Raw genomic sequence first — 101776 nt, 5'->3', positions numbered from 1 at the left:
TTGTGTTTCTCGTGTTCCATTTGTCTATCCAATCCTGAATTCAGGAGGACTGTCCGGAAACACCGGGTCACCCCAGGCGCCCAAACCGGCGTTTCCTAAAATTCTCCGCATTTACGTGCCGACGGATGCGAGTGGCGGGCCTGGTGACGGGTACCTCCTACGGGCGGTGCGACGGCTGTCCGCGGGAAACTCATCCGCTCCAGGTCGGCAAAAAAGATCGGCCGCACAGCCTGAGCTGCGCGGCCGATCCTGGAACTATACGGTCGGCTGGACTACACCGGCGAGGGCATCGTGAAGCTCTTTGGCTTCAGCGTCGTTCACAGAGACGACAAGTCGGCCTCCACCTTCGAGCGGAACACGCACGATGATAAGGCGCCCCTCTTTTACAGCCTCCATTGGCCCGTCTCCGGTCCTTGGCTTCATGGCCGCCATGAACTCCCCTTCCATTCATTCGTCTGAACTTCCATTATCTGCCATTACGGGCTGAGACTGTAATTAGGGAGGTGTCCAGTCCGCTCCGTAGACCCCCCAGCACAGCAGGAGCCAGCCCCACTGTCCGGCGATGAACAGCAGCACGATGCCCACCCGGTACACGGCGCTCCGCGGCTGCGCCACGGCACCCAACAACGGAAACATCGGCATCAGCAGGCGGAAGGTGCTCGACTGCGGGAAAAACACCGCCAGCAGGTAGAGGCCGTAGCTGGCGAGCCAGAACCGCAGGTCCGTGCCCAGTCGGCGCACCGCCGGCAGCAACAGGGTCAGGCCGAACGCCAGGATGAGCCCCGAGACAACGATGATGCCCAGCGGCATCCCGAGCCACCAGACACCGCCCTGGAACCAGGCGGTGAACGGAACGAGCTCCTGGTAGCCGATGTAGGCCGACCGCCAGGCCAGCTCGGTGTCGGTGTAGGCCGTGATCGACCCCGTGGCGACCCAGGCGATGGCCGGCCAGGCCAGGCCGGAAATGCCGCTGAACACGGCAACGGATGACGCCAGCAACCGTTCGCGCACCGAAAACGGGTCTTGTTTCCGGGCAAGCCAGCGGTGCACGACGTGCAGCCCCAGGGCGAGCGCGAAGGCCAGGCCGCTGGGCCGGGTCAGCGCCATCACGGCGATCACCGGGAACAGCAGCACATACCGCCGCTCGAGCAGCAGGAGAAGAGCCAACGTGAGCAGGAAGAGGTACAGCGACTCGGCATAACCGAACTGCAGCACGGGCGACATCGGGGCCACACAGAACAGCACCACCGCGAACAACGCCGTCCCGGAGGCCTGTACAGTGCGCATCAGCCGGTAGAACAGCAGGGCGGCGCCGAGGCTGGCGGCCAGGGACACGAATACGGCCACGGGTGCCCACGGCTGCCCGAGGAGCACCATCAGCAGGCGCACGACCACCGGGTAGCCGGGCATGAAGGCCCAGGCGTTCTCCGCGATCTCCCCGCCGGCGGTGAGCGGCAGTGTCGACGGGTAGCCCGCGACGGCGACGATGTTGTACCAGCGGGCGTCCCACATGTTCGCGAACTCCGCGTAGCCGGGTGACGCGCCCGTCCACGGGTTGGCGCCCTGCACATTCGCGAGCAGTAGCACCAGGGTGGTCGTGACGAGCCGGGACGCGGCCCAGATCAGGGCGACCAGGGCCCACCACGGCGTGAGCCGGTAGCCGGCCTTCCAGCCGGACGACGCCACGGCTACCCGACGCTTGTGGTCAGCCACGCGCGAAGGCCGTCCTCGCAGTCCGTGATCTGCGCCAGGGCGACGCGTTCGTCGTCGGCGTGGGCCTTCAGCGGGTCGCCGGGGCCGTAGTTGACGGCGGGAATGCCCAGGGCGGAGAAGCGGGCGACATCCGTCCAGCCGTACTTGGGCTTGGCCTCGCCGCCGACCGCGGTCAGGAACTGCAGGGCCAGCGGGGCGTCCAGGCCCGGCCGGGCACCCTCGGCCCGGTCGACGACGGTGATCTCGTAGCCCGCGAAGAGCTCCTCCAGGTGCACGATGGCCTCCGCCGAGGTACGGCTGGGGGCGAACCGATAATTGATGTGCACCATGCACTCGTCGGGGATGACGTTGCCGGCGATGCCGCCGCCGATGCCGACGGCGTTGAGGCCTTCGCGGTAGACGAGGCCTTCGACCTCGACCTGCCGCGGCTCGTAGGCCGCCAGGATGTCGATGACGGGCCCGATCTTGTGGATGGCATTGTCTCCGACCCAGCTGCGGGCGGAGTGGGCGCGCAGCCCGAAGGTGCGGATCTCCACGCGCACGTTGCCGTTGCAGCCACCCTCGATCTGGCTGTTTGTGGGCTCACCGAGGATGGCGAAGTCGCCCGCGAAAAGGTCGGGCCGGTTGAGGGCGAGGCGGCCGAGGCCGTTGAGGTCGTCGGAAACCTCCTCGTGGTCGTACCACATCCACGTTACGTCGACGCTGGACGCGGTCAGTTCGGCGGCCAGCTTCAGCTGCACGGCCACGCCGGCCTTCATGTCGACGGTGCCGCGGCCCCAGAGATAGTCGACGCCATCGATGGTCTCGAACCGGGTCGGCAGGTTGTCGTTCAGCGGGACCGTGTCGAGGTGGCCGGCAATGATCACGCGCTGGGCCCGACCCAGGTTGGTGCGGGCGACGACGGTGTCGCCGTCGCGGATGATGTCGAGGTGCGGGTACCCGGCCAGCGCGCGTTCCACCGCGTCTGCGATGGCGGCCTCGTTACCGGACACCGACTCGAGGTCGCAGAGCGCCCGGGTGAGCTCGATCGAGGTCGCGGACAGGTCCAGGTTCACGGTGTTTTGGGGCACTCTACTAACCTAGAGCCATGACCTCCGCCGTGCCCCCGACATCCGTTTCCCCCTCGAACGCGTGGGGCTACGGCCTCGCCACCGTCGCCGGCGACGGCACGGTGCTGGACACCTGGTTCCCCGAACCTCGGCTCGGAACCCTGCCGGCCAGCCGCGACCGCTGGATCGTGCCGTCTGAACTCGAGGAATTCGCCGGGGTGGACCAGAGGCGAATGGTGCGGATCGAGGCCGTGACGATCGAGATCGACCTCACCGCTGCGCCTGCCGGAACGTCGGATGCCTACCTGCGCCTGCACCTGCTGTCGCACCTGCTGGTGCGCCCGAACACCCTCAACCTCGACGGCATCTTCGGCTACCTGCCCGCCGTGGTCTGGACGAATGCCGGTCCGATGCTACCCGCCGACTTCACCCGACTGCGGCCTGCCCTGCAGCGCCACGGCATCCAGACGACCGGAATCGACAAGTTCCCGCCGCTACTGAACTACGTCACGCCCGACCGGGTGCGGATCGCGGACGCGTCCCGGGTGCGTCTCGGGGCGTACCTCTCCCCCGGCACCACGGTGATGCACGAGGGTTTCGTCAACTTCAACGCCGGTACCCTCGGCACCTCGATGGTCGAGGGCAGGATCTCTCAGGGTGTCGTCGTGGGTGACGGCGCCGACATCGGCGGCGGTGCCTCCATCATGGGCACGCTCTCCGGCGGCGGTACCGAACGGGTGTCCATCGGCGAACGGGCCCTGCTCGGGGCCAATTCCGGGGTGGGCATCTCGATCGGCGCCGACAGCGTCGTCGAGGCGGGGCTCTATGTGACCGCCGGCACCAAGGTGCTGCTGCCGGGCCAGCCGCGCACTGCCGACGGCACGACGCCGTCGGTGAAGGCCGTCGAACTCTCCGGGGTCGCGAACCTGCTTTTCCGCCGCAACTCGGTCTCGGGCGCGGTCGAGGTGCTGGCGCGCACCGGCACAGGCATCGTGCTGAACGCCCAGCTGCACGCCTGACGCCGGGCGGCCGGTCCGACGCTCGAGCGCGACCGAAACAACCCGCACGGCGGCGCCTCCGCTGAGTACGCTGCCAGTCGCAAGGGAGTGGCAGGGGAACCGACGCACCCGACCATCATCGCCGAGGCGCCGCCTGACTACAGCCCCAGGTCCCTGACGAATTCGACGGAGATTCTGCTCGAAATCGCCCTAAACAGGTCGGAAACCGGCATTTTCGGCAGAATCTCCGTCGAATTGGTTCGATCCCGGCAGCGGGGGCGCGCGGTGCCTCGCGGCGGCTAGCGGCGCGGGAAATCGCGGGCCGGCGACCCGATGTAGAGCTGTTGCGGGCGACCGATCTTGGTCGTGGGGTCCTCGTTCATCTCGCGCCAGTGCGCCACCCAGCCGGGCAACCGGCCGATCGCGAAGAGTACCGTGAACATGCTGGTCGGGAAGCCCATCGCCTTGTAAATGACGCCGGTGTAGAAGTCCACGTTCGGGTAGAGCTTGCGCTCCCGGAAGTAGTCGTCGTTGAGCGCGATGTGTTCGAGTTCCTTGGCGATGTCCAGCAGGTCGTCCTTGACGCCCAGTGCGGCGAGCACCTCGTCGGCGCTCTCCTTGACCAGGGTCGCCCGCGGGTCGTAGTTCTTGTACACCCGGTGGCCGAAGCCCATCAGGCGAACGCCCTGTTCTTTGTTCTTGACCCGTTCAACGAACTTCTCGACGCCTTCGCCGGATGCTTTGATCTCGCCCAGCATCTTGAGCACGGCCTCGTTGGCGCCGCCGTGCAGCGGCCCGGAAAGCGCGTTTATGCCCGCGGAGACCGACGCGAACAGGTTCGCCTCAGTGGAGCCGACCAGGCGAACGGTCGAGGTCGACGCGTTCTGCTCGTGGTCCTCGTGCAGCATCAGCAGGCGCTCGAGGGCTTTACTGACGACCGGGTTCACCTCGTAGGGCTCGGCGAGTGTGCCGAAGATCAGCCGCAGGAAGTTGTCCACGTAGCCGAGCGAGTTGTCGGGATACAGGAATGCCTGGCCGATGCTCTTCTTGTAGGCGTACGCCGCCATCACGGGCAGCTTGGCGAGCAGGTGCACGGTGGCCAGCTCGACCTGCTCCGGGTCGTTGGGCTCGAGCGCATCCTGGTAGTACGCGGCCAGCGCCGAGGTGCCGGCGGAGAGCACGGCCATCGGGTGCGCGTTGTACGGCAGCACGTCGAAGAGGCGGCGCAGGTCTTCGTGCAGCAGGGTGTGCCGACGGATGCGCGTGCCGAAGGCCTCGAGTTCGCTCGCGCTAGGAAGGGAACCGTAAATCAACAGCCAGGCGGTCTCGAGGAAGTTGGAGTTCTGGGCGATCTGCTCGATCGGATAGCCCCGGTAGCGCAGGATGCCCTTCTCGCCGTCGATGAACGTGATCGCCGACCGCGTGGCGGCGGTATTCACAAACCCGGAGTCGAGGGTGATCAGACCCGATTTGCGGGTCAGCGTCGAGATATCGATGCCGGAGGCGCCGGCCGTGCCGCGCACGATCGGGAACTCGGCGGATCCGCCGGGGAACGACAGTGTCGCCTGCTTGGGTTCGATGGATGGCGTTCGCTCGGCGATGTCGCTCACGGCGGCTCCCTGGGTCTGACTGAGTGTCACTGGATATCACTACCTAACCGTCTGGTGGCTGACCGTCTGTGGCGATGGGCCACAGCACACCGATGTGTCTGGAGACGTCAACGCGGATACAGCCTAATGGCCGCAACCGCCTACTGTTGCATCCACCAAGAATGTCCACTCTTCATTGGAGAGAGTTGACATTTCCCGAAAATGGGGCATTAGCCAGCGTGCAACCGAGTCGCAGCCGCCGCGATGCGTTCGTCCGTGGCGGTGAGGGAGAAGCGCACGTGTCTCGGGTAGCCGTCGCCGTAGAACGGACCGGGTCCGGCGAGGATACCCCGCTCGGCGAGCCGCCCGATCGATTCCCAGGCGGGGCGCCCCTCGGTCGCCCAGAGGTAAAGCCCGGCCTCACTGCGGGTGATGCGGAAGCCCGCCGCCACCAGTGCGGGCAGCAGCACCTCGCGGCGCGCCTGGTAGCGCCGACGCTGCACGATGACGTGTTCGTCGTCGCCGAGCGCGGCCACCATGGCGGCTTGCAGCGGCGCGGGAAGCATGAGGCCGGCGTGCTTGCGCACGGTCAGCACCCGGGCAAGCAGGTCCGCGCAGCCGGCCGCGAACGCGCCGCGGTAGCCGGCCATGTTCGACTGCTTGCTCAGGGAGTAGAGCGCGAGCACATCGTGCCGGTCCTGCCCGAGGACGCGGGGGTCCAGGATGCTCGGGGTCGGCCGGGCATCCCACCCGTCGGTCCAGCCGAGCTCGGCGTAGCACTCGTCGGAGACGATCACCGCGCCGAGTTCCCGGGCGCGCGCGACGGCCGTGCGCAGCGCGTCGACCGAGAGAACCCGGCCATCCGGGTTGCCCGGGCTGTTCAGCCACACCAGCTTCGTCGTCTCGGGCCAGTCGGCGGGGTCGTCGGCGGCGAGGGCGTCCGCTCCGGCCATGGCCGCGCCGATGCTGTACGTCGGGTACGCGGCAAGCGGATGCACAATGGTGTCACCCTCGCCGAACCCGAGCATGAAGGGCAGCAGGGCCACTATCTCCTTCGACCCGATGGTCGGCAGCACGTTCTTCTCGGTGAGGCCGGTGACGCCGCGCCGGCGCTCGTACCAGTCGATGATCGCCCGCCGCAGCTCCGGCGTGCCGGCGGTCTGCGGGTAAGAGTGGGCGTCGGTGGCCTGGGCCAGCGCTCGGCGGATGACCTCGGGCGTCGGGTCCACCGGCGAACCGATCGACAGATCGACGATGCCGCCCGCATGGGCCCGGGCCCGGGCGGCGAAGGGGACCATCTGGTCCCACGGGTAGTCGGGGAGCGGCTTCAGCACGGCTGAATCAGACCTGGGGAGGCAGCACGGCAATGATGGGGTGGTCCTTATGGATCACGCCGACCTTGGCCGCCCCGCCGGGCGAGCCGATGTCGTCGAAGAACTCGACGTTGGCTTTGTAGTACTCGGCCCACTGCTCGGGCACATCGTCCTCGTAGTAGATGGCCTCGACCGGGCAGACCGGTTCGCAGGCACCGCAGTCGACGCACTCGTCGGGGTGGATGTAGAGCGAGCGGTCACCCTCGTAGATGCAGTCGACCGGGCACTCGTCGACGCAAGCGCGGTCCTTCACGTCGACGCACGGCAGAGCAATGACGTATGTCACGTTGGAGGGCTCCCTTCACGAGCGAATATCCAGTCTATGCCGAACGCGGACGGGCCGGGATTCGTGGCCAGGCCAGCACGATCGTGGCCACCAGGGTCGGCACGACGGTCCAGAGCAAACCCGGAATCCCCTGGGGGACCAGGACAGAGCCGCCGGTGCTGCGCAGAGACAGGATGAAGATCGTGCCGAGGAGGCCGATCGCGCAGGAAAAGACGACCAGGCGGTCCCCCAGCATCAGACGGAGACCTGCCAGGAGCGTCACGATTCCGGCCAGGGCCAGGATCAGCCCGATCGGGATCGTCACGGGCCCGATTGGGAGGGTGGCCTGGTGCGCGATCGTGCCGAGCACGCCGAAGGCGGCCCCGGTCAGGAGGGCGACGACCGCGGCCAGGCCGCGGCTGAGCAGCCCGGGGGTCGCGTCCGGGTCGGGAGCGTGCGCCGGGGGCAGCCGCAGGAAGGTCTCGGTGCCACCGATCGTGACCGGGCGGTCCGCCGGGTCGGCCGGGTCGGACGCTGCCACCGACTCGACCGGCACGACGGTGTAGTCGGTGACGCTCCAGCGGCGCGCGTACGCGGCGAGGGCGCGCAGCTTCTGGTCTACCTGGCCGCTCACATCGATCGCGACCAGCCGCTGGCCGACGGCATCCGTCACCTGGCGGTGCTCGAAGACCGGCACATTCAGGCTGTCGGCGGCCCCGGCGGCCGCTCGGCGGAGGGTGTCGTCGTCGGCGCCGATCACGACCGCGGTGGCGTGCACGTCCGCGAGCACGTCGGCGACGGCCTCGGCCAGTGACTGCGCCCCGGATGCAGCGGGCAGCATCCGCCAGTCGCTTACGTCGAGCGCCGCCATGGCTGCGCGCACGTCGGAGTCGTCCGCGAAGTGGGAGTCCGTGGAGCCGAACAGAACGACGACCTCGGCGTCGTCTGACCGCAGCCGGGCGATGGTTCCGCCGGTCAGAAGGGATTCCTGACCGGGCCGGTCGTGCACGAACACGACTCGTTCTGCGCTGCCGGACATGACCATTGCTGAGCTCCACGGAGTTGGGACGGGCGGACACCCGCGCATGAATGATAGCTGGACACGATCGCAGAACCGAAGCTGGAGTCAAGACACTAAGGTTAGCCTTACCAAACTTCTTCCTCAAACCCAGGAAGCCTTGTGCTCGCACAATTACGTGATCGGCCTCCGTGAAGGCCTCGAAGTCGCCCTCATCGTGACCATCCTCGTGGCCTACGTCGGGAAGGTCGGCCGCCGAGACGTGCTCCGGCGTATCCGGGCCGGATGCAGCCTCGCCGTGCTGCTGGCGCTCGGCATCGGCGCGCAGCTCACCTACGGCACCTACGGCCTGTCGTTCACGTCCCAGGAGGCCATCGGCGGCGTGCTGTCGATCGTGGCGACGGGCCGCGTGACCTGGATGGTGTTCTGGATGCTGGCGCGAGCCCGCACCCTGTCCGGCCAACTCCGGTGCGGCATCGACCGGTCCCTTGTGGGCTCGGGGCTCGGCCTCGTGGTCGTCGCCTTCGTCAACTTCTCGCCGGGCACCACCTAGCTCGAACTGGCCGTCTGGCTCGCCTATCTGGTGCCCGCGCTGACCCTCTTCATCCTGACGAGCCGGCGGGACCACCCCGCAGTGGCCGGCCGCACCGGCACCGTTGGCACCCCCAGCACCAGCCCCGCGTCCGAGCACGCCGCGGCGCTCCCCGCTGACCCAGCCCCTTCCCGAACCTTGTGCTAGGGACTCCTATGAACGCCCGCCTCGTTCCCCTCGCCGCAGTTTCCGCGTTCGGCCTGCTCGTCCTCACCGGCTGCGTCGCCCACGCCCCGGCCGGTTCCGCCGGGGCGTCCCTCACGGTCGACAGCAGCGCGGATGCCTGCACCGTCTCGGCCGAGGAAGCCCCCGCCGGCAACCTCAGCTTCAGCATCACCAACCCGGGCGACCAGGTCACGGAGTTCTACCTGCTCGCCGATGACGGCCTGCACATCGACGGCGAGGCCGAGAACATCGGTCAGGGACTCACCCGCGACCTGGTCGTGCAGCTGGCCGCCGGCGAATACGTCACCGCCTGCAAGCCCGGCATGACCGGTGACGGGATCGGCAAGGCCGGCTTCATCGTCACCGCCTCCGACCAGGTCGTCGCGGTCGACGACGACCTCGAGGCGCAGATCGAGACCGCCAACGTCAACGACGCCTCCTCTGTGCGCGATCAGGTGGCCCAGCTGGTCACCGGCACCGACTGGCACGCAATCGAGAAGGACCTCTGGCCGGCCGACGCCGAGGCCGGTTTTCTCGCCTATCCGGCCGCGGAGCGCCGACGCCTCGCCGACCGCCTGATGCAGGACACCGCGACCCTGAACGAGGAAGTGCAGACCCTCTCCTTCACGCTGTCGCAGCAGACCAACGGCGCGATCGGCCTTCTCGACGAGGTCGCCACCGGCAAGGTCACCGGCGAGGAGGAGTTCTGGTCGCACACCGACCTCTGGGACTTCCAGGCCAACGTCGACGGTGCCGCGGTGCTCTACGCCGGCGTGCGGGACATCCTGGTCGACAAGGATGCCGCCCGCGCCGATAGCCTCGACACCGAGTTCGCCGCGCTGCAGACACTGCTGGACGCCCAGCGCGTCGGCGACGGCTTCACCCTGTACACCGAGCTGAGCGAGGCCGAGATCAAGGCCCTCGCCCGTCAGGTGAACACCCTCGGCGAACCGCTCAACCAGCGGACCGCAACCCTGGTGCTCTAGGTGACCGGGCGACAGCAGTCGCGCGGCCTGTCACGCCGCGAGCTGCTCGGCCTCGGCGTTCGACGTTTCCGCGGGCACCACCAGGTCCGGGTTGATCGAGCTGCTCCGCGACCGGACCGATGCCGCCGCCGCCATGGCTATGGGGCGTGACATCGGCGAGGCGCTCGGCCTGCCGGCCTCCGGGCTGACGATCACGTTCGGGTTCGGCCCGAGCCTGTTCGAGAGCATCGACGGCCCCGACCGTTTCGGCATCGGGAGTCGGAGCCCGGTCGAGCTGGTCGAATGCCGCACTTCCCCGGGGACAGGCTCGAGCCGGGACGGAGTGGCGGCGACCTCTGCATCCAGGCCTGCGCGGACGACCCGCAGGTGGCCGTGCACGCCAGCCGCAACCTCTCCCGCATCGCCTTCGGGCGCGCGGCCTTCCGCTGGACTCAATTGGGGTTCGGACCCACTTCCTCGACGAGTACGGCGCAGGCCACGCCGCGCAACCTCTTCGGTTTCAAGGACGGCACATCCACTATCACGGCAGAGGAGCCGGATGCCGCCGCCGACCATGTCTGGGTCGGCGCCGGAGACGGGCCCGCCTGGCTGGCCGGCGGCTCCTATCTGGTGGCCCGGCGCATCCGGATGACCATCGACTCCTGGGACCGCACCATCCTGCGCGAGCAGGAGGCCGTGTTCGGCCGCAAGAAGGGCGAGGGTGCCCCGTTGTCGGGCCGCACGGAGTTCACCGCTCCGGACTTCACCCTCACCGACCAGGCAGACCTGCCGCTGATCGGCGCAGCAGCGCACGTGCGCCTGGCCCGGCACGACGCTCCGAACGAGTACATCCGCCACGTCGGGTCGGCCCTCTTCGCCTGATCCCCCGCGGCTGAGTGAGCCTGCCTTTCGGTCGGCCTGACCCGGTGCAGCAACTCCGGCCCGAAAGAATTCGACGGAGATTTTGCCCAAACCGCGCCCGAACACAACGAAACAGTCGTTTTTCGAAAGAATCTCCGTCGAATTGGTTCTCAGCTAGGCGGCCGGGGACACCGTGTAGAGCACACCCTCGGGAGTGCCGGCGACGACCACCGACCAGGTCTCGTTCGTCAGGGCCGCGACGCCGGCATCGCCGACGTTCGCGGTGGCGGCGTTGTCGGCGCTGAAACCGGCAGCCTCGAGCATCGCCGTGGCGTCGGCCAGCGGGTCCGCGGCGCTGGTGGTGACGGTGACGACCCAGCCCCGGCCGGCGTCCGCGGTGTTCGCTGCCCCGAAACCGAGATCCCCGTCAATCACGGGGATCTCCTCCGGCCAGCCCTCGGGCAGCTGCCCGCCCAGGCTGACATCGCCTCCGGTTGCCTCGTTCACCGCGCCGTCGACCGCGGAGCCGACGGCCTCGCCGGAGCATCCGGACAGCAGGGCCACGCCCGCAACGGCCAAGGTCACGGCCAGCACACGTACTCGGTTCAACTGCATCAGGGATCCCATCCTTCGGTTCGATCGTTCCCGTGCTTAAAAGCGCAAAACCGCAGGGGCAGCACTATGGAAAACCATAATCACACCCCTACGGTTTCGCTCGTCGCGGCTGCTCAGCCGCACGGTGGCGACGGTTAGTTCGCGTCCTGCTTTTTCAGACGCGAGACGTTGCGCTGACGTGCCGAGGCGGCCAACTCGACCTTGCGGATGCGCACGACGGCCGGGGTGACCTCGACGCATTCGTCTTCACGGGCGAACTCGAGGCACTGCTCGAGCGTGAGCTGCTTGGACGGGGTCATCGACTCGAACGTGTCGGAGGTGGACTGACGCATATTGGTCAGTTTCTTCTCCTTGGTGATGTTCACGTCCATGTCGTCGGCGCGCGAGTTCTCGCCGATGACCATGCCCTCATAGACCTCTTCGGTCGGGTTGACAAAGAACGACATGCGCTCCTGCAGAGCGATGATCGCGAACGGCGTGACCACGCCGGACCGGTCGGCGACGATCGAGCCGTTGGTACGAGTGGTGATCGTGCCGGCCCAGGCCTCGTAGCCGTGGAAGATGGCGTTGGCGATACCGGTGCCGCGGGTGTCCGTGAGGAACTCGGTGCGGAATCCGATCAGGCCACGCGACGGAACGATGAATTCCATGCGGACCCAGCCGGTGCCGTGGTTCGCCATGTTCTCCATGCGTCCCTTGCGGGCGGCGAGCAGCTGGGTGATCGCGCCGAGGTACTCTTCCGGCGAGTCGATAGTGAGGTGCTCGTACGGCTCGTGAATCTTGCCGTCGACGCGCTTGACGACGACCTGCGGCTTGCCGACGGTGAGCTCGAAGCCTTCGCGTCGCATCTGCTCCACCAGGATGGCGAGGGCGAGTTCGCCTCGGCCCTGGACTTCCCAGGCATCCGGGCGTCCGATGTCGATAACGCGGAGCGAGACGTTGCCGACGAGCTCCTTGTCGAGACGGTCCTTGACCATGCGCGCGGTGAGCTTATGGCCCTTGACCTTGCCGATGAGCGGCGAGGTGTTGGTGCCGATCGTCATCGAGATGGCCGGGTCGTCGACCGTGATGGTCGGCAGCGGGCGCGGGTCCTCTGGGTCGGCCAGGGTCTCACCGATGGTGATGTCGGCGAATCCGGCGACGGCGACGATGTCGCCGGGGCCGGCGCTCTCGGTTGGGTAGCGGTCGAGCGCCTTGGTGATCATGAGCTCGGTGACACGCACATTTGCGATAGTGCCGTCGTGCTTGATCCAGGCGACCGTCTGGCCCTTCTTGATGGTGCCCTGGAAGATGCGCAACAGTGCGAGACGGCCGAGGAACGGCGAGGAGTCGAGGTTGGTTACCCAGGCCTGCAGCGGGTGCTGGTCGTCGTAGACCGGCGCCGGAATGTGCTCGAGGATCGCTGCGAAGAGCGGCTCGAGGTCTTCGTTGTCGGGCAGCTGGCCGTTCTCGGGACGGTTGAGGCTGGCGGACCCGTTACGGCCGGACGCGTAGACGACGGGCACGTTGAGAACCAGGTCGAGGTCGAGGTCGGGCACATCGTCGGCCATGTCGCTCGCGAGGCCGAGGAGCAGGTCCTGGCTTTCCTCGACGACCTCGTCGATGCGAGCATCGGGACGGTCAGTCTTGTTCACCAGGAGAATGACGGGCAGGTGGGCCTCGAGCGCCTTGCGCAGCACGAAGCGGGTCTGCGGCAGCGGACCCTCACTGGCGTCGACGAGAAGCACAACACCGTCGACCATGGAGAGGCCGCGCTCGACCTCACCGCCGAAGTCGGCGTGGCCGGGGGTGTCGATCACGTTGATGGTGATGGGGCCATCCTTGGCGTGGATGCCCTTGTAGGAGATCGCCGTGTTCTTGGCGAGGATGGTGATGCCTTTTTCGCGCTCGAGTTCGTTCGAGTCCATGGCGCGCTCTTCGGTGTGTGAGTGCTCGGCGAACGAGTTGGTCTGCTGGAGCATCGCGTCGACCAGCGTGGTCTTGCCGTGGTCAACGTGGGCTACGATCGCGACATTTCGGAGGTTATCGCGCGTGGCAATCGCCATGAAGTAAATCCTTACGAAGAATGGATGCCGCAAAGTACCGCATGCGACGAAGAATGGATGTGTGTGGTCAAAGTCCGACCCAACGGACAATCCTACCGCACTCTCCCCGTCCGAGGGCTGAGAGTCCCTCGGATCCCGATTCGGGGCACGAAAAACGGGGCGGGGCTGAAGTCCCCGTCGCGTCCTCCGTGCTGTGTTGCGGGTGTGTCCGCCTACTTCTTCCAGCCGACGATGGACCAGTCGACCGTTTCGAACTGGGTGGCCCCGTAGTTGACGAGGCCGGACTTCACGGCGTACACGTTCGGCAGCGGCGCGATCGGGATGATGGGCACATACGCGGCGAGGACCGTGTCGATCTCGTTGGCGATGACGATGCGCTTGTCGGTGTCGAGCTCCGTGTTGGCCTCGTCGAAGAGAGCGGAGAGCTTCTCGTCAGTGATTCCGGTGAAGTTCGACTCGGAGTCCACCGGGGAGAACAGCGCCTCGCTCGAGGAGATCGGCCACGGAGTGCCGACCCAGGAGAAGCTGGTCATCTCGAAATCGCCCGGGATGATGTAGTCGGAGAAGTACTTCGCGGCGGGAACCTCGTTCAGCTCGACGGCGATGCCGACCTCCTTGAGGTCAGCCTGCACCTGCACGGCACGCTGCTTGTTCGTGGGGGTGTCCGCCGGCACGGTGATGGACAGCTCGAGAGCCGTGCCGTCCTTCTCGCGCATTCCGTCGTCCCCGGCGCTGTAGCCGGCGTCGTCGAGGAGTTTCTCGGCCGCGGCCACGTCGTAGCCGATTGCGTCGCCCACGTTGTCTTCATATCCCTTCTGACCCGGCATAAAGATGAAGCTGCCCTGGGTGGTGGCGTCGGTGCCGACCGGCGTGTTGGCCGACTCGGAGATGAGACCGCGGTTGATGGCGTGGCCGATGGCGCGCCGCAGTTCGACGTCCGCGAGCGGGCCCTTCGAGCCGTTCATGGTGACGTGGGTCCAGGTGAGGCCACCGGATGCCTGGATCTCGGCATCCGCGCGCTTCTCAGCCGTCTGGTAGGCGTCGGCGTTCGACGAGATGTAGAGCACGTCGGTTTCGGAGTTGCCGAACGACGTGGCTGCCGATGCGCCGCTGATGACCTTGACGATGATGGTCTCGAGCTTGGCTGCCTCGCCCCACCACAGCGGGTTGCGGGTCAGCGTGACGACCTGGCCGGTGGCGTCGATGTTGGAGATGACGAACGGACCGGAGGAAGGCACCGGCGTGGTGACGTAGCCGGTGTTGAAGGCCTCAGGCGTGGACGTGACGCTGGCCGGCAGCACGCTCGTGAAGATCGACGCCCAGTCGGCGTTGATCGAGTCGAACGTGACCGTGAAATCGAAGTCGGTTCCGGTGGATTCGATCGCGCTGATCTGGTCGAAGATGGCCGTGGAGGCCGGGGAATACTCCTCGTTGGTGCCGTTCATGGCCGTCCAGGTGGCCACGTAGTCCTTGTACGTGATCGGGGTGCCGTCTTCCCAGACCGCGGCCGGGTTGAGCTTGATCTCGATGACCTGAGGATCGTCGCTGACGACCTCGACGCTGGTGGCGTAGTTCGGGTCGACCGTGCTGGTTCCATCGGCCGCGACCCGGATCGGGCCGCCGGTGGTCGGTGCAACGGTGGTGACAGTGTCGGCCTCGTTGCCGTCGACCTGGTAGATGTTCCAGTTCGAGGGTAGAGACCCGATGGAGAGGTTGAGCGTTCCGCCATCCTGCACGTCCCCGGCGGCGACGACTTGCCACGCCGTGGTGGGAAGGGCCTTGCTTTCGCTCGCTTCGGGCGAGTCCTCTGCGGTGTTTCCGGGAGCGCACGCCGTGAGCAACAGGGCGGACGCACTCAGAACGGCGAGTGCTGCAAAAACAGTACTTTTCCGTTTCATGGGTGATTCTCCTTTTCTTGGTGGGAACTATTTCTGGTCAGGGAGGTTGGGGGCTGGACGGCCGCGGGGAGGAGAGCGCTGTGCTCCACGTGGTGGCAGGCCGTCTCCACCGTGCCGGTCTGGGCGAGCAGCGGGTCGATGCTCTCGCAGATCGCTTTCTTCTGCGGCGGGAGCAGGGTGTAGAGCGGGCAGCGGCTGCGGAAATTGCAGCCGTCGATCTGCTCCGTCGGGCTGGGCAGGTCACCCTCCAGCAGCATCCGCGTTCGGCTGCGCTCGATCACGGGGTCCGGGATCGGGGCCGCCGAGATCAGCGCCTGGGTGTACGGATGCCGCGGGTGCGCGAAGACCTCGGCCACCGGCCCGTACTCGACGATCCGGCCCAGGTACATGACGGCGACGGTGTCGGCGATCTGGCGCACGATGGCCAGGTCGTGCGCCACGAACAGGTAGGAGAGGTTGAGCTGTTCCTTGAGGTCTTCGAGCAGGTTGATGACCCCGGCCTGGATGGACACGTCGAGCGCGGACACCGGTTCGTCGAGCACGACGAGCCGGGGGTTCGTGGCGAGGGCGCGGGCGATCCCGACCCGCTGCCGCTGGCCGCCGGAGAACTCGTGCGGGTAGCGGTCGGCCATCATCGGGTCGAGCCCGACCAGGTCGAGCAGCTCGGCGACCCGGGCGCGCCGGGCCCCGGGCTTCACGCCGTGAACGGTGAGCGGCTCGGCGATGATGTCGCCGATCGGCATCCGCGGGTCGAGGGCGGCCATCGGGTCCTGGAAGACGATCTGTACGTCCTTCCGCAACCGGAGCAGGTCGGCGCGACCCAGGGTGGAGACATCCTGGCCGTCGACCAGGATCTGACCGGCCTGCGGCTTCGTCATCTCGAGGATCTCGAGGATGGTCGTCGTCTTGCCGCAACCGGACTCGCCGACCAGACCCAGGGTCTGGCCGGGCTGGACCGAGAACGACACCCCGTCGACGGCACGCACGGTGCCGATCTGCCGGGAGAACACCCCGCCTCTGGTGAGCGGGAAATGGCGAACCAGGCCGGTGACTCTCAGGACCGGCTGGGCGGCGCGGTTCTTCTCCTGGTGCTCCACGGCCAGCGGTTCCGGCCGGGGAAATATGTCGGGGCGGGTCAGCGCACCGGCCGCGATCTCGGCCGAGCGGTGGCAGGCGGCGACGTGGGTGGCCTCGCCCGGGCCGACCACGGGCGCACCGGGTGCGGCCTGTGCGTGGTTGCGAAGTACCGGTTCCGTGTCGAGGCAGGCGTCGACGGCGATCGGGCACCGGGCTGCGAACGGGCAGCCGCGCGGCAGCGCCGTGAGCGAAGGCGGACGGCCCTCGAGCGGGACCAGCCGCTGGGTGCCGGCCGTCTGCATATTGGGCACCGAGCGGAGCAGGCCGATCGTGTAGGGCATGTGCGGGGAGGCGAAGACTTCGTCGGTAAGGCCGTTCTCCACGAGCTTGCCCGCGTACATCACCGCGAGGCGGTCGGCATGGCCGGCCACCACCCCCAAGTCATGGGTGATGAGAACGACGGCGGCACCGGTCAGGGACTTTGCTTTCTCGAGCACATCGAGGATCTGCGCCTGGATGGTGACGTCCAGGGCCGTCGTCGGCTCGTCGGCGATGATCAGCAGCGGGTCGTTGGCGATGGCCATGGCGATCATGGCGCGCTGGCGCATGCCGCCGGAGTACTCGTGCGGAAAGGCCCGGGCCCGCCGTTCCGGCGCCGGGATGCCGACGATCTGGAGCAGCTCGATCGCCCGGGCCGCGGCGGCGCGCTTGCTCAGCGCGGCATCGTGCAGCAGCAGGGCTTCGGCGATCTGGTCACCCACGGTGTACACCGGGGTCAACGCCGACAGCGGATCCTGGAAAATCATCGAGATCTCCTGGCCACGGATGCGGGAGAGCTGGCGGTCATTCATCTCCAGCAGCGACCGGCCGGCGAACGTGATGCTGCCGGTGACCTGCGCCGAACTGGGCAGCAGCCCCATCAACGCCAGCGAGGAGACGGATTTCCCCGAGCCGGACTCCCCCACGATGCCGAGGAATTCGCCCCTGTGCACCTGGTAGCTGATGCCGCGCACCGCCTGGACCGACGGGCCGCCGCGCTGGGGAAACGTGACCGAGAGGTCCGTGACCTCCAGGAGTGGGGCATCCGTGCGAAACTTGTCGGCCGGGATCTCGTTCGTCAGAAGGTTAGTCACGGTTGACTCCCGAGGTTGGGTCGACGGCGTCGCGCAGGGCGTCGCCGATGAGGCTGACGGCGAACAGGGTCACGATGAGCACACCCGCCGGGAAGACGAACATCCACGGCCGGGTCACGGCGGCGCTCGTTCCCTCGGCCAGCAGCGTGCCGAGGGATACGTCGGGAGCGCGGATGCCGAAGCCGAAGTAGCTCAGGCTGGTCTCGGCCAGGATTGCCGCCACCACGCCGAGGGTCGCGTCGATGATCAGCAGCGACGCCACGTTCGGGATGATGTGCCGGCCGAGGATCTTGCGCATGGGCACACCCATGTACCGGGACGCCTTGACGAAGTCTCGGTCACGCAGCGACCTGGTCTGGGACCGCACCACCTGCGCCATGATCATCCAGCTGAAGCCGGCGATGAAGACGGTGAGGAACACCCAGGAGAGCCCCTTGAACAGCGGACTCAGGATCACGAGCAGGATGAAGGACGGCAGCACCAGAAGCAGGTTGATGCACCAGACGAGCACGCGGTCGATTACTCCTCCCAGGTAGCCGGCAACGGAGCCGACGACGGCGGCGATCATGGTGCCGAGGGGGCCGGCGATGAGCCCGATGACCAGCGATTTCTGCAACCCGACCAGGGTCTGGGCGTAGAGGTCCTGGCCGATGCCGTTGGTTCCGAACCAGTGCAGCTGGGTAGGCCCGAGGCCCATGTTCAGCGGGTCGCGCTGCACGGCGTCGAACGGGTAGAACACGGGTCCGAGCAGCGCCCAGGCGAGGATGAACGCGATCGCGATCGCCCCGCCCCAGAAGCGGGAGGTTTGGGTGAGTCGGCGCCAGATGAGGCGGCCGCGGGAGCGCGGCCGGGCTGGCCGCGCCGCCAGAGCGGCGGGAGAACCGGGCAGCAGCGGAACGAGCGGTGTGCCCAGTTCCGCGTTGGTTTCTTCGACCAGGGACATCTCAGTTCCTCACTCTCGGGTCGAGCGCGGCGTAGAGCACCTCGGAGAGCGTCGATGAGAACAGGATCAGGATCGCCACGAACAGCGTCGTGCCGGCGACCGCGTTGATGTCGTTCTGGCTGATCGCGTTGAGGGCGAACTCCCCCATCCCATGAAAGGAGAAGACGATCTCGAGCATGATCGAGCCCGAGACCAGGGTGCCGAAGCTGTAGGCGAAGAACGTGGACATGGGGATGAGGGCCACGCGCACCCCGTGACGCACCAGGGCCGAATTGCGCGACCGCCCCTTGGCCCGGGCGGTGCGGATGAAGTCGGCCGACAGCACGTCGAGCATGACGCTGCGCTGGTAGCGCGAGTAGCCCGCCGCCCCGATCAGCACCAGGGCGATGGTCGGCAGGAGCAGGTGGATGCCGCGGTCGAGTGCGAGTTCCCACCACGAGCCGGTGAGCCCGGCCGAGTATTCCCCGGTGAAGGTGATCAGCTGCATACCCGCCGCGCCGTTCAGCGCCGTAGCACCGATCATCAGCAGCACGCCGATGACGAAGGTGGGGGTGGCGAAGATCAGGTAGGAGCCGTACGTGACGACCTGGTCGCTCAGTTTGTACTGGCGCACGGCACCCCAGACTCCGAGCGTCACCCCGACGATGGCCCCGATCAGCGATCCGATCAGGAGCAACCGCAGGCTGACCCCGGCACGGGAGATGATCTGGTCGCCGATCGAGACGCCGTTGACCCCGGCGCCCAGCGAACCGTGCACGACGATGTTGACGAGCCAGTCCCAGAGCCGCTGCAGCACCGGCACATCGGGGTTGACGCCGAGACCGTTCAGGATGTTGTCGATGGTCTGCTGCGACGGCTGCGGGTTGCGGCCGTAATACTTGGCCGCCGGGTCGAGCGCCAGGCTGGACACGATGTACGCGAGGCAGGTCGCGATCATCGACAGGAAGAAATAGTTGACGAAGCGCCGGAAAATGTAGAAGACCATGGGGGCCGCGGATCAGACCAGGGCGCCGGGAACGGCGACCAGCAGCGTGCAACAATTCCAAACCATGAAAACTCCCCCATCGTTCCCCCCGCCGGGATACCGGGGGAAGGAACTGTTCTCGTGTGCTTGAGGGGAGAGCCTATGCCTGCGTGAAGCGACTCTGCCCCAGATGCCAGTCTGGGGCACTTTCAGACAGAAAATGTAACAGTTTCGAAACTTTGCGGGCACAATGCGCAAGAAAACGATCTGTCATTGAGCAAAGCTCAGGCGCAACCAGAGAATTCAGGCCAGCGCCGACCACGCCAGCTGAACGGCCGGCCCGAGGACGAGCACGGCGCCGACCAGGAACGACCGTCGATGCCAGCGGCGCACAAATCGCTCCCCGGCGCGCTGCGGAGCCTCGTGCCGGTACCAGAAGCCGCGGATGGCCCGGTGCGCGGCTGATCCGCTGATGCGCCCGCTGGACTCCCGTATTTGTCCGGCCGCCCGGGAGGTCGCCGGCGCACCCCAGCACACCAGACGCTCGCCCGACCGGGTCACCACGACGACCTGGTGCCGAAGCACGATGTCGTCCACCTCACCCCAGGGCACCTCGGTCGTGCTCAGCACGTTGACGATGGACAGCCCGTGGTGGTTCAGTCCCAGGCAGGGCCGCGCGAAGATCAGCCAGGCGCCCCAGACGATCAACGCCACGGCGGGCACGGCGGCCAGCGCCGTGTCCCAGCGCCCGCGAACGGCAGCGTCGACCAGCAGCGCGGCACAGAGGACAACCAGGGCGGCGAAGACCGCCACCGAGGCCGGTGACCGGAGGACGGTCATCCCGCCCCCCGGAATCCGGTCAGCGGCCAAACTGGAAGTTGCCGCCGGGGATGGCCGCGAGCAGCTCCTGGGTGTAGGCCTCGCGAGGCCTGTCGAAGACCTCGTCCGTGGACGCGGTCTCGACGATCTTGCCCTTCTGCATGACGCAGACGTTGTCGGCGACGAGCCGCACGACCGCGAGGTCGTGCGTGATGAACAGGTAGGTCAGGCCCAGTTCAGTCTGCAGCTCGGTGAGCAGGTTGAGGATCTGTCCCTGCACGAGCACGTCGAGGGCGGAGACCGCCTCGTCGAGCACGAGCACGTCCGGCTTGAGGGCCAGGGCGCGCGCCACGGCGATGCGCTGGCGCTGCCCACCGGACAGTTCGCTCGGGTACCGGTACCGGGTGGCCCAGGGCAGGGAGACCTGGTCAAGCAGCTCGCGCACGCGGGCCTGACGTTCCGCGGCGTTGCCGATCTTGTGGGCCAGCAACGGCTCCGCGATCGTGTTGCCCACGTTGTACTGCGGGTCCAGTGAGCCGTACGGGTCCTGGAAGACCGGCTGCACGCGGCGCCGGAACTTGAGCAGCGCCGCCCCCTTAAGGCCGGCGACATCCTGGCCGTCGAATTCAATCTGCCCGCTGGTGATGCTCTCCAACTGCAGGATGAGCTTGGCCACCGTCGACTTGCCCGACCCGGATTCGCCGACGAGCGCCGTGGTGGTGCCCTTCTTGATGGCGAAGGAGACGTCGTTGACGGCCAGCAGCTCGTTGTACCTCAGACCCTTGGTGCGGATGCGGTACATCTTGGAGATGTTCTGAACCTTGATGAGGTCTTTCGCCTCGGCCGCCGGCTCCCGCTCGGCGGCGCGGGCGACGAGGGTGGTGTCGAGTGATCCACCCGAGAAGATCTCAGCCCCGTCCGAATCGTCGTTCTTGGCCGACTGGATGCGACGCGACGCCAGGCTCGGAGCCGCAGCCACGAGACGCTGGGTATACGGATGCTGCGGGTTGGCGAGGATCTCCTGCGACGGCCCGGACTCGACGACCTTGCCCTTGTACATCACGACGAGCTGTTCGGCCCGCTCGGCCGCGAGGCCGAGGTCGTGGGTGATGAACAGCACCGACGTGCCGTAGTCCCGGGTGAGGGTGCCGAGGTGGTCGAGGATCTGACGCTGCACCGTGACATCGAGCGCCGAGGTGGGCTCGTCCGCGATCAGGAGCTTCGGCCGAGCGGTCAGGCCGATGCCGATCAGGACGCGCTGGCGCATGCCGCCGGAGAACTGGTGCGGGAACTGCTTGAGGCGGTCTGCGGCGTCGCTGAGGCCGGCCTCCTGCAGCACCTGGATGGTGCGCTCGTGCGCAGCCTTGCCCTGGGCCACATTGTTGGCCTTGATGGCCTCCTCGACCTGGAAACCGATGTTCCAGACGGGGTTCAGGTTGCTCATCGGGTCCTGCGGCACGTAGCCGATCAGGCGGCCGCGCACATCCTGCATCTGCTTGTCCGACAGCCCCGCGAGGTCGCGGCCCTCGAACAGGATCTGCCCGGCCGTGATCTTGCCGGTGCCGGCGAGAAGTTTGATGATGGCCTGCGCGGTCGTGGTCTTGCCCGAGCCGGACTCCCCCACGATCGCCAGTGTCTGGCCCGCGTAGAGACTCAGACTGACCCCGCGCACCGCCGGGACGAGGCCGTGCTGGGTCTGGAATCCGACCTCGAGGTCGCGGATCTGGAGCAAAGGCTCGTTAGAGGCGTCGGCGCTCTCGCTGATGGGTTCGATGACGGTCTGGCTCATCGGCGGGCCCTCGCTTCGGGGTCAAGGGCGTCGCGCACGACGTCGCCCAGCATGAGGAACGCGAGAACTGTCACGGACAGGGCCGCCGCGGGGTAGAGCAGCACCTGCGGGTTGGTGCGGAGCGAACTCTTGGCGGCGTCGATGTCGTTACCCCAGGACATGATGCCCGGCGGGAGACCGATGCCGAGGAACGACAGGGTGGCCTCGGCCACGATGAACGTGCCGAGCGAGACGGTGGCGATCACGATCACGGGGGCGATCGAGTTCGGAATGACGTGGCGCAGCAGAATCCGGAACTTGCTGACGCCCAGGGCGACGGATGCCGTGACGTAGTCCGAGTTGCGGGCCGAGAGCACGGCGCCGCGCATGATTCTCGCGATCTGCGGCCACGCGAAGAGTGACAGCACCAGCGCGATGGTGACCGGGGTGCGCTCCGGCAGCACCGACATGAGCACGATCGCGCCCAGAACGGTGGGGACGGCGAAGAAGATGTCGCCGATGCGGGAGACGATCGCGTCGAGCAGGCCGCCGTAGTAACCCGCGAGAGAGCCGACGACGATCCCCGTGAAGGTGACCAGGATCGTGGCGAGCAGGCCGACGGTGACCGAGGCCTGGGTGCCGAAGATGATCCGGGCGTAGATGTCGCAGCCCTGCCGGGTGAAGCCGAGCGGATGTCCGTCTCCCGGCCCGCCGTGGCTGTCGCCGAGGTCGCACTGGCTGGGCGAGACCTGGGCGAACAGGCTTGGGAACAGGGCGACGATGACAATCAGGAGGATCAGGGCCGAGGAGATCCAGAAGGTGGGCCGCACGCGCATGGCGTCCCAGGCATCCGCCCAGGTGCTGCGGGCCTTCTGAGATTCGTCGAGGCGGTCGACGGTTTCGACCGGGGTTTCTTCCAGCTCGGCGACGTAATGCGTCTGCGCGTTCGGGTTCTTATTTGGCATAGCGAATCCTCGGGTCCAGGGCTGCGTAGAGGAGGTCGACGAGCAGGTTGGCCAGCACGAAGATCACGACCATCACCGCGATGAACGACACCACGGTGGGTCCCTCGCCGAGCTTGATCGCCTTGTAGACGGTGCCGCCGACGCCGTTGATATTGAAGATGCCCTCGGTGACGATGGCACCGACCATCAGGGAGCCGAGGTCGACTCCGAGAAAGGTGACGACCGGGACCAGGGAGTTGCGCAGCACGTGCACGCCCACGACGCGGCGGCGGGAGAGCCCCTTGGCTGTGGCGGTGCGCACGAAGTCCGCGTTGAGGTTGTCGGAGACGCTCGCCCGCGTGAGCCGCACGATATAGGCGAAGGAGACGGAGGCCAGCACGAGGGCCGGCAGCAGGAGTTCGCTGAGGGGAGCTTCGCTGCTCACCGTCGTGCGGGCCCAGCCGAGTTGCACCGCGAATACGTACTGCAGCACGAAGCCGATCACGAACGTGGGAACGCTGATCAGCAGGAGGCTGACGACAAGGGCGCTGCTGTCGAAGAGCTTTCCCTTGCGGAGTCCCGCGACGAGGCCGACGAGGATGCCGAAGAAGGCTTCGATGGCGAGGGCGAGCAGAGCCAGGCGGGCGGTGATCGGGAAAGCCTTCGCCATCACGTCGCTCACCGGGCGACCGGAGTAGGTGGTGCCCAGGTCACCCTGGAAGAAGTTGCCGATGTAGATGAAGTACTGAACGATGAACGGCTTGTCCAGGTTGTACTGGGCGCGGATCTGCTCGATCACTCCGGGAGCCGGGGGCCGATCGCCGTACAGGGCCGCGATGGGGTCTCCGGGAAGAGAGAACACCATGAAGTAGATCAGGAGTGTCGCACCGAAAAACACCGGGATCATCTGGAGCAGGCGTTTGCCGGTATACCAGATCATCAGGTCCCCAAGCCGGAACGTATGTACATGAAATTCACAATCACTGGTTGAGTCTAGTCACGTGTGGGGTCCGGGGCTGTATGCCCCGAACCCCACACGTGTTATCTGTTTACTGCTGACGAGCTGGTTGAATGAGAGCTACTCGATCTTGGTGATGTCGGTGTACATCGGCACGGAGTCCCAGCCGAAGACGACGTTCTCGACCGACTCGGACCAGACGCCACTGACGTTGGAGTACCAGAGCGGGATCGTGGGAAGGTCGGCGAGGAGGACTTCCTGTGCTTCCTGGTACTTCGCGGTGGCGTCCTCGACGGAGGACGCGGCCGCGCCTTCCTTGAGCAGCGCGTCGAACTCTTCGCTGGTGTAGTCCTCGTAGTTCGAGCCGGCACCGGTCTGGTACAGCGGAGCGAGGAAGTTGTACAGCGACGGGTAGTCACCCTGCCAGCCGGCGCGGGTTCCACCGGTCAGCTTGTCGGCGGAACGGTCGTCGAGCGCCGCAGCGAACGTCGGGTACGGCTTGCCGATGGCTTCGATGCCCAACGTGTTCTTGATGCTGTTGGTCACCGCGTCGACCCAGGCGGCATGGCCGCCGTCGGAGTTGTAGGCGAGGTCGAACGTGCCGGTGTAGGGTGCGATCGCGTCGGCTTCGGCCCACTTGGCCTTGGCTTCTTTCGGGTTGTATTCGAGGACTTCGGCACCCTTGAGGGAATCGGAGTAACCGTCGATGACCGGCGAGGTGAAGTCGGTCGCAGGGGTGCGGGTGCCCTGGAAGATGACGTCCGTGATTTCCTTGCGGTCGATCGACATCGAGATGGCGGCGCGACGCAGCTTGCCTTCCTCACCACTCCAGTGCTCGAGGTAGTACGGCATGTTGAAGCCCTGGAAGATGGCGGCCGGCTGGTTCACGAAGCGGTCCGGGAAGTCCGACTCGTAGGACTCGAACGCGGCGTCCGGGACGGCGTCGAGCACGTCGAGGTTGCCACCCTGGACATCCGCGTACGCGGCGTCCATCGAGGCGTAGAAGACGATGTTCAGGCCACCATTGGCGGGCTTGCGCACGCCGTCGTACTCGGGGTTGGTGACGAGGTCGATTCCGACCTCGTGCTCCCAGGCGCCCTCTTTGGCCAGCATGTACGGGCCGTTGCCGATCGGGTTCTCGCCGAAGGCTTCCATGTCCTCATACGCGGCGGAGGGCAGCGGCATGAACGCCGTGTAGCCGAGGCGCAGCGGGAAGTCGGCCTCGGGCGAGGCCAGCTCGACCGTGAAGGTGGATTCGTCGACGACCTTCAGACCGGTCAGTTCGGCGTCAGCGTCGTAGCTGAAGCCGGCGATGTTGTCAAAGAAGTATGAGGCGCTCTGAGCGTTGCTGAACTTCGCTCCGAAGTTCCAGGCGTCCACGAAGGAGTCAGCCGTGACGGCCTCGCCGTCGGTGAACTCCCAGCCGTCGTTGAGCGTGACGGTCCAGTTCTGGGCGTCGTCGGACTCGATCGACTTGGCGACCTCGTTCTCGATCTCGCCTTTGGCGTTGTACGAGACGAGCCCGGCGAAGATCGAGGTGGCGATCTTGCCGCCTCCGGTCTCGGTGGTGTTCGTCGGGATCAGCGGGTTCTGCGGCTCAGATCCGTTCGTGGTGATGATCGCCGCGGTGTCACTCTCTGCCGGGGCGTCTCCGCTGGCGCAACCGGAGAGCACGAGGGCTCCCGCGGCAGCCAAGGCGATGGCAGGTATGCCCAGTCTCCTGATTTTCAATTTTCCTCCAGTGCGCAGGGAAATGCCGCGTGACCCTCGGGCGAGCAGACATCTCGGATATACCGACCTTAAAGAGTGGGCGCGGACTTCGCATAATCTATTGGGGAAACGTTACAAATGCGAAACAAACTGCGCAGGATAGTTGCGCCACAGCAGGTTCTTGCGCGCAATCCCTCCACCGAATTCAGCAACCTGCACGTTCCGGGCAGTGGGAAGATGGGAGGATGATCGTGACCGCCCACGCACGCCCTCCGCTCTTGATCTTCGACGGCGACTGCGCGTTCTGCACGACCTCCGTGAACACCATGAAGCGTCTGATTCCCGGCATGCCGGCTTCCGCTCCCTACCAGTGGACCGACCTGACGTCCTATGATCTGACGACGAAGGATGCCCAGTCCCGGGTGTGGCTGGTCGTCGACGACCACCGCTTCGGCGGCGCCGCGGCCGTGGCCGCCCTGCTTCGGCACCAGCCGAATGCGCTCATGCGCTTCTTGGGCTGGCTCGGCACCGTGCCGCCGTGGTCGTGGGCGGCCGAAGTGGGCTACCGGCTCGTGGCGCGGTACCGCCACCGGCTGCCCGGGGGAACACCGGCCTGCCGGATGAGGCCGGGCGCGTGACTCCGCGCGGCAATCGAACCGGGCTCCGCTGGGAGGTGGGGATCGTCCTCGGAATGTCGCTCGGGGCATCCGCTCTCTACTCGATCATTTCGATCATCGCCCGGCTGACCGACACCCGGCCGCTCTCGGAGCAGTCGGCGACCCTGAACGGGTCGCAGTCGCCGCGGGAATGGCTCGACTTCAGCTATCAGTTCCTGGGCATCTTCTTCGCCCTGTTCGCCGTGGCCCTGGTGCTCTACCTGCTGTGGCTGCCGGGGCAGAGTCCGTTCCGGCGGCTGGGCTTCGATTTCACGGAGCCGGGGCACGACCTGCTGCGCGGCTTCGGGCTGGTGCTCGTGATCGGTATCCCCGGGCTGGGGCTCTACCTCGCCGGGCGGTCCCTCGGCTTCACCGTGGCGATCGTGCCGTCGCCGCTCGACACGTTCTGGTGGACGATCCCGATCCTGGTGCTCTCGGCACTGCGCTCGGCGCTGGTCGAGGAGCTGATCGTGGTCGGCTACCTGTTCACCCGGCTGCGCGAGCTGGGTTGGTCCACCTGGACCATCATCGTGTCCTCGGCGCTTCTGCGCGGCAGCTACCATTTCTACCAGGGCATTGGGCCGTTCTTCGGCAATGCGGCCATGGGGGTGCTGTTCGGCTGGTGCTATCTGCGTTGGGGACGCACGATGCCGCTCGTGATTGCGCACTGGATCCTCGACATCGTCTCCTTCGTCGGGTACCCGCTCGCCCTCACCTGGTGGCCGGGGCTCCTCGCCCCCGCCGCCTGACCTGCCTGCCCTGCCTGACCTGCCTGACCTGCCGGCCGGCCGGCCGGCCTGCGAATTTGACGGAGATTTTGCCGAGAAGGCGCGAATCGGGCCAAAACCTGGCCGGACAGGCAAAATCTCCGTCGAATTCGTTAGGGAGTAGCGGTCTACTCGAAGGCCTCGGGGGGCGGGCAGGCGCAGACGAGGTTGCGGTCACCGAAGGCGTTGTCGATACGGCGCACCGGCGGCCAGTACTTGCCACGGATGAGACTGCGCACCGGGTAGACCGCGGTCTCACGGTCGTAGGCGTGCGTCCACTCCCCCTCGATCACCGACTGTGCGGTGTGCGGGGCATTGTGCAGCGGGTTGTCCTCGGCAGGCCAGCGGCCGGCGGCTACGGCATCCGCTTCGGCCTTGATCGCGATCATGGCCTCAACGAACCGGTCGATCTCGCCCAGGTCCTCACTCTCGGTGGGCTCGATCATGAGCGTACCGGACACCGGAAAGCTCATGGTCGGCGCGTGGAAGCCGTAGTCGACGAGTCGCTTGGCCACATCGTCGACGCTGACCCCGGTGGCCTCGGTGAGCGGGCGTAGATCGAGGATGCACTCATGTGCGACCAAGCCGTTGTCACCGGAATACAGCACCGGGTAGTGAGCCTCGAGGCGCTTGGCCACATAGTTGGCCGCGAGAACCGCGGCGCCGGTGGCCGCGTGCAGACCCTCGGCCCCCATCATGCGCACATAGGCCCAGGAGATCGGTAGAATGCTCGGGCTGCCGTACGGCGCCGCCGAGACCGGCCCGCCGGAGTGCACGACCGTGCCGCCCCCCGTGCCGCCGACTGTGCCGCCACTTTCATCGACACCGCCGTCGACCGCCGCCGCATCGCCGGAGGCGAGGAGGTAGTGCTCGTCGCTCTGAGCGAGGGGATGCCCCGGCAGGAACGGAGCGAGGTGCGCCTTGGCCCCGACCGGACCGACGCCCGGCCCGCCGCCGCCGTGCGGGATGCAGAACGTCTTGTGCAGGTTCAGGTGCGACACGTCGCCGCCGAAGTCGCCGTAACGGGCGAAACCGAGCAGGGCGTTCAGGTTGGCGCCGTCGACGTAGACCTGGCCGCCGGCGTCGTGCACGGCCGTGCAGATGGCGCCGACCTCGTGCTCGTAGACGCCGTGCGTCGACGGGTAGGTGATCATCAACGCGGCGAGGTTCTCGGCGTGCTCCGCGATCTTGGCGCGCAGGTCGTCCAGGTCGACGTTGCCGAGCTCGTCGCAGGCGACGACGACGACCTTCATGCCGGCCAGCACGGCGGATGCCGCGTTGGTGCCGTGCGCGCTGGACGGGATCAGGCAAACCGTGCGCTGGGTATCCCCGGTGGAGAGGTGGTAGCCGCGGATCGCGAGGAGCCCGGCGAGTTCACCCTGGCTGCCGGCGTTGGGCTGGAGGGACACGGAGTCGTAGCCGGTGACATCCGTCAGCCAGGATTCGAGCTGCCGGATCAGTTCCAGGTAGCCCTCGATGTCGGCACGCGGCGCGAACGGGTGCAGCCCGCCGAACTCGGGCCAGCTGACGGCCTCCATCTCGGTGGCCGCGTTCAGCTTCATGGTGCAGGAGCCGAGCGGGATCATGCCGCGGTCGAGCGCGTAGTCGAAGTCGGCGAGGCGCTTGAGATAGCGCATCATGCTCGTCTCCGAGCGGTGCGTGTTGAACACCGGGTGGGTGAGGAACTCGCTGGTGCGATGAAGTTCGGGCGGAAGGCCGGCCTCGACCATGCTGAAGTCCACCAGGCCGAAGGCATCCCGCCCGCCGAACGCGCCGACGACCAGGGCGAGATCCGCGAGAGTCGTCGTCTCGTCGACGGCGATGCCGACGGTGTCCGCGTCGACCAGGTAGAGGTTGACCCCGCTGGCGGAGGCGGCCCGGGCGATCTCGGCGGCGCGGCCCGGAACGGAGGCACGGACCGTGTCGAAGAACGTCGCGGTGACAACGTCGACACCGGCGGCGAGGAGAGCGACGACGAGTTGCCCGGCGCGCTCGTGCACCTGGGCGGCGATCTTCCGCAGGCCGTCTGGCCCGTGGTAGACCGCGTACATGCCGGCCATCACGGCCAGCAGCACCTGGGCGGTGCAGATGTTTGAGGTGGCCTTGTCCCGACGGATGTGCTGCTCACGCACTTGCAGCGACAGGCGGTAGGCCGGGTGGCCGGCCGCGTCAACGCTGACGCCGACCAGGCGGCCGGGAAGCTGACGCTCGAGGCCACTGCGCACGGCCATGTAACCCGCGTGCGGACCGCCGAAGCCCATCGGCACGCCGAAGCGCTGGCTGGTGCCCACGGCCACGTCGGCGCCGAGCTCGCCGGGCGAGGTAATCAGGGTCAGGGCGAGCAGGTCGGCGGCGACGACGACGAGCGCCCCCTGCGCCTGGGCGGCGGCGATAACGCCGGCCGGGTTCCAGACCCGGCCGGATGCGCCGGGATACTGCACGAAGAGACCGAAGTACTCGCCGAGGTCCTCAGCGGACCCAGCCAGGTCGACCTCCACGAGGTCGATCCCGACGGCGGCCGCGCGATTGCCCAGCAGGGCCTTCGTCTGCGGCAGCGCGTCGGCGTCGACGAGGAAACGGGTCGACTTCGACTTCGACGCCCGACGGGTGAGGAGCATGCCCTCCACCACGGCGGTCGACTCGTCGAGCATGGACGCGTTGGCCGTGGAGAGTCCGGTCAGGTCGGCGATCATGGTCTGGAAGTTGATCAGCGCCTCAAGACGGCCCTGGGAGATTTCGGGCTGGTACGGAGTGTAGGCCGTGTACCAGCTGGGATTCTCGAACACATTGCGCTTGATCACGGCCGGGGTGACGGTGTCGTAGTAGCCGAGACCGATCATGGACCGCTTCACGGTGTTGCGGCCGGCGAGGTCCCGCAACTCCGCGATGGCCTCCCGCTCGGTGGCGGCGGGCGGCAGGGTGCTGTCACCGATGGTGCGGAACTGGTCCACCTGGATCGATTCGGGCACGGCCGCGTTGACGAGGGCGTCGACCGAGTCGTAACCGAGGATCGACAGCATGCGGGACTGCGCGTCGGCATCCGTGCCGATGTGGCGCTGAGTGAAGGGCTGTGACATGTGTGCGGAACCTGGCTTTTCGTTTTCGTTACTCGCCGATGAGGGCGGAGTAGTCGGCGTAACTGAGGAGAGGAGGCAACTCCGCGAACGTGACCTTGAGCAGCCAGCCGGCGCCGAACGGGTCGCTGTTGACGAGCTCGGGGCTCTCGACGACGGCGTCGTTGATCTCGGCGACGGTGCCCGTGACGGGGGCGAAGAGCTCGCCGACCGACTTGGTGGACTCGATCTCGCCGACGACGGTGCCGCCGGCGACATCGCTGCCGACGGCCGGCAACTCGACGAAGACGACGTCGCCGAGCTTGTCGGCGGCGTAGGCGGTGATGCCGACGGTGGCGGTGTCGCCGTCGACGAGAACCCACTCGTGCTCGGCGGTGTACTGGAGTTCAGACTGTTCGGCCATGGGGGTGTTCCTCTCGAGGGGTGGACTATTTCTGACGCTTGTAGAACGGAAGGGCGGTCACGGTTGCGGGGATGCGGGTGCCGCGCACGTCGACGAAGACCTGGGTGCCGAGTCGCGCCAGGCCGGGAGCCACGTAGGCCATGGCGATCGGATGTCCGAGCGTCGGCGACAACGCCCCGCTCGTGATCACGCCGTCGGCCACGGTCGCGTCGGCACTGCGATACACCGGGTAGTCGGCGCGCCCGGCACGCTTGCCGGAAGATTCCAGTCCCACGAGTACGCGCGCCTCCGCGCTGGGACCCTCTTCGCTGGCCTCGCGGCCGATGAAATCGACCTCCTTGGCGAGGTTCACAACGCGGCCGAGCCCGGCCTGCGCCGGGTAGGTCGAGGTGCTCAGTTCGTGGCCGTAGAGCGGCATGCCGGCCTCGAGACGGAGGGTGTCGCGGCTGGCGAGCCCCGCCGGCACGAGGTGGAAAGAGGCGCCCGCCGCGCGGAGCGCGTCCCAGAGCGCCGCGGCATCCGGCACGTCGACATAGAGTTCGAAGCCGTCTTCACCGGTGTAGCCGGTGCGGGCAATGAAAACGCGGCCGGCCTGGAAGGTACCACCCAGGGCTCGGTAGTACTTCAGCGCTGACAGGTCGCCGTCAAACGTGAGGTCCGCCGTGGCCTCGAGGATGGCGCGCGAATTCGGCCCCTGCACGGCGATCAGGGCGACGTCGTCGCTCTGATCGGTGACGGTGACGTCGAAGCGGGTGGCCCGGGCCGTGAGCGCCTTGACCGCCGGGAAACGGTTGCCCGCGTTGGCGATGACGAGGTACTCGTTCTCGGCCGTGCGGTAGACGACGATGTCGTCGATGATGCCGCCGGCGCGGTTGAGGATGAGGCTGTACTTGGCCTGCAGCAGGTCGATCGTGGAGAGTTGGCCGGCGAGGGCATAGTCGAGGAACGCTCCGGCGTCCGGCCCGGCCACCAGGATCTCGGCCATGTGCGAGAGGTCGAAGATGCCCGCGCTGGTGCGCACGGCGTGGTGCTCGGCGAGATCGCTCGAGTAGCGCACCGGCATCTGCCAGCCGGCGAAGTCCGTGAAACTGGCGCCGGCATCCACGTGCGCCAGGTGCAGCGGGGAGAACCGCTCCACCGTGGGGGTTGAATCGGTGTGGGCTTCAGTGTCCGAGGTCATGAGTTCTCCAGGTTGTCGCCGGCCGGGGGCCGAGCAAGAATCTCCGTGGCGCGATCGATCGATCGTACCCCTGGGAACTCCCCCTCTGTCGTCAGGCCTGAGAGCTTCACCGCAGCCGTTGGTCGGGCGCGATTTTCACCGTGGGCGAGCCGCTGTCGAGCCGCGACTACTTTTCAGAGTGGCCAGTTCGATGCGGTACGAGTACCTGAGAGATTGTCGGGGAGGATTGCTCCTTCGGTGTTCGACTGCCTGAGGGCGCCGAACTCTCCCGCATCGACCTTGATGGCCCTATATTCACTTGAGGGTGTGCGCTCCGAGCCTAGCGCGTGCGGGCCCGGCAGCGCGGTGCGGCCGCTTCCGGTGCCTCCCGGCGACACCTCCAGCGGGAACGCGTACCCTAGTCACTTCGCCCGCGATTCGTGCGGCGCACACAGAAAGGCGTTCCGTGGACATCACACTCCTCCGGCATTTCATCGCCGTCGCCGAGGAGTTGCACTTCCCACGCGCCGCGATGAACCTCAATATCTCCACCCCGAAATTGCGCTCCTCGATCGCAAAACTCGAGGCGAACCTCTGCGTCGTGCTCATCGACCGCACCACGGAGACCACCCGGCTGACCGCGGCGGGCAACCTGTTTCTCACGGATGCCCGCACCGAGCTGGCCGCCTCGGATGAGCCCTGGAAGCCGCCGCTTCCGGCGGGCGGAAAGGCCAAGGCGGCAAAGGGCAAGGGCCGCGCGCCCGAGGTGAAGGGCCAGCCGCGTCCCGGCAAGCGCCGCCAGGGCCGCTAGCCCGCACGCTCGACTTCGGACTCTAGACGCCGGCCGAGGCACGGCGCCAGGCCGAGAAGCTGGCCACCGATCCGCTATGCTGCGGCACCAGCCACGGCCACGGATGCAGCACGGCCGCGCCCTCCGCGTAGCGCGCAAAGCTGGGTACCGGCGCAAACGTGACTGCTGCGTCGAGGCCCGGAACGATCACTCGCGGGTCACCCAGGTACACGACCACCTCGCGACGCCGGGCCAGATCCTGAAGGGTTTCCACGGTGAAGATCAGTCTTTTGCTTGAGAGCCGCAGCCTGGCCAGGGCCGGCTCGTCGAAGACGAAGGCGGCCGGGAGTGCGGGATGCGCCGCAAGGGCCGGATCGGCGTCGCCCAGGGAATCCACCGTCAGCAGCACCGACCGGGGTGCGCGGCGCCGCACGACGTCGGTGGGCCCCTGCGTGTCGGACAGGTGCGGATCGTGCGTGAGGTTCGCCGGCGCATCCGTCACCGGCACTGGCGCTGCCCCCACCGGAAACTGCTCGATCGGGCAGGCCCGGGCGAGCGGACAGTCCCGGCAGAGCTGCGGCGCTCGTTTCTCAACCTGCCAGCGGGCGAAGCCGTAGGCGGAGCCGGTGCCGGCACCCACGGTCCACTGCCAGCCCAGGAGGTTGGCCGCGCGGGAGCCGTCGAGCAGGTGTCGGTAGAATTCTTCCTGGCCGGCATGCCACCCCGCTCCAGACCGGACCGTGTACTGGGAGGCCAGCCACATCCGGGTCTGGTTGACCAGCCAGCCGTCGGTTTCCAGTTCCGACACGACCGAGTCGATGCAGTGCATCCGGTGCGGCCAGGCCTGGGGTTCGAATTCTCCGGCCCAGGGTGCCGCAAAGCGCAGGTTTCGGTGCAGGGCCACACCCACACGCGCATAGAGATGTCGGGCGTATTCCTGCCAGAGCAACTCGTCCCGGAATTTGCGGGTATCTCGGGCAGGTCCGTCTGCGACGTGCTCCCAAGCCCGGCTAAGCGGCACCAGGGAGTGCCGAATGTACGGTGATAGCCGGGATGCCCCGCGATCGATTTCCGGCAGCACCTGGCTGCGCCTGGCCGCATAGCCCGCGACCGAGAATGCCGCCAGGGCACGGTCGGCGCTGGTCTGGCCACCCCGGATGCTCGGGCTCGCCCGCACCTCGTCGTCGACCAGGTGGTGCAGATGGCGCCGCACCACGGCATCCGCGGTTCCGTCATTCAGAGCGATGAGCACACTTGATTTTAGGCCCTGCCTGAGGGGCAGCAGAAAGCGAAACGGGCCTGGGCCGGTCACGATCAAAATGATCGCGATCGACCCAGGCCCGTTGGCGGTGAGCAGGTGGCCGGGTAGGCCTACTTGTTCCGCACGTGCACCGGGGCGGCGATCTCCTCGGCCTCATCGACCGATAGTTCGAGGTGTGCGAACGCCGGGTCATCCGCGAACGATTTCATCCGCGCGATCCGGTAGATGATCAGACCGTAGAGGGCCTTGGCGAGGATGTCGGCGACCGAGTATCCGATCTGTTTGCCGACCCAGGCATCCGAGCCGTCGATACCAAGCATGGGCAATAGGTAGGCAATCGGGTAGACACCCCAGGTCAGCAGCAGAAGCAGACGCAGCTGGCTGATCGTGCGGCGCACACTCCGCGGCTGGCGGTCGAGGGACTTGGTCAGTTCGATGAACAGAACATAGAGGATGTATGCGAACGGGATGGTGGAGAGCAGACCGAAGATTCCGCGCACCCCGTTGTCCCCGCTGAGCTCGCCGGGGTACCCGAGGATGATCATCAGGGCCGAAGCCGGAATGAGCCGGTACAGGAGACTGGTCTGCACCTTGCGGGCCAGGGCGAGAACCGCGATCAGTTCGAGCAGCAGCAGGGGAACCGTGAGCAGCCAGTCGACGTAGCGGTAGCCCTCATTGAAGGACTCCCCGGCGACCTGCACATAGTTGCCCGCCCCGCCGATGGCCTCGGTGACGAAGGCCGCCTTGAAGGAGTCGAAAATGCGGAAGTAGTGGTAGGCGGCAATCGCACAGACGATGGCCGCGACGGTCATCGCCTGACGGTACCGGGGCAGGACCCGCTTGAGCGAGATGATGATGAAGATCGACGTGAACAGCTGTGACGCGATGACGAGCGAGAACACGTTGTAGACGGTGTCGTATTGAATCTGGGTGAGGGAATCGGGAATCACGTTGTCCTCCGAATAAGCGAGAAAGAACAGGAAAGAGCCGTGCCGTAGAGCTTTGCTGTGTTTATTGATTGATCAGTCATTTAACTGCCTAGCTGACTGCTAACTAAAAATTTAGTACGAGTTTCCTGAATCTTTGCATAGAGTATGCCCCCAGTCAAAAGGTCAATAGCGGACAGACAGATGACGGCCCCTCGGAGCACGGAGGAGCGGGTTCTCCGGTAGGGGGTCGGCCGATCCGGTACGCGCCACGTCGGCGAACACCCCTCGCATGACAGCGTGGTGCTTGAGCAGGTGGTTGCGGATGGCGCGCAGCCGCTACACGCTCGGTGATCTGGTCGACTCCAGGCCGACCCCGCCCAAGCCGATGAAGATGGCCGTGCGAATCAGCAGACGCACCATGACTACCCCTTCTTGACCGCGGCCTTTGCCGCGCGCTTGGTTTCCCGCACCCGGGTCAGCGATTCGGGGTCGACAATGTCGGCGACGGACCGGAACGAGCCGTTCTCGCCATAGGGCTCGGAGGCCTCGCGCCAGCCCTCCGCGACGAGCCCCTGACGCTTGCCGAGCAGGGCAAGGAAGATCTTCGCCTTCTGCTCGCCGAATCCCGGGAGCGCTTTCAGGCGCCGCAGGATCTCGGCGCCGTCCGGGGAGTCGGCGGTCCACAGGGCGGACGCATCACCCCTCCAGTCTGAGGCGATCACACCCGCGAGGGTCTGCGTGCGAGCGGCCATCGAGCCCGGATAGCGGTGCACGGCCGGCGTGGCCTGGAACACCTCGACGAGTGCGTCGGCGTCGAAGCCGGCGATGGTCGCCGGATTGAGCGTGCCGATCCGGTCGCGGATCTTGGCCGGACCGGCGAACGCGGTCTCCATCGCGATCTGCTGATCCAGCAGCATCCCGAGGAGGAGCGCGAAAGGGTCATCGCTGAGCAGGGCGTCGGCGGCATCGTCGCCGGTGAGGTACAGAATCATGCACCCATTGTGCCACCGGCGGCGCGCCGGCGGGACTCCCCTAGACTCGGCGGATGTCCCGCCTCGTCGTCGTCCTCCCGCTCACGGCGCTCAGCACCGGCGACAGCTTCCCGGTGTCGGAATGGCCATTGCACATCACCGTGCTGCCCCCTTTTCACACGGATGCCGCGGCATCCGTCATCGCGGATGTCATTTCCGGCGTCGTCGCCGCCACGGCATCCGGCCGCACCGCCCTCACGGCGGTCGCGGGTGCCGACGCGCTGTTCGGCCGGCGCGAGGACGTGCCGGTGACGCTCGTCGGGGACGACCCGCGCCTGACCCGGTTGCACCGCGCCCTCATCGAGGCCGTGCGGCCGTTTGCCTCCATCCCCGACGAGCCCGCGTTCACGGGTCCCGGCTTCCGGGCCCACATCACGATCAAGAACGGCGCCCGGGTGCACGAGGGCCAGCGGCTCGCTCTCACCCAGATCGCCCTCGTGGACATGGCGCCCCGATCGGCGGCGAGCGGCCGCACGGTGCTCGCCACGTTCCCGTTGCCTACTGCCGGGTGAGCGCAGTCACCCGGTCGGGTGCAGCGGGTCTGTGCGCCGAGTTCGACGACTGCGGACGAGTTCGGCGCCTCTGCCGGGCAGGTTGCCGGGTGGGAGGTGATCGCGATGCTCGGCAGCCGATTCGGCGGGCACGCGGAATACGTCTGCATCCCGCAGGATGGCGCGATCACGGCGAAAGCCACGGAACATGACCTTCACGGATGCCGTGACTCTCGTCTTCGGCGGGACCACCGCCCATGCTTTTTTCAGTCGCGCCGCGATCAAACCGGGCAGCACCGTTCTCGTGAACGGCGCATCCGGTGCCGTGGGCACGGCGGCGGTGCAGCTCGCCAAGCAGATGGGCGCGCGAGTCACCGAGGCGTGCAGGGCGCCAACCGCGAGCTGGTCACCGCGCTCGGCGCCGACGGGGTGATCGACTACACAACGGAGGATTTCCTGCTCGAGAGGCAAACCTACGACGTCATCATGGATTGCGTCGGGAACGCCCCCTTTGAACGCGCTGCGGCGTGCCTCACTCCGGGCGGGGCCCTGTTGCTCGTCGTTTCCGATCTCCGGGGGCTGCTTCTGGCCGCCTGGCACACCAGGAGGAGCGCGAGGCGGGTCGTCGCGGGCAACATCGACAGCACCGCGGATGCCCTCACGCACCTGGTCGACCTTGCCGAGTCGGGTCGGTTCCTGGCGGTCATCGATCGGACGTACGACCTGGCCGACATCGCTCTGGCGCACCGTTTCGTCGAGGCCGGCCATTAGAAAGGCAACGTCATCCTGCGCGTCGCGGGCGGTTGAGGGGGCGGAAGGTTGAGGGGGCGGAAGGTTGAGGGGGTGGAAGCAGTCGCTCTGGTCCGTGAGCGTCGGGGTACGCGGTTTTGAGTTCATCGAGCGTGGCCCCGATCCCGATTCTGTTGCTCGTCCGCGGAGAAGTCGAGGTGTCGGCCGAGGGATCTCCCCGTTCGCTGCAACACGATTTGCTGAAGCGGGGAGCCCCGCGCGGTGGCTAATTCAGGAGAATTGTCCGGCCCACGGCGGTATCCACATTGAAAGACCAGTCTGGGGGCATCCCCGGGCGACAGATCTCCTGATTTAGCCACACCCCGCCGTGCCGACTCCGTCGAGCGAGGCCGACCGCGAATTCTCACGCGCCGGATGCCCCGCTGAGAGCGCTGGCAGCGGAGTTCGCCGGCTGCGGTCGAGATCGCCCCACAACACCAGGGGAACTCGACCGGACCTGTCGATCTCGGCGACCGCGACCGCGGGCAAGGACGATCCACACGCCACACGCCACACGCCACGAGCTAGACGTAGAAGCGGAACTCCACCGCGTTACCGCACGAAATTACATTACGAGTACCAGATAACACAGCCGGCCAAGCCAAGCCGAGGAAGACCCTCACGACTCGCTCGAGTGCAACGAGCTTCGCCATCGCAACTGATGCCGGAACGGACAACTGCGCCCCGTGCACCGGCCACAATTGTCCGAAACGGAAACAGTTGCGGCCGGAACGCGCTACACGTTGCAGCGGAACTCCACCACGTTCCGTCACCGAAAGACATGGCCCCGACGACGAAGGCCGCCGACACGTAATCTGTGCAATGATGTCCCGACTGAAGTCAGATCCAAGGCGACATCGGGGGAAGTATGACCGCTCACGGCGTGCCAGATAAGTTCGGCAAAGCGCTGGCAGCACTGTTTCTGGTTGCAGGTCTGTTTCTGACCGGATGTTCCGGCCCACCGGGTCCCGTCCCCGGCGGCGAAAGCCCGACGTCAACAGCAACGCGGACGGCGACAGCGACAGCGACAGCGACAGCAAAGGCAACGCCGGGCCTGACTGAAGCGGCGCATCCGTCAGCTCCGGCCCCTGTGACGGACCTCCTCATCACTGCAACGTCGATCGAACTTCGAGACGCGTCCGGCACGACCCTGTCCACGTTCGATTATTTTCAACCTGCCGGCGAGTTGGTTGCCGGTCTTTCCACGGCTTTCGGAAGCGCACCGATCTCAGAGCACTTCGAGGGCGGCAGCGAGGTTCCTCCGGGAACCAATTACATCTGGGGCGATATCCTGCCTACAGGCCCTGAGTCGCCTACTCCATGGGACGGCGATTTCGTCCTCGTGGATGGTGTGCCAGGCGGGACGTCACCACATGAACCGAACACCTGGGTGAAGGTTTCCTCGTCCGCCGTGAACGGTGTTCACATCAGCACCGTCGACGGAATCGCTGTTGGAGATGATGCCGCCGAGATCGCGGCACGACACCCCGACACCGCGCGCCCACAAGGCAGCAGATTCGACATCTTCGTTGGTCTCGTGCCGCTCCCACCCTTGGACTCCCTGTCAGAACTGACGTTTTCAGTCTGGCTCATCGCCGCCGACCCACTCGGCCCTATCACCGAATTCCGCTCTCCCTCACCGAACTGGGGCGTGTGAGGTCCTCACTCTTGGTGAAAGGACACAGTATCTCGCGGTGAGGCTCCGGGAGCCAGAGACTCTGTAAGTGACGTTCCGGCCACTGCGAGTGACCACCTCTGGGGGAGCGTGAATGAACGGAAGCTATGCCTCGGAGCCCCTGAATCGACCGAAGCCGCGCGGGGAAGAAGTAGGCTCCGACCAGGCCCCAACATCACCACCTGGAGGACTTTGTAATGCGCCGACCGCTGGCTCTGACCGTCATTGCGGCCGCCGCTTTGCTCACCCTTGCCGCATGCAGCACCGACCAGGTCGAAGGCGATGTCGCCGCATCGTCTCCGACACCGGTCGCGACCGCCACGGTAACACCCACACCGGAACCCACTCCATCGGCGACACCTGCCGCGCTGCCGGCAACCATAATCATCGGCGCCGAAGCCACCGATATCGTCACAGCCGACGGCACGGTCCTCGCATCGCTTAACTATCAGAGCGATGGGGATGCAGCTGTGGCCGTACTCAGGGGCCTTCTCGGCGAGCCGACGTCAGAATCGGTGGAAGAGTCCTCCCACTACCCAAGGGCCGAACTCACGGAATGGGACGGCTTCACGATTGGGGTGAACCGTCCTGACGCGGACTTCAATCCGCGGCCGGGCCCGTACAACCCCGCCTTTCAGGTCAGGGCATCCGGAACCATGGCCACCAACGGTGTCGCCATTGAGGATGTCAACGGCAACCAGATCGGGCAGGACTTCGAGTCAACAGCTGACGGCAAGCCTGCCGATCAAGTGCATTATGACGAAACCTTCGGGATCGACTCTGTCACCCTCGACATGCCGTCGTCATTCTCAGGCGCGATTCCGGATTACGGACTGCCAATGACCTACGGCGTGATCGGTTTCACCGGCCGGGACACCGGCATCATCGAAAAAATCCTGGCCCCCACCGACTTGTTCTCGCTAACATAGCCGCGCCCTCAAACGTCGGGACGAGCTGGATCAACTCACCTGCCTTGTCCTCGACCCACGCCGCAGACATGACGATGTGTCCCACTTCCCGCACCAGGTCGGACGGATACAGACTCTCGACCGTTGTCATGCCCAACCCGGAGCGGGCTACACGTTGAAGCGAACTCCCCGGAGTGGCATCGCAGAGCAACCTTTAGAGCCACGTTTCGCGCCCTCCTGGCTATCTCCGCATCGTCGCTGCCAGCAGCGTAGTGCCCCCTACTCTCTGCCGTCCTCAAGCGGGATGAGCATCATTCGAAATGGTCCGGCAACGGCGTGGAGGTCCCAAATCCGATCGGCGACGCCGTCGATGCCATTGACAAGCTGAAGCTGAGGAATGCCTCCCGGGATCACGAGTTGGCTGACACGGACTCCCTCACCCTCGAGCGCGTCGTGGAGCATCTCGCCGTAGGCGCTCTCAGCCGGGAAGGCGACCGATGTACCTGCGAAGTCAGCGCGGGCCTTCACCGAGGTTCCGCCGTTGATCATGATGATGCTGCCGCTTCCTGCCTGCCGCATTGCTGGGAGCACTGCACGCACCGCGTGAATGAGCCCGAGAGCCGAAAACTGCAATGCCTCCAAAGCCAGCTCCGGAGTCATATCAAGCACCGGCTTCAGGTAGTCGCGCGATGGGAGCGGGCTATATTGCAGCGCGGTGATGGGCCCGAGCTCTGCCGCGGCACGCTCAAGGGCAGCTTCGAGCGACGCCGGCGTGCGGACATCAGCAGGGTAAGCACTCGCGGTGAAGCCGGCAGCGGTGAGCTCGGCTGCCATAGCGTCTAGTTTCGACTGGTTCCTGGCGATCAGGGCAATTGAGAAGCCTTCGCGCCCGAACCTTCGCGCAACTGCTGCGCCGAGTCCCGGTCCGGCTCCGATGATGGCGATGACAGGCACGATGGACTCCTTCGATTGCTGCTGCTGTGATGACTAACGCTGGGAGCTAGAGCCTAAACATTGAACCTAAACTTCGTCGCATTCCGTTACCGAAAACCATGATGCAGTCCGACTTTTTTACACCAGTGCTGGTCACTGAGTGATCTAGCCACAGATTTCTCTGGGAATGACAGGCATGGGGCGAACGACGATCTTGTTCACTAGGCCTTCAGATGTAGCGAAATTGATCCAATTCCCGTTCCCGTCCGTCAACGTGTAGTGGGGAGTGAAATGGTCGTCCTGGTAGGTGATCGCGGGGTATGCGGTCTTGAGTTCATCGAGCGTGGTGCCGATCCCGATTCCAGCGGTCGTGCGCGGCGATGTGGCGGTGAAGTCCGAGGAAGTCGGCCCTCCCTCCAAGGCGATCAGCTCTACGAGGCCGTTGTCGGAACTGTCGGCGATGACCAGATTGGGAAATCCGGGCCGGTCGAAGGAGAGGATCGACGGACAGCCTTCGAAAACGGCACTGCTGGAGAAGGCGGTCATCAACCGGTCCGTCGCGCTGATATTATCCCCGATCACCAGCGGTCCCACGCTGGTGAATCCGATGATCCACGAAGCCGGGTCGGCTAGGTCCATCGCGAGCTTTGTCGGTGTCGGTGTCGGTGTCGGTGTCGGTGTCGGTGTCGGTGCAGTCGTGCTGGCCGTCGGGCCGACGGAACTCGTCGGATTCATTATCGGCGCATCGGGCCCCTGACGTGCACACCCCGACAGGAGCAGCAGCCCGATTGCCGCGACAGCTACGACGGGAAGCCGCCGGCGCTCGGAAACGTGAACTGACATCCGATTTCCCCCGATTTAGTTCTCAGAACCTGGTTCCACATTAGTGTCACTCAACCGGGTTGCGTCACCGGCAGTCAGGACCGCCTGTGCGAGCATCTCCCGACGGGGGTGCCGTGCGTGCTGGAGTCGACAGGACCGCTCGCTACGAGTAAGAGAGGAACGCGCTACACGTTGAACCTAAACTCCACCACGTCGCCGTCCTGCATGATGTATTCCTTGCCCTCGATGCGGGCCTTGCCTTTGGAGCGGGCCTCCGCCACGGAACCGGCCTCCATCAGGTCGTCGAAGGAGAAGATCTCCGCCTTGATGAAGCCCTTCTGAAAGTCGGTGTGAATGACGCCAGCGGCCTGCGGAGCGGTCCAGCCCTTTCGGATGGTCCAGGCGCGTGTTTCCTTGGGGCCGGCCGTGAGGTAGGTCTGAAGGCCGAGGGTGTCGAAGCCGATGCGGGCGAGCTGGTCGAGCCCGCTCTCGGCCTGGCCGGTGGACGCCAGCATCTCGGCGGCGTCCTCGGCGTCGAGTTCACTGAGCTCGGATTCGAGCTTCGCGTCGAGGAACACGGCGTTGGCCGGGGCCACCAGCGCGGCCAGAACAGCGAGCTTCCCGGCATCCTGCAGCACCGCCTCGTCGACGTTGAACACGTAGATGAACGGCTTGGCCGTCAGCAGGCCCAGCTCGCGGATGGGCTCGATGTCGAGCGTGGCCGATGACAGCGGCGCTCCGGCGTCGAGGATGGCCTGCGCCTTGAGCGCGGTCTCCAGCACGATGGGGGGAAGCTTGCGCCCTTTGACCTCTTTCTCGAAGCGGGAGACCGCCTTCTCGAGGGTTTGCAGGTCGGCGAGGATGAGTTCGGTGTTGATCGTCTCCATGTCGCCGGCTGGGTCGACGGCGCCGTCGACATGCACCACGTCGGGGTCGGCGAAGCCGCGGATGACCTGCGCGATGGCGTCGGCCTCCCGAATGTTGGCGAGGAACTTGTTGCCGAGCCCCTCCCCCTCGCTGGCGCCGCGCACGATGCCGGCGATGTCGACGAACGACACCGGGGCAGGCAGCAGACGCTCGCTACCGAAGACCGCCGCCAGCTTGGCCAGGCGGTGGTCGGGCAGGTTGACGATGCCGACGTTGGGCTCGATGGTGGCGAACGGGTAGTTCGCCGCGAGCACGTTGTTCTTGGTCAACGCGTTGAAGAGGGTGGACTTGCCAACATTGGGCAGTCCGACGATTGCAATAGTAAGAGCCACGAAAGTCAATCGTACCGTCTGCGACCCGAGGCCGGTCGGCACAGCGGCGACGCGCTGTCGGCGGCCCGTGACAGGATGAAGCGGTGCCAGTCAACTTCACCGCCATCGACTTCGAGACCGCCAACTCCTCCAGCGCTTCGGCCTGCTCGGTGGGGCTGGTGAAGGTCCGTGACGGCAAGGTCGTCGACCGCATCGCCTGGTTCATCAAGCCGGCCGTCGGGCACGACGTCTTCCTGGCCTGGAACATCAAGATCCACGGCATCCGGCCGACGGATGTCGCCGGTGCGGCCACCTGGGCGCAGCAGCTTCCCGACCTGGTCGCCTTTGCCGGCGACGACCACCTCGTGGCGCACAACGCCGGGTTCGACCTGGGGGTCATCAAGACGTCCTCCACGGTCGCCGGGCTGGTCGTGCCCGACTTCAACTACGTCTGCAGCCTCCAGGTGGCCCGCCGCACCTACCACCTCGACTCCTACCGGCTCCCGGTGGCCGCGATGGCCGCGGGCTTCGAGGGTTTCGCCCACCACGACGCCCTGGCCGACGCGGAGGCCTGCGCGGCCATCATGATCCACGCCGCCGACCGGCACGGGGCCGGCACTCTCGAGGAGCTGGCGCAGATCACCGGCGTGAAGATCGGCGCCATCGGGCCGGTCGCCACGAAGGAGAAGTCCGCCACGCACGGCCCGATGGCGCTGAACTAGGCATCCTTGGGGCACCGGCTCGGGCGATGTCGGTGGCCACTGGCAGAGTAGAACCATGGATTCCTGGTTCAGTCTTCTTCTCGGCCTTGTCGTCGGCGCCCTGCTCGGCACCCTGCTCACGGTGGTCCTCACGGCGCGTTCCGCCGAGCGCCGCAACGGAGGCTCGTCCGGCACCGATCCCCTCGTCATCGAGGCCCGGCACCAGGTGGCCTTGGCCGAGGCGTATGCCCGAGAGGCCGGCATCCAGTCCATCCTGCGCGAAGAGCTGGCCTCAGTCCAGGCCACCGCCGACGCCCTGCGCGGACAGGTCGTCGACGCGGGGCGGCAATACCGCGAACTGAGCGACCGCCAGCGCAACGACCAGGACGCGCGCACCGAGCAACAGAATCAGGAAAGCAAGGTGCTCCAGGCCCTCGCCCCGGTCAAGGAGAGCCTGCAGGACATGCAGCAGAAGGTCGCCGAGCTCGAGGCCCAGCGCAGCCTGCAACACGGCGAGCTCAGCCAGCAGCTGCGGTCGGCGACCGAGTCGGAGGAGCGCCTACGGAGCACCGCCGAGTCGCTCGCGTCGGCCCTGCGCGCCAACAACACGCGCGGGGTCTGGGGCGAAACCCAGCTGCGCAGCGTGGTCGAGGCCGCCGGCCTGATCGAGCGAGTCGACTTCGACGTGCAGTCGAGCATCACCTCCGACGCCGGCGCCGGCCGCCCCGACATGGTCGTGCACCTGCCCGGCGGCAAGAACATCGCCGTCGACGCGAAGGTGCCGTTCACGGCGTTCCTCGAAGCCAGCCAGATCCCGGTCACCGCCACCGGTGCCCTGGGAGCCCAGCGGGCCGTCTACATGAAAGCGCACGTCAAGGCCGTGCGCGACCACATCACCGCCCTCGGCAGCAAGGCCTACTGGCAGGGCCTGGAGGCCTCCCCGGAGATCGTGATCGCCTTCATCCCGAGCGAGTCCCTGGTCTCCTCGGCGCTGGAGGCCGACCCCTCGATCATGGAATTCGCGTTCTCGAAACGGGTGGCCCTCGCCTCCCCGGTGACCCTGTGGTCGGTGCTCAAGACGGTGGCCTTCACCTGGCAGCAGGACGTGCTCACGCATGACGCAAAAGTCTTGTTCGACCTCAGTCGGGAGCTATACGGCCGTCTGGCCACCACGGCCACGCACATCGAGAAACTGGGCCGGTCGATCGAGCGCACGGTGAAGGACTACAACGGCTTCGTCGGCTCGATGGAACGCCAGGTACTGTCCACCGCACGCAAGCTCAACGCCCTCGACGAGTCCAAGGTGCTGGCGCCGCTGGCGGGCATCGAGGACACCCCGCGCGAACTGGCCGCCTGGGAGTTCGTGTCGGAGCTGGAGGCCGCGGTACTCGAAAGCACCGCACTCGATGCCGCCGCACTCGAGGCCGCCGCACTGACTGACTCTGAGAATCGCCGATAACGCCGAAAATCGCCGTCGGAACGGCGATTTTTGGCCTTGCAGGTAGCTAAAGCCGAGCGCCTAGAGCCACTTCGAGGCGAGGTGCTCGGCGATCACCCGACGCGTGGTGCCGGACTTCGAGCGCAGCACGATGCTCTCGGTGCGGATGATCGGGCCCTGGCGGCGCACGCCGTCGACGAGTCCGCCATCCGTCACGCCCGTGGCGACGAAGAAGGTGTTGTCGCCGCTGACCATGTCGTCCAGCTCGAGCAGCTTGTCGACGTCGAGGCCGGCCGCGACGGCGCCCGCACGCTCGGCGTCGTCCTTCGGTGCCAGTCGTCCCTGCATGTAGCCGCCGATGGCCTTGAGCGCGCAGGCCGTGGTGATGCCTTCCGGGCTGCCACCCGTGCCGACGCACATGTCGATGCGCGTTTCCCAGCGAGCCGCGTTGATGCCGCCGGCGACGTCGCCGTCGCTCATCAGCCGCGTGCCCGCTCCGGCGCTGCGGATGGCGTCGATAAGTTCGGCGTGGCGGGGACGGTCGAGCACGGCGAGGACCATTTCGCCGACCGGCTTGCCCGTCGCCTTCGACAGCTCACGGATGTTGTCGCCGATCGGGGCGTCGAGGCTGACGACTCCGCGCCCGGCGGCGCCCGTGACGATCTTGTCCATGTAGAACACGGATGACGCGTCGAGCATGGTGCCGCGGGAGGAGACCGCGATCACGGAGAGGGCATTCTGGCGTCCGGCGGCGGTGAGGCTGGTGCCGTCGATCGGGTCGACCGCGATGTCGCAGGCGGGTCCGGTTCCGTTGCCGACGCGCTCACCGTTGAAGAGCATCGGGGCTTCGTCTTTCTCACCCTCGCCGATGACGATGAGTCCGTCGAAGTTCACGGTGCCGAGGAAGACGCGCATGGCGTCGACGGCTGCCTTGTCCGCGGCATTCTTGTCGCCGCGGCCGATGAACGGGACCGCACGAATCGCTGCGGCCTCGGTGGCCCGCACCAATTCCATCGCAAGGTTGCGGTCGGGGTGCATGAAATTGGGGGCGACTTCGGGGCTGTTCACAGATGGTCCTTCCCGGACGAAGAGTGCGGCAGTGGCAAGACCCATCTTTGGGCCGGCACCGGTGTCGGTGCTGCCTCGTTCAGCCTAGCGCCCGCTCTTCGTCGCGGGGGTGTTCGCTCGCTGGCACGGCCGGAGACCCACCTCGGTAGGATGAGAAGACCGAAACGGTTCAATCGAGGAGACTCAACAATGCCCATCGCAACTCCAGACCAGTATGCCGAGATGCTCAACAAGGCCAAGACGAAGGGGTTCGCCTACCCGGCGTTCAACGTTTCGTCTTCTCAAAGCATTAATGCCGTCCTTCAGGGCCTGACCGAAGCCGGCTCTGACGGCATCATCCAGGTCACCACCGGTGGCGCAGATTACTTCGCCGGCCACACGGTCAAGAACCGCGCATCCGGTGCGCTCGCGATGGCGCGCTTCGTGCAGTCCGTCGCCGACAATTACCCCATTACCGTTGCACTCCACACGGACCACTGCCCCAAGGGTGCGCTCGAGGACTTCGTCCTCCCGCTCATCTCCGCTTCCGAAGACGAGGTGAAGGCCGGCCGCAACCCGATCTTCCAGTCGCACATGTGGGACGGCTCCGCCATCCCGCTGGCAGAGAACCTGGATATCGCCAAGGACATCCTGAAGCGCACCCAGGCGATCAACGCCATCCTCGAGGTCGAGATCGGCGCCGTCGGCGGCGAAGAAGACGGCGTTGAGGGCGACATCAACGAGAACCTGTACACGACACTCGACGACGCGCTCTCGTTGATCGATTCCCTCGGCATGGGCGAGAACGGCCGCTACATGGCTGCCCTCACCTTCGGCAACGTGCACGGCGTGTACAAGCCCGGCAACGTCAAGCTGCGCCCGGAGCTCCTCAAGGAGATCCAGGACGGCGTCGCCGCCAAGCTGGGTACCGGCCCGAAGCCGCTCGACCTGGTCTTCCACGGTGGGTCAGGCTCGACCGACGCCGAGATCGCCGAGGCCGTCGCGAACGGTGTCGTCAAAATGAACATCGACACCGACACCCAGTACGCGTTCACCCGCGCGGTCGCCGGCTACATGCTGAGCAACTATGACAGCGTGCTCAAGGTTGACGGCGAAGTCGGCAACAAGAAGGTCTACGACCCGCGCGCCTGGGGCAAGGTTGCCGAGACGGGCATGGCCGCTCGCGTCGCCGACGCCACCCGCCAGCTCGGCTCCGCCGGCCACTCGAACAGCTAGCACCGGATGACGATGGCCGAGAATTCTTCGTCGACTCCTTCGGGAACCCCTCCGGAGGATTCCCGGCCCCGTCCCCAGTACGGTGAGCTTGCGCCCGAGGGTTGGAGCTGGACTCCTACCCCGGATGAGCCCACGCTCGCCACACCGCCGGCTCCAGGGCCGTCCGCGGCCCCCGAGCGGGCTGTGCGCCCGGCCGGAACCGCGCCGGCCTGGGACCGGCCGGTGACTCTGAGCCTGCTCGTCCTCGGGCTCCTGTCCACGTTCTTCGCGGTCAGCATGCTCACGATGATCACCGAGTCCATTCAGTTGCTCCATACCCAGCTGGATCTCGCCGCGTATGAGCCGGATCCCTCCGCGGCCGGGCTGGTCACGGCCGGGATCATCGGTGTGTCCCTGATCTGGCTGGCCACAGCGGCAGGCGTGATCCTGTTGCTGGTCCGAGGCAAGCGCGCGTTCTACGTGCCGCTGATCGGTGCGGTCCTGTCCGCGTTCGTGTTCATCGCCTTCACCACCGCGGTTTTGGCCACCGACCCGACGCTGCTCAACGACCCGAACCTGATGGACGTCTACGGCCAGCTGTAGACGACGCCATTCTGCCGGGTCCGGCGTACACGAAGGCCCCCGTCGGTCAGATCCTGGATCTGATCGACGGGGGCCTTCGTGGTGAACGCGGCTGGCCGGTTCCTAGCTGCTGACCCGTCCGCCGAGACCGCGGGCATCCGCGTTGCCGGCCAGGTCCTTGCGCAGTTCCTTCGGCAGCGAGAACAGCAGGTCCTCCTCGGCCGTCTTGATCTCTTCGATGTCGCCGTAGCCGGCCTCGGCCAGATCGGCGAGCACCTCGTGCACGAGTTCGTCGGGCACGGATGCCCCGCTGGTCACGCCCACGGTGACAACCCCGTCGAGCCACTCCTGCTGGATCTCGCTGGCGAAGTCCACGCGGTAGGCAGCCCGGGCACCGTACTCCAGCGCCACCTCGACCAGTCGCACCGAGTTGGACGAGTTCGCCGAGCCGACCACAATGACGAGGTCCGAATCACGGGCCACCTTCTTGATCGCCACCTGGCGATTCTGGGTGGCGTAGCAGATGTCGTCGCTGGGGGGATCCTGCAGATTTGGAAAACGGGCACGCAGGCGACGCACGGTTTCCATGGTCTCGTCCACGCTCAGCGTGGTCTGGGACAGCCAGACCACCTTGTCGGGGTCGCGCACCTCGATGGTGTCGGCGTCGTCAGGGCTCCCGACGAGCGTGGTGTGCTCGGGTGCCTCCCCCGCGGTTCCCTCGACCTCTTCGTGGCCTTCGTGGCCGATCAGCAGGATCTGGAAGTCGTCCCGGGCGAAGCGCACGGCCTCACGGTGCACCTTCGTGACCAGTGGGCAGGTGGCGTCGATTGCCAGCAGGCCGCGGTCCGCCGCCGCGGTGACGACGGCCGGGGACACGCCGTGGGCGCTGAAAACGATGTGGGAGCCGGTGGGCACCTCGTCGACTTCCTCGACGAAGATCGCCCCCTTCTTCTCCAGCTCGGAGACCACGTGGATGTTGTGCACGATCTGCTTGCGCACATACACGGGGGAGCCGTACAGTTCGAGGGCCTTCTCGACGGCGATGACGGCACGGTCCACGCCGGCGCAGTAGCCTCGCGGGGCGGCCAGCAGCACCCGTTTGCGTCCGAGCACCGGGGTATCCTTGAGCCTGTTGCGTGCGCGGGGAATCCGTGGCATGCCAAGGCCGATCACAGGCGAATCCGTACTGATAGTCACCTCCTCATCTTATGGGGGCCGACTGTGCAGTCCGTGGGAGGAACGATTGATGACGGACGCACCACCCACCCTCGAGACCCCCTGGCCGGTCGGGCTGCTGGCCAACAAGATCCGCGGCTACATCGAGCGCCTCGGCACGGCCTGGGTCGAGGGCGAGATCACCCAGTGGGGCGCCAGCGGCGGCAACGTTTACGGCAAGCTCAAGGACCTCACCGAAGACGCCACGGTCAGCTTCACGATCTGGTCGTCGGTGCGCGCGAAGCTGACCAGCGACTTCAAGCAGGGCGACCGGGTCATCGCCCTCGTCAAACCCAACTACTGGGTCAAGGGCGGCACTCTCACCATGCAGATGCTCGAGATGCGCCACGTGGGCCTCGGCGACACGCTGGAACGGCTCGAACGGCTGCGCAATCGGCTGGCCGGCGAGGGTCTGTTCGACGCGTCCCGCAAGAAGCCGCTGCCCTTCCTCCCCCATTGCATCGGCCTGGTCACCGGCAAAGACTCCGACGCTGAGAAAGACGTCATCCGCAACGCCCAGCTGCGCTGGCCGGCCGTCACTTTCGACCTGGCCTACGCCGCCGTGCAGGGTGACCGCATGGTGTCCGAGGTGACCGCGGCCATCCAGCGGCTGGACGCCGACCCGGAGGTCGACGTGATCATCGTCGCCCGCGGCGGCGGCGACTTCCAGAACCTGCTCGGCTTCAGCGACGAGACGCTGATCCGGGCTGCGGCGGCCTGCACGACCCCGCTGGTCAGCGCGATCGGCCACGAGGCCGACCGGCCGCTGCTCGACGACGTGGCCGACCTGCGCGCGTCGACGCCGACGGATGCCGCCAAACGCGTCGTGCCGGACGTCTCCGACGAACTCAACCGGGTACAGCAGGCCCGGGCCCGCCTCAGCAACCGGCTGACCGGTATCCTCGCGCACGAGGTCGACCGGATCGGCCAGCTTCGCTCACGCCCGGTGCTGAGCACCCCCGAGTGGATCATCGATTCCCGATCCGAGGACCTCACCCGCTACGTCGCCCGCGGCGCCGAACTTGTCGACCGGGCGGTCGAGCGGGCCGGAGCGGTGATCGTCGACCTGCGTTCCCAGTTGCGCGCCCTCTCCCCCCAGGGCACTCTCGACCGCGGCTACTCGATCGTGCAGTTGCAGGGCGGCCAGGTGGTGCGCTCGCCCGGGCAGGCACCGTCGCAGACGAAACTCCTGATCACGCTCGCCGAGGGCGCTCTGGCGGCCACCGCGGACGCGGCAACCTCCGACCCGACACCGTCGAATGAGAAATTAGAATGGACACCATGACCTCGGCACCAGACGAAATCAACGCACTGAGCTACGAACAGGCCCGGGATGAGCTCGTGCGCGTGGTGAACGCCCTCGAGCAGGGAGCCTCGTCGCTGGAGGAATCGCTCGCGCTGTGGGAACGAGGTGAGGCTCTCGCCCGCCGCTGCGAAGAGTGGCTGATCGGCGCGAAAGCCAGACTGGATGCCGCCAGGGCAGGCCAGGTCGACTCCGCCGCGACAGCCGGATGAGCCCCGCCAAGCGCGCGCCCCGAATCGTCGCAGAGCTGGGTCGCCCGGAGACGCCGGATGAAACCCGCACCCGGCTGGCCGAGAACTCCCGCAAGTACCGCTCCCACAAGACCGTGAACAATCTGGTCCTGTCCCTGCTGGCCACACTGGGCACGGTCCTGGTGCTCGTGCTGCTGGTGCCGCGCAGCGACGCCCCGCAGAACCGCGACGTCGATTTCGCCGCCGTCGCCGCGCAGGTGCAACCCGGCCTCACCGATCCCCTGCTGGTTCCGGAGTTGCCGAGTGGGTGGACGGCCAACGCCGCGCAGTGGCGCCTGGGCGGAAGCGACAAGATCCCGTCCTGGTACATCGGCCTGATCACGGCCAAGACCGAGTTCATCGGCCTCACCCAAGCGCTCGGCGCCAACCCGAGCTGGCTCGCCGACGAGCTGCAGGATGCTCCGGTCGCCGGCACCGTCATGATCGCCGGAGTCACCTGGGACGTCTACCGCAACACCGCACCGGAAGATGACCGCGGCAATTTCGAATCCGCTCTGGTGACCACGGCCGGCGACAGTACCTACCTCCTCGTCGGCACCGCCGATGACGAGGAACTTGCCGTCCTGGCCGCAGTGCTGGCCGAACAGATCAGTTCCAACAGCACCGAGAGACAGTAATGGGCGAGGCAGCAACACCGGCAGACGTCTGGACCGACCTGCAGCGTGGAAACGACCGCTTCGTGAGCGGCGAGCCGCGGCATCCGCGCCAGGATGTGGACCGCCGAGCCGAACTCGCCTTCGTACAGACCCCCGACGCGGCCCTGTTCGGCTGCAGCGACTCGCGGCTGGCCGCCGAGATCATCTTCGACAAGGGCCTCGGCGACCTCTTCGTCGTGCGCAATGCCGGTCAGGTCATCTCCGATTCGGTGCTCGGCTCGCTCGAATACGCGGTCGCCGTGCTGCGTGTGCCGCTCATCCTGGTGCTCGGCCACGACGGCTGCGGGGCCGTGCGCGCCGCCATCGATTCCCAGGCCGCCGACGCGCAACCTCTGCCCGCGCACATCAGCCGGATCATCGAGAAGATCGTGCCGGCCGTCCGCCGGGTGGCGGGGTCCAAGGATGCGACGTCGATCGATCCCGAGCTGGTCGACGCCCTCGCCGTCGGCCGCGAACACCTTCGCGACACGGTGTCCGAACTGCTCGAGCGCTCTGAGATGATCAGGGCGGCCGTGGCAGAAGGTACATTGGCTATCGTCGGGGCGAACTACCGGCTGCTCGAAGGCCGTGCCGTGCCCGACATCGTTGTCGGCGTGGTTTAGCCGAGCAGCCCGCCCGCGACGAGCCGCCCAGGCCGTCGCCGCGCGTTCCCGTACCGAAGAGATTCCCAACCGAAAGGTAATACACACCGTGGTGGACAAGACCGCTGAAGCCGAGTACCGGATCGAACACGACACGATGGGCGAGGTCCGGGTTCCGGTCGCCGCCCTCTACGGGGCGCAGACGCAGCGGGCCGTCGAGAATTTCCCGATCTCCGGCTCGGTACTGGAGCCCGCCCAGATCGCCGCCCTGGCACGTATCAAAAAGTCCGCCGCCCTGGCGAACGCGAAACTAGGGGTACTAGACGTCGACATCGCCAACGCGATCGCCGCCGCCGCCGACGAGGTCTCCACCGGTCGCTACGACTCCGAGTTCCCGATCGACGTCTACCAGACCGGCAGCGGCACCTCCTCGAACATGAACATGAACGAGGTCCTCGCGACCCTGGCGACCCGCAGCCTCGGGCGCCCGGTGCACCCGAACGACCACGTGAACGCGTCTCAGTCCTCCAACGACGTGTTCCCGACATCCGTGCACCTCGCCGTGACGAGCGCACTCATCGACGAGCTCGTCCCCGCACTCGACCACCTGGCTGTGGCCTTAGAGGCCAAGGCCGAGCTGTGGGCCGGCGCGGTCAAGGCCGGCCGCACCCACCTGATGGATGCCACCCCGGTCACCCTCGGCCAGGAGTTCGGCGGATACGCGCGGCAGATGCGCCTCGGCATCGAGCGCGTGCGCACCGCGCTTCCCCGCGTCGCGGAGGTCCCCCTCGGCGGCACTGCGGTCGGAACCGGCATCAACACGCCCGCCGGGTTCCCGCAGCTCGTGATCGAGCTGCTCGTCGAGGAGACCGAACTGCCGGTCACCGAGGCACGCGACCACTTCGAGGCGCAGGCCAACCGGGACGGCCTGGTGGACGCATCCGGCGCCCTTCGCACCATCGCGGTGAGCCTCACCAAGATCTGCAACGACCTGCGCTGGATGGGCTCGGGCCCCAACACGGGCTTCGGCGAGCTGAACATCCCCGACCTGCAGCCGGGCTCCTCGATCATGCCGGGCAAGGTGAATCCGGTGATCCCCGAGGCCGTGCTGATGGTCTGCTCCCGCGTGATCGGCAACGACGCCACCATCGCCTGGTCGGGCGCGTCGGGCTCGTTCGAGCTCAACGTCGCGATCCCGGTGATGGGCACCGCCCTGCTCGAGTCGATCCGCCTGCTCTCGAACGCGGCCCGCGTGCTCGCCGACAAGACCGTCGACGGTCTCACGGCGAATGTCGAGCGCGCGCGCGCGCTGGCCGAGTCCTCCCCCGCCATCGTCACTCCTCTAAACCGGGTCATCGGCTACGAGGCCGCGGCCAAGGTGGCCAAGTACTCGGTGGCCGAAGGGGTGACCGTGCGCGACTCCGTCATCGCGCTCGGTTTCGTTGAGCGCGGCGAGGTCACCCTCGAACTGCTCGACACCGCCCTCGACGTGCTGAGTATGACCCGCCCGCCTCAGGAGAAGTAGCCCCGCGCTTTCTCACTCGCGCAGCTCCTTGTCCGTTCAGCGCTCACCAATTCGACGGAGATTTTGCTTCCAGTTGCCTGTTTTCGTGCCGAAAGCAGCTTCTGGGGCAAAATCTCCGTCGAATTCGTCAGGGCGCTAGCGCACCTCGTTGCCCTCGAGCATCTCGGTCACGAGGGCGGCGATCGCGCTCCGCTCCGAGCGGGTGAGCGTCATGTGGGCGAAGAGCGGATGTCCCTTGAGCGTCTCGATCACCGACGCCACCCCGTCGAAGCGGCCGACCCGCAGATTGTCCCGCTGCGCCACATCGTGGGTGAGGACCACCCGCGAGTTCTGCCCGATCCGGCTGAGCACCGTGAGTAGCACGTTGCGTTCGAGCGACTGAGCCTCATCGACGATCACGAAAGCGTCGTGCAGGGACCGGCCGCGGATGTGCGTCAGCGGCAGGACTTCGAGGATGCCGCGCTCGATGACCTCCTCCAGCACGTTCTCGGAGACGATGGCCCCGAGTGTGTCGAAGACCGCCTGGGCCCACGGGCTCATCTTCTCGGCGGCGTCGCCGGGCAGGTACCCCAGCTCCTGGCCACCGACCGCGTAGAGCGGCCGGAAGACCATGATCTTGCGGTGCTGCTGGCGTTCCAGCACGGCCTCGAGCCCGGCGCAGAGGGCGAGCGCCGACTTCCCCGTGCCGGCCCGACCTCCCAGTGACAGGATACCGATCTCCGGGTCGAGCAGCAGGTCGATGGCGAGCCGCTGTTCCGCCGAGCGTCCCTTCAGCCCGAAGACGTCCCGGTCGCCGCGCACGAGCTTCATCGCGCCGTTGCCGGTCACCCGGCCGAGCGCCGAACCGCGGTCGGAGTGGATGACCAGGCCCGTGTTCACGGGCATGTCCTGCACGAGACGGGTGTGCACGACCTCCTTGTCGTAGAGCTCGTCGATCAGGTTCGAGCCCAGGGTGATCTCGTCGATGCCGGTCCAGCCGGAGTCCACGGCAAGTTCGTGACGGTACTCCTCTGCGGTGAGGCCGAGCGAGGCCGCCTTGACCCGCAGGGGCAGGTCTTTGGAGACGACGGTCACATTCAAGCCGTCGTGGGCGAGATTCAGGGCCACGGCCAGGATGCGGGAGTCGTTGTCACCGAGTTGCAGTCCGGACGGAAGCACCGACATGTTCGAGTGGTTGAGCTCCACGCGGAGGCTACCGCCGTCACCGACCGGGATCGGGAAGTCCAACCGTTCGTGCTTCACCCGCAGTTCGTCAAGCAACCGCAGTGACTGGCGGGCGAAGTAGCCGATCTCCGGGTCGTTGCGCTTGGCCTCGAGCTCCGCAATCACCACGACGGGGAGCACGACGGCGTGCTCCGCGAAACGGAAGATCGCTTTGGGATCGGAGAGCAGAACCGAGGTGTCAAGAACGTACGTGCATTCGGTCTGCCCCGTCGCCGACGCGCTCTGGTTAGAACCCTTGTTATCGATCTGATTAGCGGTCACAACCACTCCCACCCCGTGCCCCGTGAGGCACAGATTGTGTTGGCGAGCGGCCACAGGGTTCTCGAGCCGTACTTATGTGGCCGTCTCGATCAGGCGCCATACCTGATAAGCATGACGCTACTTACCCGCACACTCCAGGGGAAGAGCGACACGCCCATTCGAAACAATGTTCACCGAGCCGTCGTCAGTAGGTCACGGCGGTCGCATACGAGGTGAACGCCCCGCGCAGCATGTCGACCGTGTCCGGGCTGAGCGTCGCATGGGTGCTCAGCCGCACGGTGCCGTTGCGGGTCGTCGCCGTCACCCCGTGGTTGTGCAGCGCGATGCTCAGCAGCGTGAGCTGGCTCGCCGGTGGCTCGAGCACCAGGATGCCGGCCCGCTCCCGGTCGTCTCGGGAGGAAACCACGGGCACAGCGAACTCGTCCGCCAGATCGATCAGAAGCGACACGTTCACGGCGATCGCATCTTCAATGGCACGGATACCGACCTCGGCCACCTCCTCGAGGGCGGCCGCGAACCGGGCCTGGGCGATGGCGTCGCCGTTGCTCACCCGGAACGCGTTTGCGCTGCGGCTCGGCGGCAACACTTCGTCCCACGGCTCGGGGACGTCGGTGCCGGCGAAACCGGAGAACACGGGGACCAGGCGTTCCACCGCACGGTCGCTGAGAGCCAGGAACCCGGTGCCCCAGCCGGCCCTGGACCATTTCTGCCCGCCCGACGCGACGACGTCTGCCACCTCGTAGGGGACATCCACTGCGCCGAAACCCTGGATGGCGTCGACGATGAGCAAACGGTCGCCGATGACCTGACGGATGCCCTCGAGGTCCACGCGATGGCCGGTGCGGGAATCGACGAGGCAGACCGCCACTGCGGCAGTGGCCGGGGTGAGCTGCTCCCGGATCTGCCCAGGGGTGACGCGGCCGTGGTCGGTCTCCAGCCAGAGCGGGGTGACCACCCGCAGCGCCTCCGCGGCGCGCACGGCCGCGAACGGGACCGTGGGAAAGTCACCCGACGACAGCAGCACCGCCCCCGTCAGGCCGAACATGGCCTGCATCACGCCGGTGGTGGTGTTGGGCTCGGAAACGACCTGGTCGGCGCGGAATCCGGTCGCCCGGGCCACGGCGGTGCGCAGCCGCTCGTCCTGGGCTTGGAAGTGGTTTAGGCTGCCGAACCGGGCCCGCGAGAGCGCCTCAGTCTGGCCGAGGGTTTCGGCGACCACACCCGCCGACAGCGGGCCGATCCGGGCATAGTCGAGGTATCCGGGTTCCGCGATGAACCCGTCAAGGAACCGTTCGAGAGCCGTCATGAGGTGCCCCTACCCTCCGAAGCGGCGCTGGCGTCGGGCAAAATCGCGCAGGGCGCGCAGAAAGTCGACCTGGCGGAGGTCAGGCCCGAGCGCCTCCACGAAGTAAAACTCGCTGTGTGCGCTCTGCCAGAGCATGAAATCGCTGATGCGCTGCTCCCCCGACGTGCGGATGACCAGGTCCGGATCGGGCTGGCCGCCCGTGTACAGGTGCGCGCCGATCAGATCCGGGGTCAGCGTCTCCGCAAGGTCCTCGAGCACGCCGCCGCTGGCAAGGTGCGCTCCCACGATGCTGCGCATGGCGTCGGTGATCTCGGTGCGCCCGCCGTAGCCGACGGCAAGGTTGACGTGCAGCCCCTTCTTGCGGGCCGTGCGCGCTTCCGCGGCGTTCAGTGCGGCCACCAGCGGCTCGGGCAGTCCGGTCTTCGAGCCGACCTGCTGCACCCGCCAGTCGCGGTACCGGGACAACTCCTCCGCGAGCTTGGCGATGATCTTCGTCAGCTCCGCGAGTTCTTCGCTGGGCCGGTTGGTGAGGTTGTCGGACGACAACAGGTAGAGCGTGACGACGGAGATGCCGAGGTCGTCACACCACTTGAGGAACTCCCGCATCTTGGCGGCACCGGCCCGATGCCCGTGGGCGGCGGAGTCGAACCCGAGCTGTTTGGCCCAGCGCCGGTTGCCGTCGATGATCATGGCGACGTGGTTTGGAAGCACATCCGGCGTCAGCCCGCGACGAAGCCGACGCTGATAAACCCCGTAGAGAATGCCGCGCGCCCAAGGAACTTCCCGTTTCTGCACACAGTTACGCTAGCCCACTCGGGAGCGTCGCGTACCGCGCGCGGCATGCACACTGTCCTATTCTTGCAGCATGGCCTCAGCGGATGACATCCCCAACCTGCCGTTGTTCGAGGACGACCTGCCCCCGCAGGTGGACGTCAAGCCCACCTGGCGAGGATGGATCCACGCCGGCACGTTCCCGGTCACGATTGTGGCCGGGATCGTGCTGCTCCTGTCGGCCGAGGGCAGCGCGGCCCGGTGGAGTTCGCTCGTGTTCGTGCTCAGCTCGATGCTGCTGTTCGGCAATTCGGCGCTGTACCACCGGTTCGACTGGAGTCCGCGCACGAAGGTCATCCTCAAACGGATCGACCACGCCAACATCTTCCTGCTGATCGCGGGCTCTTACACGCCCATCGCCGTGCTGGCCCTACCGCCCGCCAAGTCCACGCTGCTTCTGTCGCTGGTCTGGGGCGGCGCCCTCCTCGGAATCGCGTTCCGGGTGTTCTGGATCCACGCCCCACGCTGGCTCTACGTTCCGTTGTACCTGGCACTCGGCTGGGGAGCGCTGATGTTCATCGTGGACTTCTTCCAGGCCAACGCAGCGATGATGACACTGATCATGGTCGGCGGGCTCTGCTACTCGGTCGGCGCCGTCATCTACGGCATGAAGCGGCCGAACCCGCTGCCGGGCGTATTCGGCTTCCACGAGATCTTCCATACCCTGACCGTGGTGGCCTTCCTCTGCCACTGGGCGGCGATCATGATCATCGCGACGAACCCGATCCACCCGTAGTTCGCTAGTCCTTGTCGGCGATTCCGGCCTCTGCGGCCTTCTGTGCGGCCATCTCCGCCTGCAGACGTTCCTGAATCTCGGCGCGGTAGGTGTTGCGGCGCACTCGGCGGGCCATGTCCATCGCCAGCAGCACCGCTCCCACGGCGACCAGAGCAATCGCCACAAAGCCTTCCGGGCCCGGCGTCACCGTGTTCGGGTCGAACTCCGGCGGTGGGGTGGCGGCCAAAACGATGCTCACGAGGGGAGCCAGGATCAGGCCGCTCACGAGTCGTCCCGGATTCCGGTGAAGAGGTCGGATTCAGGTATCACGGTGTCCACTTTCGATTCGACGAGCTGGAAGTCTTCATAGGGCCACGCCTCGCGGATGAGGTCGTTCGGCCAGAAGAAGAAACTGCTGGTGGGGGCAACCTGACTCGCGTGGGCTCGAAGCGCCGCGTCCCTCACCTCGAGGAAGTCACCGACGGGCACATGGGTCGTGGCCAGCTTCGGGTAGTCTTTCATCCATTCCCTGGCTGCTCCGAGCGGCTCCAGCAGGGGCGAGTCCGGCTCCGTGACGCTCAGTTCCAGGAACATGGCGTCGACGCGTTCGAGGTTGAAAATCCGATCGTAATAGAGCTTCTCGACCTGCCAGGGCTCACCGGCATCCGGGTACCGGGTCGGTTCGGCGGCGGCACGGTAGGCCTCCATCGACACGTCGTGGCAGCGGATGTGGTCGGGATGCGGGTAGCCGCCCTTCTCGTCGTAGGTCACCAGGACCTGCGGTCGAAATTCGCGGATCAGCCGGACGACCGGTTCGGCGGAGATCGCCACCGGGATGTCCGCGAACGAGTTCGGGGGCACCGAACCGTCTTCGTTCATGCCGGAGTCCTCGTAGCCGAGCCAGCGGTGCTGCACGCCGAGGGCCCGCTGGGCCTCTGCCATTTCCAGACGGCGCAGTCCCGGCAGGTCGCGCTCGGCCAGCGGATGGCCGAGCAGAGCCTCATTCAGGATGCTCCCCCGCTCGCCGCCCGTGCAGCTCAGGATCATCACTTCGGCGCCGAGACGCCGGTAGTGGGCATAGGTCGCGGCGCCCTTGCTCGACTCGTCGTCGGGATGGGCGTGCACCGCCAAGAGTCGCAGCGTCATGAAACTCCTCAGAAATGCCAGATAACCTTAGTACCAAGACTAATCGTTGATCCGTGAGTGTGGAGTCAGAGTGGCCCTGAGCAGCAACCTCGACACCCGGTACGGGCGCGCCCCGAACCGGGGCACGAGAGACCGCCGCGTTCTGTTCGTCTCAGCCGGCTCCCTCGCGGCAATCCTCCTGGGCTTCGTGGTCTGGGTGGGACTGGGGGCGTCGCAGCCTCTGATCGAGACCCGGGACATCCGTCACAGCATCATCGACGAGAACACTGTGAGCGTCACGTTCGAGGCGTCCATCCCGGTCGGCCGCACCGCCAGCTGCGCGGTTCAGGCGCTCAACGAGAGTTTCACGGTGGTTGGCTGGAAAGTCGTCGACCTGCCCAAGAGCATCGTGTATTCGCGGTCGACGACGACGGATGTGCGCACCACCGAGCAGAGCAACACCGGATTGATTTACCGCTGCTGGCTGACCTAGACTGATGACTTCGCCCTGACGTGATCGTCGGGGCGTCCGTTGTATATCTGCGGGTTCACCCGCACGGGCATCGAACGAGCACGAACAAGCATGAGGAGATTCCACCCATGACTACCGAAACCACGGTCACCTGGCTGACGCAGGAGGCCCACGACCGCCTCGCCGCGGAGCTGGACACGCTCAGCACCGTCGGGCGCGTCGAGATCGCGAAGAAGATCGAATCGGCTCGCGAGGAGGGCGACCTCAAGGAGAACTCGGGCTACCACGCGGCCAAGGATGAGCAGGGGAAGATGGAGGCCCGCATCCGCACCCTCGTTCTGCTGCTGCGCAACGCCGAGGTCGGCCATGCGCCGAAAAGCCGGGGCGTCGTCGAGCCGGGAACCGTGATCACGGCCACGATCGCCGGCGATGAGACCCGCTTCCTGATCGGCAGCCGCGAGATCGCCGGGGACAGCGACCTCGACGTCTTCAGCGAGCAGAGCCCGCTCGGCACCGCGATCATCGGCCTCGCCGTCGGAGCGACAACGTCGTACGTGACGCCCACCGGCAAGGAAATCGCCGTCGAGATCTTCCTCGTGGAGACCTGGACCGGCAACTAGCCGCACCGGGCCCCCGCTCGCGCCGCGCCCCGCCTGGCTCCCGTCGTCGAACCAATTCGACGGAGATTTTGCGGAAAATGCGAGTTCTCGGGGCTTCTGGAGCCGAGCCGGGCAAAATCTCCGTCGAATTCGTTAGAGGCACGGCACCGTCACGAGCGTCAAACCCGCGACGCACGATTCGTCGAAGCTCCCCCGCTAGTCGATCTGCGGGTCGTATCCGGCCGCACGCAACACATCCACGACGAGCTGGCGGTGGTCGGGCCCGCGAGTCTCGACGCTGACGTTGAGTTCGACCTCGCTGATCTGAAGCCCCACACCGTGCCGCGTGTGGAGAACCTCGATCACGTTGGCGTGCGCCTCGGCGAGCAGCTCCGAGATGCGGGCCAGCTGCCCGGGACGGTCGGGCAGCATGATGCGCAACGTGAGATAGCGGCCGGATGCCGAGAGACCATGGCTGATCACGCGCTGCATCAGCAGCGGGTCGATGTTTCCCCCGCTGAGGATTGCGACCGTCGGGCCGGTCGCGGTGACCTTGCCCGCGAGGATCGCCGCCACGGCGACCGCGCCGGCCGGCTCGACCACGAGCTTGGCGCGCTCGAGCAGCACCAGGAGGGCACGAGCCGTGTCGTCCTCGGTGACGGTGACGACCTCATCGACGGCATCACGCACGATCTCAAAATTGAGCAGGCCCGGTTTGGCCACCGCTATGCCGTCGGCGATGGTCGGCATGATCTGGATCTCCAGCACCCGGCCGGCCTCGAGGGACGGAGGGTAAGCGGCCGCGTTGGCGGCCTGCACCCCGATCACCCGGATCTGGCGGCCGTCCCGGCGCGCGCGCTGCTTGAGCACGCTGGCGACACCGGAGATGAGGCCGCCACCGCCGATCGGAACGATCACGGTGGCGAGGTCGGGAACCTGGTCGAGGATCTCCAGACCCACGGTGCCCTGGCCGGTGACGACATCCGCGTGGTCGAACGGCGGGATCAGGATGGCGCCGGTCTCGGCGGCCCACTCCGCGGCCGCGAGCAGCGGCTCGGCCACCGTATTGCCACGCAGGATGACGTGCGCGCCGTAGTCGCGGGTTGCCTGCAGCTTGGGCAGGGCGACGCCGACGGGCATGAAGATCGTGGCCTGGATGCCGAGCTCCCGCGCCGCGAAGGCGACGCCCTGGGCGTGGTTGCCGGCCGAGGCGGCCACGACGCCGCGGGTCTTCTCTTCGTCGGTGAGCTTGGACATCCGGTTGTACGCGCCGCGGATCTTGTAGGACCCGGTGCGCTGCAGGTTCTCGCACTTGAGGAGGACCGGCGCGCCGAGGAGCTCCGAGAGGTAGCGGGACGTTTCCATCGGGGTGACGGCGGCGACCCGACCAACGACATCCCGGGCGGACTCGAAATCGGCCAGGGTCGGTCCGACGAGCGAGACATTAGTCATGGGAGGCACTTTTCTCGAGGCGGTATGCCGGTCGGCGGAAACCGGGGCGTTGCGGGACGGTCTGCCACAACGAGGAGGCGAAGACGGGTGCCGAGGCGGTCTGCTCGGATCGCCACGCCCCGCTGTTGATGTAGCTGATCATGACGTTGAGCACGGCAGCGATCGGCACGGCGAAGAGGGCGCCGGCGATGCCCGCGAGCAGGGCGCCGGCCGCCACCACGAGAACGACACCCAGTGGATGCACCTTGACCGCCGTACCCATGATCAGGGGCTGTAGCACGTGACCCTCGATCTGCTGCACCAGCAGCACAACGCCGAGCATCAGCAAAGCCACCACCCAGTCGTTGAAGATCAGGGCGATCACGACCGCCACCGCGCCCGTGGCCACGGCGCCGACGATGGGGATGAACGAGCCGAGGAAAACGAGCACGCCGATCGGGATGGCGAGCGGAACCCCCAGCAGTGCGGCCCCGACCCCGATGCCGATCGCGTCGATGGACGCCACCAGGATCTGCACCCTGGCAAAGTTCCCCAGCGTGGTCCAGCCGGCCACCCCCGCGCCGTCGATGGCCGCGCGCGCGCCCTGGGGGAACAGGCGCACGATCCAGGACCAGATGCCCTTGCCATCGATCAGGATGAACAGCAGGCTGAACAGCGCCAGGAGGAAACCCGTCACCAGGTGGCCGAGCGAGGACCCCACGGAGAGCGCCCCGGAGACGAAAACCTGGCTGTCCGCCTGAATGGCGTCCCAGGCCTGGCCGAGGAACGCGTTGAGCTCCGGTTCGGTCAGCTGCAGCGGCGACGCCAGGAGAACGGCCTTGAGGCTCTCGTAGGAGGCGGCGAGCCTGTCGTTCAGGCCGACCGTGCCGATGGCGATCTGCTTCACGGCCAGCGTGATCAGTCCGCCGAGGATCGCGAAGGTATTGATCAGAGCGACCACGACCGCGAGAGCCTTGGGAAATCGGTGTCGCACCAGGAATCCGACGAAGGGCACGAGCAGTGCCGACACCAGCACGGCCACAAGCAGCGGGATGACGATCAACCGGAGCTGGATGACGATGAAGATGAAGACAGCAAGTGCGCCGGCGAGCGCGAGCAGGCGCCAGGACCAGGCGGCGGCGAGTCGGATGCCGGCCGGCAGGTTCTCGTCGATTCCGTAGCCGTGCGAGGGCGGGAGCTCGACCAGGATCGGGGGTACGGTGCGGCGGCGTCCGAACACGCCGAAGAAGCCGCTGCGGGCGGGTTTTCCGTCGGTTTCCATCACGGCATCAGTCTAGGCAATCACACGTGCCGTCTCCGGTATGGGCCAAAGGTGCTCGCTGCCACAGGCCCCGGACCGGTCACTACGCCGGAGAGGGGAGCGGGTCGACCGAGACGGGCGCGCCCGTGAACCGCACCAGGACCCGGTCCCCGGCCGACGGATGCAGCCGCGCGCCGTGCTGCACGACGAGCGACGCGCCGTCGTCCAGGCGCACTCTCGTGCGCCGGAGCGAGCCGTGGAAACTCGACGAGAGCACGACCCCCGGTGCCCCCGCAGCGCCGAATTCGAGGTCTTCCGGCCGCACGGAGACGGACACAGCGCCATCCGCCTGCGAGGGGTCGAGTAGCGGCAGAGAGGCACCGTGAACCCGCGCGAACCCGTGGCGCACCACGCCGACCAGTCGATTGCTGAGCCCCACGAAGTCCGCGATGAACGACGAGGCCGGCCGGGTATAGAGCTCTTCCGGTGCTCCGACCTGCTCGATGGAACCCGCCCGCATCACGGCGACGCGGTCGGCCACGGCGAGCGCCTCGTCCTGGTCGTGCGTGACAAACAGGGTCGTGATGCCCAGTTCGGTCTGGATGCGCCGGATCTCCTCGCGCAGCACCACCCGAACCTGGGCGTCGAGGGCCGACAACGGCTCGTCGAGCAGGAGAACCCGGGGCTCGGTGACGAGGGCGCGCGCCAGCGCCACCCGTTGCTGCTGACCGCCGGAGAGCTGGTGCGCGAAGCGGTCGTAGTGGGCGTCGAGCCCGACCAGGGCGAGGGCCGCGGCCGCTCGGGCGCGCCGTTCCTCGCCGCGGACCTTCCGCATGCGCAGGCCGAACTCGACGTTCTCGCCCGCGCTGAGGTGCGGGAACAGCGAGTAGGACTGGAACACCATGCCCAGGTCGCGCCGGCTCGTCGGCAGTGTCGACACGTCGGCTCCGTCGATCAGGATGCTTCCGGCATCCGTGGATTCGAGCCCGGCCAATACCCGCAGCGCGGTGGTCTTGCCACTGCCGCTCGGGCCGAGCAGGGCGACGAACTCGCCCGCGTGCAGGGTGAGATCGAAGCCGGCCAGGGCACGGTGGCCGGTGAAGTCCTTCACCACGCCCGCGAAGCGCACCGAGGCTCCCGCCGGAGCGGTCGCCGCCGAACGGTCCCGGTTCTGATTCTGGGTCCGAAGCTGGTGCTGGTTCATAGCTGACCTCCGGTGGTGGGCCGTCGCCGGCTGCCGGCGCGAACCGTGCCGAGACGCCCGATGACGAGCAAGAGCAGGAATGCGAAGGTGAGTGCGAGCAGAGACAGGATGACGGCCGTATAGGGGTCGGCCTTGCTCACGACAACGAGCGCGGTCTGCAGGGTGATGCGGTTGAGCAGGGAGGCGATCGTGAATTCGCCGAGCACGACTGCGACCGAGATGAACGCGCCGGCGAGGATGCCGCGGCGCAGGTTCGGGATCAGTACCCGCACGAGCACGCTCACCCAGCCCGCGCCGAGCGTGCGGGCCGCCTCACTGAGCGTGCACACGTCGACGCCGTCGAGGTTCGTCTGGATGGCCCGGTAGGCGAACGGGAGCACCGTGATGCCGTAGGCGAACGCGAGGGTCCACACGCCGCTGCCAAGCAGGCGGGCGAGCACCGAGTACACCGGGGCCAGGCCGACCACGAGGACGATGGCCGGGATGCTGATGGGCAGGATGCAGACGAACTCCATCACGCGGCGCAGGCGGGGAAACCGCAGGTGCACCAGCAGCAGGGTCGGCACCAGCAGCAGGAGAACGATCGAGACGGTGCCCACGGCCAGCCCGACCGAGTTCCCGAGCGCGACGAGAACCGAACGGTACGGGCCGGCGAAGCCACCCTGGAACAGGGCCGTCCAGCGGGAGAGGTCGTGGCCGCCGGCGAGGCCGCGGCGCAGGGTGAACTCCACCATGGCGACGATGGGGATGGCGAAGAGGAGGCCGATGCTGCCGAGGATGAGGCCGCGCGCCAGCCGGGTGGGGGTGTGCGCCACCGCCTTCATCGCTGCCACCGGGCCGCCCGTGTCTGCAACGCCGAGTAGCCGGACATGACGACGAACATCACCAGGATCATGCCGAGCGCCAACGCCCCGGCGAGATTCTCCCGGCCAAGCAGGGTTTCACTGGTCAGGGCCGAGCGGATCTGCAGCGGAACGATCTGCGATCCCTGGCTGGTGAGCGCGGCGGCGGTCGCATAGGAGGAGAACGCGTTGGCGAAGAGCAGCAGCAGGCTGCCGAGAAACGAGGGCGCCAGCACCGGGAACGCGATCCGGAACCAGTAGGTGGCCCGGTTGCCGCCGAGGGTTGCGTTGGCCTCGGCCCAGTGCGGGTTGAGCGCCTGCAGCGCGGGCAGGAAGGTGATGATCATCAGGGGAACTTGAAAGTAGATGTAGGGCAGCACGAGGCCGGGGAGTTCGTAGAGCCATACCCCGTCGGCGAAGATGTCGACGCCGAAGGTGTCGCGCAGGATCACGGTGACCAGACCCTGGATGCCAATGGTCGCCACGAACGCGAAGGCCAGCATGACACCGCCGAACTGGGCGAGCACGCCGCTGAGGGAGTCCACGACGGCGCGGAGGGGGCCGTTCTCGCGCGCGCCGAGCAAGCCGTAGCAGGCAAGGGCACCGACGATCGCACCCACAACGGCGGTGAGTGCCGACAGTCCGAATGACGCGGCGAAGGCGTCTCTCACGACCGGGTTGCCCAGCGCGGCCACAGTGTCGAGCGTGAACACCCCGGACTCGTCGACGAAGCCGCTTCCGACTGCGATCAGGGTAGGCACGAGCAGGAAGAGCACCACATATGCCGCGAACGGCAACAGCCCGAAGGCTGCCGCCGTGCCGCGCCGACTACCGGACAGCTGCGGCCCACTTCGCGCCGAGGAGCGCGGCTCCCGCGGCGCTCTCCGCCTCGGAGGGGACGACCGTCTCGGCCGGGGCCGCCGGGAGTGCGGCGAAGAGCGCGGCGTCGATGGTGCCGGCCGCCGCCATCGCCTCGGCGCGCACGGGGCGGGCGCCGCCGGCGAGCCAGAGGTTCTGGCCCTCGTCGCTGTAGAGGAATTCCTGCCAGAGCCTGGCTGCGGCCGGGTTCGGGGCATCCTTGTTCACGGCCTGGTTGTAATAGCCGGCGTAACCGGTTCCCGGAAAGACGACGACCTCCCAGTTGCGCTCGCCGGCCAGACTCGTGCCGTAGCCCACGTTGAGGTAGTCCCAGTCGAAGACCACCGGGGTCTCACCCGACGCGATGGTCGCCGAAGTCGGGTCGATCTTGACGAAGTTGCCGGCCTGGTTGAGCTCGTCGAAGAAGTCGATGCCGGCCTGGAAGTCGCTCACATCGCTCCCGCTCTGCACGGTGGCCAGCCCGACGGCGGCGAACGCAGCCCCGGCCTGTGTCGGGTCGCCGTTGATCGCGACCTTGCCCGTGTACTCGGCGCCGAGCAGGTCACGCAGCTCGGTCGGCGCGGGAACGGCGTCAGGGTCGTAGCCGACCGCCAGGTAGCCGCCGTAGTCGCCCGTGTACAGCCCGGAGGCCTCCTTGAGCGCATCCGGGATTTCGGCCCATGCCGCCACCTGGTAGGGCGCGAAGCGATCGGTGCTGGACAGCGCCACCGCGAGGCCCAGGTCGAATACGTCGGGGGCGGTGTCCTGCCCGGCGAGGTTGTCCGCGGCCAGGATCTCCTCGGCGCTGGACGCGTCCGGCGAGGCCTCGGTGATGGTGATCTCCGGGTACTTCTCGGCAAATGCGTCAAGCACGGCGCCGTAATTGGCCCAGTCCCGCGGCAGGGCGATCACGTTCAGGGCGCCTTCGGCCCGGGCCGCGTCCTCAAGGGCGGCCAGGTCGCCGAAGGCGGAGAGGCTGGTCGCGGAGGCGGCATCGACCCCCGTGGTGCCGGAACCGGCATCCGCGGCACCGGAGCAGGCGGACAGGCTCAGGGCGAGGGCGGTGGCCGTGGCCAGGGCAGCCAGGATGCGGGTGGTGAACAAGTTTCCTCCGTCGGATCGGTGTCGGCCGCCGCGCGAAAACGCGGACGTGTGGAGCCGGGTAGCCGGTAAAAGCGAGGTTAGGAGCAGCCGTCGACCGTGAGGGGGCGCGCCGCTGAACATCGGGTGAATGCCGTCTGAAGCGTGCCACTAGGGTCGGAGAGTGGTGCAGACGATCTCCCCAGCCCTTGCCCGCCGGATCGCGCTCGGCGCGCAGGGCTTCGGCCGCCCGCCGACAGTGACGCCGGGCATCCGTCAACTGGATGCCCTGGTGAACCGGCTCGGGCTGCTGCAGATCGACTCCGTGAACGTGTTCGAGCGCAGCCACTATATGCCGGCGTTCAGCCGACTCGGCGCCTACGACAAGGCGCAGCTGGACCGGCTGACCTCGGGCCGCGAATCCCGGTTCACCGAGTACTGGGCGCACGAGGCGTCGTTCCTGCCGCGCGACGCCTGGCCGCTCTTCGGCTGGCGGATGCGCGAATTCCGGACCCGGTCGGCAACCGAGGCGTGGGCTCAGGGCAACCGGCCGATGCTCGACTGGCTGCTCGCCGAGCTTGCCGCCAACGGTCCCCTGCGCGCGAGCGCCATCGAGCACGACGCGAACCGCCGCCGCGGCCCGTGGTGGGGCTGGTCGGACGTGAAGACCGGGTTGGAGACCCTGTTCCGCTGGGGCGACGTGGCGATCTCGGGTCGGGAACGGTTCGAGCGGGTCTACGGGCTGCCGGAGCAGGTGTTCCCGCGGGAGTTGCGGGAGCGAACGGTCGGCCGGGACGACGCGCACCGCGAGCTGGTGAGTCGCTCGGCGCGGGCGCACGGAATCGGCACGGGGAAGGACTTCGCCGACTACTTCCGGTTGCGCGGCCCGGCGACCCTGGCGGCCATCCACGACCTCGAGGATGCCGGCGAGCTCATCCCGGTCGAGGTGCCGGGCTGGGGTGCGGGCGGCGCACCGGGGGGAGCCTGGTTGCACCGCGACGCGCGGCTCCCGCGCCGGGTGGATGCCGCGACCCTGCTGTCGCCGTTCGACCCGGTCGTCTGGGAACGGGCGCGCGCGTTGCGGCTGTTCGGGTTCCACTACCGGATCGAGATCTACACGCCCGAACCGAAGCGGGTGTTCGGGTACTACTGCCTGCCCGTGCTGCTCGGCGACACGATCGTGGGCCGGGTCGACCTGAAGAACGACCGGCAGGCGCAGGTGCTGCGGGTGCGCGCGGCCTGGGCGGAGCCGGGCGCGCCGTCGGACACAGCCGGGCGTCTCGCATCTGTTCTCAAGGAGGCCGCCGCCTGGCAGGGCCTGCCGCAGATCGAGGTGGAACGGCGCGGCAATCTCGCCGAGGCGTTGGCCGCCGAGCTGCGTTAGCGGCCGTCGAAGCAGGTCAGAACTTGCGGCCCATCGTGTGCAGGCGCTCGACGCGCTCGGCGATCGGCGGGTGCGTGGCGAAGAGCTTGTCCATCACGCCGGGCTTGAGCGGGTCGGCGATCCAGAGGTGGGCCATCGAGGTATTCTGCTTCTTCATCGGGCGCCCGAAGGCCTCGAGCTTGCCGAGTGCGCTCGCCAAAGCGTCCGGATGCCGCGTGGTCAGGGCGGCCGTCGCATCCGCCAGGTATTCGCGCTGCCTCGACACCGCAAGCTGCACGATCGTGGCGATCAGGGGCGCCACGAGCATGGCGACGAGACCGACCACCATGATGACGGGGCTGCCATTGTTTTTGCTGTTCCGGCCGAAGAACGCCATTCGAAGGAAGATGTCCGAGATGAACCCGACGGCGACGACGAGGCCGAACACGACCATCGACAGGCGGATGTCGTAGTTGCGCACGTGGCCGAGCTCGTGCGCCATGACGCCCTCGAGCTCGGAGTCGGTCATGATCTCCAGCAGGCCGGTGGTGGCCGCGACGATCGCGTGTTCCGGGTCGCGCCCGGTGGCGAAGGCGTTCGGCGCCGGGTCGTTGATGACATAGATCGCGGGCATCGGCGTGCCGGTGGTGATCGAGAGGTTCTCGACGATGTTCCAGAGCCTCGGATTCTCCGATTGACTGGTGATGCGGATGCCGCCGCTCATCGCGATCGCCTGGCGACCGGCCACGAAGTACTGCACCACGGCGTACCCCGTGGCGAAGACGACCGTGAAGATCAGGATGCTGTAGTCACCGGGCGTGCTATAGACCGCGTTGGCGAGCCAGCCGAGACCCGCGATGATGGCGATGAACAGGATGATGATGAAGACGGTGTTGCGCTTGTTGCGCGCAATTGCGCTGTACATGGCAGCCGTCCGCTAGAACTGAACGCGAGGCGGCTCCGCGATGGCGGCGGAGTCGGACACCTCGAAAAAGTCTCGCTGGGTGAACCCGAGGTTGCGGGCGATGAGGTTGTTGGGGAAGACCTGGATCTTCGTGTTCAGTTCCCGAACGCCGCCGTTATAGAACCGGCGTGAGGCCTGGATTTTGTCCTCCGTGTCGACGAGCTCGCCCTGCAACTGCAGGTAGTTCTGGCTGGCCTGCAGCTGCGGGTACGCCTCCGCTACGGCGAAGATGCTGCGCAGCGCGGTCTGCATGTGGTTCTCGGCGGCGGCGGCCTCGGCCGGACCCTGCGCGTTGAGCGACTCGGCCCGTGCCTTCGTGACGTTCTCGAAAACGGCCCGCTCGTGTGCCGCGTAGCCCTTGACCGTCTCGATCAGGTTCGGGATCAGGTCGGCCCGGCGCTTCATCTGAACGGTGATATCACTCCATGCCTCGTCCACGCGCACTTTGAGGGTGACGAGGGAGTTGTACGTGGCCCAGAGGTAAATCCCAATGATGACGACGAGTGCAACAACGATGAGGACCGGGATGAGCCATTCCATGGCAGCTTCTCCTTGAGGTGAGTCGGGGCGGGCAAGCAGGCCGCGGCGGCGCTTTTTTACGACGCACGAGCTATCATAACCGCGCGCCCTGAGGCTCACATGCGCTTCCCGACACACTCCAAGTAACGCGGCGACGACCGGCCCCGCGCGACCGTCAGCGGGCGGAGAGCACCGTCTGCAGCCAGCGGTAGGACGACTTGGGGGTGCGGGTGCGGGTGCCGCTCTGGAAGTCGACGTGCACGAGGCCGAACCGTTGGGTGTAGCCGGCCGTCCATTCGAAGCTGTCCAGCAGGGACCAGACCAGGTAGCCCCGCAGGGTGACCCCGTCGGCGATCCCGCCGGGGGCCACCGCGGCGAGCGCCGCCGTGATGTGCTCGGCCAGGTAGTCGATCCGGGCCGGATCGTGCACGGCACCCCACGTGTCGGCGACGTCGGGGAAGCTCGCTCCCCCGGCCGTGATGCAGACGGGCGGCAGGTTCTCCGCGTAGCGGTCGCGCAGTTCGCCGAGGGCCACACCGAGGTATTCGGGCGCGATGGCCGTGCCGGCGTTGGTCACCGGGAACTCGCGAAACGGGACGACGTGGAAGGGAAAGGCCACGACCTTCTCCGGCGGCCCGCTGGGCGGAGGCCCGTTCGGGGTCTTCGGGGCAGCGGCGCCGGCCTTGATCCGGCTCGGCTGGGAGTAGCCCAGCCCATAGAAGTCGAGCGGCTGGTGGATGGTGCGCAGGTCGTCCGGGTCGGTTTCCAGCAGCATCCGCATCGGTACCTGGTAGGGCTCCGGCGGTTCCGGGTAGCGGCCGAGCAGCACCGCGTCGGCGTAGACGCGATTGTGCAGCACGTCGAAGAGCGCGGCGGCGACCTCGTCGGCTTCGCGGCCGCTGGCGGCTTGCACGGGCGAGTGCACGTTGGAAATCCCGATCCGGCCGCGCACATCGGCGGCGCGCAGCCCCTGCACAGCGAGTCCGTGAGCAAGCAGCTGGTGGTGCGCCGCCGGCAGGGCACCGAAGAGCCGGGCCTCCCCCGGGGCATCCGTGCCGAGGGCGTAGCCGTTGAGGGTCACCGTCGCGGGGTCGTTCAGGGTCAGCCAGGAGTCGATCCGGTCCCCGAACACCTCGCCGACCTGGTGGGCGTAGTCGCCGAACCGCATCGCGGTGTCTCGGTTCAGCCAGCCGCCGCGCAAGCGCAACGGGGTGTCCCAGTGGAACAGGGTCGCCATCGGGCTGATCCCCGCGACCAGGAGCCCGTCGAGCAGCCGGTCGTAGAAGGCCAGGCCGGCCCGGCTGAGCGAGCCGCGGCCATCCGGCTGCAGCCGGGACCAGGCCAGGGAGAACCGATAGACGTCGACGCCCAGTTCGCGGAGCAGCGTGACGTCCTCGTCGAGCCGATTGAAGTGATCGGTCGAAACGGATGCGTTGGAGCCGTCACGGATGCGCCCGGCGGTGGCCGTGAACGTGTCCCAATTCGATTCGCCGCGACCGCCCTCCCGGGCGCCACCCTCGATCTGGAACGCGGACGTTGCCACGCCCAGGGTGAAGCCGTCGGGCAGCCGGTCTCCCAGCTCCCCCGAACGGTGTTCCCAGGCACGGGCGGCGGGGGTGTTGCTGTTGCTCATCGACCCAGGACTCTTTCCAGATAGCTGTTGCTGAAGCGGCGCTCCGGGTCAAGCCTGTCACGCACCGAGAGGAAGTCGTCGAAGTGCGGATAGTCGGTGCGGAGGGACGCCGCGTCCCGGTTGTGCGTCTTGCCCCAGTGCGGACGCCCGCCGTGCGCGCGCATGATGGCCTCGACCGCCTGGAAATACGCAGCCGGGTCCTCCCGGTAGTACCGGTGCACGGCGATGTAGCCGGTCTCCCGGCCCGCTGCGGTGGACAGCCAGACGTCGTCGGCGGCGGCCGAGCGCACCTCGATCGGGAACGAGATGCGCCAACCTCGCGCCTCGATCAGCGCCCGCACTTCCCGCAGCGCGGCCGGTACCAGGGCGCGCGGCAGGGCATATTCCATTTCTTGAAAACGCACCGTGCGGTTCGTCAGGAACACGCGGTGGGAGACATCCGTGAATTCGCGTCTGCCGGTCAGGCGGGCGGCGAGTCGGTTGAATCCGGGGACTGTCGCCGGCGCCACGGCGCCCAGGGCGCAAATGCCGCGGTAGACCCCGTTCGCGAGCAGTTCGTCGTCGACGAAGCGGGCGACCTTGCCGAGCGGCGACCGGCCGGACTCCAGGGGCAGCCGGGTGTTGGTCTTGGTCAGGGCGGTCTCGGTGTGCGGGAACCAGAAGAACTCGTAGTGATCGCTGTGGTCGGACCGGTCGAGGTAGTGCTCCAGGACCTCCTCGAGCGGCTCGGCCGCCTCCACCGCGTGCAGCAGGAACGCGGGCACGCACTGCAGGGTCACGTCCACCACGATTCCGAGCGCACCGAGACCGAGCCGGGTCGCGGGCAGCAGCTCCGGGTTCTCCGTGGCGCTCACGCGCAGCAGGGTGCCGTCACCGACCACCAGGGTCAGCGCCACGATCTGGGTGGCCAGGCCGCCGTACCGGCCGCCCGTGCCGTGGGTCCCGGTGGACGTGGCGCCGGAGATCGTCTGCCGGTCCACGTCGCCCAGGTTCGGCAGGGCCAGACCGTAGGGCCGCAGCAGCCGGGGCAGTTCGAACAGTCGGGTGCCCGCGGCCAGAGTGACCTGCCCGGCCACGGTGTCCACACCGATCAGCCCTGCGAGGTCAAACAGGTCAAGCTGCACCCCGGGCGCGAGCGCGATGCCCGAGAAGCTGTGCCCGGAGCCCACGGCCTTGACCCGAAGGCCCACCGCCCCGGCCGCCACCACGGCGCGCTGCACGGCGGCGACGCTCGACGGCCGCTCCACGCGCACCGGGGTCACCGCCTGGTTCCGGGCCCAGTTGCGCCACACCGCTCCGCTCGCACTCACAGAAAGGCCTTCCCCTCACCCCGGTAGGTCGGCAGGATGTCGACCACCTTTCCATTCTCGACCAGCGCGAACTCGTTCACGTGCTCGCTCAGCTCCCCCGACTTGGTGTGCCGCGCCCAGACGCGGTCACCGACGCGGAGCCCTCCGCCAGGGTGTAGGCCAGCACACCCCGATAGCCGGGCACGGCCAGGATGGCCTCAAGCACGCCGCGCACCCGAATCAACTTCGACGCGACCCGGAGGGAGGTGCCGGCCGCGCGGTCCAGCAGGTCGTGCGCGTTGTGGCGCAGGGCACCCAGGTGGAGGGCGGCGACGGGGGCGGCCAGGTGCGCCGTCGCGGCCGTGAGCTCGGGCCAGAACAGCCCCGGGGTCTGCCACGGCCGGCCCGTGGGGCGGTGGGAGAGGTCGAGCATCGGCGCACCGCCTGTCAGTAGCCGGGATCGAGAATACCCGGCGCGGTGACCCAGCCACAGCCGCCCCGTGCTCTTTCGCGGGGAAGCAGCAGCGTGGATGTTCCAGCGCCAGTATGCCCTATGGCCCCCGCCGATCACGAATGGCTGCCGTCGCCGTCAAATTGCGTGTCGCACGTTGACTTTCCCGGCGCTGGCCCGTGAAATGGTCACAGGGGGAATCATGTACGGGACACGTATGGCCGGTTCGGGCGGAACGCCCGGGCGCCGTCGTCGACGGTGGACGCCCGGTACCCTGCCTCTGTTCGTCGCCCTGGTCGGCCTGCTTCTCCTCGGCGTGCCGGGCGCGGCGTTCGCCGAACCGACTGCCGCAGCCACGCCGGCTCCCACACCGGCTCCCACAAGCGAGCGGGACGCCAAGGCGGCGACGACGAACGCGCCGGCCATCGTCAGCCCACCGCCGGGCAGTTTCGTGGGCAGCGGAACCACCACCGTCTCCGGCACGGGCGAAGCCGGCCGGGAGATCCGGTTGCTCTCCCCCGTCGACGGTCAGGACCCGCTCTGCTTCGCCGACGTCGACGGCGCCGGCCAGTGGAGTTGCGCCGCGGTTTCCCTGCCGAGCGGGCCATCCGTGCCGCTTCGCGTCGTCGTCACCGGAGCCGCCGACCTGACCGACGAGCACACGATCGCCGTGTTGTCCGCCCCCCGGGTGACGGGCGGTCCCACCGGTGGGAGCCTGACCAACGGCACGGTGCGCGGCACCGGCTATCCGGGGGCCTCCGTCGTCGTCACGGTGAGCGGCGGCCCGCGCTGCACGGCCACCGCCGACTCCTCCGGCAACTGGTCGTGCACGTTCGCCGACGGCCTCGCCGGCGGGCAGGCCGAGGTCTCGGCCAGCCAGCAGACGAGCTACAGCAATCCCTCATGGTCCAATTCGAGCGCACCGGTCGACCTCGTCTTCGACCTCGACCGTCCGGCGCCGCCCACGCTGACCACGCCGGCGAGCGGCGCCCAGCTGCCGCTCACCGACGCCGGGTACACGGGCACCGGAGAAGAGGGTGCGACCGTGACCGTCTTCGCCGGGTCATATTCGGTCTGCAGCGCCGTCGTCGCATCCGGGTCGTGGAGTTGCTCGGCGGGCGGAGTCGCTGCCGGTACCTTCCGGGTGATCGCGGTGCAACTCGACCTGGCCGGCAACCTCGGCCCGGGCAGCCCCGGGGTGGACGTGCTCTACGGCGTCCCCACCCCTTCCCCCTCCGGCTCGACCGGCCCCGAGGCGACCGCCCCGTCCGCCGACGCCCCCGCCGCCCCACCGCCGGCCGAGGAGTCGGCACCGGCGGAAGCCCCGCCCGGTTCTGCAGCCCCGGCTTCGCCGGCACCGCAGGCGGACCGTCCGGCCGTGGCCCTGGCCACACCGCTGCCGGGCGGCTGGAACGACCCCACCCGGTTCGCCACGGCAGTGCTGCCGCCGTGGTCGACCCCCGACCTCTCCTGGTTCCAGGCGGCGTTGCTGGCGCTCGGCGCCCTCCTGCTGCTATGCATCCCCGCGCGCCTCCTCGCCGGGACCGTGTTCCGGGCCACGGACGGCCGCCCGCTCTGGCAGAGCATGCCGATCGCGGGCCGCAACCGGTCCCGCGAGGAATTCGAGACCGTTCCCGAACTACGTCTGAACCGGTGGCTGGTGGCCGGCGCCGCCGTGCTGGCCGCGGCCACCCTCGTCATGCTGTCCGGGCCGGTCACCAGCCAGCCTGCCTACCTGCGGCTGCTCCTCGCCGTGGCGCTGGCCCTCCTCATCGTCAACGCGGTCGGAGCGCTCGTTCCGCTCTGGTGGAGCTCCCGCGTGTGGCGGACGAAGGCATCCGTGACTTTCCTGCCCCGCTACCTGCTGCTGGTCGCCCTGACCGCGTTGGCCTCCCGGGCTTGCGACGTTCACCCGGCGCTGGTCTTCGGGCTGCTCGGCAGCGTCACCGTGGCCCCCGAGGTGCTGACGCCGAGGCGCGGCCCACTCGCCGCCGTTCGGGCCGGCAGCCTGATCGGGCTGGCCGTGGTCGGCTGGCTGACGCTGGGCCTGCTGCCGGCCGCGGACGGCTTCCTCAGCGCGCTGGCGGCCGAGATCATCAACAGTGTGGTGCTGGCCGCGATCGGTTCGGCAGCGCTGGTGCTGATCCCGATCGGACGCACCAGCGGACGGAGCATCCTCGCCTGGTCACCGCCGATCTGGGCGTGCCTGACCGTGCTCGCCTTCACGATCATGTTCGGAGTGCTGTCCCCGGCGGTGGAACTCTGGCACGAAGGTGGCAGCCTCAGCCTGTGGTGGGTGGCAGGCACCCTGTTCGCCGCCCTCAGCATCGGGGCCTGGGCCTGGCAGCGGTTCGTCACGCCCGCCCGAGTCTGAGCCTCGGCCACCCCCGATGATTCCGCCGAGAGGGCGCGGGGTCAGGCCCGCCGAGAGGTCACACGGCCGGTCAGGCCCGACGGATCAGGCCGGCCTGCCGGGCGTGAGGACACCCCGAGCTTCGGGTAGATGTGTGGCGGCCTGCTGCTCATGGTGGCGATACTGTTCGGCATCTCGGCGCTGGTCGTCGGCGCATTCTTCACGGTCTGGAGCATCCAGCGGCACGTCCAGCCTGCTCGCCGTGGCGTCCACCCTGATCACGCCCAACAGCGGGTCCGTGCACATGGGCGAAGTCGATGCGACCCTGCTGTCCCTGGCCGAAAAGGCGCAGCTGCGCTGGGACCGGCTCGGCATCGTCTTCCAGCAGGCGAACCTGCTGCCGGCGCCGACGGCCCGGGAACAGCTCGTCGTGACGGGCGAACTCGGCGGAGGCCGGCACGGGCCGCGTGCCCGCCGCGCAGCAGGCATCCCTGCCGACCTGCTGCCGGATGCCGTGGGTCTTCTGGGCCAGGCCGGCAAACGGCCCGCGCGTCTCACCGTCGAGCACGACACCGCCAGGGTGCTGGTCACCCACGACCAGCGGCTGCTGCCGCTGATGGACTCCCTGCACACCATGGTCGACGGCACCCGAACGACGAGCCGCCACAGCGTCAGCGCGTAACGGCGCGTCCGCGGCGCACGCTATCGTCTAGAGCGTGCGCCTCGGAGTCCTTGATGTCGGTTCGAACACCGTCCACCTGCTGGTCGTCGACGCGCACGCAGGCGCCCAGCCGGTGCCGATGGCCTCCGACAAGGCCGTGCTGCGCCTGATGCGCTACCTCACCCCTGAGGGCGCCATCACCGACGAGGGGTGCACCGCCGTGCTCGAGTCGGTGCGGAACGCGGCCGAGGTGGCCCGCCGCCACCACGTCGACGACCTCCTGCCGTTCGCTACCTCCGCACTCCGTGAGGCCGTGAACGGGCCCGAACTGCTCGCCCGGGTCGAACGAGAAACCGGGGTCGCCCTGCAGGTCCTGTCCGGCGAGGACGAGGCCCGACTGACGTTCCTGGCCGTGCGGCGCTGGTACGGCTGGTCCGCCAGGGACATCCTGCTCTTCGACATCGGGGGCGGCTCCCTGGAGATCGCCGCCGGCGCGAACGAGGTGCCTGCGGTCGCGCTGTCGCTGCCGCTGGGCGCCGGCCGTTCCACCATCGGCTTCCTGCACGACGACCCGCCGCTGCCCGCGCAGGTCTCCGCCCTCCGCGAGCACGCCGCCGCCGTGCTCGCGGAAGCCCTGGTGGCGTTCGAGGGGCTCCCGGAGCCGCACCACGTCGTCGGTTCGTCCAAGACCATCCGCTCCCTGGCCAAACTGGCCGGCTCCACCGCGGAGGGTTTCGGTTCAGGCGAGCGGATGCAGCTGAGCCGCTCGCAGCTGAGCGACTGGGTCCCCCGGCTGGCCCGGATCCCGGCTGAGGCGCGCCCGGCGCTGCCCGGCATCACCGCCGACCGCACCTTCCAGATCGTGGCCGGCGGCATCGTGCTCCACGCGGCGATGGCCGCGTTCGGGGTGACCGAGCTGGAAGTGTCGCCGTGGGCGCTCCGCGAGGGCATCATCCTGAGGTATCTGGACCACCTGGAGTAGCTGCCCCTAACCAATTCGACGGAGATTCTGCCGAGAATGGCGCGAAACAGACGGAAACCGGGCTCTGAGGCCAAAATCTCCGTCGAATTGGTTCCGCCCTCAGCCGTCTGGACTCCAACAGAGTGACGCCGTGAGCGGAAAGCGCGCGGGGCGTCGGTGGTGCAAAGCGCCGGTGACGCCGAGGGAGCGCTCAGGTCGGCGCAGCGCCTTGGCCGTGAGCGGCGCGCCCTCGCCGGTCGTGGTGGTTCCGCGCCCGAGCAGCGCCTTCGCCGTGGTGATCACTTCCAGAAGAAGAACCGGCTGATGTCCCACGTTGCTTGCAGAAAGTCCCTGACACCGTTCCTACGTCGGGAATGGCACGTGGCAGGAGGCATCGGCCGTTTCACTCGCAGATCGTAGCGCGACGAAACCGGGCCGGACAGGCTGCCTCACCCGGCACAGACCGGGGGCAGGGATTTACCGCAGCATCCGTTCAGGGTCTGCCGGCAGGTTGAACGACGAGGCATGGATGCTGTCGCCCGGGCGGCGGGAGTCGGGGCCGTGACGCGGTGACGCGGTGACGCGGTGACGCTGTGTCGTACCGTGTGGTGCCCCCGCTGGGGGTCGAACCCAGACTGTGACGATTTTAAGTCGTCTGCCTCTGCCATTGGGCTACGGGGGCTCGCCCGGCGAAACCGAACGCCTCAAGCGTAGGGGCTGCGGGCGTCATCGGTTTCTCTCGGTGACGCCCGCAGACGCTGTTACTTGACGGCTGCGGTCGCCGCGGCCTTCTCGGTCGTCCCTGCCGGAGCGACCTCCGCAGCCTTGTCGGCCGCGGTCTTTCGCGGGGCTCGGGGTGCACGCGCCGTTGCCTTGGCAGCGGGACCCGTGCCGGGGCCGGCTACGGTGGCCGCTGCCTTGGCCGATGCGGCGACGGTCACCGGAGCCTTGGCCGGAGCGGCAGAATCCACGACCGGCTTGGGCCGCGAGGCGAACTCCACGAACTTGGCCCGCGGGTTCTGCACCGCGGCCAACGAGACGATGTCGCGACCGAGGAAGAAGTTGTTCATCCAGCCCCAGATGATGCGCAGCTTGCGCTCCCAGCTGGGCATGGCCAGGCCGTGGTAGCCGCGGTGGGCGAACCAGGCCGGCAGACCCGTGATGGCGATCTTGCCGGACTGGAAGACACCGGAACCGATACCGAGGCCGGCGACGGCACCCAAGTTCTTGTGCAGGTATTCCTCGGGAGTCTCGCCGCGCAGCACCGCGACGATGTTCTTCGCGAGGAGCTTGCCCTGGCGCACCGCGTGCTGAGCGTTGGGCACGCAGAAGCCGCCCACTCCCCCGCCACTCAGGTCGGGAACGGCGGTGATGTCGCCGGCGCCCCAGGCGTCCGCGATGATCTCGTCTTCGGTTCCGACGCGCAGGTCGGGGCGCACCTGCAGGCGACCACGATCTTCGATCGGCAGGTCGGTGTGGCGCACGATGGCCGGGTTAGCCATGACTCCGGCTGTCCAGACGATCAGATCGGTCTCGAAGCTCTCACCGGTGGACAGTTCGACCTTGCCGTCGACCGAGCTGGTCAGCTGCGTGTTCAGGTGGATTTGCGCGCCGCGTTCGTCGAGGTGCTTGATGACCCAGAGGCTGGTCGGCAGCGAAACTTCGGGCATGATGCGCCCCATCGCCTCGATCAGGTGGAAGTGGGTGTCGTCGAACCCGATCTGCGGGTAGGACTTCAGCAGCGATGACGCGAAGGAACGCAGCTCTGCGAAGACCTCGATGCCGGCGAAGCCCCCGCCGATGACGACGAAGGTGAGCAGGCGGTCGCGCTCGGGGCCGGCCGGAAGTTGGGCAGCCTTGTCGAAGTTGGTGAGCACGCGGTCACGGATGGCGACGGCTTCCTCGATGGTCTTCAGACCGATGGCCTGGTCCGCGACGCCCGGGATCGGGAACGTGCGCGACACGGCGCCGGCCGTCACCGCGACGACGTCATAGACGAATTCGTAGGGCTCGCCACTGGGCGGGGTGATGGTCGCGGTTTTCGAGGCGTGGTCGATGTGGGTGACCTTGGCCGTCACGACGTTGGTCTTCTTGAGGTGACGACGGTGCGCGACTGCGGCGTGGCGACCCTCGATGGATCCGGCTGCGACCTCCGGCAGGAACGGCTGGTAGGTCATATACGGCAGAGGGTCGACCATGGTGACCTCGGCCTCGCCGGCGCGGAGCCATTTCTCCAGCTTCCACGCGGTGTAGAACCCGGCGTAGCCGCCACCGACAATAAGAATTTTGGGCACTATGAAAGTCCTCCTACATGATTTGGCTGCACGAAAACTTACCGTTTTGACCGGATTCGCTTGATGTGCCGAGTGGCCCCGGTGCCGAGCAGCGTTACCAGAGTACCAAACCCGACCAGGACGAGGAGCGGCACTGTGACATACGTCAGCGTGAGCGGGCTGGGCAACCATGCCGCGACGACGCTGGGGGCAGGCAACGCCGGGTCTTCCTGCGGCGCGACCGGCACCTGCGTGGCGGTCTGCGGCGTGGGCTCGACCTCGGTGTCCGCCCGCCGGTGTACCCGGATCCACTCCTCCAGCAGGGCGGCCGGTTCCGGGCTCGTGGATGCCGGCACGGCCGCAGTGACCGCCGCCGCGGCATCGATCAGACCGTTGCCGTAGATCGGGCTGGGCACGACCCGCCCGTTCGGGTCGGCAGTTTCGATGACCCGGTTCATCACCTCCGCAGCATCGAGGCGGGGATAGGCGGCGCGCACCAGGGCGACCAGGCCCGACACGATGGGCGCGGCCGCGCTGGTGCCGTTCCACTGCACGTAGCCGCCGCCCGGAACGACGCCCACGAGTTGCTCGCTGGGCGCGGCCACCGAGATCGTGATGCCCTGCGAGGACGCGTCGAAGCTGGCGCCCTTGTTGCGGTCGACACCGGCGACCGTGAGCACCCCCGGGATGGTGGCCGGGGCTCCGACCTCGGTGGTGCCGCTGCCTCGGTTCCCGGCGGCGGCGACGACCACGACGTCGTTCTCGAACGCGTAGAGGAAGGCGTCGTCCCAGCTCGGCGGCCAGTCCAAGGTGTTGCGGGTGAGGGACATGTTGATGACGTCGGCGCCGTTGTCGACGGCCCAGCGGATGCCCTCGGCGATCTGGTCGTCGTTGCTGAGGGTGGCGTCGCTGGTGCCGAAGGCCACCGAGACGGCCAGGAGCGACGCCTCGGGAGCCACTCCCAGCACGCCGGACCCCTCACCCGTGCCGCGTCCGGCCAGCAGGGATGCCACCAGAGTTCCGTGCTCGCTGCCTTCTCCGACGGGCGTCTGCCCATTGGCGGAGCCGAGCCCGGAGACATCCGTTCCGCCGACGACCGCACCGGTGAGGTCGGCGACGTCGGCGACACCCGTATCGATGACGGCCACCGTCACGCCCGCGCCACGGGTCGTATTCCAGGCCTGGGTGAATCCGTAGTCGTTGAGCCAGTACTCAAGGTCACGCACCTGCGTGTTCTCCGCGAAGGCCGGCGCGGTCGGTGCAACGAAAGCCCCGCCCAGCGCCATGGTCAGGCCCAGGGCGACGCCCGCGCCGATCCGACGCCAGGCGGAGCGGGTCACTCGTCGGCCGTGGTGTAGTCGAGGCACTCGCAGACGGCGGGCGTCCAGGCTGCCCGGGCGAGGGCCAGATCTCCGATCGGGTTCACTCCGGGGCCTGCGGCCAGAGAGTGGGCGGCCAGCGCGTGCAGGCATTTCACGCGTTCGGGCATGCCACCGGAGGAGATGCCGACGATTTCCGGAACCGTGCCCAGGATCTCGCGGTCGGCGAGGAAGCCCTCATGCGCACGCCGGTAGCGGGCACGCACCTGCTCGTCATCGGCCAGCAACTGGTTGTACTCGTTCATCACCTGGGTGGCCTCGAGGAACGACAGCGCGGCGGTCGCCGCGGGGTGCGTCAGGTAGTACAGCGTGGGGAAGGGGGTGCCGTCGGCAAGGCGCGGCGCCGTCGCCACCACGGTCGGGGCGCCGCAAACGCAGCGCGCGGCGATGCCCACGACGTCGCGGGCCGGGCGTCCCAGCTGAGCCGAGACGATGGTGATGTCGTCCCCGGTGACCGAAGCGAAGGGAGGCCGGGTCATTTCGCGGCCTCGGGAGCCAGACCGGCCGTCATTACGGAGGCGAACATGGAGGAAAGCCAATCGACGTTGGTGGTTTGGATGGTGGGGGTGGCGACCGGTGCGGCCGCGTCGCCCGCGACGGGCAGGGCCAGATCGTTGATCACGAGGAAGCTCACGTCGCCGGGAAGCACATAGGACAGTCGGTCCCTGGCCTGCGTGGTGACGTAGGTGCGGTCGTTCCAGCGTTCCCGCTCACTCTTCAACTCTTCCACGGCGCCCTGCTGGGCCTCGACCGCCGCCGTGAGCGATTCGATCTGCTGGCGCTGGTCGGCGTAGGTGCGGATGCCGGGCGCCAGGACGATCACGGCCATGATCAGGAGGCCCATCATCACCAGCGAAAACCCGGACAGGCGCAGGCCGCGCAGCCAGCGAGCGGCCGCGGTCTCGGTCGGGGGCAGCGCGACGGGCTGTTCTTCGGCGCGTTTCCTGGCCACGGCAACTCCCTTCGTGAATCGCTGGTCGCGGTTGTCCCGCACTGGAACCCTAACCGCAATCGGACAAAAAAATGGAGCTCCCGAAGCCGCGGGGATGAACCCGCGCTCCGAGAGCTCCAGTCGAACTACGCCTTGAAGCGCGGGAAGGCAGAGCGGCCCGCGTACACGGCGGCCTCGCCCAGCTCTTCCTCGATGCGGAGCAGCTGGTTGTACTTCGCGACGCGCTCGCTGCGGGCGGGTGCTCCGGTCTTGATCTGGCCGGCATCCGTCGCAACCGCGAGGTCGGCGATGAAGGTGTCCTCGGTCTCACCGGAGCGGTGCGAGATGACGGCGGTGTATCCGGCGCGCTGCGCGAGGGACACCGCGTCAAGCGTCTCGGTCAGGGTGCCGATCTGGTTGACCTTGACCAGGATGGAGTTCGCGGTGCCGAGGGCCAGGCCCTTGGCAAGGCGCACCGGGTTGGTCACGAAGAGGTCGTCGCCGACGATCTGGACCTTGTCTCCGAGCTCGGCGGTGAGGTGAACGTAGCCGTCCCAGTCGTCTTCCTCGAGCGGGTCTTCGATCGAGACGAGCGGGTAGGCCGCAACGAGCTCGACGTAGTACGCGGACAGCTCCAGGGCGGTGAGTTCCTTGCCCTCGAAGTGGTAGACGCCGTCCTTGTAGAACTCGGAGGCGGCGCAGTCGAGCGCCAGACCGATGTCCTTGCCGGGCGTGTAGCCGGCGTTCTGGATGGCTTCGACGATGAGGTCGAGAGCGGCACGGTTGCTCGGCAGGTTGGGGGCGAAGCCACCCTCGTCGCCGAGGCCGGTAGAGAGGCCCTTGGACTTGAGCAGCGCCTTGAGGGCGTGGTAGGTCTCGGTGCCCCAGCGGAGGCCCTCGGCGAAGGACTCGGCTCCGAGTGGGACGACCATGAATTCCTGAATGTCCACGTCGTTGTCGGCGTGGGAGCCTCCGTTGATGATGTTCATCATCGGGACCGGAAGGGTGTGTGCGTTCGGGCCACCGAGGTAGCGGAACAGCGGCAGGCCGGCCGAGGTCGCGGCGGCCTTGGCGACGGCCAGGCTGACGCCGAGGATAGCGTTGGCGCCGACGCGGTGCTTGTTGTCGGTTCCGTCGGTCTCGTTCAGGACGGCGTCGATGATGCGCTGGTCAGCGGCGTCGAGGTCCTCGACTGCCGGGCCGAGCTCGTCGATGACGGCGTCAACGGCCTTGCGGACGCCCTTGCCCAAATAACGTGACTTGTCGCCGTCGTGCAGCTCGTAAGCCTCGAACGCACCGGTGGATGCGCCGGATGGAACGGCGGCACGGCTGACCGAACCGTCATCAAGCAATACCTCGACCTCAACGGTCGGGTTGCCTCTGGAGTCAAGAATCTCGCGCGCTACTACTGCCTCAATGAGAGCCACAGCTATCTCCTGTTTCCTATATTTTTTTAATTGTTGGGGTGTTGGTCTGAAGGAATCGAGGAAAACAGCGCCGTGTTCCAATCCCATAACAGTCTAGCGACTGGCCTCAGCCGCCGAGGGGACGGAAATCGAGTTCGCCCGCGCCGGAGGCATCCGCCCCGACGAACGCGTAGCGCCCGTAACCGGCTCCGGCCGCGCGTTCCAGCAGCGCCTTGACGTTCTTGGTGCGCTGTTCGAGGCGCACCCGGAGGCCCTGTTCGACCAGTGTTCGCTTAAGCGCCACGAGCCGGGCCGGGTCTGTTCCCTTGTCGTACACCAGCACGACGGCGTTCTCAGCGGATGCCGCATCCACGCCCAACAGGTCGACGATGCGCTCGAACCCGATCGAGAACCCGCAGGCCGGAACCTCGGTGCCGAGGAAGCGGCCGATCATGCCGTCGTACCGGCCGCCACCGCCGAGGGAGTAGCCGAGATCGGGGTGTGAGATCTCGAAGATGGTGCCGGTGTAGTAGCCCATCCCGCGCACGAGGGTCGGGTCGAACACGAGCCGCACCTCGGGCATCGCGGCGCGCAGCGCGAGCAGGTCGGCGAAGGCGTCCGTGTTGAGCCAGGCCGGCGGCGTCGGCTCGGCGGCCGTCCAGCCGGCATCGGCGATCTGGGTCAGGGTATCGGCCACGCCGTCGGTGGCGATGCCCAGGCCGGCGAGCTCCGTGACAACCCCGTCGACGCCGATCTTGTCGAGTTTGTCGATCACGATCAGCGCGCGTTCGTTCAGCTCGGGCGCCACGCTCCAATGGGCGAGCAGGACGGTCAGGATGCGGCGGTCGTTGACGCGGATGGAGCACCCGGTCAGGCCGAGGGCGTCGAGCGCGGCGGCGGTCGCGGTGATCAGCTCAATCTCGGCAAGCAGGCCGGACTCGCCGATGATGTCGATGTCGCACTGCACGAACTGCCGGTAGCGGCCCTTCTGCGGACGCTCCGCCCGCCAGACCGGCGCGATCTGGATGGACCGGAACACCGTCGGCAGTTCCGCCCGGTGAGTCGCGTAGAACCGGGCGAGCGGCACGGTGAGGTCGAACCGCAGGCCCAGGTCGGCCAGCCCGAGCAGGTCGCCGGATTCGGCGGCGGCCGCGGCATCCGTCGGCTTCAACCCACGCTTCAGCACGGCGAAGGCGAGTTTCTCGTTGTCGCCGCCGAGCCCGGAGTGCAGCCGGGCCGCGTCTTCCATCACCGGGGTCTCGATCTCGTCGAAGCCGTGCGCCGCGAAGCTTCGCCGGATCACGGCCAGCGCGTGCTCCCGGGACGCCTTGTCGGCGGGGAGGAAGTCGCGCATGCCGCGGGGAGGGGTCACTGGTGTTGCCATAGCCCCAATTGTGTCAGTTCGGGTCGGCCCGTCGATTTCCGCCGGGACGCCCGACACGGTCTCTCATGCGATGTAGTGCAAGATGTCGAAGTGGTTGTCACCGGCGCCCTGGCGATGGTCAGGAGGGTGGACATCGAGGCCACTTCCTCGACCTGCTCCGTGAGGAACCAGCGCATCACCTGCTTTCCGAGGGTATCGCCGTCGGCCCGGGCGGCGCGAAACAAACCCCGATCTGCGCTGTGACCTGCTTCTCCTGGGCCAGCGCCAGGGCGATGCGAAGCAGACGGCGATGGCAATGAACTGCTGCGAGGCATCGAATTCGTCACCGATCTGAGCGGACAGAAGACCATTGACGGATGTCTGGCTCATGGTTGGACTGTTCCGCCACCGCCCTGTCGGCACCGCCGCGTGGCCTCAGCGCAGGCCTTCGCACAAGCCTCAGCCGCGCAGGCCTCAGCCGGGCAGGCCGATGATGCCGGCGTCGGCAACGTCGCCGGCATCCGTCGTCTCGGCCTCGCGGATCTCGTCCTGCAGACCGCGGAGGGCCGTGCGCAGGGCACGTTCGGAGTCGAGCCCCTGACTCTTGGCCGCAGACACGATGGCCAGCAGCAGCGGGCCGAGCTGGTCCTCGGTCTCGATTGGAAGCGGGAACGCGGCCTCGGTGCCGAGCAGCCCGATCTTCTGGGCTCGGCCGAGCACCTTGTCGGCGAGCGCGAGCGCCGGCATGCCCTGCGGGATCCCGTCGAGCACGCTCGTGCGGGAGGGCTTCTCTGCGGCCTTGAAATCGTCCCAAGCGAGGGCCACGTCGTCGGCCGTTTCCAGGTTCAGGTCGCCAAAGACATGCGGATGCCGCCCCACCATTTTCGCGGTCATATGCGCGGCGACATCGTGGATGTCGAAGTCTTCGCCCGCGGTGTGCGCCGCGAGGTCGGCGTGGAAGACCACCTGGTAGAGCACGTCGCCGAGCTCCTCGAGCATCTCGTCGCGGCTGCCGGACTCGATCGCCTCGATCAGCTCGTGCGTCTCTTCGGTCAGGTACTGCACCAGAGACTCGTGGGTCTGCTCTGCGTCCCACGGGCATCCGCCCGGTGCACGCAGGAGAGCCACCACGCGCACGAGTTCGTCGAGATTGGAGGCGGATGCCGGGGCGGATGCCGGGGCGGATGCCGGGGCGGATGCCGGGGCGGATGCCGGGACGGTGGGATTCTCTGTAGGGGACACGCGACAACTCTAATCGCCCGGAATTGACGGAGTCTGCGGGGCCTGATCCGTCCCGTGAGGAGCCGCGGCCCCGGTCTATGCATGCGCCATGATTTTCACGGAGGTGCCGCTGCCAGGCATCGGGATGCGGCGGGAGCTCACGGTGGCCGGCGAGCGCCGGGTAGGCGACCCAGTGTTCATCGTGGGTACCCGGAGCCGTTTGCGGGCCGCCGCCGCGATCCTGCACCCGAGCTGAGCCCCCGGGGTACGGCACGACGCTGCGGCTGGTGGAGCTGGCGATCGACGCCCTGGGCCGGGGAGTTACACGGGCATCCGGTCCTGCTGCTCGCGGCGGTTGGCCCGGTGGCCGCGTGATTCGTCGAGCCGGTGGTGCTGCGGCGGCAGCGGCGCACCGCACCGGAGACCTGAGTGGAGTATCCGGCGTCGTACCAATTCGACGGAGATTTTCTCGAAAGAGCGCTCTCTAGGTGTGTTTACGTTCGATTTGGACAGAATCTCCGTCGAATTCGTTCGGGACGGAACCGCTGAAAGACGGTTCGGACCCACGGCCACTCGTCAAGCGATCGCGACGGGCCACGCGACCGCGGACAACCCGGCCGCGGCGGGCTACGCGACCGCGACGACGGGACGCGGGAAGAGAGCGTCGAGCAGGTTGCCGGCCCAGGCGATCAGCGCCGCATCCCCGAGCGGTTCCCCGTTGATGCGCGGCATGGGCACGGTCAGCGCACCGTTCTGGGTGAAGTAGCGCGACCCGGGGTACATGCGCTGCAGGCGCACCTGCATCGAGTCGGCGAGGTTCGCCGGCGACACGCGCAGGTTCGAACCCATCGCGACGACCTCGCCGAGACTGGCCTGCTGGGCCAGCCAGCGCAGCCGGGAGACCAGGATGAGGTTCTGCACCGGCTGGGGCGGCTCGCCGTAGCGATCGGTGAGTTCGTCGAGGACCAGGTCGATCTGGTCCTTCGCGGCCGTCGGCGAGCTTGCGGCGGACAGCTTCTGGTAGGCCTCGAGGCGCAACCGCTCGCTGTCGACGTAGTCTTCGGGGATGTGGGCGTCGACGGGCAGTTCGAGCCGCAGCTCCGTCTGGCCCTCCGCGACGTCGCCGCGGAAGGTGCTCACGGCCTCGCCGATCATGCGCAGGTAAAGGTCGAAGCCGACCCCGGCGATGTGCCCGGCCTGCTCGCCGCCGAGCAGGTTGCCCGCGCCGCGGATTTCGAGGTCCTTCAACGCCACCTGCATGCCGGCGCCCAGTTCGTTGTTCGCGGCGATGGTCGACAGCCGGTCGTGGGCGATCTCAGTCAACGGTTTGTTCTCGTCGTAGAGGAAATAGGCGTAGGCGCGTTCCCGGCCGCGGCCGACCCTCCCCCGCAGCTGATGCAACTGGCTGAGCCCGAACTTGTCGGCGCGGTCGATGATGATTGTGTTCGCGTTGGCGATGTCCAGGCCGGTCTCGATGATCGTCGTCGAGACCAGCACATCGAATTTGCGCTCCCAGAAGTCCACGACGACCTGTTCCAGCTGTGCCTCCGGCAACTGGCCGTGCGCCACGGCGATCCGCGCCTCCGGCACGAGCTCGGCCAGCTTCGCGGCCACCCGGTTGATGCTGGACACCCGGTTGTGCACGACGAAGATCTGGCCCTCCCGCAGCAGCTCCCGCCGGATGGCCGCGGCCACCTGGCGGTCGGAGTACGGTCCGACGAAGGTGAGGATCGGGTGCCGGTCCTCCGGCGGGGTGGCCAGGGTGGACATCTCCCGGATGCCGGTGACCGCCATCTCCAGCGTGCGCGGGATGGGCGTGGCGCTCATCGCGAGGATATCCACGTTGGTCTTGAGCTTCTTCAGCGCATCCTTGTGCTCCACGCCGAAGCGCTGCTCTTCGTCGATGATCACGAGGCCCAGGTCCTTGAACACGATGGAGTCCGACAGCAGCCGGTGGGTGCCGATCACGAGGTCGACGGTGCCGTCGAGCATGCCCGCCATGGTTTCGCGGGATTCCTTCTCGGTCTGGAATCGACTGAGCGCGCGCAGGTGCACCGGGAATCCGGCGAAGCGCTCCTGGAACGTCTCCATGTGCTGGCGCACGAGCAGGGTCGTCGGCACGAGCATGACGACCTGCTTGCCGTCCTGGATCGCCTTGAAGGCCGCGCGCACGGCCACCTCGGTCTTGCCGAACCCGACGTCGCCGGAGAGCAGCCGGTCCATCGGGATGGGCCGTTCCATGTCGGCCTTGACCTCGTCGATGGTGGTGAGCTGGTCGGGCGTCTCCGCGAACGGGAACGCCTCCTCCAACTCGCGCTGCCAGGGGGTGTCCGGCCCGAACGCGTGGCCCTTGCTGGCCATCCGTGCGGAGTAGAGCTTGACGAGTTCGACGGCGATGTCCCGCACGGCACGACGCGCCTTGGTCTTCGCGGCCGACCAGTCGCTGCCGCCCATTTTGCTGAGCGTCGGCGCCTCCCCGCCGACGTAGCGGCTGACCAGGTCGAGCTGGTCGGTGGGCACGTAGAGCTTGTCGCCCGGGTGCCCGCGCTTCGACGGCGCGTATTCGAGCACGAGGTATTCACGCTTGGTCTTGACCGGGTTGCGCCCGCCGCTGGAGACCTCACGCTGGGTGAGCTCGATGAACCGGCCGATGCCGTGGGTCTGGTGCACGACGTGGTCGCCGGCCTTCAGCTGCAGCGGGTCGACGACGTTCTTGCGCCGGCTGGCCAGCTTCTTCACCTGGCGCGCGTCGTAGCCCACGGTACGGCCGTAGAATTCGGACTCGCTGACCAGTGAGAATTTCGTCTCCGGAAGTTCGAAACCGTGGTCGACGGATGCTTTCAGCAGGTAGGCGATACCGGCCTCGGGTCGGCTCGGCCATTCCGTGACGATCCGGGCGGGCAGCTCCCGCTCGGCCAGAACGTCGGCGGCGCGTTCGACCAGCCCGGCACCCTGGGCGACGATGCCGACGGTCCAGCCGGCCTTCAGCCGCTCGGCCAGGTGACCGACGGCGCCCTCGACGCTGCCCTGGAAGCTCGGCACGGCGTCGCCCTCGACCCGCACCGTGAGCAGGTCGTCGAGTTCCCGGTGCTCGGGCAGCACCGGGGCATCCGTCGGCGCCGCCTGGAAGGAGCTCAGGGTCCACCACACGTGCGCGGACGCCGGGGCGCCGGGCGCACTGAACTGCACGGCCTCCCGCAGCCGCCCGAGGGTGAGGAAGTCGCCCGACTCCAGGTCGATCGGCGCCTCGGCGCCCGCGGTCGCGGCGCTCCACGCCGCGCCCAGGAACTCCCGGTTGGTCTCGGCCAGGCTGATCGCCCGGGATGCGACGCGCTCGGGCGAGATGACGGCGACGGCCGCCTCCGCGGGCAGATAGTGGGTGATCGGCACGAGCCGGTCGACGAGAGCAGGTGCGAGGCTCTCCATGCCCTCGACCGGGATGCCCTCGGCGATCTTCGCGAGCAGGCCGGACAGGCTCGGGAACTCGTGCTGCATCTCGCGGGCCCGTTGCCGAACGGCGGGACTGAGCAGCAGCTCGCGGCTTGGCGGCAGGCTCACCGAGTCGACCGGGGCAGGAAAGGAGCGCTGGTCCGCGACCGAGAACGCGCGGATCTGCTCGACCTCGTCCCCGAAGAACTCCACCCGGTAAGGGTGCGGGGCGATCGACGGGAAGACGTCGAGGATGCCGCCGCGCACCGCGAACTCGCCGCGCCGCGTGACCATGTCCACCCGGGCATAGGCAACGTTGACGAGCTGACGCGCGATGGCGGAGAGGTCGTGACCACGTTGGCCGGCGACCAGGTCGATCGGCTCGTAGTCGGTGAGGTTGTCGGCCACAGGCTGCAGCGCGGCGCGCACGGAGGCGATGACGATCAGGGGGCGTCGGGCGGGCGGGGCGCTCTCCTCCCACTCGCGCATCCGTCGCAGGGCGAAGAGGCGCTTGCCGACGATTTCGGCGCTGGGGCTGAGCCGCTCATGCGGCAACGTCTCCCAAGCCGGGAAGTCGATGATCTCGGCGTCGGTGGCGAAGCAGGCAAGGTTCTCGTGCAGCGATTCCGACTCCCGCCCGGTGGCGGTGATCAGCAGCAGGGCCGGGGCCTTGCCCAGCCGGGTGCGCTGCTCGAGCAGGGCGGCGAGCAGCGGGGCACGAAGCCCCTCGGTGAGAGAGAAATCGACGTTCCGGTTCGCAAAGGCGAGGGCATTGTCGAATGTGGAGGCGCGCGAAAGTGTGGCAATTAAGCCCGGGAGAGTCACCGGAGCATTCTACGCAACCCAGCTGACAGCCAACCCGGGCGATCAGGGGGAATCAGGGGGCGTGGAACTTCTGCTGCGCGGCGGCGACGCCCTCGGCTGCGATGAGTTCGATCGCGTCGGCGGCATCCGTCAACAGGTTGGGCAGAGCCGAACGTTCCGGGGACGTGAAGTCGTGCAGCACGAAGTCCGCGGCCGGCTGCCGGCCAGGCGGGCGCCCAATGCCGACGCGGATGCGGATGAACTCGTTCGTACCCGCTGCGGCGATGATGTCGCGCAGGCCGTTGTGGCCGCCGTGGCCGCCGCCGACCTTGATCTTCATCGTGTCGAACGGAAGGTCAAGGTCGTCGTGGATGACGATCAGGTGCGCGGGCTCCAGCGAGTAGAAGCGAAGCAGCGCGGCCACCGGCCCTCCGGACACGTTCATGAACGTGTTCGGCTTGGCCAGCACCAGCTTCGGCCCCCCGGGGAAACTGCGCCCCTCGGCGACCGACGAATTCGTTTTGTGGTTCCTGAAAGCCGCCGACAGGCGGTCGGCGAGCACGGCAGCCACCATGTGGCCGACATTGTGTCGGTTACCGGCGTAGTCGGGCCCGGGGTTACCGAGCCCGACTACGAGCCAAAGATTGTCGTCCAGGGGAATCCTCCGCTTACGACGAAACCAGAAGGGGATGACTACTCGGCGGGAGCGGCCTCGGCGTCGCCCTCGGCGGCCTCGGCCTGTTCTTCCTCTTCCTCTTCTTCCTCGGCCGGCAGGTGCACGAACACGACGACGGCGTCTTCGTCGGAGATGAGCGTGGCGCCCGTGGGGAGCACGACGTCCTTCGCGCGGATCTGGTCGCCGTCTTCGAGGCCCTCGACGGAGACCGGGAGGTTCTGCGGGATGCTGGTGGCCTCGACCTCGAGCAGGAGGGTCTTGGTGTCCAGGTCGGCGATGGTGCCGGGGGCCGACTCGCCGTTCAGGTGCACGGAAACCTCGACCTGAACCTTCTCACCCTTGCGGATGACGATCAGGTCGAGGTGCTCGATGATCTGGAGGAACGGGTCCTTCTGGACGTCCTTGACCAGGGTCAGATGGCTCTTGCCATCGATGTCCAGCTCGAGGACGGCGTTCGCGCGGCGCAGCAGCAGGCCGATCTGGTGCGCGGGGAGCGCGACGTGAACCGGGGTGGTGCCGTGGCCGTACATGACGGCGGGGATCTTGCCCAGCACGCGCAGCTTGCGGGCCGCACCCTTGCCGAACTTCACGCGCAGGTCGGCGACAATCTTGTTGGTGGCGTCAGCCATGGTGTTTCTCCTTGCGGACCGCTACGGCCCAGATCTGATTTGCGGACGATGCCCGCAAAGGTGGGTACTGGTTCATTTTCAACTCGAACGCGTGTCAGCGTGAGGAAAGGCCGTGAAGCATTCCGCCGCGTCGATAACGGATGCCGCACCCTCGGTTTCCCGGCGGGCGGCAGCCCTCGCCGAAGTTCAACTCCTCAGTCTAGCGGAGGCGACGGCGCGCGGCGAACGCGCGCAGCGGCATCCGTCACCGGCGCCGCCCGCGTCACTCCACGTCACGGCCATGGGCCGAGCGACTAGCCTTGAAGGAGTTCTGAGAAGAGATAGCTGAAGGAGCAAACGTGGCCGAAACCGGCGCAGCACAGGCAAACATTGGCGTAGTGGGACTGGCGGTGATGGGCTCGAACCTCGCCCGCAACCTGGCCAGCCGTGCGGGCAACACCGTGGCGGTGTACAACCGCTCCCCGGAGCGCACCCGCCTGCTCACGACCGAGCACCCCGAGGCCGGCTTCGTCGCCTCAGAGACCATCGAGGAGTTCGTGGCGTCGCTGCAGAAGCCGCGTACCGCGATCATCATGGTGCAGGCCGGTGCGGGCACGGATGCCGTGATCAGCCGACTGACCACCCTGTTCGAGCCCGGCGACATCATCGTGGACGGTGGCAACGCCGACTTCCAGGACACCATCCGCCGCGAGAAAGAGGTGCGCGCCACGGGCGTGAACTTCGTCGGCGCCGGCATCTCCGGCGGCGAAGAGGGTGCCCTCAAGGGCCCCAGCATCATGCCCGGCGGCTCGGTGGAGGCCTACAAGACCCTCGGCCCGATCCTCGAATCGATCGCAGCCGTCGTCGACGGCGTCCCCTGCGTCACTCACATCGGCACGGATGGCGCCGGTCACTTCGTCAAGATGATCCACAACGGCATCGAATACGCCGACATGCAGCTCATCGCGGAGGCCTACGACCTGCTCCGCAAGGTGACCGGGCACTCCCCCGCCGCCATCGCCGACGTGTTCACCGAGTGGAACGAGGGTGACCTCGAGAGCTACCTGATCGAGATCACCGCCGAGGTGCTGCGCCAGGTCGACGCCAAGACCGGCCTGCCATTCATCGATGTCGTGCTCGACGAGGCCGGCTCGAAGGGCACCGGCGTGTGGACCGTGCAGAACGCGCTCGACCTGGGCGTGCCCGTCGGCGGCATCGCCGAGGCCGTCTTCGCCCGCGCCGTGTCCAGCCACCCGGAGCAGCGCGTCCCCGTGCGCGCCGCCATCACCGCGCGCCCGGAAATCGCCGTCGTCGGCCACACCTTCCAAGACGACGTGCGCCAGGCGCTCTACGCGTCGAAAGTCGTTGCCTATGCCCAGGGCTTTGACGCGATCATCGCCGGTGCGAAGAAGTACGGCTGGACCGTGGACAAGGGCGCCATCGCCACGATCTGGCGCGGCGGCTGCATCATCCGGGCCCAGTTCTTGAACCGCATCGTCGACGCCTACGCCAACGACCCGTCGATCGCCTCCCTGCTCGCCGACCCGTACTTCGCTCAGGCCGTCGCCGACGGCGAGTCGGCGTGGCGCCGCGTGGTCTCGACGGCGGCACTGTCGGGCATCCCGGTTCCCGGCTTCGCGTCGGCGCTCAGCTACTTCGACTCGCTCGCGAGTGAACGGCTCCCCGCCGCACTCGTGCAGGGCCAGCGCGACTTCTTCGGCGCACACACCTATAAGCGCGTCGACATGCCCGGAACCTTCCACACCCTGTGGTCGGGGGACCGCAGCGAGATCAATACCGAGGGCTCCTCGCTCTAGAGCCGCTCCTCCGGTGGCGCAACTGTTGCCGGAGCGGACGAGTGTTGCCCGCACACCGGCAACAGTTGTCCGCTCCGGCAACAGTTTTATGCGCTGGCAACACCTGTGTGTCAGCCGGCAGATTATCGGAGGACCGGGAGCCCTGCGGTTGTGAGGATGCGCAAGAGCGACCCGCGCTGGCGCACATCGGAGGGACCCCAGCGGGCCATGCGATTGCCCTCCGAGCGGAGGTCATCCTCGCGCACCTTCTCCCGGGTGACCGCTTCCCCGGGCGTGAGTCCCCGGAGATACTCCGCCTTCAGGTATTTGCCCTGCCCGTCGAACTCCCCGATCAGACGATAGGCCGGCCACTCGAAGTCGGTGAAGTAGAAGCCGCCGCGAGGGTTGCGATGGCACGTCTGCAGCAGGGGATCGGGGAAGCCCAGCTCGAAGATCGCCACGCGACTGAGCGATTCACCCGGTTGTCCGCATTGGGCCGTCCGAAGCGGATGGCCCGTTCCGCCTTCACCCACCCCCGGGGCGACACCGACTCCTGGAGTTTCTCGCGCAGCACCTCGTCCGTCAGGAAGACCTCCGGGGATGCACTTCGCTGATTGAGGGCATGATCGATCGCGACGACGGCTGTGGCGAAACTCCTGGTGCGCGCCAGGTCGAGCAGGGTGCGCGCGGGACTGGTCACGAGCATCCCGTCGATGTCGACGATGTCACCGTCGGGAACGTCGATGCGGTGGACCGTCACGCCATTCTTGCTCCGCGCCCGGGACTGCGGAGGTGCGAGCACGTGCACCGTGCTCGGCCAGGCCTCGGCCAGGGGAATCCCCCACACGGCCGCCGCCGATTGATGGCTGATCAGAGGGTCGCGCGTTCGCGTGGCGACGACCGCGCGGATCTCGGCGAGGTGCCTCTGTCGCGGTGGGAGCGGCCCCCAGTGTTCCGTCGTGGTGAAGACACCGCGGCGTAGCCGTAGCGCACTCCTCCCGAACTGCGCCTCGCGCCGAAACTGCCGGTCGCCTGACTCCGTGGCGGCGGCCCCGCCCGAGAGGTACAGCCCGGTGTGCTCGTCGATTCGCGCGTCAGCCATCTGCCGAGGTTCGCGGTGTGAAGCGGGTACGGTGCCGCTCCCCCCGTGTTCCGTGGGGCCCGCGCGGCCCGGGGAGCCTGGGGAGGGGTGGCCGCGTCGCTCCCGGCGGAACAAACGTTGCCGCAGCGGACGACTGTTGCCCGCACACCGGCAACAGTCGTCCGCTGGGGCAACTGTTGGGGAGGTTCAGCACGAAGCAGCCTTGTTTGCGATACTGGGAGCCTGATGACGAGCGACGACCACCCCGAACTCTCCGGTTACGAGCCGCTGGATGCCGGCCGGCCCCTGCGCAGTCCGCGCACCCTCCTGATCATGCGCATCGCCGTCGTGCTCGGGCTCGTGGCGCTGATCGTGCCCGGCATCCTGACGAGCGTGCAGGTGGCGACGACCACGGCCGCCAATGCGTGCAGCGTGGCCACGGCTCGGTACTATCCGGGCGCCGTCGACTTCGACGCCCGCTTCGAGCTGAACGGTCCGGGCGGCTTCGGCTGGCAGTGCTACGCGATCGATCTGAACGAGCGCGAGACGTATGTCGTGCCGCTCGGCATCATTCCCTCGGCGCCCCGGGCGCCCAGCACCGAGATGCCGGTGTAGACCCGGTCCCGATCAGGACTGAGCCCCGACAGGCTGATGGCCGGTCACCGACATCCGTCGACGACCGGCCGGGGTTCGCTGTGCGAAGGGCCCGCGGCTATGCGGCGCCGTCGAACATCGAGGTGACGGAACCCTCGTCGAAGACCTCGTGGATGGCCCGCGCCAGAAGCGGCGCGATCGGCAGTACGGTGAGTGTGGGGAAGCGCTTCTCCTCGGGGATCGGCAGGGTGTCGGTGACGACGACCTCGGAGATCGCGGGATTCTGCAGCAGCTCCAGCGCCGGGTGGCTGAACACGGCGTGGGTGGCGGCGACGACGACGCCGATCGCGCCGGCGGCGCGCAGGGCCTCGGCGGCGAGAACGATTGTGCGGCCGGTGTCGATCATGTCGTCGACGATCAGGCAGACGCGACCCTCGACCTGGCCGACGATCTCGTGCACGGAGACCCGGTTGGAGACCTTCGGGTCGCGACGCTTATGGATGATGGCCAGCGGGGCGCCGAGCTTGTCGCTCCAGATGTCGGCGACGCGCACGCGGCCCATGTCGGGCGAGACGACCGTCAGGGTGGCCGGGTCGAGCTTCTCCTTGAAGTGCTCGAGCAGCACGGGCATGGCGAAGAGGTGGTCGACGGGGCCGTCGAAGAAGCCCTGGATCTGGGCGGCGTGCAGGTCGACGGCCATGATCCGGTCGGCTCCGGCGACCTTGAACAGGTCGGCGATCAGCCGGGCCGAGATCGGCTCGCGGCCGCGGCCCTTCTTGTCCTGGCGGGCGTAAGGGTAGAACGGCGCCACGACCGTGATGCGCTTTGCGGAGGCCCGCTTGAGCGCGTCGACCATGATCAGCTGTTCCATCAGCCACTCGTTGATCGGGTCGGTGTGCGACTGGATCACGAAGGTGTCCGAGCCGCGCACGCTCTCATCGAATCGCGCGTAGATCTCGCCGTTCGCGAAGGTGCGTGCGTCGGTGTGAACGAGTTCCGTACCAAGTTCCGTGGCGATGTCCAGTGCCAGTTGCGGGTGTGCTCGCCCCGAAACCAATACAAGTCGCTTTTCGCCGCTGGTCTTGATTCCAGACACCTAGTCTCCACTCTTTGCCGCAGCCGCCGCCGCATCGGTTCCTGGGCGGTTGGTCTGTACCCAGCCGTCCATATTGCGTTGTGGGGCCACGGTGAGGCCCAAGGCCCCGGCCGGCACGTCCTCACGGACGATTGTTCCGGCACCCGTGTACGCCCCGTCCCCAATCCTAATCGGCGCGACGAACACGTTGTGCGACCCGGTGCGCACGTGGGACCCGATCTCACTGTGGTTCTTGGTCACACCGTCGTAGTTAGCGAAGATCGTGCCGGCCCCGATGTTCGATCCCACTCCCACGGTCGCGTCGCCGACGTAGCTGAGGTGCGGCACTTTGCTACCCACGCCGATGGTCGCGTTCTTGGTCTCGACAAAGGTACCGATCTTGCCGTCAGCGCCCAGATTCGTGCCCGGGCGCAGATAGGCGAACGGACCGACGGATGCGCCGGCGCCGATGACCGCGAGCGTCGCATCCGTGCGCTTCACCACCGCGTTCTCGCCGATTTCACAATCGAGAAGGGTGGTGTCCGGGCCGATCACGGCACCGGTCTCGATCACGGTCGAACCGAGGATCTGCGTGCCCGGCCGGATGATGACATCCGAAGCCAGCTTCGCCTTGAGGTCGATCCAGGTGGTGGCAGGATCCTGCACGGTCACGCCGGCCAGCTGCCAGCCGTAGACGATGAGGCCGTTCAGCTGGCGCGCGGTCTCGCTGAGCTGGGACCGGTCGTTGATGCCGGCCACCAGCCAGGCGTCGGCGACCGGCACGGCCCGCACTTCGGCCCCGGCCTGTCGCAGTAGCCCGACCACGTCGGTGAGGTACTTCTCTCCCTGCGCGTTCTCGGTGGTGACGTTGGCCAGCTGCTCGCGCAACTCGGCTACGCGGAAGACGTAGACCCCGGCGTTCGTCTCGGAGATGGCACGTTCCTCGGCCGTCGCATCCTTCTGCTCGACAATGCGGTCGAAGGCGCCCTCTTCGGAGCGCACGATGCGGCCATAGCCGGTGGCGTCTTCCGGAAAGGAGGAGAGCACGGTGGCCGAGACGTCCCGGTCGCGGTGCGCAGCGACGAAACTGGCCAGCGTGGCCGCGTTGAGCAGCGGCACGTCGCCGCTGACCACGAGCACGTCGCCCTCGAAGTCATCGGGGAGAGCGGTGATGGCCTGCTCCACGGCCCGTCCGGTGCCGGGCAGCTCGTCCTGGTCGACGATCAGGCTCTCGGGCAGGTCCTTGCCGACGAGGGCGGCCAGCTGGTCGCGCTCGTGGCGCACCACGGTGACGACGTGTGCCGCTTCGAGGGCGCGGGATGTCGCCAGCACATGGCTGAGAATGGGCAGACCGGCCAGCTCGTGCAGCAGTTTCGGAGTGTTTGATTTCATGCGGGTGCCCTGGCCGGCGGCCAGCACGACGATTGCGAGTCGGGAATCAGTCACGGGGTTTCCTCTAGCTTCGGTGGAGCCGCCCGGGGAAGACCGGATGGTGACGCCATGCAGTGCTCCGCCGCCAGGACTCGAACCTAGACCTAACAGCTCCAAAGGCTGTCGTGCTGCCATTACACCACGGCGGAATTCGTCGACCGAGGGCCGACCAACGGTGACAAGTCTGCCAGATATCGCGCCGATAGCGCGCCCCGGCGCTCCTGGGACGCGCTCCTGCGCCGGTTGGCGTGCCCGAGCGGGATAATAGACGGATGCCCGCACATGACGAAGTCGACCGGATCGTTGACGCCTGGCTGCGCGAACGGCCCGACCTCGACTTCGCACCGCTTCAGGTGCTGTCGCGCGTGGCCCGTCTGTCCAAGCACCTGGACCGCGCCCGCCGCACCGCGTTCTCCCGCTCAGAGTTGGACTCCTGGGAGTTCGACGTGCTCTCGGCGCTGCGCCGCGCGGGGGCACCCTACGAGCTGAGCCCGAAGGCCTTGCTGCAGCAGACGCTGGTCTCCAGCGGCACGATGACCAACCGGATCGACCGGCTCGTCGAGCGCGGGCTGGTCACCCGGCGCACGGACCCCAATGACGGACGCGGCATTTTCGTGGGGATGAACCCGGCCGGGCTCACCCGGGTGGATGCCGCCATCACCCGGCTGGTCGACGCCGAGGCCGAATTGCTCGCCATGCTGTCGCCGAGCGAGCAGGCCGGTCTCGCGACCCTGCTGCGCAAGCTCAGCCTCGGCTTCGACTGAGTTATTTCGCGATCGAGGCCTTGGGAAAGTCCCGCCAGGTGCGGAAGAAACGCGCCTCCACGGCGGCGGCCCCGTTCTGTTCCACGGCGTGCAGCCGACCGTAGCTGAAGGCGTTCTCACCCTGCAGGTACGCGGCCATGCCGAGCCGGAGCAGCTCCTCCCGGGCGACGACGCTGTCCTGATGGTCGCCGAGGGTGTCCTGCACCTGCCGGGCCGCGGCCACGAGCCGCACCGCTCGGCTGCGCCGCAGCGGCGTGGCCGTCTCGGCCGCGTAGCGCAGCTGCTTGGCCCGTTTGCGCGCCTCGTGCAGCGCCTCGTCGCGCACAGCGCCCGACGGGGTGCCTTGCGCAAGGAAAACGGATGCGCGCAGCCGCTTCCAGTCCGCGCGGATCAGTTCGGGGATGACGATGCTCGCGGGCTTGTCCGCCGGAGGGAGCAGCGGCGGGGTGGCCAGCACGGCGTCGAGTGTGTCGAGCAGCCGGAAGTACCGCTCGGAGTCGAGGGCGGCGAGGGTCTGGCTGCAGGCGCCCCGGATGACCGCGGCGAAGTGTTCGTCGATGCGCTCCGTCAGCGGACCCACGACGAGTCCGGCCGGTCCCTGCCCGAGCCTGTGGGCGAGGCGCTGCCGGATAACCTCCGCGTCCCGGGGGGCGCCGAGCGAGGCGGCCAGCCAGCGCAGCTCGTTGCGGAGGGGCCCGGTGACCGCGGTGTCCAGACAGTCCCGGTAAGTGGACAGGGCCGAGCGCAGGCGGCGGGTGGCCACGCGCATCCGGTGCACGCCGTCCGCGTCGTTCTCTCGGACCCGGGCATCCTGGGTGCCGATCGCCCGCACCTGTTCGTGCACGTACTTCAGCAGCACGGTGCCGGCGGAGCTCTTGCGGGTCGGCCGAGGTACTGGGACCGTGACGAAGGGCGGCAGAGCGTCGCCGAGGGCGCGGGCAAGTTTGGACGGGGTCCCGGATGGCTCCACGCCGACCGACGCGAGCCGCGCCTGGGCGGCGTCGAGCAGGTCGCGGGAGCCGTGCACGAGCTCGACCTCCCATTCCCGCCAGGTCTGGCTGAGCGGCTCCGGCGCGAGCCGGTCGGCCTGCACCTCGTCGTCGCACACCTCGGCGAGCACCTGGTCGTCCTCGCCGACGAGTTCGTGCACCGTGCGTCGGGTGCGGAGCCGCACCACGGGCACCAGTGTGCGGCCGCGGAGCACCGCGCGCACGAGGTTGAGGATGGCCTCCGGGATGTGCTCCGGGTGCTCGCCCAGCGGCTCCCGAATCTCGCGACGCTCGTCAACGGCGACCGGGAGCTTGAGGTGCCAGCCGGCGTCGTCTCCCCCGGTGCGGCGGCGCAGGGTCAGCCGCCGGCTGGCGAGGACCATGTCGATGCTGTCGTAGTAGAGGGCATCGAGGTGGTGCTCGACGGGCGGCTCCACGTGGGTGACGCCCGGCAGGTCGTGCAGGGGCGGCAGCGTCGTCGCCGGGTTGACGTCGAAAGTGCGTTCGATCTCGGCATAGCCAGCGGAAGTCATGCTTCAGTGTAATTCGGCCAGGCGGCCCGGAGGGGAAAAGCGGACCCCCAGTTTCCGGCCGGTTCTCAGATCCCAGGCCGCCGATCGTTACCCGAACCGGCCGTTGACGTAGTCCGCGGTGCGCGGGTCGATCGGGTTGCCGAACATGGCGTCGGTGGGTCCGTGTTCCACGATCCCGCCGGGCGTGCCCTGAGCGGCGAGGAAGAAGGCGCAGTTCTGCGAGACGCGCTGCGCCTGCTGCATGTTGTGGGTCACGATCACGATGGTCACCTCCCGGGCGAGTTCGAGCATGGTCTCCTCGATCACCCGCGTCGACGTGGGGTCGAGGGCCGAGCACGGTTCGTCCATGAGCAGGATGCGCGGAGTCACCGCCAGGGATCGGGCGATACACAGGCGTTGCTGCTGGCCGCCGGACAGCCCGCCGCCCGGCGCCCGAAGACGGTCCCGCACTTCCTTCCACAGGCCGGCCTTGGTCAGGCAGCTCTCCACGAGGTAGTCCTTCTCGTCGTTCGAGGCACGCTGGCCGGTGAGGGTGAGGCCTGCGATGACGTTGTCGTAGATCGACATCGCCGGGAAAGGGTTGGGCTTCTGGAAGACCATCCCGATGTGTTTGCGGGCGTCGACGAGCTTGCGTTCCGGGTCATAGATGTCTACGCCGTCGAGGAGCACCTCTCCGGCCAGGCTCGCGGAGGGAACGAGCTCGTGCATCCGGTTCAGGATGCGCAGGAACGTCGACTTGCCGCAGCCCGACGGCCCGATCAGCGAGGTGATGACGCCCGCGGGCATCACGAGGTTGACCCGGTCGAGAACCTGACGCTCGCCGAACCAGGCGGAAACGTTGCGGCCTTCGAGGGTGGCCAGTGGGGCAAGGTCCCCCACAGCCGCGTGGCCCGGGGCTTCCGGGGACAGGTCCTGGCCGGCCGGGCGTTTGCGCCACGGCACGGACAGGCGACTCGTCAGGGTCGGCGCGGCGGATCGAGCCGGCGGGCGCAGCCTGCTGTCTCGCTGCCGTGGCGCCTTCGGTAGCGGCAGCACCTGCGTCGCGTCAGCGTTGATCATTTCGTCGTTCATGGACTCCATCGTTTCTACAGAAGGTTCGGAAGCAGGCGCACCACCTGGTCGGCCACGAACAGACCGCCCACGGTGACGACGGGGAGGAAAACCGTCCAGGTTTTGCGGAGGCCGACGCGTCGATAGGCCCATACGGCGGCAACTTCGACCAGCAGCAGGAACTGCAAGGCGAACACAAGCGCCCACACCGTTCTGGTGTCAGTGGCGAGCTCCCGGTCGACGGCAGGCAGGGTCACGAATGTGGTCGCTCGGACGCCCGCCGGTTTCGTTTCCGAAACGAGCTCAGCATCCACCCGGGCGATCCCGCTCGGCACAAACGCGGGGCCGCGAGCCGTCTCGAGGACGAGGCGGCTTTTCCCCGCGCCGAGGGGAGCGGGCATGGGGTCGCCCGCGTACCGCACGCCGAGAACGGAGAATTCCTGACGGCCCTGCCCGGTGATGACGGTGAACTGCTGCCCCGGTCGTAACTCCTGCAGTCGGGCGAAAGGGCCGCCGTAGGCAGCGGCGCGGCCCATGATGACGCTGTAGCCGGCCTGGCCCGGCAACACGGTATCGCGGCGGTGGCCCGGTCCGGCACGCAGGGTACCGGAGTCGGTTCCTTCGACGACCACCTCGTGCACCCCGATCGAGGGAATGTCGATCAGCGCCACTGGGGCTCCGGCCTCGAGCAGAACCTGGTCCACGGTGCCCTCGCTGACCGGGGCCGTGCCCTGAGCGAGCTCTGCTCGCAGCGAGTTCGTCAGCTGCTGCTGCGAGACGAAGTGCTGCACTTGGCCGAAAATCGTGAGGTTGGCGAGAAAGCCGAAGATGAGCACGGCAACGATCGTGAGCGTGGTGCGGATGGCCTGATCGCGCGCGCTCAGCACCACGGGTGCGCGCGGGGGCACGGGCATGCGCCGCGGCGGCGTTGGCAGCTTCGGTCGCCGGAGCGTTGTGGCGATCGTCACGATGTGACCGGCCCGTAGCCGGGTGCGAGGTCGGGCAGTGGGCGTTGTAACCGGCGGAGCCGAAGCAACTGGCGCACCGCCAGGACGAGCGCTGCCAGGAGCACGAGCATCGCCGTGAGGAACCACGGCAGGATGAGCGTGAACGAGTCGCGGGTCAGCGACCAGAGGGCCGTGCCGGCGATGTCCACGGGCGGAGTCATCGTCACGTGGCCTCGGAAGAAGGTCCACTGGCCGACATCTTCGAAGGTTGCCCTCATGGTGCGTGTCTCCCCCGGTGCGAGGTTGGCTACCTCGACCGTGTCGAGCGTCTGGACGGGCAGGTTGATCGCATTGTCGAGCCAGAACCGAAGGCTCGAGGTGATCGGGGCGGTGCTGACGTTCTTCATCGTGAACTCCAGGGTCAGGTCCCCACCCTCCGGCCCGATCTGCGGAGCGGGTAGCACGGTGAGCCCGCTGACATAGAAGAAATCGTGGATGTTCGTCGGGTCCCCGCTCATACCGCTGGGCCCATTCGTGGCAGCCTCGGCGCTCGCGGGAGTCGCGGTGAGCCCGGCAAGCCCGCAAATCAAGGACATTGCGATGAGGGTCACGGCCGTCAGGCGGGGCGCGGCAGTGGTTGTGAGCACGATTAAGTTAGTCCATTCGAGGTTTCGGCATGCTGGACGCAAAGCAAACGACGGGGAAACGCGATCTCGCGCGCGAGCGCCAATGCATCGACTCAACAGACGCATAGACGCCGACGAACGCCCGAAGGCCACGGGACAACTTGTCCCGTGGCCTTCGGACGTACGGTGTGCTGTCTACTTGTCAGCGCGGCGGAAGCGACGCGCGATAATCACGCCGGCCCCGGCCGCGAGGGCGAGCATGCCCGAAGCCAGCAGCGGAAGGGTGTTGGCTGTTCCGGTCGACGCGAGCTCCTTGTCGGCTTTCGTCGCTGCGGCAACGCGCTCTGACGAGCCAGACGCCGGGTTGCCCGACGAGCCGGAGTTGAGGCCCGGCGTCACAGCAGGAACCGGAGTCGGCGTCGCGGTCGGCGTCGGCGTCGGCGTCGGCGTCACAGTCGGCGTCGGCGTCACAGTCGGCGTCGGCGTCGGCGTCGG

Annotated in this window: 95 protein-coding genes, 2 tRNA genes, 1 pseudogene and 1 riboswitch; of the genes and pseudogenes, 32 read left to right on the top strand and 66 right to left on the bottom strand. The window is 67.6% G+C overall.

The genetic code is table 11. The features are described 5' to 3' along the window. Positions 1-255: 255 nt before the first annotated feature. The 3 genes from CXY82_RS10480 to dapE form a co-directional block, all read right to left on the bottom strand. Complete coding sequence (locus CXY82_RS10480) at positions 256-432, bottom strand: DUF3117 domain-containing protein (protein WP_104099180.1); 177 nt, start codon at positions 430-432, stop codon at positions 256-258. A 63-nt stretch (positions 433-495) separates the two neighbouring features. Next, positions 496-1713, bottom strand: a complete 1218-nt coding sequence (locus CXY82_RS10475; protein ID WP_233199290.1) for a hypothetical protein — start codon at positions 1711-1713, stop codon at positions 496-498. After that, complete coding sequence (gene dapE, locus CXY82_RS10470; RefSeq protein ID WP_104099177.1) at positions 1689-2783, bottom strand: succinyl-diaminopimelate desuccinylase; 1095 nt, start codon at positions 2781-2783, stop codon at positions 1689-1691. Before dapE ends, CXY82_RS10475 begins: the two co-directional genes overlap by 25 nt. A 17-nt stretch (positions 2784-2800) precedes the next feature. Between dapE and dapD the strand changes: the two genes are divergently transcribed. Then, positions 2801-3781 (top strand): 2,3,4,5-tetrahydropyridine-2,6-dicarboxylate N-succinyltransferase, encoded by a 981-nt coding sequence (gene dapD / locus CXY82_RS10465; RefSeq protein ID WP_104170882.1) that lies wholly within the window; start codon positions 2801-2803, stop codon positions 3779-3781. A gap of 278 nt (positions 3782-4059) precedes the next feature. Here dapD and CXY82_RS10455 read toward each other — a convergent pair whose 3' ends face one another. The 4 genes from CXY82_RS10455 to CXY82_RS10440 all read right to left on the bottom strand — a co-directional run bounded on the left by CXY82_RS10455 (position 4060) and on the right by CXY82_RS10440 (position 8026). Beyond that, entirely contained in the window at positions 4060-5340 is a 1281-nt protein-coding gene (locus tag CXY82_RS10455; RefSeq protein WP_369828413.1) for a citrate synthase, read from the bottom strand. Positions 5341-5579: 239 nt separating this feature from the next. After that, on the bottom strand, positions 5580-6683 hold the full coding sequence (gene dapC / locus CXY82_RS10450; protein ID WP_304481769.1) for a succinyldiaminopimelate transaminase: 1104 nt from the start codon (positions 6681-6683) through the stop codon (positions 5580-5582). 7 nt (positions 6684-6690) lie between these two features. Then, positions 6691-7008, bottom strand: a complete 318-nt coding sequence (gene fdxA / locus CXY82_RS10445) for a ferredoxin (protein WP_104099174.1) — start codon at positions 7006-7008, stop codon at positions 6691-6693. A gap of 34 nt (positions 7009-7042) precedes the next feature. Further along, the gene (locus tag CXY82_RS10440) at positions 7043-8026 is read right to left on the bottom strand and encodes a PIG-L deacetylase family protein (protein WP_134543797.1); all 984 of its coding nucleotides are present in this window, start codon (positions 8024-8026) and stop codon (positions 7043-7045) included. A gap of 157 nt (positions 8027-8183) precedes the next feature. Between CXY82_RS10440 and CXY82_RS17970 the strand changes: the two genes are divergently transcribed. From CXY82_RS17970 to CXY82_RS10425, 3 genes and pseudogenes are all read left to right on the top strand, one after another. Then, a complete protein-coding gene (locus CXY82_RS17970) occupies positions 8184-8558 on the top strand; it encodes an FTR1 family protein (protein WP_233199289.1) in 375 nt (124 codons plus the stop codon). Positions 8559-8752: 194 nt separating this feature from the next. Then, the gene (locus CXY82_RS10430; RefSeq protein WP_104170879.1) at positions 8753-9748 is read left to right on the top strand and encodes an EfeM/EfeO family lipoprotein; all 996 of its coding nucleotides are present in this window, start codon (positions 8753-8755) and stop codon (positions 9746-9748) included. 52 nt (positions 9749-9800) lie between these two features. Continuing rightward, positions 9801-10609, top strand: a pseudogene (locus tag CXY82_RS10425) (Dyp-type peroxidase); the annotation flags it as partial. A gap of 153 nt (positions 10610-10762) precedes the next feature. On the opposite strand, the gene CXY82_RS10420 reads toward CXY82_RS10425, so the two are convergent. The 11 genes from CXY82_RS10420 to CXY82_RS10370 form a co-directional block, all read right to left on the bottom strand. Continuing rightward, positions 10763-11203: a hypothetical protein gene (locus CXY82_RS10420; protein WP_134543805.1), complete on the bottom strand. Its 441-nt coding sequence runs from the start codon at positions 11201-11203 to the stop codon at positions 10763-10765. A gap of 134 nt (positions 11204-11337) precedes the next feature. Beyond that, on the bottom strand, positions 11338-13248 hold the full coding sequence (typA, locus tag CXY82_RS10415) for a translational GTPase TypA (RefSeq protein ID WP_104170877.1): 1911 nt from the start codon (positions 13246-13248) through the stop codon (positions 11338-11340). Between the two features lie 212 nt (positions 13249-13460). Continuing rightward, positions 13461-15146 (bottom strand): ABC transporter family substrate-binding protein, encoded by a 1686-nt coding sequence (locus CXY82_RS10410; protein ID WP_104170876.1) that lies wholly within the window; start codon positions 15144-15146, stop codon positions 13461-13463. Beyond that, positions 15143-17356, bottom strand: coding sequence for a dipeptide ABC transporter ATP-binding protein (locus CXY82_RS10405; protein ID WP_104170875.1), 2214 nt, complete (start codon positions 17354-17356; stop codon positions 15143-15145). The genes CXY82_RS10410 and CXY82_RS10405 overlap by 4 nt, the downstream gene beginning before the upstream one ends. Next, the gene (locus CXY82_RS10400; protein WP_104170874.1) at positions 17349-18299 is read right to left on the bottom strand and encodes an ABC transporter permease; all 951 of its coding nucleotides are present in this window, start codon (positions 18297-18299) and stop codon (positions 17349-17351) included. Before CXY82_RS10400 ends, CXY82_RS10405 begins: the two co-directional genes overlap by 8 nt. Position 18300: 1 nt before the next feature. Beyond that, entirely contained in the window at positions 18301-19284 is a 984-nt protein-coding gene (locus CXY82_RS10395) for an ABC transporter permease (RefSeq protein ID WP_104170873.1), read from the bottom strand. A 282-nt stretch (positions 19285-19566) separates the two neighbouring features. Beyond that, the gene (locus CXY82_RS10390) at positions 19567-20103 is read right to left on the bottom strand and encodes a hypothetical protein (RefSeq protein WP_104170872.1); all 537 of its coding nucleotides are present in this window, start codon (positions 20101-20103) and stop codon (positions 19567-19569) included. Between the two features lie 19 nt (positions 20104-20122). Next, complete coding sequence (locus CXY82_RS10385) at positions 20123-21871, bottom strand: ABC transporter ATP-binding protein (RefSeq protein ID WP_104170871.1); 1749 nt, start codon at positions 21869-21871, stop codon at positions 20123-20125. Next, positions 21868-22815 carry an ABC transporter permease gene (locus CXY82_RS10380; RefSeq protein ID WP_104170870.1) on the bottom strand — a complete coding sequence of 316 codons (948 nt, stop codon included), beginning with the start codon at positions 22813-22815 and terminating at the stop codon, positions 21868-21870. Before CXY82_RS10380 ends, CXY82_RS10385 begins: the two co-directional genes overlap by 4 nt. Next, positions 22805-23734 (bottom strand): ABC transporter permease, encoded by a 930-nt coding sequence (locus CXY82_RS10375; protein WP_104170869.1) that lies wholly within the window; start codon positions 23732-23734, stop codon positions 22805-22807. The genes CXY82_RS10380 and CXY82_RS10375 overlap by 11 nt, the downstream gene beginning before the upstream one ends. Before the next feature lie 138 nt (positions 23735-23872). Then, a complete protein-coding gene (locus tag CXY82_RS10370) occupies positions 23873-25483 on the bottom strand; it encodes an ABC transporter substrate-binding protein (RefSeq protein WP_104170868.1) in 1611 nt (536 codons plus the stop codon). Between the two features lie 230 nt (positions 25484-25713). On the opposite strand from CXY82_RS10370, the gene CXY82_RS10365 reads away from it, so the two are divergent. Both CXY82_RS10365 and CXY82_RS10360 read left to right on the top strand, forming a co-directional pair. Then, the gene (locus CXY82_RS10365) at positions 25714-26100 is read left to right on the top strand and encodes a thiol-disulfide oxidoreductase DCC family protein (protein WP_233199288.1); all 387 of its coding nucleotides are present in this window, start codon (positions 25714-25716) and stop codon (positions 26098-26100) included. Positions 26101-26153: 53 nt separating this feature from the next. After that, entirely contained in the window at positions 26154-26867 is a 714-nt protein-coding gene (locus CXY82_RS10360; RefSeq protein ID WP_104170890.1) for a CPBP family intramembrane glutamic endopeptidase, read from the top strand. A gap of 146 nt (positions 26868-27013) precedes the next feature. Here CXY82_RS10360 and gcvP read toward each other — a convergent pair whose 3' ends face one another. The 3 genes from gcvP to gcvT are packed head-to-tail and all read right to left on the bottom strand — an operon-like array spanning position 27014 to position 31542. Further along, positions 27014-29962, bottom strand: a complete 2949-nt coding sequence (gene gcvP / locus CXY82_RS10355) for an aminomethyl-transferring glycine dehydrogenase (RefSeq protein ID WP_104170866.1) — start codon at positions 29960-29962, stop codon at positions 27014-27016. Positions 29963-29990: 28 nt separating this feature from the next. After that, positions 29991-30362, bottom strand: a complete 372-nt coding sequence (gene gcvH / locus CXY82_RS10350) for a glycine cleavage system protein GcvH (RefSeq protein WP_104170865.1) — start codon at positions 30360-30362, stop codon at positions 29991-29993. 25 nt (positions 30363-30387) lie between these two features. Next, positions 30388-31542 carry a glycine cleavage system aminomethyltransferase GcvT gene (gene gcvT / locus CXY82_RS10345; protein WP_104170864.1) on the bottom strand — a complete coding sequence of 385 codons (1155 nt, stop codon included), beginning with the start codon at positions 31540-31542 and terminating at the stop codon, positions 30388-30390. A gap of 183 nt (positions 31543-31725) precedes the next feature. Next, a riboswitch (glycine riboswitch) is annotated at positions 31726-31823 on the bottom strand. 164 nt (positions 31824-31987) lie between these two features. Here gcvT and CXY82_RS10340 point away from each other — a divergent pair. Next, the gene (locus tag CXY82_RS10340) at positions 31988-32332 is read left to right on the top strand and encodes a LysR family transcriptional regulator (RefSeq protein WP_104170863.1); all 345 of its coding nucleotides are present in this window, start codon (positions 31988-31990) and stop codon (positions 32330-32332) included. 22 nt (positions 32333-32354) lie between these two features. Here the strand turns inward: CXY82_RS10340 and CXY82_RS10335 are convergent, their stop codons facing one another. From CXY82_RS10335 to CXY82_RS10325, 3 genes are all read right to left on the bottom strand, one after another. Further along, positions 32355-33563: an FAD-binding domain-containing protein gene (locus CXY82_RS10335; protein WP_199180933.1), complete on the bottom strand. Its 1209-nt coding sequence runs from the start codon at positions 33561-33563 to the stop codon at positions 32355-32357. Between the two features lie 119 nt (positions 33564-33682). After that, the gene (locus CXY82_RS10330) at positions 33683-34522 is read right to left on the bottom strand and encodes a bacteriorhodopsin (protein ID WP_104100872.1); all 840 of its coding nucleotides are present in this window, start codon (positions 34520-34522) and stop codon (positions 33683-33685) included. Between the two features lie 401 nt (positions 34523-34923). Then, positions 34924-35493 carry an HhH-GPD-type base excision DNA repair protein gene (locus tag CXY82_RS10325; RefSeq protein WP_104170862.1) on the bottom strand — a complete coding sequence of 190 codons (570 nt, stop codon included), beginning with the start codon at positions 35491-35493 and terminating at the stop codon, positions 34924-34926. Positions 35494-35546: 53 nt separating this feature from the next. Between CXY82_RS10325 and CXY82_RS10320 the strand changes: the two genes are divergently transcribed. From CXY82_RS10320 to CXY82_RS10305, 5 genes are all read left to right on the top strand, one after another. Further along, positions 35547-36044 (top strand): 2'-5' RNA ligase family protein, encoded by a 498-nt coding sequence (locus tag CXY82_RS10320; protein WP_104170861.1) that lies wholly within the window; start codon positions 35547-35549, stop codon positions 36042-36044. A 187-nt stretch (positions 36045-36231) separates the two neighbouring features. Further along, positions 36232-36456 carry a hypothetical protein gene (locus CXY82_RS18375; RefSeq protein ID WP_158252173.1) on the top strand — a complete coding sequence of 75 codons (225 nt, stop codon included), beginning with the start codon at positions 36232-36234 and terminating at the stop codon, positions 36454-36456. Further along, positions 36405-36794: a zinc-binding dehydrogenase gene (locus CXY82_RS17325; protein ID WP_158252087.1), complete on the top strand. Its 390-nt coding sequence runs from the start codon at positions 36405-36407 to the stop codon at positions 36792-36794. Before CXY82_RS18375 ends, CXY82_RS17325 begins: the two co-directional genes overlap by 52 nt. 886 nt (positions 36795-37680) lie before the next feature. Beyond that, on the top strand, positions 37681-38469 hold the full coding sequence (locus CXY82_RS10310) for a hypothetical protein (protein ID WP_158252172.1): 789 nt from the start codon (positions 37681-37683) through the stop codon (positions 38467-38469). Positions 38470-38684: 215 nt separating this feature from the next. Continuing rightward, positions 38685-39416, top strand: coding sequence for a hypothetical protein (locus tag CXY82_RS10305; RefSeq protein WP_104170858.1), 732 nt, complete (start codon positions 38685-38687; stop codon positions 39414-39416). A 258-nt stretch (positions 39417-39674) separates the two neighbouring features. On the opposite strand, the gene CXY82_RS10300 is transcribed toward CXY82_RS10305, so the two are convergent. From CXY82_RS10300 to ychF, 3 genes are all read right to left on the bottom strand, one after another. After that, positions 39675-40349 carry an SDR family oxidoreductase gene (locus CXY82_RS10300; protein ID WP_104170857.1) on the bottom strand — a complete coding sequence of 225 codons (675 nt, stop codon included), beginning with the start codon at positions 40347-40349 and terminating at the stop codon, positions 39675-39677. A gap of 144 nt (positions 40350-40493) precedes the next feature. Next, positions 40494-40967 carry a hypothetical protein gene (locus CXY82_RS10295; RefSeq protein WP_134544803.1) on the bottom strand — a complete coding sequence of 158 codons (474 nt, stop codon included), beginning with the start codon at positions 40965-40967 and terminating at the stop codon, positions 40494-40496. 368 nt (positions 40968-41335) lie between these two features. Next, on the bottom strand, positions 41336-42409 hold the full coding sequence (gene ychF, locus CXY82_RS10290) for a redox-regulated ATPase YchF (RefSeq protein WP_104170855.1): 1074 nt from the start codon (positions 42407-42409) through the stop codon (positions 41336-41338). A gap of 83 nt (positions 42410-42492) precedes the next feature. Between ychF and CXY82_RS10285 the strand changes: the two genes are divergently transcribed. Together CXY82_RS10285 and rmuC are read left to right on the top strand one after the other, a co-directional pair. Beyond that, positions 42493-43110: an exonuclease domain-containing protein gene (locus CXY82_RS10285; protein ID WP_104170854.1), complete on the top strand. Its 618-nt coding sequence runs from the start codon at positions 42493-42495 to the stop codon at positions 43108-43110. Positions 43111-43165: 55 nt separating this feature from the next. Beyond that, complete coding sequence (rmuC, locus tag CXY82_RS10280) at positions 43166-44548, top strand: DNA recombination protein RmuC (RefSeq protein ID WP_104170853.1); 1383 nt, start codon at positions 43166-43168, stop codon at positions 44546-44548. A gap of 60 nt (positions 44549-44608) precedes the next feature. Here the strand turns inward: rmuC and glpX are convergent, their stop codons facing one another. After that, positions 44609-45565: a class II fructose-bisphosphatase gene (gene glpX, locus CXY82_RS10275; protein ID WP_233191397.1), complete on the bottom strand. Its 957-nt coding sequence runs from the start codon at positions 45563-45565 to the stop codon at positions 44609-44611. A 219-nt stretch (positions 45566-45784) separates the two neighbouring features. Between glpX and fbaA the strand changes: the two genes are divergently transcribed. Beyond that, positions 45785-46810 (top strand): class II fructose-bisphosphate aldolase, encoded by a 1026-nt coding sequence (fbaA, locus tag CXY82_RS10270; protein WP_104170852.1) that lies wholly within the window; start codon positions 45785-45787, stop codon positions 46808-46810. 6 nt (positions 46811-46816) lie between these two features. Continuing rightward, positions 46817-47392 (top strand): DUF6264 family protein, encoded by a 576-nt coding sequence (locus tag CXY82_RS17960; RefSeq protein ID WP_370443698.1) that lies wholly within the window; start codon positions 46817-46819, stop codon positions 47390-47392. A 102-nt stretch (positions 47393-47494) separates the two neighbouring features. Here the strand turns inward: CXY82_RS17960 and CXY82_RS10260 are convergent, their stop codons facing one another. Then, entirely contained in the window at positions 47495-48529 is a 1035-nt protein-coding gene (locus CXY82_RS10260) for a 4-hydroxy-3-methylbut-2-enyl diphosphate reductase (protein WP_104170888.1), read from the bottom strand. A gap of 88 nt (positions 48530-48617) precedes the next feature. Between CXY82_RS10260 and xseA the strand changes: the two genes are divergently transcribed. The 5 genes from xseA (at position 48618) to CXY82_RS10235 (ending at position 52902) form a co-directional block, all read left to right on the top strand. Then, positions 48618-49871: an exodeoxyribonuclease VII large subunit gene (gene xseA / locus CXY82_RS10255; RefSeq protein ID WP_104170850.1), complete on the top strand. Its 1254-nt coding sequence runs from the start codon at positions 48618-48620 to the stop codon at positions 49869-49871. Then, the gene (locus CXY82_RS10250) at positions 49868-50101 is read left to right on the top strand and encodes an exodeoxyribonuclease VII small subunit (RefSeq protein WP_347232351.1); all 234 of its coding nucleotides are present in this window, start codon (positions 49868-49870) and stop codon (positions 50099-50101) included. Before xseA ends, CXY82_RS10250 begins: the two co-directional genes overlap by 4 nt. Then, positions 50098-50757 carry a DUF4245 domain-containing protein gene (locus tag CXY82_RS10245; RefSeq protein ID WP_104170849.1) on the top strand — a complete coding sequence of 220 codons (660 nt, stop codon included), beginning with the start codon at positions 50098-50100 and terminating at the stop codon, positions 50755-50757. Before CXY82_RS10250 ends, CXY82_RS10245 begins: the two co-directional genes overlap by 4 nt. Beyond that, positions 50757-51398 (top strand): carbonic anhydrase, encoded by a 642-nt coding sequence (locus tag CXY82_RS10240; RefSeq protein WP_104170848.1) that lies wholly within the window; start codon positions 50757-50759, stop codon positions 51396-51398. Before CXY82_RS10245 ends, CXY82_RS10240 begins: the two co-directional genes overlap by 1 nt. Positions 51399-51486: 88 nt before the next feature. After that, positions 51487-52902: an aspartate ammonia-lyase gene (locus CXY82_RS10235; protein ID WP_104170847.1), complete on the top strand. Its 1416-nt coding sequence runs from the start codon at positions 51487-51489 to the stop codon at positions 52900-52902. 135 nt (positions 52903-53037) lie between these two features. Here CXY82_RS10235 and CXY82_RS10230 read toward each other — a convergent pair whose 3' ends face one another. The 3 genes from CXY82_RS10230 to CXY82_RS10220 all read right to left on the bottom strand — a co-directional run bounded on the left by CXY82_RS10230 (position 53038) and on the right by CXY82_RS10220 (position 56488). Next, positions 53038-54372 carry a PhoH family protein gene (locus tag CXY82_RS10230; RefSeq protein WP_233194226.1) on the bottom strand — a complete coding sequence of 445 codons (1335 nt, stop codon included), beginning with the start codon at positions 54370-54372 and terminating at the stop codon, positions 53038-53040. A 199-nt stretch (positions 54373-54571) separates the two neighbouring features. Beyond that, positions 54572-55693, bottom strand: a complete 1122-nt coding sequence (locus CXY82_RS10225) for an aminotransferase class V-fold PLP-dependent enzyme (RefSeq protein ID WP_104170846.1) — start codon at positions 55691-55693, stop codon at positions 54572-54574. 9 nt (positions 55694-55702) lie between these two features. Next, complete coding sequence (locus CXY82_RS10220) at positions 55703-56488, bottom strand: isoprenyl transferase (protein WP_104100852.1); 786 nt, start codon at positions 56486-56488, stop codon at positions 55703-55705. A gap of 70 nt (positions 56489-56558) precedes the next feature. Between CXY82_RS10220 and CXY82_RS10215 the strand changes: the two genes are divergently transcribed. Beyond that, positions 56559-57260 carry a hemolysin III family protein gene (locus tag CXY82_RS10215; RefSeq protein ID WP_104170845.1) on the top strand — a complete coding sequence of 234 codons (702 nt, stop codon included), beginning with the start codon at positions 56559-56561 and terminating at the stop codon, positions 57258-57260. Between the two features lie 4 nt (positions 57261-57264). Here CXY82_RS10215 and CXY82_RS10210 read toward each other — a convergent pair whose 3' ends face one another. Next, complete coding sequence (locus CXY82_RS10210) at positions 57265-57525, bottom strand: hypothetical protein (protein ID WP_233191388.1); 261 nt, start codon at positions 57523-57525, stop codon at positions 57265-57267. After that, positions 57522-58385 (bottom strand): mycothiol conjugate amidase Mca, encoded by an 864-nt coding sequence (gene mca / locus CXY82_RS10205; RefSeq protein ID WP_174843682.1) that lies wholly within the window; start codon positions 58383-58385, stop codon positions 57522-57524. Before mca ends, CXY82_RS10210 begins: the two co-directional genes overlap by 4 nt. A 70-nt stretch (positions 58386-58455) precedes the next feature. Here mca and CXY82_RS10200 point away from each other — a divergent pair, with 70 nt between their 5' ends. Both CXY82_RS10200 and greA read left to right on the top strand, forming a co-directional pair. Beyond that, the gene (locus tag CXY82_RS10200; protein WP_158252171.1) at positions 58456-58857 is read left to right on the top strand and encodes a DUF4307 domain-containing protein; all 402 of its coding nucleotides are present in this window, start codon (positions 58456-58458) and stop codon (positions 58855-58857) included. A gap of 107 nt (positions 58858-58964) precedes the next feature. Then, the gene (gene greA / locus CXY82_RS10195) at positions 58965-59456 is read left to right on the top strand and encodes a transcription elongation factor GreA (protein ID WP_104170843.1); all 492 of its coding nucleotides are present in this window, start codon (positions 58965-58967) and stop codon (positions 59454-59456) included. Between the two features lie 195 nt (positions 59457-59651). On the opposite strand, the gene ilvA is transcribed toward greA, so the two are convergent. The 6 genes from ilvA to CXY82_RS10165 all read right to left on the bottom strand — a co-directional run bounded on the left by ilvA (position 59652) and on the right by CXY82_RS10165 (position 66135). Beyond that, a complete protein-coding gene (ilvA, locus tag CXY82_RS10190) occupies positions 59652-60887 on the bottom strand; it encodes a threonine ammonia-lyase (RefSeq protein WP_104170842.1) in 1236 nt (411 codons plus the stop codon). Next, positions 60880-62148 carry an AI-2E family transporter gene (locus tag CXY82_RS10185; RefSeq protein WP_104170841.1) on the bottom strand — a complete coding sequence of 423 codons (1269 nt, stop codon included), beginning with the start codon at positions 62146-62148 and terminating at the stop codon, positions 60880-60882. Before CXY82_RS10185 ends, ilvA begins: the two co-directional genes overlap by 8 nt. 82 nt (positions 62149-62230) lie before the next feature. Then, on the bottom strand, positions 62231-63331 hold the full coding sequence (locus CXY82_RS10180; RefSeq protein WP_104170840.1) for an ABC transporter ATP-binding protein: 1101 nt from the start codon (positions 63329-63331) through the stop codon (positions 62231-62233). After that, positions 63328-64155 (bottom strand): ABC transporter permease, encoded by an 828-nt coding sequence (locus tag CXY82_RS10175; RefSeq protein ID WP_104100891.1) that lies wholly within the window; start codon positions 64153-64155, stop codon positions 63328-63330. The genes CXY82_RS10180 and CXY82_RS10175 overlap by 4 nt, the downstream gene beginning before the upstream one ends. After that, positions 64152-64973, bottom strand: coding sequence for an ABC transporter permease (locus tag CXY82_RS10170; RefSeq protein WP_370443699.1), 822 nt, complete (start codon positions 64971-64973; stop codon positions 64152-64154). The genes CXY82_RS10175 and CXY82_RS10170 overlap by 4 nt, the downstream gene beginning before the upstream one ends. A 28-nt stretch (positions 64974-65001) precedes the next feature. Then, a complete protein-coding gene (locus CXY82_RS10165) occupies positions 65002-66135 on the bottom strand; it encodes an ABC transporter substrate-binding protein (RefSeq protein ID WP_233194213.1) in 1134 nt (377 codons plus the stop codon). Between the two features lie 160 nt (positions 66136-66295). On the opposite strand from CXY82_RS10165, the gene CXY82_RS10160 reads away from it, so the two are divergent. Continuing rightward, complete coding sequence (locus CXY82_RS10160) at positions 66296-67495, top strand: winged helix-turn-helix domain-containing protein (RefSeq protein WP_104170838.1); 1200 nt, start codon at positions 66296-66298, stop codon at positions 67493-67495. 16 nt (positions 67496-67511) lie between these two features. On the opposite strand, the gene CXY82_RS10155 is transcribed toward CXY82_RS10160, so the two are convergent. The 5 genes from CXY82_RS10155 to CXY82_RS10130 all read right to left on the bottom strand — a co-directional run bounded on the left by CXY82_RS10155 (position 67512) and on the right by CXY82_RS10130 (position 72312). After that, on the bottom strand, positions 67512-68399 hold the full coding sequence (locus tag CXY82_RS10155; protein ID WP_104170837.1) for a M48 family metallopeptidase: 888 nt from the start codon (positions 68397-68399) through the stop codon (positions 67512-67514). Between the two features lie 12 nt (positions 68400-68411). Next, positions 68412-68978 (bottom strand): LemA family protein, encoded by a 567-nt coding sequence (locus CXY82_RS10150; RefSeq protein ID WP_104170836.1) that lies wholly within the window; start codon positions 68976-68978, stop codon positions 68412-68414. Between the two features lie 154 nt (positions 68979-69132). Next, positions 69133-70590, bottom strand: coding sequence for a glycoside hydrolase family 1 protein (locus CXY82_RS10145; protein ID WP_104170835.1), 1458 nt, complete (start codon positions 70588-70590; stop codon positions 69133-69135). Next, complete coding sequence (locus CXY82_RS10140; protein WP_104170834.1) at positions 70587-71900, bottom strand: D-arabinono-1,4-lactone oxidase; 1314 nt, start codon at positions 71898-71900, stop codon at positions 70587-70589. The genes CXY82_RS10145 and CXY82_RS10140 overlap by 4 nt, the downstream gene beginning before the upstream one ends. Positions 71901-71988: 88 nt before the next feature. Next, positions 71989-72312 carry a hypothetical protein gene (locus CXY82_RS10130; RefSeq protein WP_104170833.1) on the bottom strand — a complete coding sequence of 108 codons (324 nt, stop codon included), beginning with the start codon at positions 72310-72312 and terminating at the stop codon, positions 71989-71991. A gap of 220 nt (positions 72313-72532) precedes the next feature. Here CXY82_RS10130 and CXY82_RS10125 point away from each other — a divergent pair, with 220 nt between their 5' ends. The 3 genes from CXY82_RS10125 to CXY82_RS10115 all read left to right on the top strand — a co-directional run bounded on the left by CXY82_RS10125 (position 72533) and on the right by CXY82_RS10115 (position 76326). Further along, a complete protein-coding gene (locus tag CXY82_RS10125) occupies positions 72533-74704 on the top strand; it encodes a hypothetical protein (RefSeq protein ID WP_146069104.1) in 2172 nt (723 codons plus the stop codon). A gap of 241 nt (positions 74705-74945) precedes the next feature. Further along, complete coding sequence (locus tag CXY82_RS10120) at positions 74946-75365, top strand: hypothetical protein (RefSeq protein WP_104170831.1); 420 nt, start codon at positions 74946-74948, stop codon at positions 75363-75365. 34 nt (positions 75366-75399) lie between these two features. Continuing rightward, positions 75400-76326 carry a Ppx/GppA phosphatase family protein gene (locus tag CXY82_RS10115; protein ID WP_104170830.1) on the top strand — a complete coding sequence of 309 codons (927 nt, stop codon included), beginning with the start codon at positions 75400-75402 and terminating at the stop codon, positions 76324-76326. Positions 76327-76425: 99 nt separating this feature from the next. On the opposite strand, the gene CXY82_RS10110 is transcribed toward CXY82_RS10115, so the two are convergent. From CXY82_RS10110 to CXY82_RS10065, 9 genes are all read right to left on the bottom strand, one after another. Beyond that, positions 76426-76608, bottom strand: coding sequence for a hypothetical protein (locus CXY82_RS10110; RefSeq protein ID WP_134544759.1), 183 nt, complete (start codon positions 76606-76608; stop codon positions 76426-76428). A gap of 303 nt (positions 76609-76911) precedes the next feature. Further along, positions 76912-76987, bottom strand: a tRNA-Leu gene (locus CXY82_RS10105). Between the two features lie 79 nt (positions 76988-77066). Next, positions 77067-78599, bottom strand: a complete 1533-nt coding sequence (locus CXY82_RS10100) for an NAD(P)/FAD-dependent oxidoreductase (RefSeq protein WP_104170828.1) — start codon at positions 78597-78599, stop codon at positions 77067-77069. A 38-nt stretch (positions 78600-78637) separates the two neighbouring features. Then, positions 78638-79918: a S8 family serine peptidase gene (locus tag CXY82_RS10095; RefSeq protein ID WP_369827965.1), complete on the bottom strand. Its 1281-nt coding sequence runs from the start codon at positions 79916-79918 to the stop codon at positions 78638-78640. Continuing rightward, positions 79915-80436, bottom strand: coding sequence for a DUF501 domain-containing protein (locus CXY82_RS10090; protein WP_104170827.1), 522 nt, complete (start codon positions 80434-80436; stop codon positions 79915-79917). Before CXY82_RS10090 ends, CXY82_RS10095 begins: the two co-directional genes overlap by 4 nt. Then, a complete protein-coding gene (locus tag CXY82_RS10085; protein WP_134343481.1) occupies positions 80433-80909 on the bottom strand; it encodes a septum formation initiator family protein in 477 nt (158 codons plus the stop codon). The genes CXY82_RS10090 and CXY82_RS10085 overlap by 4 nt, the downstream gene beginning before the upstream one ends. A 125-nt stretch (positions 80910-81034) precedes the next feature. Next, on the bottom strand, positions 81035-82315 hold the full coding sequence (gene eno, locus CXY82_RS10080; protein WP_104170826.1) for a phosphopyruvate hydratase: 1281 nt from the start codon (positions 82313-82315) through the stop codon (positions 81035-81037). Between the two features lie 106 nt (positions 82316-82421). Beyond that, the gene (gene hisS, locus CXY82_RS10075) at positions 82422-83678 is read right to left on the bottom strand and encodes a histidine--tRNA ligase (protein WP_104170825.1); all 1257 of its coding nucleotides are present in this window, start codon (positions 83676-83678) and stop codon (positions 82422-82424) included. 453 nt (positions 83679-84131) lie between these two features. Then, positions 84132-84899 (bottom strand): MazG family protein, encoded by a 768-nt coding sequence (locus tag CXY82_RS10065; RefSeq protein ID WP_104170824.1) that lies wholly within the window; start codon positions 84897-84899, stop codon positions 84132-84134. A gap of 88 nt (positions 84900-84987) precedes the next feature. Between CXY82_RS10065 and CXY82_RS17320 the strand changes: the two genes are divergently transcribed. Next, on the top strand, positions 84988-85134 hold the full coding sequence (locus tag CXY82_RS17320) for a hypothetical protein (RefSeq protein ID WP_158252089.1): 147 nt from the start codon (positions 84988-84990) through the stop codon (positions 85132-85134). Between the two features lie 371 nt (positions 85135-85505). Here CXY82_RS17320 and mfd read toward each other — a convergent pair whose 3' ends face one another. Genes mfd through CXY82_RS10050 form a run of 3 tightly spaced genes read right to left on the bottom strand, consistent with a single transcriptional unit; the run spans position 85506 to position 90416 of the window. Next, positions 85506-89132: a transcription-repair coupling factor gene (gene mfd, locus CXY82_RS10060; RefSeq protein ID WP_104170823.1), complete on the bottom strand. Its 3627-nt coding sequence runs from the start codon at positions 89130-89132 to the stop codon at positions 85506-85508. Between the two features lie 52 nt (positions 89133-89184). Further along, on the bottom strand, positions 89185-89766 hold the full coding sequence (pth, locus tag CXY82_RS10055) for an aminoacyl-tRNA hydrolase (RefSeq protein ID WP_104100829.1): 582 nt from the start codon (positions 89764-89766) through the stop codon (positions 89185-89187). A 38-nt stretch (positions 89767-89804) separates the two neighbouring features. Next, the gene (locus CXY82_RS10050; RefSeq protein WP_104170822.1) at positions 89805-90416 is read right to left on the bottom strand and encodes a 50S ribosomal protein L25/general stress protein Ctc; all 612 of its coding nucleotides are present in this window, start codon (positions 90414-90416) and stop codon (positions 89805-89807) included. 392 nt (positions 90417-90808) lie between these two features. Here CXY82_RS10050 and gndA point away from each other — a divergent pair, with 392 nt between their 5' ends. Then, the gene (gene gndA, locus CXY82_RS10045) at positions 90809-92212 is read left to right on the top strand and encodes an NADP-dependent phosphogluconate dehydrogenase (protein ID WP_233199291.1); all 1404 of its coding nucleotides are present in this window, start codon (positions 90809-90811) and stop codon (positions 92210-92212) included. A gap of 331 nt (positions 92213-92543) precedes the next feature. Here gndA and CXY82_RS17045 read toward each other — a convergent pair whose 3' ends face one another. Beyond that, on the bottom strand, positions 92544-93293 hold the full coding sequence (locus tag CXY82_RS17045) for a hypothetical protein (protein ID WP_146069103.1): 750 nt from the start codon (positions 93291-93293) through the stop codon (positions 92544-92546). A 225-nt stretch (positions 93294-93518) separates the two neighbouring features. On the opposite strand from CXY82_RS17045, the gene CXY82_RS10030 reads away from it, so the two are divergent. Next, entirely contained in the window at positions 93519-93887 is a 369-nt protein-coding gene (locus tag CXY82_RS10030) for a hypothetical protein (RefSeq protein WP_104170818.1), read from the top strand. Between the two features lie 97 nt (positions 93888-93984). Here CXY82_RS10030 and CXY82_RS10025 read toward each other — a convergent pair whose 3' ends face one another. The 3 genes from CXY82_RS10025 to CXY82_RS10015 form a co-directional block, all read right to left on the bottom strand. Beyond that, the gene (locus tag CXY82_RS10025) at positions 93985-94962 is read right to left on the bottom strand and encodes a ribose-phosphate diphosphokinase (protein ID WP_104170817.1); all 978 of its coding nucleotides are present in this window, start codon (positions 94960-94962) and stop codon (positions 93985-93987) included. Beyond that, the gene (glmU, locus tag CXY82_RS10020; protein ID WP_104170816.1) at positions 94963-96387 is read right to left on the bottom strand and encodes a bifunctional UDP-N-acetylglucosamine diphosphorylase/glucosamine-1-phosphate N-acetyltransferase GlmU; all 1425 of its coding nucleotides are present in this window, start codon (positions 96385-96387) and stop codon (positions 94963-94965) included. A gap of 62 nt (positions 96388-96449) precedes the next feature. After that, positions 96450-96521, bottom strand: a tRNA-Gln gene (locus CXY82_RS10015). 123 nt (positions 96522-96644) lie between these two features. On the opposite strand from CXY82_RS10015, the gene CXY82_RS10010 reads away from it, so the two are divergent. Further along, a complete protein-coding gene (locus CXY82_RS10010; protein ID WP_104100822.1) occupies positions 96645-97136 on the top strand; it encodes a MarR family winged helix-turn-helix transcriptional regulator in 492 nt (163 codons plus the stop codon). 1 nt (position 97137) lies between these two features. Here the strand turns inward: CXY82_RS10010 and CXY82_RS10005 are convergent, their stop codons facing one another. The 5 genes from CXY82_RS10005 to CXY82_RS09985 form a co-directional block, all read right to left on the bottom strand. Beyond that, complete coding sequence (locus tag CXY82_RS10005) at positions 97138-98658, bottom strand: CYTH and CHAD domain-containing protein (RefSeq protein ID WP_104170815.1); 1521 nt, start codon at positions 98656-98658, stop codon at positions 97138-97140. A gap of 87 nt (positions 98659-98745) precedes the next feature. Next, positions 98746-99519, bottom strand: coding sequence for a phosphate ABC transporter ATP-binding protein (locus CXY82_RS10000; RefSeq protein ID WP_198412015.1), 774 nt, complete (start codon positions 99517-99519; stop codon positions 98746-98748). Positions 99520-99743: 224 nt separating this feature from the next. Further along, positions 99744-100622: a sortase gene (locus CXY82_RS09995; RefSeq protein WP_104170814.1), complete on the bottom strand. Its 879-nt coding sequence runs from the start codon at positions 100620-100622 to the stop codon at positions 99744-99746. A 50-nt stretch (positions 100623-100672) separates the two neighbouring features. Then, positions 100673-101302: a hypothetical protein gene (locus tag CXY82_RS09990; RefSeq protein ID WP_146067721.1), complete on the bottom strand. Its 630-nt coding sequence runs from the start codon at positions 101300-101302 to the stop codon at positions 100673-100675. A 174-nt stretch (positions 101303-101476) separates the two neighbouring features. Continuing rightward, the coding region (locus CXY82_RS09985) for an LPXTG cell wall anchor domain-containing protein (RefSeq protein ID WP_233199287.1) at positions 101477-101776 on the bottom strand (300 nt) is incomplete at its 5' end.

Origin of the sequence: Cryobacterium sp. M23 (genome assembly GCF_002929655.1) — a bacterium.
Taxonomy (GTDB): Bacteria; Actinomycetota; Actinomycetes; order Actinomycetales; family Microbacteriaceae; genus Cryobacterium; species Cryobacterium sandaracinum.
The sequence above is the reverse complement of the archived record's forward strand: the minus strand, read 5'-3'. Positions and strand labels throughout refer to the sequence as shown.

What these genes read in the sequence shown, in the direction of transcription:
- CXY82_RS10050 (WP_104170822.1), bottom strand. Translation starts at nt 90,416, where the DNA reads ATGGCTGACGCCACCAACAAGATTGTCGCCGACCTGCGCGTGAAGTTC.
- CXY82_RS10155 (WP_104170837.1), bottom strand. Translation starts at nt 68,399, where the DNA reads ATGTACAGCGCAATTGCGCGCAACAAGCGCAACACCGTCTTCATCATC.
- xseA (WP_104170850.1), top strand. Translation starts at nt 48,618, where the DNA reads ATGACGGACGCACCACCCACCCTCGAGACCCCCTGGCCGGTCGGGCTG.
- CXY82_RS10360 (WP_104170890.1), top strand. Translation starts at nt 26,154, where the DNA reads ATGTCGCTCGGGGCATCCGCTCTCTACTCGATCATTTCGATCATCGCC.
- CXY82_RS10180 (WP_104170840.1), bottom strand. Translation starts at nt 63,331, where the DNA reads ATGAACCAGCACCAGCTTCGGACCCAGAATCAGAACCGGGACCGTTCG.
- CXY82_RS10005 (WP_104170815.1), bottom strand. Translation starts at nt 98,658, where the DNA reads ATGACTTCCGCTGGCTATGCCGAGATCGAACGCACTTTCGACGTCAAC.
- CXY82_RS10325 (WP_104170862.1), bottom strand. Translation starts at nt 35,493, where the DNA reads ATGATTCTGTACCTCACCGGCGACGATGCCGCCGACGCCCTGCTCAGC.
- CXY82_RS10400 (WP_104170874.1), bottom strand. Translation starts at nt 18,299, where the DNA reads ATGTCCCTGGTCGAAGAAACCAACGCGGAACTGGGCACACCGCTCGTT.
- ilvA (WP_104170842.1), bottom strand. Translation starts at nt 60,887, where the DNA reads ATGACTAATGTCTCGCTCGTCGGACCGACCCTGGCCGATTTCGAGTCC.
- CXY82_RS10030 (WP_104170818.1), top strand. Translation starts at nt 93,519, where the DNA reads ATGACGAGCGACGACCACCCCGAACTCTCCGGTTACGAGCCGCTGGAT.
- CXY82_RS10150 (WP_104170836.1), bottom strand. Translation starts at nt 68,978, where the DNA reads ATGGAATGGCTCATCCCGGTCCTCATCGTTGTTGCACTCGTCGTCATC.
- CXY82_RS10310 (WP_158252172.1), top strand. Translation starts at nt 37,681, where the DNA reads ATGACCGCTCACGGCGTGCCAGATAAGTTCGGCAAAGCGCTGGCAGCA.
- gndA (WP_233199291.1), top strand. Translation starts at nt 90,809, where the DNA reads ATGGGCTCGAACCTCGCCCGCAACCTGGCCAGCCGTGCGGGCAACACC.
- CXY82_RS10130 (WP_104170833.1), bottom strand. Translation starts at nt 72,312, where the DNA reads ATGCTCGACCTCTCCCACCGCCCCACGGGCCGGCCGTGGCAGACCCCG.
- CXY82_RS10320 (WP_104170861.1), top strand. Translation starts at nt 35,547, where the DNA reads ATGTCCCGCCTCGTCGTCGTCCTCCCGCTCACGGCGCTCAGCACCGGC.
- CXY82_RS17320 (WP_158252089.1), top strand. Translation starts at nt 84,988, where the DNA reads ATGATTTTCACGGAGGTGCCGCTGCCAGGCATCGGGATGCGGCGGGAG.
- CXY82_RS10390 (WP_104170872.1), bottom strand. Translation starts at nt 20,103, where the DNA reads ATGACCGTCCTCCGGTCACCGGCCTCGGTGGCGGTCTTCGCCGCCCTG.
- gcvT (WP_104170864.1), bottom strand. Translation starts at nt 31,542, where the DNA reads ATGACCTCGGACACTGAAGCCCACACCGATTCAACCCCCACGGTGGAG.
- CXY82_RS10480 (WP_104099180.1), bottom strand. Translation starts at nt 432, where the DNA reads ATGGCGGCCATGAAGCCAAGGACCGGAGACGGGCCAATGGAGGCTGTA.
- CXY82_RS10090 (WP_104170827.1), bottom strand. Translation starts at nt 80,436, where the DNA reads ATGACCCGGCCTCCCTTCGCTTCGGTCACCGGGGACGACATCACCATC.
- typA (WP_104170877.1), bottom strand. Translation starts at nt 13,248, where the DNA reads ATGGCGATTGCCACGCGCGATAACCTCCGAAATGTCGCGATCGTAGCC.
- CXY82_RS10185 (WP_104170841.1), bottom strand. Translation starts at nt 62,148, where the DNA reads ATGGAAACCGACGGAAAACCCGCCCGCAGCGGCTTCTTCGGCGTGTTC.
- CXY82_RS10295 (WP_134544803.1), bottom strand. Translation starts at nt 40,967, where the DNA reads ATGGACCTAGCCGACCCGGCTTCGTGGATCATCGGATTCACCAGCGTG.
- CXY82_RS10420 (WP_134543805.1), bottom strand. Translation starts at nt 11,203, where the DNA reads ATGCAGTTGAACCGAGTACGTGTGCTGGCCGTGACCTTGGCCGTTGCG.
- greA (WP_104170843.1), top strand. Translation starts at nt 58,965, where the DNA reads ATGACTACCGAAACCACGGTCACCTGGCTGACGCAGGAGGCCCACGAC.
- rmuC (WP_104170853.1), top strand. Translation starts at nt 43,166, where the DNA reads ATGGATTCCTGGTTCAGTCTTCTTCTCGGCCTTGTCGTCGGCGCCCTG.
- CXY82_RS10215 (WP_104170845.1), top strand. Translation starts at nt 56,559, where the DNA reads ATGGCCTCAGCGGATGACATCCCCAACCTGCCGTTGTTCGAGGACGAC.
- CXY82_RS10430 (WP_104170879.1), top strand. Translation starts at nt 8,753, where the DNA reads ATGAACGCCCGCCTCGTTCCCCTCGCCGCAGTTTCCGCGTTCGGCCTG.
- CXY82_RS17045 (WP_146069103.1), bottom strand. Translation starts at nt 93,293, where the DNA reads ATGGCTGACGCGCGAATCGACGAGCACACCGGGCTGTACCTCTCGGGC.
- CXY82_RS10010 (WP_104100822.1), top strand. Translation starts at nt 96,645, where the DNA reads ATGCCCGCACATGACGAAGTCGACCGGATCGTTGACGCCTGGCTGCGC.
- CXY82_RS17960 (WP_370443698.1), top strand. Translation starts at nt 46,817, where the DNA reads ATGACGATGGCCGAGAATTCTTCGTCGACTCCTTCGGGAACCCCTCCG.
- mca (WP_174843682.1), bottom strand. Translation starts at nt 58,385, where the DNA reads ATGACGCTGCGACTCTTGGCGGTGCACGCCCATCCCGACGACGAGTCG.
- hisS (WP_104170825.1), bottom strand. Translation starts at nt 83,678, where the DNA reads ATGGCAACACCAGTGACCCCTCCCCGCGGCATGCGCGACTTCCTCCCC.
- CXY82_RS10375 (WP_104170869.1), bottom strand. Translation starts at nt 23,734, where the DNA reads ATGATCTGGTATACCGGCAAACGCCTGCTCCAGATGATCCCGGTGTTT.
- glpX (WP_233191397.1), bottom strand. Translation starts at nt 45,565, where the DNA reads ATGCACCCCGACCGCAACCTTGCGATGGAATTGGTGCGGGCCACCGAG.
- CXY82_RS10225 (WP_104170846.1), bottom strand. Translation starts at nt 55,693, where the DNA reads ATGACGGCTCTCGAACGGTTCCTTGACGGGTTCATCGCGGAACCCGGA.
- CXY82_RS10145 (WP_104170835.1), bottom strand. Translation starts at nt 70,590, where the DNA reads ATGAGCAACAGCAACACCCCCGCCGCCCGTGCCTGGGAACACCGTTCG.
- CXY82_RS09995 (WP_104170814.1), bottom strand. Translation starts at nt 100,622, where the DNA reads ATGCCCGTGCCCCCGCGCGCACCCGTGGTGCTGAGCGCGCGCGATCAG.
- CXY82_RS10240 (WP_104170848.1), top strand. Translation starts at nt 50,757, where the DNA reads ATGGGCGAGGCAGCAACACCGGCAGACGTCTGGACCGACCTGCAGCGT.
- CXY82_RS18375 (WP_158252173.1), top strand. Translation starts at nt 36,232, where the DNA reads ATGACCTTCACGGATGCCGTGACTCTCGTCTTCGGCGGGACCACCGCC.
- CXY82_RS10305 (WP_104170858.1), top strand. Translation starts at nt 38,685, where the DNA reads ATGCGCCGACCGCTGGCTCTGACCGTCATTGCGGCCGCCGCTTTGCTC.
- CXY82_RS10385 (WP_104170871.1), bottom strand. Translation starts at nt 21,871, where the DNA reads ATGAGCCAGACCGTCATCGAACCCATCAGCGAGAGCGCCGACGCCTCT.
- fbaA (WP_104170852.1), top strand. Translation starts at nt 45,785, where the DNA reads ATGCCCATCGCAACTCCAGACCAGTATGCCGAGATGCTCAACAAGGCC.
- dapD (WP_104170882.1), top strand. Translation starts at nt 2,801, where the DNA reads ATGACCTCCGCCGTGCCCCCGACATCCGTTTCCCCCTCGAACGCGTGG.
- CXY82_RS10410 (WP_104170876.1), bottom strand. Translation starts at nt 15,146, where the DNA reads ATGAAACGGAAAAGTACTGTTTTTGCAGCACTCGCCGTTCTGAGTGCG.
- CXY82_RS10395 (WP_104170873.1), bottom strand. Translation starts at nt 19,284, where the DNA reads ATGGTCTTCTACATTTTCCGGCGCTTCGTCAACTATTTCTTCCTGTCG.
- CXY82_RS10260 (WP_104170888.1), bottom strand. Translation starts at nt 48,529, where the DNA reads ATGCCACGGATTCCCCGCGCACGCAACAGGCTCAAGGATACCCCGGTG.
- gcvH (WP_104170865.1), bottom strand. Translation starts at nt 30,362, where the DNA reads ATGGCCGAACAGTCTGAACTCCAGTACACCGCCGAGCACGAGTGGGTT.
- CXY82_RS10245 (WP_104170849.1), top strand. Translation starts at nt 50,098, where the DNA reads ATGAGCCCCGCCAAGCGCGCGCCCCGAATCGTCGCAGAGCTGGGTCGC.
- CXY82_RS10125 (WP_146069104.1), top strand. Translation starts at nt 72,533, where the DNA reads ATGTACGGGACACGTATGGCCGGTTCGGGCGGAACGCCCGGGCGCCGT.
- gcvP (WP_104170866.1), bottom strand. Translation starts at nt 29,962, where the DNA reads ATGTCACAGCCCTTCACTCAGCGCCACATCGGCACGGATGCCGACGCG.
- CXY82_RS10175 (WP_104100891.1), bottom strand. Translation starts at nt 64,155, where the DNA reads ATGAAGGCGGTGGCGCACACCCCCACCCGGCTGGCGCGCGGCCTCATC.
- CXY82_RS10440 (WP_134543797.1), bottom strand. Translation starts at nt 8,026, where the DNA reads ATGTCCGGCAGCGCAGAACGAGTCGTGTTCGTGCACGACCGGCCCGGT.
- CXY82_RS10250 (WP_347232351.1), top strand. Translation starts at nt 49,868, where the DNA reads ATGACCTCGGCACCAGACGAAATCAACGCACTGAGCTACGAACAGGCC.
- CXY82_RS10380 (WP_104170870.1), bottom strand. Translation starts at nt 22,815, where the DNA reads ATGCCAAATAAGAACCCGAACGCGCAGACGCATTACGTCGCCGAGCTG.